Genomic DNA, 115,343 nt, shown 5'->3' with positions numbered 1-115,343 from the left:
TAGGCCGAGCCGGCCACCGAGACCTCGGCACCGCCACCGGCGATGCGGCTGGTGGCGCCTTCGAAGCCTTCGAGCTTGGCGATCATCTGTTCCACCGGGCCACCGGGGGCGGCCTGGATGATCACGAAGTTGATCAGCAAAATGCCGAACAAGGTCGGGATGATCAGCAGCAGTCGCCGAAAAATATACGCCAGCATCTGATTACTCCGTGCCCGCAGGGTCGGCTTGCAGTTTGGTTTCGACTTCTATCGCCGGTTTTGCATCGGGCTTGACCCACCAGGTATTGATGCCGATGTCGTACTTGGGTGAAACCTTCGGATGGCCGATGTGGTTCCAGTACGCCACGCGCCAGGTCTTGATGTGCCAGTTGGGGATCACGTAATAACCCCATTGCAGCACGCGGTCCAGCGCACGGGCGTGGGCCACCAGGCTTTTGCGCGAATCGGCGTTGATCAGGCCTTCGACCAATTGGTCCACCACCGGATCTTTCAAGCCCATGGAATTGCGGCTGCCGGGCTTGTCGGCGGCGGCGGACATCCAGAACTCGCGCTGTTCGTTGCCCGGCGAATTGGACTGCGGGAAGCTGCCGACAATCATGTCGAAGTCCCGGGAGCGCACGCGGTTGATGTATTGCGAGACGTCGACCCGGCGAATCACCAGGTCGATACCCAGGTCGCTGAGGTTGCGCTTGAACGGCAACAGCACCCGCTCGAATTCGGTCTGGGCCAGCAGGAACTCGATGGTCACCGGTTTGCCGTTGGCGTCGACCATTTTGTCGTCGACGATCTTCCAGCCGGCCTCTTGCAGCAGTTGATAGGCCTGGCGCTGCTGGGTGCGGATCATGCCGCTGGCGTCGGTCACCGGGTTCTGGAACGCTTCGCTGAAGACCTGGGCCGGGAGCTGGCTGCGGAACGGGTCGAGGATCGCCAGTTGATCGGCGTCCGGCAGGCCGGTGGCGGCCATTTCCGAGTTTTCGAAGTAACTGCGAGTACGGGCGTAGGCGCCGTTGAACAGTTGCTTATTGGTCCATTCGAAATCCAGCAGCAGCGTCAAGGCCTGACGCACGCGGATGTCCTGGAACGCCGCGCGTCGCAGGTTGAACACGAAACCCTGCATACCGGTCGGGTTGCCGTTGGGAATCTGTTCCTTGATCAACCGCCCCTCGGTCACTGCCGGGATGTTGTAGGCGTTGGCCCAGTTCTTCGCGGTCATTTCCAGCCAGTAATCGAACTGCCCGGCCTTGAGTGCTTCCAGGGCCACGGTGTTGTCGCGGTAATAATCAGTGGTCATCACGTCGAAGTTGTAGAACCCGCGGTTCACCGGCAGGTCCTTGCCCCAGTAATCCTTGACCCGCTCATAACGCACCGAGCGCCCGGCTTTGACTTCGCTGACCTTGTAGGGGCCGCTGCCGAGCGGCATTTCCAGGTTGCCCTTGTTGAAGTCGCGGGTGGCCCACCAGTGTTTCGGCAGCACCGGCAACTGGCCGAGGATCAGCGGCAGTTCGCGGTTGTTGCTGTGCTTGAACTTGAACAGCACCGTCAGCGGGTCTTCGGCGACCACGTCCGCGACATCGCTGTAGTAACCGCGATACATCGGTGCGCCGTCCTTGGTCAGGGTCTGGAAGCTGAACACCACGTCTTCGGCGCGCACCGGGTGGCCGTCGTGGAAGCGAGCTTCGGGGCGCAGGTAGAAACGCACCCAGCTGTTGTCCGGGGCCTTCTCGATCTTGCCGGCGATCAGGCCGTATTCGCTGAACGGTTCATCCAGGCCCTGTTTGGCCAGGGTGTCGTAGATCATGTCGATGTTGTCCGCCGCCACCCCTTTGCTGATGAACGGGTTGAGGCTGTCGAAGCCGCCGAAACCGGCCTGGCGGAAGATCCCGCCCTTGGGGGCGTCCGGGTTGACGTAATCGAAGTGCTTGAAGTCGGCCGGGTATTTCGGCGGCTCGTTGTACAAAGTCAGGGCATGTTGCGGGGCGGCGCAGGCCAGCCCGGCGAACAACAGACCGCTGGCCTGCAGGAGCAGGGCGCGTACGGGTTTCATTGATCTTTCTCCGAAGACTTCAGCCACCACGCGCTCAAGCCCAGGGTGTAGGGCGGCGTGGTGACGAAGGCCAACCGGTTGCGGTAGGCCAGGCGATGATAATTGAGGTACCAGTTGGGAATGCTGTAGTGCTGCCACAGCAGCACCCGGTCGAGGGCCTTGCCGGCGGCGACCTGTTCGTCGCGGGTCTGGGCGCCGAGCAGTTGTTCCAGCAGATGATCGACCACCGGGTTGGCGATGCCGGCGTAGTTTTTACTGCCCTTGACCCCGACCTGGCTGGAATGGAAGTACTGCCATTGCTCCAGGCCCGGACTGAGGGTCTGGTTGAGCGTCATCAGGATCATGTCGAAATCGAACTGATCCAGGCGTTGTTTGTACTGGGCGCGATCCACCGTGCGCAGCCGCGCGTCAATGCCGATGCTGGCGAGGTTCTCGACGTAGGGCTGGAGGATGCGCTCCAGGTTCGGGTTGACCAGCAGGATCTCGAACCTGAGCGGCTGGCCGGCGGCGTTCTGCACGCGCTGGCCATTGAGCTTCCAGCCAGCCTCGCCCAGCAGTCCCAGGGCCTTGCGCAGGGTTTCCCGGGGAATGCCGCGCCCTTCGGTCTGCGACAGACTGAAGGGCTCGGTGAGGAGCTTGGCGGGCAACTGATCGCGGTAGGGCTTGAGCATCAGCCATTCGTGACCGACCGGCAGCCCCGTGGCGGAGAACTCGCTGTTGGGGTAGTAACTCACGGCGCGTTTGTACGCACCGCTGAACAGCGTGCGGTTGGTCCACTCGAAATCGAACATCAGCCCCAGCGCTTCACGCACCTTGACCTCGGCGAAGGTCGGGCGTCGGGTGTTCATGAACAGGCCCTGGCTCTGGGTCGGGATCTGGTGCGGGATCTGCGCCTTGATCACATCACCACGCCGCACGGCCGGGAAGTTGTAGCCGTTGTCCCAGTTCTTGGCCTGGTGCTCGATGTAAATGTCGAACTCACCGGCCTTGAACGCTTCGAAGGCCACGTCGCTGTCGCGGTAGAACTCGACTTCCATGCGATCGAAGTTGTACTTGCCGCGATTGACCGCCAGGTCCTTGCCCCAGTAATCCTTGACCCGCTCAAACACAATCTGTCGTCCCGGTTGCACCGAGGTGATGCGATACGGCCCGCTGCCCAGCGGCGGTTCGAACGTGGTGGCCTTGAAGTCGCGACCTTTCCAGTAGTGCTGGGGCAGCACCGGCAATTCGCCGAGGCGCAGGATCAGCAACGGATTGCCGGCGCGCTTGAACACGAAACGAATGCGTTGTGGGTTGAGGATGTCGACCCGCAGCACTTCCTGGAGGTTGGTGCGGTACTGGGGATGGCCTTCCTTGAGCAGCAAGCGGTAGGAAAACGCCACGTCATAGGCGGTGATCGGTGTGCCGTCGTGGAACCGTGCTTCGGGGCGCAGGTTGAACACCACCCAGCTGCGGTCCTCGCTGTATTCCACCGATTGGGCGATCAGGCCATAGCTGGAGGTCGGCTCGTCGCCGGACGGCGCGTACTGGCCGGTGCCGACCATCAGCGGTTCGTTCAGCTCGTTGATGCCGTATTGCAGGAAATTCGGCGTGGAAACCGGGCTTGAACCCTTGAAGGTGTAGGGGTTGAGCGTATCGAAGGTGCCAAACGCCATCACCCGCAACGTACCGCCCTTGGGCGCTTGCGGGTTGACCCAGTCGAAGTGGGTAAATCTGGCCGGGTACTTGAGCGTGCCGAACTGCGCATAACCATGGCTTTCGCTGATCGTCGCGCTTGCGGGGGAGCTCAAGGCCAGGCTGATCAGGAGAAGGAGGAGGGTACGCTTCAAGTCAGGGATCCGATCCAGGCGGCTTGGGCTTTGTGGGCCGTACAGTAACAGCTTGTATCGACAGGAAAAAGACAGGGGGTTAATGCGCCGTTAATTGCTGGCACGATGGTACGCAAAGATGCATGACTTGTGGCGAGGGAGCTTGCTCGTGGCGAGGGGGCTTGCCCCCGTTCGGCTGCGAAGCAGTCGCAAACACCGCGGATGCGATTTATCTGAAAATAACCAGGTGGCCGCTTCGCGACCCAACGGGGGCAAGCCCCCTCGCCACAAGAGCAGCATTGCTGTAGCAACCACAACAGCCCTCAAACCGCAGGCAAAAAAAAGCCCCTGGATTTCAGGGGCTCTTTGCTTAGCGTGGCGAAGACACCGTCAGCATCTGACCCGGCTTCAGCGCCTGGCCAACCCGCGGGTTCCAGCGCTTGAGGTGTTGCATTTCAACGTTGAAACGTTTGGCAACCATATACAGCGAGTCGCCTTGCTTGACCTTGTACTGGGTCTGTTGCGTCTTGCCGGTGTCCTTGCCCTTCGACTTGCCGCTGGCGGCCACGACCGTGTTGATCCGGCCACCGCTGCGCTTGGTGTTGTCCTGCATGACCAGGGTCTGGCCGACCTTGAGGTCCTTGCCGGTCAGTTTGTTCCAGCGTTGCAGGTCTATCACGTCAACCTTGTTCGCCTTGGCGATGGTGCCCAGGTTATCGCCACGTTTGACGCGATAGGCACGCTTGAGTCGGGCAATTTCGTTGTCGTCGGCGCCTTCGAACACAGGCTTGAGCTGGCGTGTGCTGATCAACTCCTCGGGGCGCATGGTCGACAGGCTGGCGGTCAGCAACTGCGCCTTGGACGTCGGCACCAGCAAATGCTGAGGACCGTCGATGGTGGTGCGCTGCTTGAAGGCCGGATTGAGCTGGAACAGTTCGTCTTCGTCGATGTTGGCCACCGCGGCAACCTTGGACAGGTCCATGCGCTGGTTGATTTCGACGACCTGGAAATACGGTTCGTTGGCGATCGGGTTGAGGTTCACGCCGTAGGCTTCCGGCGCCAGCACCACTTGCGACAGGGCCAGCAACTTCGGCACGTAGGCCTGGGTTTCGGCCGGCAGCGGCAGGTTCCAGTAGTCGGTCGGCAGACCGAGCTTCTCGTTACGCTCGATGGCCCGGCTGACCGTGCCTTCACCGGCGTTATACGCCGCCAGTGCCAGCAACCAGTCACCGTTGAACATGTCGTGTAGACGTGTCAGGTAGTCCATGGCAGCGGTGGTCGAGGCAGTGATGTCGCGACGGCCATCGTAGAAACGGGTCTGGCGCAGGTTGTAGTAACGCCCGGTGGAAGGGATGAATTGCCAGAGACCCACCGCGTCGGCCCGGGAATAGGCCATCGGGTTGTAGGCGCTTTCAATCACTGGCAGCAGCGCCAGTTCCAGCGGCATGTTGCGTTCTTCGAGGCGTTCGATGATGTAGTGGATGTACAGGCTGCCGCGTTCGCCAGCGTTTTCGAGGAAGGACGGGTTGCTGGCGAACCACAGTCGTTGTTGCTCGATACGCGGGTTGACGCCCAGGCCGTCCTGCAACTGGAAGCCCTGGCGCATGCGCTCCCAGACATCCTGTGGGACTTGCGGTGTTGGTTTCTCGCTGAGCCAGATCGGTTTCTGCTTGGCTCGCGCGGCAATATTCGGAGTATGTGTGGCTTCGGTTTGCGGGACATGGCTTGAACAGCCCGCCAATGTGGCGGACACAGCCACCGCGATGGCTTGAGCCAGGCGGGTCAATGCGTCTGAATTGATGGCTTTACGAATAGATGACGACATTGGCTGGAAGTGAGTTCCGGGCAAAAATGTCGGGCGATTCTAGAAAGCGTACCCCTTGCGGTCAACCATTCAGAATTTTTGTACCAACAGGTAGCCAGCTTAGAACTTATCTTTCCAAGCCCGCAAGGCAGCAAAGACCGCACTCGGACCCCGGTTTTGGGTTCCGCTCCGTTCGTCCACTTTTTCTTTAACGGATGTTTCGTCAACCCTCAAAAACGGGTTGGTCAGCTTTTCAAGCGCCAGCGTAGAGGGCAGCGTCATGATTCCGGCTGTCCGCTGCGCGGTGACTTTTTCCAGACGCGCGGCCGTGTCCGGATTGCCCGGTTCCACCGCAATGGCGAACTTCAGATTGCTCAAGGTGTACTCGTGGGTGCAGTACACCAGCGTGTCCTCAGGCAACGAAGCCAGGCGCGACAGCGAGGTGTGCATCTGCTCCGGGGTGCCTTCGAACAAGCGGCCGCAACCGGCGGCGAACAGGGTGTCGCCGCAAAACAGCAGGCCGTGGTGATAAAAGGCGATATGGCCCAGGGTGTGACCGGGCACGGCGTACACCTCGAAGTCCCAGCCGAGCACGCTGATGCGGTCGTTGTCCTTGAGCGCGACGTCCCGTGCGGGGATGGTTTCACTGGCCGGGCCATAGACTTTCGCGTCTGTCGCATTTTTCAGCTGCTCGACGCCGCCGACGTGGTCATGATGATGGTGAGTGATCAGAATATCGCTGAGCACCCAGCCCGGATGCGCCGCCAGCCAGGCCTGGACGGGCGCGGCGTCCCCCGGGTCGACCACGGCGCAGCGCTGGGTTCGGTGATCCTGTAACAACCAGATGTAGTTGTCGGTGAAGGCGGGCAGGGCACTGATCTGTATCATCGTCGAATTCGCCAAGCGGAAAACAATGGCGCATCTTAGAACTTCCTGGCGCTTTGGAGAATGCAATGACCGATAAAGCGTTCGCTCAGGCCGATCCTGAGTGGCTGACATTGATCAGCGCCGCCCGAGAATGGTTGTCCGGCCCGATCGGGCAATTCCTGCTGGACGAAGAACGGCGCATGCTCGAAGACGAGTTGGGCCGGTTCTTCGGCGGCTACCTGGTGCACTACGGTCCATCGGCCGAAACTCCGCCGTCGGCGCCGCAAGTGCAGCGCAACGTGCGGCTCGGCGCGCCCTTGCCCGGCGTCGAGATCGTCTGCGAAGAGCAGGCCTGGCCCCTGAGCGAGCACGCTGCCGACGTGGTGGTGTTGCAGCATGGGCTGGATTTCTGCCTGTCGCCCCACGGTTTGCTGCGCGAAGCGGCGAGCAGCGTGCGGCCCGGCGGGCATCTGCTGATCATCGGCATCAACCCCTGGAGCACGTGGGGCCTGCGCCATGTGTTCGCCCACGACGCCTTGCGCAAGGCCCGCTGCATTTCGCCGTCACGGGTCGGTGACTGGCTGAATTTGCTGGGTTTCGCGCTGGAGAAACGCCGCTTCGGGTGCTATCGTCCGCCGCTTGCGTCGCCCAAATGGCAGGCCCGTCTGGCCGGTTGGGAGCGCAAGGCCGGTGACTGGCAACTGTCGGGCGGTGGCTTCTATTTATTGGTCGCGCGCAAGATCGTGGTGGGCCTGCGTCCCGTGCGTCAGGAGCGACGCGAGCCGATGGGCAAGCTGATTCCGCTGCCGATGGCCAAGGTCAATCGTCGCCATATCGAGCCGTAAACACTCTTTATTTTCCCGGCCGGGTCACCCCGGCCTCGGGCATCGTCGATCCCGGATCGGCGAGCCACCGCATTTTTCTGGATAGATTGGCATGAGCGATAGCGTAGAACTGTTCACTGATGGCGCCTGCAAAGGCAACCCCGGCCCCGGCGGCTGGGGCGCACTGCTGGTGTGCAAGGGCGTCGAGAAGGAACTGTGGGGCGGCGAAGCCAACACCACCAACAACCGCATGGAGCTGATGGGCGCGATCAAGGGCCTGGAAGAACTCAAGCGTTCCTGCGACGTGCTGCTGGTGACTGACTCCCAGTACGTGATGAAAGGCATCAATGAGTGGATGGCCAACTGGAAGAAGCGCGGCTGGAAAACCGCGGCGAAAGAACCGGTTAAAAATGCCGACCTGTGGAAGTTGCTGGACGAACAGGTCAACCGCCACACCGTGACCTGGAAATGGGTACGTGGGCACATTGGCCATCATGGCAACGAACGGGCTGACCAGTTGGCCAATCGTGGCGTCGATGAAGTGCGCGGCTACAAACAGGATTGATGGGCGGCGCGGCCCTGATCGTTCCCACGCAGAGCGTGGGAACGATCAACTTCGGGGTGGGCGAGTCGACGTGCGAGCATGTTAAGATCGCCGCTTTTGCACGATTGACCCGTTGAGAGCTGAGCACTGATGGCCACCAGATCCGTTGTACTCGATACCGAAACCACCGGCATGCCGGTGACCGACGGCCACCGGATTATCGAAATCGGTTGTGTCGAGTTGATTGGTCGGCGCCTCACCGGCCGGCATTTCCACGTTTACCTGCAACCGGACCGCGAGAGTGATGAAGGCGCCATCGGCGTCCACGGCATCACCAACGAATTCCTGGTGGGCAAGCCGCGCTTCACCGAAGTGGCCGATGAGTTTTTCGAGTTCATCAAGGGCGCGCAGCTGATCATCCATAACGCGGCGTTCGACGTTGGCTTCATCAACAACGAATTCGCGCTGATGGGCCAGCACGATCGGGCTGACATCACGCAACATTGCTCGATCCTCGACACCCTGATGATGGCCCGGGAGCGTCACCCGGGGCAGCGCAACAGCCTCGATGCCTTGTGCAAACGCTATGGCGTCGACAACTCCGGCCGTGAACTGCACGGCGCCTTGCTCGACTCCGAGATTCTCGCCGACGTTTACCTGACCATGACTGGCGGGCAGACCAGCCTGTCCCTAGCGGGTAACGCGTCTGACGGCAACGGTTCGGGTGAGGGTGCGGACAACTCGGCCACCGAGATTCGCCGCCTGCCGGCCGATCGCCAGCCGACCCGGATCATCCGCGCCAGTGAAGATGACCTGGCGCAGCACATCGCGCGCCTGGAAGCGGTGGCCAAATCCGCCGGGGCGCCGTCGTTGTGGCAGCAGTTGATGGAAGCAAAAGCCCAAGCCTGAGGCTTGCGGGGCCTTTGTGGCGAGGGAGCTTGTTCCCGCTCGGCTGCGCAGCAGTCGTCAGACCAGCGAACGCGGTGTATCTGGAAGAGATACAGGGGGCCGCTTCGCGCCCCAGCGGGAGCAAGCTCCCTCGCCACAGGTCATCATCAAGCCACAACTCATCATTTCAGACTGAGATTGCTGGCCACATGATGGTGCGCCCACTGACCCGCTTCAGGGCATCGGCACTCGCCACATCCGCCTCAACCCTCTACCCTGAGGGAATTGGCAGGCCACGGTCTGCCGCCTCAGGACACTGAGCCCCATGTATAAAGATTTGAAATTCCCGGTCCTGATCGTCCATCGCGACATCAAGGCCGACACGGTTGCCGGTGACCGCGTGCGTGGCATCGCCCGGGAGCTGGAGCAGGAAGGCTTCAGCATTCTCAGTGCGGTGGATTACTCCGAAGGGCGCTTGGTGGCCTCGACTCATCACGGCCTGTCGTGCATGTTGATCGCCGCCGAAGACGCCAACACGAACGCTCATTTGTTACACAATATGGCCGAACTGATCGGCCTGGCCCGGGTGCGCGCGCCGGACTTGCCGATTTTCGCCCTGGGCGAGCAGGTCACCCTGGAAAACGCCCCGGCCGACGCCATGGCCGAGCTCAATCAACTGCGCGGCATTCTGTACCTGTTCGAAGACACCGTGCCATTCCTCGCCCGTCAGGTGGCCCGGGCAGCGCGCAAGTATCTGGATGGGTTGTTGCCGCCATTCTTCAAGGCCCTGGTGCAGCACACCGCCGATTCCAACTATTCCTGGCACACCCCCGGTCATGGCGGTGGCGTGGCCTATCACAAGAGCCCGGTGGGGCAGGCGTTCCACCAGTTTTTCGGGGAAAACACCCTGCGTTCGGATTTATCGGTATCGGTGCCGGAACTCGGTTCGCTGCTTGATCACACCGGCCCTCTGGCCGCAGCCGAAGCCAGGGCTGCGCGCAATTTTGGCGCGGATCACACCTTTTTCGTGATCAATGGCACCTCCACGGCGAACAAGATTGTCTGGCATTCCATGGTCGCCCGGGATGACCTGGTGCTGGTGGATCGCAACTGCCACAAGTCGGTGTTGCACTCGATCATCATGACCGGCGCTATCCCGCTGTACCTGTGCCCGGAGCGCAATGAATTGGGAATCATCGGCCCCATCCCGCTCAGCGAATTCAGCCGCGAGTCGATCCAGGCCAAGATCGATGCGAGCCCGTTGACCAAGGGCCGCGCGCCGAAGGTCAAGCTGGCGGTGGTGACCAATTCGACCTACGACGGCCTCTGCTACAACGCCGAACTGATCAAGCAGCAACTGGGCAACAGCGTCGAGGTCTTGCACTTTGATGAGGCCTGGTACGCCTACGCGGCGTTTCACGAGTTCTTTGCCGGGCGTTACGGCATGGGCACGTCGCGCAGCGAAGACAGCCCGCTGGTGTTCACCACCCACTCCACGCACAAATTGCTCGCGGCGTTCAGCCAGGCGTCGATGATCCACGTACAGGACGGCGGGGCGCGGCAACTGGACCGCGACCGTTTCAACGAAGCGTTCATGATGCACATCTCCACCTCGCCGCAGTACAGCATCATCGCCTCGCTGGACGTGGCCTCGGCGATGATGGAAGGCCCGGCCGGGCGTTCGCTGTTGCAGGAGATGTTCGACGAAGCCCTGAGCTTCCGCCGGGCCCTGGCCAATCTGCGACAGCACATCGCGGCGGATGACTGGTGGTTTTCCATCTGGCAACCGCCGTCGGTGGAAGGCATTACGCAAGTCATCACTGAAGACTGGTTGCTGCAACCGGATGCCGACTGGCACGGCTTTGGTGGCGTGACCGATGACTACGTGCTGCTCGATCCGATCAAGGTCACCCTGGTGATGCCGGGCCTGACCGCTGGCGGCGCCTTGAGCGAGCGCGGGATTCCGGCCGCGGTCGTCAGCAAGTTCCTCTGGGAGCGCGGGCTGGTGGTCGAGAAGACCGGGCTGTATTCGTTCCTGGTGCTGTTCTCCATGGGCATCACCAAGGGTAAATGGAGCACGTTGCTCACCGAGTTGCTGGAGTTCAAGCGCAGTTACGACGCCAATGTCAGCCTGAACACCTGCCTGCCGTGTGTCGCCCAGGAAAATCCGGCGCGTTATCAAGGCATGGGCCTGCGCGATTTGTGTGATCAGCTGCACGCCTGCTACCGCAGCAATGCCACGGCCAAGCACCTCAAACGCATGTACACCGTACTGCCGGAAATCGCCATGAAGCCTGCCGACGCCTATGATCATCTGGTGCGCGGTGAGGTGGAGGCGGTATCGATCGATGCCCTGGAGGGGCGCATCGCCGCCGTGATGCTGGTGCCGTACCCGCCGGGGATTCCCTTGATCATGCCCGGTGAGCGCTTCACCGAGTCGACCCGATCGATCATCGACTACCTGGCATTCGCCCGTACCTTCGACAGCAGCTTCCCGGGATTTGTCGCCGATGTGCACGGATTGCAACACGAAGACGAGGGCAATGGGCGGCATTACACCGTCGATTGCATCAAGGAATGAGGACCTTCCCCAGTATGCAACCGGTCATGAATCCGAAATACCCAGGGCTGTCGGTGCGCGTTGCCGACGATGGTTTTGCGGCCTACATCTGGGGCAGCGATTTCAGTTTTGAAGTCGTCGCCTACGGTGCCGCACACATTGGCAAGCCGGTGGCGCAGTGGCCGGTGACGCCGATCACGCCGTATCGAAAGTGCTATGGCATCGATCCGGAAGAGTTCAGCAGTTTCCGCGATGCCGCCGACAGTGCGATTTTCATGGCGTACCTGGATGACGAACCGGTGGGCCATCTGGTGATCAGCACCAACTGGAACGGCTTCGCGCATATCGACGAACTGGCGGTGCATGCCCCGGCGCGACGCCATGGTGTGGCCAAGTCGTTGCTGGACGTCGCACAGTTCTGGAGTCGCAAGAAGAAACTGCCGGGCATCATGCTCGAAACCCAGAACAACAACCTCGGCGCCTGCCGGCTCTATGAGCGCTGTGGTTATGTGATTGGCGGGATCGATCATCTGCGCTATCGCGGCATCGACCCGAACACCGCCGAAGTCGCATTGTTCTGGTATCGCTTGTTCGATAATCCGCTGGAAAACCCGGTCAGCTCGCCAGCATCGCCACGGCTTGTTCCGTAATGATCGCCAGCAACGCGTCGACGGCGGGCGAGGGCTCGGCGTTCTTCAAGGTCAGGGCGTAGAGGCTGATCGGCACGGCCGGTGCCAGTGGGCAGGCGTCGAGGCCGGACGACTTGGCGCCGAGGGCGGTGAAGGGGTCGACGATGGCCAGGCCTTCACCGGCCTCGACCATGCTGCGCATCATTTGATGAGTCTGGACGCGGGTCTGGATCACCAGCGCAGGGCGCAGCGCCTGCAATTTGGTTTCCAGTGCCGGGCTCAGCGGGTCGTGACCTTCGAGGCCGACCATCGACTGGCCCGCCAGATCCTGCACCGACACATATTTCTGCTTGGGTTGCAGCCAGCCGTGGGGCGCGAGTAGCTGGAGCTTGCCCTGGGCGATCACCTGGCAATCGATGTCGGCATGGTCGGGATCATGCAGGCTCAGGCCCAGGTCGCTTTCGCGCAGCAACAGGCTGCGGACGATCTCGCGGGTGGGTTGGCTGAGGAGGGTGCACGGCGCATCGGGGAAACGTCGGCGCAGGGCCGCGATGCTGTGGGGCAATAATAGTTGGGCGAGCGGCGGGGTGCCGATGACGCGCAACGGTGGCGCGAGGTATTGCTTGAGACTGTTGGCCAGGCGCTGCACCGGTTCGAGGGCTTCATAGACGTGAGCCATCTCGACCTGCAACTCCCGCGCCTCGCGCGTGGCCTGCAAGCGGCCGCGCACGCTGGAAAACAGCATGAAGCCCAACTGACCCTCGGCGTCACGCAAAATCCCTTCGACCTCGGCCACCGGCAACTGCAGCCATTCGGCGGCGGTGCCCAGGTGACCGGTCTGCAAGAGCGCCTGGATCACTTCGATATGACGTAAACGCATGCGTGAAGTCCATGTTCAGCAGGTGAGGGAGTCAGTGGCTGAATCCTAACTCAAGTGCGTGCATATGACTTCTGCTCATAACACAGGGTTATGAAGCGACGGTGGTTTCCGGCAGGCTACCGATGTAAGTGTCCGGTTCGCGCGTCAGGGTGATATCCGACTGGATCAACTGGAACTGGTTGTCATTGAGCTTTTTCATGCGATCGCCGATGGCCAGTTTGTAGCTGGTGACAGGCTCCGAGCCTTCGACGCCGTCTGCCGACGGGGTGGATTCCTGAAACTCATGTACGGAATAAACACGGCCTTCCGCGTCTCTTGCATGGAACTGACCGACGAGTACTGCTGCCATCTGCTTAGAACCTCTGGAGATAAATCACTCAATTTGCGGCTCAATAGACCGTGGTTGGGCGAAGTAAGTTTTCCTACAAGAAAAAAATAGTCAGGGGCAGCGATTTTCGCTCGCCCGCTGATTGAATCGTCATCTATAACTACAGGCTCTTTCCATCGGACAGTCGAGAATCTTCCATGAGCAACGTCTATACGATCGCCGTTGTGGTCGGCAGCTTGAGAAAAGAGTCGATCAACCGCAAGGTCGCATTGGCCCTGGCTGATCTGGCGCCTGCCAATCTGAAATTGAACATCGTCGAAATTGGCGACTTGCCACTCTACAACGAAGACATCGATGGCGCTTCACCGCCGGCAGCCTACAGCACTTTCCGACAACAAGTGAGTTCATCCGACGCAGTGCTGTTCGTGACCCCGGAATACAACCGCTCGGTGCCAGCACCGTTGAAGAACGCAATTGACGTCGGTTCGCGTCCTTATGGCAAGAGTGCCTGGAGCGGCAAGCCGGGGGGTGTGATCAGCGTTTCACCGGGTGCGATTGGCGGTTTTGGTGCCAACCATCACCTGCGCCAGTCCATGGTGTTTCTCAATGTGCCCTGCATGCAGCAGCCGGAAGCCTATCTTGGCGGGGCCGGGACGGCGTTTGATGAGGCGGGCAAGTTGTCCGAATCAGTGAAGCCATTTTTACAAAGCTTCATCAATGCCTACGGGCAATGGGTGGAACAACACAAAAAAGTCTGACCAATGACCTGTAGGAGCGAAGCTTGCTCGCGAAAGCGGTGTGTCAGTCAACATTGATGTTGAACGTGACGACGCCTTCGCGAGCAAGCTTTGCTCCTACAGGGGTATTGATGTGTCGGGGATTTTTGTGCTCCTTCACGGAATTATCACTCCGGTCATTTACTCTGTTGCACGTCCCCCCATCCCGATTGTCTGTTCAAGGCTGCTTTCGCATGCTCATCGCTTCATTGATTTTCCTGCTGACCATTACCCTGGTGATCTGGCAACCCAAAGGCCTCGGCGTCGGCTGGAGTGCGGTGTTCGGCGCGGTGTTGGCGCTGCTTTTCGGGGTGGTGCACCTCAGTGACATCCCGCTGGTGTGGCAGATCATCTGGAACGCCACTGGCACCTTTGTCGCACTGATTATCATCAGCCTGCTGCTGGACGAAGCCGGTTTTTTTTCCTGGGCGGCGTTGCACGTGGCGCGTTGGGGCAAGGGCAGCGGGCGCAAGTTGTTTGCCTTTATGGTGCTGCTCGGCGCGCTGGTGTCGGCGTTGTTTGCCAATGACGGCGCGGCGCTGATTCTTACGCCGATTGTCATTTCGATGTTGCTGGCCCTGCGCTTTTCACCTGCCGCGACCCTGGCGTTCGTGATGGGCGCCGGGTTTATCGCCGACACCGCGAGCCTGCCGCTGGTGGTGTCGAACCTGGTGAATATCGTCTCCGCCGACTTCTTCCACATCGGCTTCAACCGCTATGCGGCGGTGATGATTCCGGTCAACTTCGTCAGCGTCGCGGCGACGTTGGGCATGTTGATGTGGTTCTTTCGCAAGGACATTCCCAAGGCCTACGACCCCGAACAGCTGGAGGACCCGACCACGGCGATTCACGACAAAGCCACGTTCTACGCCGGTTGGGCGGTGTTGGTGATTCTGCTCGTGGGTTGTTTTGCCCTGGAACCGCTGGGCATTCCAATCAGCGCGATTTCAGCGGTGTGCGCGGCCTTGCTGTTGGCCATCGCCGCCCGCGGTCACAAGATTTCCACGCGCAAGGTGATGAAAGAAGCGCCATGGCAGATCGTGATTTTCTCCCTCGGCATGTACCTGGTGGTCTACGGCCTGCGCAACGCCGGGCTTACCGATTACCTGGCCGGTTGGCTGAACGGCTTTGCCGGTTACGGCGTCTGGGGCGCGGCGATGGGCACCGGGGTGCTGACGGCGCTGTTGTCATCAATCATGAACAATTTGCCGACGGTGCTGATCGGCCTGCTCTCGATTGACGCGAGCCAGGCCACGGGCGTGGTCAAGGAAGCGATGATCTACGCCAACGTCATCGGCAGCGATCTGGGGCCGAAAATCACCCCGATCGGCAGCCTGGCGACGTTGTTGTGGCTGCATGTGCTGGAGCGCAAGAGCATCAAGATTGGCTGGGGCTATTACTTCAAGGTCGGGATTGTGCTGACGGTGCCGGTGTTGTTGGTGACGTTGGCGGCGTTGGCTTTGCGGTTGTCCCTTTAAACCGAGGTGGCCTCATCGCGGGCAAGCCTTGCTCCTACAGATTGTCCGCGCGTCCTTGTAGGAGCGAGGCTTGCCCGCGAAGAGGCCCGCCCAGGCACCACAAATCTCAACCACTGCCCGGCACATTCGGCCAAAGATCCGCCACCAGAAACAACCGCTCGGCTTCTTCCCAATCCCCGTTGGCATTCTCGGTCAACCGCACCATCAACTGCGCCGGTGCCAACGGCTCCAGCTCACTGATCCACGCATCCAGTTGTTCGGTGGTCCAGGTCTGCTCTGCCGGATAATGCGCCGGCGCCAGCCAGGCATGGCGGGGCAGGGGTTGCCAGCGCCCGAACGGCCGCTGCACGACAAAATCCGCCCAGTCCTTCTGATGCAGCCAGCTGCCGCGCAAATGCTGCGGATGCGCGCCGCTCGGCGACGCCGACTGCCCCGGCCACGGGTACAGCAGATAGCCGCCCAGCCACAAATGCGCACTGAACTGCTGGATATCCAGGGCTGCCAGCACTTCGCGACTTTCCGGTCGGGCGGAAATCGGCAATTGATGCTGGCTCAAATGCGCCAGTTTGCGGTCCAGCCGATCGTGACAACCGGGGCCCAGCCACTGGGCTGTGTCGTACCCGTCGCCGTTTTGCGGGCCGAGGTAGAGCTTGATTGCCAGTTCCAGGTGATGCACGCCGTCGCGATCGCGCAGCAGCATGTCCAGCTCTCCGAGGGTGTGACCTTCGCGGCGGATCGGCAGGTTGGCGGCAATCAGCTCGATACCCGGTGCATGCCGCACGGCGTATTGCCACAAGCGTTCGTAATACAGGCCCAGGCGCCGGGTCCGCGACTGCGCCAGCCAGTGCAGCAAGTCATAACTGTCGTGATCCAGTTGCCGCAACCAGCGTTCCAGGCCTTCCGGCGCCTGTACCCAGTCGCTCCCGGCCAGGGGATGACGCTGCGGCCACGGCGGCTCGCCGAGCATCGGCGGCGCAAGGATGACCCACGCCAGGTCGCGCACTTCCGGGTGGCGCAACTGGTGGGGTAGCTGGAGCAAATCCGGGAATAAGATCATTCTGCGAGCATAGCCTCTTACGTCATGGCTTAAAGGATTTTGTCTATCCCGCGCTTTCGCCCATAATCGTCGCTTTAGCCCGACGCAGAACCTCGCAGGAGCCCCATGGAGCAATTTCGTAATATCGGCATCATCGGTCGCCTGGGCAGTTCGCAGGTGCTGGATACCGTCCGCCGACTGAAACGGTTTCTGCTCGATCGTCACCTGCACGTGATCCTCGAAGACACCATCGCCGAAGTCCTGCCGGGGCATGGCCTGCAAACCTCGTCGCGCAAGATGCTCGGCGAAGTCTGTGACATGGTGATTGTGGTCGGCGGTGACGGCAGCCTGCTCGGCGCTGCCCGCGCGCTGGCCCGGCACAATATCCCGGTGCTCGGCATCAACCGGGGCAGCCTGGGGTTCCTGACCGATATCCGCCCCGATGAGCTGGAAGTCAAAGTCGCCGAAGTGCTCGACGGCCACTACCTGGTGGAAAACCGCTTCCTGCTGCAAGCCGAAGTCCGCCGCCACGCCGAGGCCATCGGCCAGGGCGATGCGCTGAACGACGTGGTGCTGCACCCCGGCAAATCCACACGAATGATCGAATTCGAGCTGTACATCGACGGCCAGTTCGTCTGCAGCCAGAAGGCCGACGGCCTGATCGTCGCCACGCCGACCGGTTCGACTGCGTATGCGCTCTCTGCCGGCGGCCCGATCATGCATCCCAAGCTCGACGCTATTGTGATTGTGCCGATGTACCCCCATACCTTGTCAGGCCGGCCAATTGTGGTCGATGGCAACAGTGAGCTGAAAATCGTCGTGTCCAAGGATATGCAGATCTACCCGCAAGTCTCCTGTGATGGGCAGAACCATTTCACCTGCGCGCCCGGCGACACCATCACCATCAGCAAAAAAGCCCAGAAGTTGCGGCTGATCCACCCCCTCGACCACAACTACTACGAAGTGTGCCGGACCAAGCTCGGCTGGGGCAGTCGGTTGGGTGGTGGAGGCGACTGATGCTCGATCCCGCGCGTAGCTACGACCTGATCGGTGACGTGCACGGTTGCGCTCTGACCCTTGAGCACTTGCTCGACCGGCTCGGTTACCACAAACACGCTGGCGTCTGGCGGCATCCGTCGCGAATGGCGGTGTTCGTCGGTGACATCATCGACCGCGGCCCGCGGATTCGCGAGGCGCTGCACATCGTTCACGACATGGTCGAGGCCGGCCAGGCCCTGTGCATCATGGGCAACCACGAATTCAACGCCCTCGGCTGGAGCACCCCGGCACCGCCCGGCAGCGGCAAGCAGTTCGTGCGCGAACACACGCCGCGTCACGCCCGGCTGCTGGGGGAAACCCTGACCCAGTTTGAAGATCATCCGGGCGACTGGCATGACTTCCAGCAATGGTTCTACGAGCTGCCATTGTTCGTCGATGCCGGACGTTTCCGCGTGGTGCACGCCTGCTGGGATTCGGGCCTGATCGAGCCGTTGCGTGCGCTGTTCCCCGACGGTTGCGTCGATGAACACTTTCTCCAGGCCTCGGCCGTGCCCGGCAGCTTTGCTTGCACCGTGTTCGATCGCCTGCTGCGCGGCACCGACATGCGCCTGCCCGATGGCCAGACCATGACCAGCGGCGACGGCCTGACCCGTTCGTTTTTCCGCACCAAATTCTGGGAAGACGACCCGCAAACCTACGGCGACATCGTGTTCCAGCCCGACGCTTTGCCCGAGCCAGTGGCGCGCACGCCGCTGTCGTCCACCGAGAAAAATACCTTGCTGCGCTATGGCGTCGATGAACCGTTGTTGTTTGTTGGCCACTACTGGCGCAGCGGCAAGCCGACGCCGATCCGGCCGAACCTGGCCTGCCTCGACTACAGTGCGGTGCTGTACGGCAAACTGGTGGCCTATCGCCTGGATCAGGAAACCCGTCTCGACCCGCATAAATTTGTCTGGGTCGATGTCGAACGGCCGGAGGCCTTGCAATGAGTGCGGTTGCGGTATTGCGTCTGCCGTTGGCGGTGGACTTGAGTGGTTTCGTCAAATTGCTGCAACGCATGCAGGTGCCCCATCGCGTCAGCGAAGAGGCGGGCGAGCAGGTGCTGTGGGTGCCGGCCAATATCAGCGAGGACGTGCGTTCGCTGTACGAGCGTTTTCCGGCGGGTGATCCCGACCAGCAACTGGACATCCCGGTGGCGCAGACCCCGCGCCGTCCCGGTTTCGTCGAACAATTGCGCTACAGCAAGGCCACCGCCGGCATTTTGTTGCTGTGCCTGATCGTCGGCGCGGTGACGGTGTTGGGGGAAAACCTCAACACCATGCACTGGTTCACCTTCCTCGATTTCCGCGTGATCGGCGACTACATCGAATTCACGCCCCTGGACGAAGGTCTGGCGGCGGGGCAGTGGTGGCGTCTGGTGACGCCGATGCTGATCCACTTCGGCTTCCTGCACCTGGCCATGAACGGCATGTGGTACTGGGAACTGGGGCGGCGCATCGAGGCACGCCAGGGCAGCATCAACCTGATTGGCCTGACCTTGCTGTTCAGCCTGGTGTCCAACTACGCCCAGTATTGGTTCAGCGGCGCGACCTTGTTTGGCGGCTTGTCCGGTGTGCTCTACGGCCTGCTCGGGCATTGCTGGATCTTCCAGTTGCTGTCGCCGAACCCGGCCTATCGCCTGCCACGCGGCGTATTGGTGATGATGCTGGTCTGGCTGGTGCTGTGCATGTCCGGGCTGATCTCGATGATCGGTTTCGGCGAAATTGCCAACGCGGCCCACGTCGGCGGGTTGCTCATCGGATGCTTCACCGGTTTGTTGGGTGGTTTGTACAACCGCCGTAAACTCGCCGTCTAAAACAGTTACTGAATAAAGAGCACGGAGACCCTGATGTCCTCTTTTAACGAAATGATCAAAAACATCACCCCCGACATCTACCAGAGCCTGAAGCTGGCGGTGGAAATCGGCAAATGGTCCGACGGTGGCAAACTCACCGCCGAGCAGCGCGAGCTGTCCCTGCAGGCGATGATCGCCTGGGAAATCCAGAACCTGCCCGAAGAACAGCGGACCGGCTACATGGGCCCGCAGGAGTGCAGCTCCAAGTCGATCAGCGTGCCGAATATCCTGTTCAAGTCGGATGCCATCCATTGATCGAGATTGGCCGCGGTGCAATCAGCAAAATGTCGGCGCGCCTGGACGGGCCGAACGTGCAGTACGCTTTTCGTCTGGGCGACACCGAGGTGCCGGTCAATCCCTTGATCGGCAGCACAGTGCGCCTGGAATACCTGGGGGCGATTTTCTGCTCCCATTGCGGACGCAAGACCAAAACCAGTTTCAGTCAGGGTTATTGCTACCCGTGCATGACCAAATTGGCCCAGTGCGACATCTGCATCATGAGCCCGGAGCGCTGCCACTTCGACGCCGGCACCTGCCGTGAACCGGAGTGGGGCCAGACGTTCTGCATGACCGATCACATCGTCTACCTGTCCAACTCGTCGGGGGTGAAAGTCGGGATTACCCGCGCCAACCAGATGCCGACCCGCTGGATCGACCAGGGCGCTCGTCAGGCGCTGCCGATCATGCGTGTCTCAACCCGTCAGCAGTCGGGTTTCGTCGAAGACCTGTTGCGCAGCCAAGTGGCAGACAAGACCAATTGGCGTGCTTTACTCAAGGGCGACGCGGTGTCGGTGGACCTGGCCGCGGTTCGCGATCAACTGTTCGATAGCTGCGCGGAAGGTTTGCAAGGTTTGCAGGAACGATTCGGCCTACAGGCGATCCAGACTATTGCCGATGTCGACGTCCTCGAAATCCGCTATCCGATCGAGCAATACCCGGACAAAATCGTCAGCTTCAACCTGGACAAGAACCCGATTGCCGAAGGCACGCTGCTGGGGATCAAGGGCCAATACCTGATTTTCGACACCGGCGTGATCAATATTCGTAAATACACGGCTTATCAGCTCGCCGTGCATAGTTAAGGACTCCAGCATGCGCACCGAACAACCGAAGATGATCTACCTGAAGGACTATCAGGCGCCTGAATACCTGATCGACGAGACGCACCTGACCTTCGAGTTGTTCGAGGACCACAGCCTGGTCCATGCGCAACTGGTGGTGCGCCGCAATCCCGAGCGTGGCCCGGGCCTGCCGCCGCTGGTGCTCGATGGCCAGCAACTGGAGTTGTTGTCGGTGAACCTGGCCGACATCGAACTGACCGCTGCCGACTACGTGTTGACCGAGAACCACCTGACCCTGCACCCCAAGAGCGAACGCTTCACGGTCGACACCAGCGTGCGCATCCACCCGGAAACCAACACCGCCCTGGAAGGCTTGTACAAATCCAGCGGCATGTTCTGCACCCAGTGCGAGGCCGAAGGCTTTCGCAAGATCACCTATTACCTCGACCGCCCGGACGTGATGAGCAAGTTCACCACCACCGTGGTCGCCGAGCAGCATAGCTATCCGGTGCTGCTGTCCAACGGCAACCCGGTTGCCAGCGGCCCTGGCGAAGACGGCCGGCACTGGGCGACCTGGGAAGACCCGTTCATGAAGCCGGCGTACCTGTTTGCGCTGGTGGCCGGTGACTTGTGGTGCGTCGAAGACACGTTCATCACCATGACCGAGCGCTCCGTGGCGCTGCGCATCTACGTCGAACCGGAAAACATCGACAAGTGCCAGCACGCCATGAACAGCCTGAAGAAGTCGATGCGCTGGGACGAAGAGGTCTACGGTCGCGAGTACGATCTGGACATCTTCATGATCGTGGCGGTCAACGACTTCAACATGGGCGCCATGGAGAACAAGGGCCTCAACATCTTCAACTCCAGCGCCGTGCTGGCCCGGGCCGAAACCGCCACCGACGCCGCGCACCAGCGCGTTGAAGCGATTGTCGCCCACGAATACTTCCACAACTGGTCGGGCAACCGCGTGACCTGCCGCGACTGGTTCCAGTTGTCGCTCAAGGAAGGCTTCACCGTATTCCGCGATTCCGGCTTCTCCGCCGACATGAACTCGGCCACGGTCAAGCGCATCCAGGACGTCGCCTACCTGCGCACCCACCAGTTCGCCGAAGACGCGGGCCCGATGGCTCACGCCGTGCGCCCGGACAGCTTTATCGAGATTTCCAACTTCTACACCCTGACTGTGTACGAAAAGGGCTCGGAAGTGGTCGGCATGATCCACACCTTGCTCGGCGCCAAAGGCTTCCGTAAGGGCAGCGACCTGTACTTCGACCGCCACGACGGCCAGGCCGTGACCTGTGACGACTTCATCAAGGCCATGGAAGACGCCAACGGCGTTGACCTGACCCAGTTCAAACGCTGGTACAGCCAGGCCGGCACCCCGCGCTTGGCGGTGAGCGAGTCTTACGATGCCGCGGCGAAAACCTACAGCCTGACCTTCCGCCAGAGCTGCCCGGCCACCCCGGACAAGGTTGAAAAACTGCCGTTCGTGATCCCTGTGGAACTGGGCCTGCTGGATTCCAAGGGCGCGGCAATTGCGCTGCGTTTGTCGGGCGAAGCGTCGGCGCAGGGGACTTCGCGGGTCATCTCGGTGACTGAGGCTGAGCAGACCTTCACCTTCCTCGACATCGCTGAACAACCGTTGCCTTCGCTGCTGCGTGGTTTCTCGGCACCCGTGAAATTGAGCTTCCCGTACAACCGCGATCAACTGATGTTCCTGATGCAGCACGACAGCGACGGCTTCAACCGCTGGGATGCCGGTCAGCAATTGTCGGTGCAGGTGCTGCAAGAGTTGATTGCCCAGCAGCAGAAGGGTGAAGCGCTGGTGCTGGATCAGCGTTTGATCTCGGCCCTGCGTACCGTGCTGTCCGACGAGGCGCTGGATCAGGCGATGGTCGCGGAAATGCTGTCGCTGCCGGGTGAAGCGTACCTGACTGAAATCACTGAAGTGGCTGACGTTGACGCCATTCACATCGCCCGGGAATTTGCCCGCAATCAATTGGCGCAGGGTTTGTTCGAAGCGCTGTGGCTGCGTTACCAGGCCAACCGCGACCTGTCGAAGAAAACCCCGTACGTGGCCGAGGCCGAGCACTTCGCTCGTCGCGCCTTGCAGAACATCGCGCTGTCGTACCTGATGCTCAGCGGCAAGCCGGAAGTGTTGGCGGCGACGCTGGAACAGTTCGAAACCGCCGACAACATGACCGAGCGCTTGACCGCGTTGGCGGTTTTGGTCAATTCGTCGTTCGAAGACGAGAAAGCCACGGCCCTGGCCAGTTTTGCCGAGCACTTCAAGGACAATCCGCTGGTCATGGATCAGTGGTTCAGCGTCCAGGCCGGCAGCACCTTGCCGGGCGGTCTGGCGCGGGTGAAGGCGTTGATGGAGCATCCGGCGTTCAATATGAAGAACCCGAACAAGGTGCGGGCGTTGGTCGGCGCATTTGCCGGGCAAAACCTGATCAACTTCCATGCGGCGGATGGCAGCGGGTATCGCTTCCTGGCGGATCTGGTGATCGAGTTGAACGGGTTCAACCCACAGATCGCTTCCCGGCAGTTGGCGCCTCTGACTCGGTGGCGCAAATATGACGATGCTCGTCAGGCGTTGATGAAAGGGGAACTGGAGCGGATTCGCGCTTCGGGGCAGCTGTCCAGCGATGTGTTTGAGGTGGTTAGCAAAAGCCTGGCTTGAGACTGGCGGTCCACCCGAATCCCTGTAGGTGCGAGGCTTGCCCGTGAAGGCGGCCTCATTCCCTACCGGGATTTTTTTATGGTGTACATATCCATTGCTGCGGTAACGGCCGCTTATGGTTCCGCTCTTACAGCGGGTTACTTTGAAAAGCGCAAAGTAACCAAACGCTTTCACCCCTGACGTACGGTGCCTCGCTGTGGCTCGGCACGCCCTCACTCCGGTCCTGCTCCGTGGGCCCGCCGCCATCGGCCATCCATGGCCGGGGGCGGCTACCGCGGCATCCCTGCCGCGGTGCCCGCTGCGCAGAACCTGCGTTCGGCCTTCCGACGGGGCAGATCAAGATCAAAAGCCAAAACAAGATCAAAAGCTTCGCGGGCAAGCCTCGCTCCTACAGGGATTTGTTTGTGTGATCGTTCCCATGCTCCGCGTGGGAATGCCGCCGGGGACGCTCTGCGTTCCGCTGTCGACGCATGGCTTGAGTCCTGCGCAGTGGTGACGCGGAGCGTCACGGGATGCATTCCCACGCGGAGCGTGGGAACGATCAGTAACTGGCGTACGCGCACAATCCCCGAGCCAGACCGGCCGGTAGGCCGCCTGTGATCTCTCCCACGCTCTGCGTGGGAATGCCGCCGGGGACGCTCTGCGTTCCGCTGTCGACGCGAGGCTTGAGTCCTGCGCAGTGGTGACGCGGAGCGTCACGGGATGCATTCCCACGCGGAGCGTGGGAACGATCAGTAACTGGTGTACGCGCACAATCCCCGAACCAGGCCGGCCGGTAGGCCGCCTGTGATCGTTCCCACGCTCCGCGTGGGAATGCCGCCGGGGACGCTCTGCGTCCCGCTGTCGACGCAAGACTTGGGTCCTGCGCAGTGGTGACGCGGAGCGTCACGGGATGCATTCCCACGCGGAGCGTGGGAACGATCAGTAACTGGTGTACGCGCACAATCCCCGAGCCAGGCCGGCCGGTAGGCCGCCTGTGATCGTTCCCATGCTCCGCGTGGGAATGCCGCCGGGGACGCTCTGCGTTCTGCTGTCGACACAAGGCTTGAGTCCTGCTCAGTGGTGACGCGGAGCGTCACGGGATGCATTCCCACGCGGAGCGTGGGAACGATCAGTAACTGGCGTACGCGCACAATCCCCGAGCCAGACCGGCCGGTAGGCCGCCTGTGATCGTTCCCATGCTCCGCGTGGGAATGCCGCCGGGGACGCTCTGCGTTCCGCTGTCGACGCATGGCTTGAGTCCTGCGCAGTGGTGACGCGGAGCGTCACGGGATGCATTCCCACGCGGAGCGTGGGAACGATCAGTAACTGGCGTTCGCGCACAATCCCCGAGCCAGGCCGGCCGGTAGGCCGCCTCGCCGAGCGATGCACGCCCCCTCGAGAGGCCGAGTGGAGGTTCTGCGCAGTGGGCAACCCGGCATGGATGCCGGGTTAGCCGCCCCCGGCCATGGATGGCCGATGGCGGCGGGCCCACGGAGCAGGACCGGAGCGAGGGCATGCCGAGCCTGGGCGAGGCACCGAACGAAAGGGGCAAAAGCGCTTTGGTTACTTTCGCGCTTTTCGAAAGTGACCCGCTGTAAGAGCGGAACCAAAATCCGCCGCAACCGAAGAAACGGATATGTACACCAAACCCGAAACCCGAAACCCGAAACCCGAAACCCCAAAGCAGCAAACCCAAATCACCCCACCTAATACCCAACCATTCACCGACACCCCATACCCCCTCAGGTTAACAAAACATAACGTGGCGTCGATTGTCAGACCTTTCCAAAGCCCGATAGGATAAGCCAGCTTCCGAAGGGGCTCTAGATTGCAGGTTTCAGGACTATGCTCCAACCAGCCAATCACCCAGAGCACCCTTACGGCGCCCTGAAAGGTTGAACGACCTAACAATAATAATGGGGGAAGGTCTATGAGTGAGCCTGTCATGGGTGTGGGTATCTGCCGCCCGCCGGCATTACGCAAATTCGCGTTGCTGGCTACAGCGCTCTCGCTGTTGGGCTGTGCCGCGCTATCGGCACCGGTGCTGGCCGCCGACGCGCCGGCCGCCGATACGGCGTATTCCGTTGAATCCGCCAAAGCCGCGAAAAGCCTGATGCTCGATGTGGTCCACGCCGGCAAGCGCCTGGTGGCGGTCGGGGATCGTGGGCACATTCTGTATTCCGATGACCAGGGTTCGACCTGGACCCAAGCCAAGGTGCCGACCCGGCAACTGCTCACCGCCGTATTCTTTGTCGACGACAAACACGGCTGGGCCGTCGGGCATGACGCGCAGATCCTCGCCAGCGAAGACGGCGGCGTCACCTGGACCAAACAATTCGAAGACCTCAAACGCGAATCGCCGCTGCTCGACGTCTGGTTCAAGGACGTCAACAGCGGCTTTGCCGTGGGTGCGTATGGCGCCTTGCTGGAAACCACCGACGGCGGCAAAAACTGGGAAGACGCCAGCGACCGCCTCGACAACGAAGACCAGTTCCACCTCAACGCCATCGCGGCGGTCAAGGATGCCGGGCTGTTCATCGTCGGCGAGCAGGGCAGCATGTTCCGCTCCGCCGATTGGGGCCAGACCTGGGAAAAGCTCGAAGGCCCGTATGAAGGTTCGCTGTTCGGCGTGATCGGCACCGCCCAACCCAACACGCTGCTGGCCTACGGGCTGCGCGGCAATCTCTACCGCTCCACGGATTTCGGCAGCACCTGGGAGCAGGTTGAGCTCCAAGCCGCGCGCGGCAGCCTGGAGTTCGGCCTGTCCGGCGCTACGCTGCTGGATGACGGCTCCATCGTCATTGTCGGCAACGGCGGTTCGGTGATCAGCAGCAGCGACAACGGCGAAACCTTCACCGTGTTCAACCGCCCGGACCGGATTTCCGTGTCAGCGGTGACGGCGGCAGGTAACGGCAATCTGATTCTGGCAGGACAGGGCGGCGTTCGCGCCACTTCGCCAACCGGCGCCGAGCTGGGCAAATAAGCCGGGCCACATAATAAGAAGGGCGGAGCTATGACATCCATGACAAGTCATCACCAAGACAAGGCGACGTTTCTCGAACGCCTGATTTTCAACAATCGCCCGGCAGTGATCGTCATCTGCCTGCTGGTGAGCATTTTCCTGTTCTGGCAAGCGACGCTGATCCGGCCGTCCACCAGTTTCGAAAAGATGATCCCGCTGGAACACCCCTTCATTCAAAAGATGATGGAGCACCGCAACGATCTGGCGAACCTGGGCAACACCGTGCGGATTTCGGTGGAAGCCACCGACGGCGACATCTTCTCCAAGGATTACATGGAGACCCTGCGCCAAATCAACGACGAGGTGTTTTACATCTCTGGCGTCGACCGCTCCGGTCTCAAGTCGCTGTGGAGCCCGAGCGTGCGCTGGACCGAGGTGACGGAGGAGGGCTTCGCCGGTGGTGAAGTGATCCCACAGAGCTACAACGGCTCCCAGCAAAGCCTCGACCTGCTGCGCAACAACGTGCTCAAGTCCGGCCAGGTCGGGCGCCTGGTGTCCAACGATTTCAAGTCGAGCATCGTCGACATCCCGCTGCTGGAGTCCTACCCGGACCCGCAGGACCAGGGCAAGTTGCTGGCCCTGGACTACCGCAAGTTTTCCCACGAACTTGAAGAAAAAATCCGCGACAAGTTTGAAAAACAGAACCCCAACGTGCAGATCCACATCGTCGGTTTCGCCAAGAAAGTCGGCGATCTGATCGATGGGCTGGTGATGGTGGTGATGTTCTTCGGCATCGCCTTCGTCATCACCCTGATCCTGCTGTACTGGTTCACCAACTGCATGCGCAGCACCGTGGCGGTGTTGAGCACGACGCTGGTGGCGGTGGTCTGGCAACTGGGTCTGATGCACTTCTTCGGCTTCGGGCTCGATCCGTATTCGATGCTGGTGCCGTTCCTGATCTTCGCCATCGGCATTTCCCACGGCGTGCAGAAAATCAACGGCATCGCCTTGCAGTCCAGCGAGGCGGACAACGCCCTGACCGCCGCCCGACGCACCTTCCGTCAACTGTTCCTGCCGGGGATGATCGCGATTCTCGCGGATGCGGTGGGCTTCATCACGCTGCTGATTATCGACATCGGCGTGATTCGCGAACTGGCCATCGGCGCGTCCATCGGCGTGGCGGTGATCGTGTTCACCAACCTGATCCTGCTGCCGGTGGCGATTTCCTATGTCGGCATCAGCAAGCGTGCGGTCGAGCGCAGTAAGAAAGACGCACACCGCGAACACCCGTTCTGGCGCCTGCTGTCGAACTTCGCCAGCCCGAAAGTTGCACCGATCTCCATCGCCCTGGCCCTGATCGCCTTTGGCGGCGGCCTCTGGTACAGCCAGAACCTGAAAATCGGCGACCTCGACCAGGGCGCGCCGGAATTGCGCCCGGACTCGCGCTACAACAAGGACAACAACTTCATCATCAGCAACTACTCAACCAGTTCCGACGTGTTGGTGGTGATGGTCAAGACAAAGCCCGAAGGCTGCTCGCGCTATGAAGCCATGGCGCCGATCGATGAGCTGATGTGGAAGATGCAGAACACCGAGGGCGTGCAGTCGGCGATCTCGTTGGTGACCGTGTCCAAGCAAATGATCAAGGGCATGAACGAGGGCAACCTGAAATGGGAAACCCTGTCGCGCAACCCGGACGTGCTGAACAACTCCATCGCCCGGGCTGATGGCCTGTACAACAACAGCTGTTCCCTGGCGCCGGTGCTGGTGTTCCTCAACGATCACAAGGCCGCGACCCTCGACCGTGCGGTGCATGCGGTGCAGGACTTTGCCAAGGACAACAACAAGGACGGCCTGGAATTCATCCTCGCCGCCGGTAACGCCGGGATTGAAGCGGCGACTAACGAAGTGATCAAGGAATCGGAGCTGACGATCCTGATCCTGGTGTACATCTGCGTCGCGACCATGTGCATGATCACCTTCCGTTCCTGGGCGGCGACCCTGTGCATCGTGCTGCCACTGGTGCTGACCTCGGTGCTTGGCAACGCGCTAATGGCATTCATGGGCATCGGCGTGAAAGTCGCGACCCTGCCGGTGGTGGCGCTGGGCGTGGGGATTGGCGTGGACTACGGCATCTACATCTACAGCCGACTGGAAAGCTTCCTGCGTGCCGGTTTGCCGTTGCAAGAGGCGTATTACCAGACGCTGAAGTCCACCGGTAAAGCCGTGCTGTTCACCGGTCTGTGCCTGGCCATCGGCGTGTGCACCTGGATCTTCTCGGCGATCAAGTTCCAGGCCGACATGGGCCTGATGCTGACCTTCATGCTGCTGTGGAACATGTTCGGCGCACTGTGGCTGCTGCCAGCGCTGGCGCGGTTCCTGATCAAACCGGAGAAACTGGCGGGGCAGAAGGGCAATTCGCTGTTCGCTCACTGACACTTGGCAATACCACAAAAGCCGCAACCCCAGGTTGCGGCTTTTTTATGGGTGCTTGCTCGGCACTCAGCGGGGTTCCAACGGCAGGAAATACTGCTCGGCCAACGCTTTGCTGATCGCGGCGCGGTAGATCTCGATCTGTTGTTTCGAGTCCTGCGCCTTGGCCTGGGCCGACTCGTAGGTCTCGAAGTGTTGCTCTCGGGTCTTGAGGTGCGCCGTTGTGTAGTCGGCTTTTGCATCCGCCATTTGCGCATAGTGGAAATGGGCGTACCACCAGGGCTCATTGTCAGCGTTGAGCAGCACGTAGTCCTGCATGAAGTCCCGGCGCCCGGTCTTCAATTGCACCCGACGGCCGACGGGGCTGACGGACAGTCGATTGTGTTGCAGCAGGTACTGCACGCCCTCATTGGTCGGCGCCTGTTCCAGGGTCATGCGGATGCGCAACTGGGTGGCGGTGTGTTCCAGCGCCACAGCCTTGTCCCGCAAACCGGTGATCAGGGCGTTGTCCCGTTCATTGGCCGGCGGGGGGCTGGGGTGTTGCTCCAGGTCGTCGGCGTAGCGGGTGAGCTTGCGTGCTTCACGCTGCAATTGTTCCTCGATTTCCTTGGGCGAACTGGCGCGTTGTACATAGCCCTCGATCTTCTGCACCTGCCCATCCACCTTGGCCAACGCTTTACGCGCTTCGCCCTTGAGCAATGGGTAAGGGGTTGTCGCGGCTTTGGGCGCGGGGGGCCTGGCTTCGACGATTTCCACCCAGACATCGGGTGCGTGTTCATGGAACGAGGCCAGGGGCTTGTCTTCCATCGGCCCGTTGATGTCGACGATGTCACCGCCCTGTTCGGCGATCCGTGGGCGAATGTCGCCGATAAACGTACCTTTGGAGGTCTTGATGACCTTCTTCCGGGCTCCGGTTGCGGGCGGGGACTTGGGTAGTTTCTTGCTCGTGCCAGCCTGCTTCGAGGCCCCAGGCAAAGGCGCCCAGGGTTGCACCTGTTCGCTGCGCTGAAGTTCTTGCGCCAGCCGCTGCTCGGCATCCGTCTGCAACTGATCAATGATTACCCGCAGGCGATTGAACACGGGCATTTGCAGCTCATCGGCGAAGAAAACCCCGATACTGCCCAACGCGTCCTGGGCCTTGTTGTACCGGGTGGCCAGGTTGTCCAGCATCACGAGGCGATCGTTGCTTTCGTAGACGTGGCCGGTCTGTAGCTCTGCATGGGTTCGGGACAACAGCAATAACGGATCGATGACTGATTCCAGGGTATGCAGGGCGTCTGTTCCCAGCGATTTGACGCTGAGGATCTTCAAGATCACCAATTGGTAGGACTTGAGCCGCAGGGTCGTCAGTTCGCGCTCGGGTCTGTCGCTGGTCAAGCGTTTGATGGCCCGGGGGCCCAGCAACGGGATTTCCCTGAGTTGTTGCAGGCGTGCGTCGATCTCCTCGAAACACTGGATCATGACCTCGTTGACGTCGCTGGTCTGGCGCAGGAACTCCATGTACCGATTGGTCACCGCCACATCGCCTTCGATTTGCATCGCATCAAAGAGATGCTCCATGCCACTTTGGTATTCGGCGTAACGAACCATGAGCGAGGAGCGTTCCACATCGGCGATGACGAGCCGTTTGCGAACATTATTAATGATGTTCTCCAGCAGGACAGCGAGCCGTTGGTGATCCACCGGGGTATCGGTCAATGCGCTCTTTTCCTTCATCCCGGCAATCAACGTCACGTACGTCTCGGTCTGCTTGTCCAGTTCAACCACGAAACGCTGCCGGAACAGTGCGCGATCCGGTTCGGTGCTGGAACTGGCCTTGTCTTTGAGAACCATCACGTTTTCCGCAATGTCGACGCGTTTTTGAATGCGCTCCTGCTGCTCCTGGAATTCATCATCTTGCAGGTCCAGTTCCGCGATGCGTTGTTGCCGCTCTTCCCGCATCGCGGCAATGCGCTTCTTCGGGCCGCCACCCACCAGCTTCAGGCCTTGATCCAGCGACCATTTGCCGTGTCCGTCGGTCTTGAGCTTGATGCCCGGGTGGTCGGGGTGTTCGGGATGCACGATAAACACTTCGCCGAGGCCGGGCACGATCTGCACCCGGAACAGCAGTCCGGCGAGGGTGGCGTGCCAGTGGCCGTCGATCCGGTACAGGCCCTGAAAAGGGCCGATGGCGGCCGGTTGCGGCAGTGAGGCTGGCCAGGGCACTCGCACCGCGTGCAGTTTCGCGAACAGGCGTGCCGAGGTCGAGTCGCGGGCCGTCGACAGGTTGAAATCCAGCAGGGTATGGCCACTGCCCGGTGGTTCGGCAGGCAGCCCCGGCGGGGCCTGGGTCACGGCCATGTCGGCCGGGGTGTGGAGGTGCGGCCGGGGCCTGCGCAACGGTTCGAGGCTGAGCGTCGGCGCCTTGACCTGTTGCCCGTCAATGGCGCCCGGGATCTGCGCCACATGCAGCAGGACCAGGCCCAGGTTGAGCAGCACATCGACCCAGGCCTGTTCCCGGGCTGTGACGTCCTGACTGTCCAGGGCGGGCAGGTCCTGGAGCAGGCTGTGGGTCAATTGCAGCATCCAGCCCATCAGCATGGCGGGGCCGCGCAGCAGCGGCAGCACCAGGTTGTTGAACACCAGCCAGCTGCCTTCGAGGATGATCGCCCAGCAACTTTCGAGGTTGGACACCGATTGGCGGTCCGCCAGTTCGACCAGCGTCCGGGCATTGCTGTCGAACAGCTGGGCCAGCAACTGGCCTTTTTCCAGCGCCGCGAGCCAGCCGGTCGCCGCTTCGTCGCCTGCCAGGAGCGCGGGGGCGGGCTGGCTCGGCGGGCTGTACTCGTCACCCAGATGCAGATGAACGATGTGCGGTTCGTGGAAGCCGTTGTTGGCGTAGATCGGTTGCGCGCGATCCGGCAACCAGGTGAGCACGCTGCTTTGCAACGGCCCCGGCTGGGCAATGGCGTTCAACAGGGCCTGGCGGTCGGGGTATTGCTGCAGCGCGGGTACGTACATCGGGCGGTAGAGAATGCGCGGGCCATCGGCCTGCACATCCCGGGGCTCGATGATGAACATATTGCTGGCCACATCGCAATCAGCGCCGGTTTTGCGCTGGAACGCCAGTGGGCGGATGACCATCTCCTGTTCATCGACGAAGCGTTCTGCGCGTGTCGAGTGCATCAGCGCGGCGACACAACGATAGCCTTGGCGGGTGAAGCCGTGCTCGGCCTTGATCGCCTGTTCGAGCGCGAGCAGCGGCAACTGCACGGACAATTCCAGGCCAAACAGACGCCCACGCTCCCGCGCCTGGGTGGTGTCGGCGAGCAGCTCTGTACGGATCAGTTCCGGATAGTGTTGACCGACGTTCACCCGGCTAACCAGGTCCAGCAGATAGGCGTCGGTGGTCCAGTCCTGGATCAATTGACCGGCGGTGTGGCGAAGGGTCATCCGGCCTTTGGGTTTGCTGGCCAGGTTCTTGATCGCCAGTTCGGTCAGGGTCATTTTGATCGGTTCAAGGTAGCCGCTGCCGAGGTCGCCGACGGGGACGTGGAAGGTCAGTTCCAGTTGGTCGGGGTCATAACCGGGGGCCAGTGGCTGGTCCGCGAGCATCTGCTTGCGCAGCGCCTTTTTGGCGAAGGCGTGCAGGTCGTCGATGCCATCGAGGAACGTGCGGCCAGCGGTTTGCTGCTTGATGCTCGCCAGCGCCAGCACGTGTTTGCGGTAAGCCATGCGATGGGTCGCGTCGGCGCGTTGCAGCCAGTCGGGAAGGGTGTCTTTGAGGCGCGGTAGAGTCGCCGGATTGGAAGGCTGATGGCCGATGAACAACGCCGCCACATCGGTGATTGCCTCGTAGCGTTTTTCCAGTACGTCCAGGCGCTGGCCGGCAGGCAATTTGAGCGCGGCAAGGTTGTCCAGTTGCTGGTTCAGCAGCAGGGCGGCCTGGGTGTCGAAAATATTGCCGTGCGGCTCGAAGCGTTTCCAGGTGATCGAGTCGGCCATGTAGGCCTGCTCAAACCGCGCGCCCCACGCCTGGCCAAAAGTGTCCAGTGAAGGGAAGGATTCGACGGTGCCGCTGACGCTACAGAGCAGCACCGTTTCGCCGCAGATCACCAGGATGTCCGGACTCTGCACGCTGAAGGATTGCGCGCCGATGGTCAGCGTCGTTTCCAGCACGCAGGCCTGGATAACGCCCTTTGCCCACGGTGCTTCAAGGCGCTGCTGGTGATCGGGATGGCGCCCGAGTTCACTGAGAATCTCGGCGTGCAGCGGGTGGCTGGCGGACTGACGCACGGCCGAGGTTTTCAGCACGCCGCCCAGCAAGTCCCCCAGCCACTGCCAGCGGCTGCCACCTGCGTCGGCCCCTTCATTCCAGTAGCGGGCCAGCGCTTCCTGAAACGCCACGGACACACTCCCCGGTAACCCACGGATGACGTCGGTGATGACCTGCAGGTCAGGCTCGCGTGGCGTCGTGTTGTCGAATGTCAGGGGGACGGGGGCGTTATTGGTCAGGAAGCACCGGCGCCCAAACTGTTCCCGCAGCTGCGGCGGCGTGCCGCTGGCCAGGTAGGCGAGCACCTGATCAAGCAGCAAGGTGAAGCGCCAGCCACCTTCGGGCAACGCTTGGGCTATCTGGGTGCGGTACGGATCGAAGTCCAGCGCCGGGTAGTGTTCCAGCACGTCATCCTTGAGCCGGCTGGCGGTGACCGAACGCAGGGTGGGGCGGGTGTTGAACCGGGCGTTGATGGCGTGCGCAATGACGTCGGTGTACCCGGTCGGGGATGAAGCGGTTGGCATGATGCAGTCCTTTGCACAGTGGATGCCTGGACCATAACGCCTGGGAGAGTGGGCTGTGCGGTATCCCGTTACCGCACATTTTTTGATTCGCGCGGGGTTAGTGGTTGTTGGTTGAATCGCTGCCCAGCACCACATTCAACGCACTGCGCGCATCGTCGAGCTGCACGAGGGTGGCGTGCCGCGCGCCGAGGGCATCGCGATTCTCGATGGCGGTGAGGATCGCCTTGTGCCGTGGCAGCGCCAGTTCATGCAGGTTTGGCCGCTGGTTGGAATGCTTCAACGCCTCGGCAATCGCCACCGAGAGCATGTTGCACAGGTTGGCCAGCAGGTCATTGTGGGTGGCGTCGGCGATGCGGCTGTGGAAATCCAGGTCCGGTTGCAGCAGGGCTTCCGGGGTCGGTGCGGCTTCCATGCGTTGATAGGCTTCGCCGATGGAGGCGATGTCGGCGTCGGTGGCGTACTGCGCGGCGAGGGCGGCGGCGGCCGGTTCGATAATGCTGCGCACGCTGGTCAACAAGCCGAAGAACTCATTCTGCGGGCTGCTTTGCATCAGCCAGTGCAGCACGTCCGGGTCGAGCATGTGCCATTCCTTGCGCGCCTTGACCACCGTGCCGACTCGCGGGCGGGAATACACCAGGCCCTTGGCGACCAGCACCCGGGTGGCTTCGCGCAATACCGGCCGGCTGACCGCGTACTCTTCGCACAACAGGGCTTCGGCGGGCAGTTTGTCGTCGGGCTTGAAGCGTCCGGAGACGATCTGCATGCCCAGTTCCTGGACGATGCGCGAGTGCATGCTTTTGCGGTCGGAGGGTTTGCGGTAATCCATGGGGAACGGCGCGATCCTGGGCGGGTGGGGGTGTTGCGCATGATAGCAGGCGCGCAGAGATCGTTCCCACGCTCTGCGCGGGAATGCCTCAAGGGACGCTCCGCGTTCCAATGGGACGCGGAGCATCCCGGGCTGCATTCCCACGCGGAGCGTGGGAACGATCAGGGGGTGGGGGATTAGTGGGAGTGACGCGGGACTTCGGAGCCGCGGCAACCGACGAGGAAGTCGAAGTCGCAGCCTTGGTCCGCTTGCAGCACGTGGTCGATGTACAGCTGACGATAACCGCCGACGATCAAATTCTCCGGCGGCCGCAAATCCGCCATCCGCGCCGCCAGTTCCGCATCCGGAATGTCCAGGTGCAACCGCCCGCTGGCGCAATCCAGCTCAATGAAGTCACCTTCCTGCACCACCGCCAACGGCCCGCCGGCCGCGGCTTCCGGCGCCACGTGCAACACGACGGTGCCATACGCCGTGCCGCTCATGCGTGCATCGGAAATCCGCACCATGTCGGTCACACCCTGGGCCAGCAGCTTGGCCGGCAAGCCCATGTTGCCGACTTCCGCCATGCCCGGATAACCCTTCGGTCCGCAGTTTTTCATGACCAGGATCGAGTTCGCATCCACGTCCAGTTCCGGATCGTTGATCCGCGCCTTGTACATGTCGAAGTTCTCGAACACCACGGCGCGGCCGCGATGCTGCATCAGTTCGGCGCTGGCAGCGGACGGTTTGAGCACCGCACCGAGTGGCGCGAGGTTGCCGCGCAGGACGCAGATGCCGCCGTCGGCGCGGATCGGGTTGTCGAGGGTGCGGATCACTTCGTCCTGGCCGTAGATCGGTGCGTCCTTGGTGTTCTCGCCGAGGGTCTTGCCATTGACGGTCAAGGCGTTCGGGTGCGGGATCAGGTTGGCTTCGCCCAGACGACGCAGCACGGCGGGCAACCCCCCGGCGTAGTAGAACTCTTCCATCAGGAAACGTCCGGACGGTTGCAGGTCGACGATGGTCGGCATGCCGCGCCCCATGCGGGTCCAGTCGTCGAGCTCCAGCTCAACGCCGATGCGCCCGGCGATGGCTTTCAAGTGGATCACCGCGTTGGTCGAACCACCGATGGCGGCGTTGACCCGAATCGCATTTTCAAAGGCTTCTTTCGTCAGGATTTTCGACAGCCGCAGATCTTCGCGGACCATCTCCACCGCACGCATGCCGGACATGTGCGCCAACACATAACGCCGCGCATCCACCGCCGGAATCGCCGCGTTGTGGGGCAGGGAAGTGCCCAGTGCTTCGGCCATGCAAGCCATGGTCGAGGCGGTGCCCATGGTGTTGCAGGTGCCGGCCGAGCGGGACATGCCGCCCTCGGCCGCGAGGAAATCGTCGAGGGTGATGGTGCCGGCTTTCACTTGTTCGCTGAGCTGCCAGACCACGGTGCCCGAACCAATGTCCTGGCCCTTGTGCTTGCCATTGAGCATCGGCCCGCCGGTGACAACGATGGCCGGCACGTCGCAACTGGCCGCGCCCATCAGCAGCGCCGGGGTGGTTTTGTCGCAACCGGTCAGCAGCACCACGCCATCGATCGGGTTGCCGCGAATCGCTTCTTCAACGTCCATGCTCGTCAGGTTGCGGGTGAACATGGCGGTGGGGCGCAGGTTCGATTCGCCGTTGGAGAACACCGGGAATTCCACCGGCCAGCCGCCCGCCTCGATCACTCCGCGTTTGACGTGCTCGGCAATCTGCCGGAAGTGCGCGTTGCACGGGGTCAGTTCCGACCAGGTGTTGCAGATGCCGATGATCGGCTTGCCGTGGAACTGATGGTCGGCGATGCCCTGATTCTTCATCCAGCTGCGGTACATGAAGCCGTTCTTGTCGGCGGTGCCAAACCATTGGGCGGAGCGCAGGGTGGGTTTCTTATCAGACATGATCGATTCTCTTATTGTATGACTATATTGTTCTATCTGATGAGTAACATAAGCGCAAAATCGACGCTTTGGAAGCGTTGTTGGTTAATTAGTATTACTATATAGTCGTTTTCGATGGAGGGATTGGCCCTGGCGGTTTTCCGCGAGAGGCGTCCCCCGAGGTTCTATAACAACAACAATCGGAGACCGATTCCATGAGCCAGGAACTGCGGCTTATTCGTCGCATCACGCTGAAACTGATTCCCTTCCTGATCCTGCTGTACCTGATCGCCTATGTGGATCGCTCCGCCGTCGGCTTCGCCAAGCTGCACATGGGCGCCGATATCGGCATTGGTGATGCGGCCTACGGCCTCGGCGCCGGGCTGTTCTTCATCGGCTACTTCCTGCTGGAAATCCCCAGCAACCTGATGCTCGAACGCTTCGGCGCCCGGCGCTGGTTTGCGCGGATCATGATCACCTGGGGCGCGATCACCATCGGTATGGCGTTCGTCCAGGGCCCGCACAGCTTCTATGTGATGCGCTTCCTGCTCGGTGCTGCCGAAGCCGGGTTCTTTCCGGGCGTTCTGTACTACATCACCCAATGGTTCCCGGTGCGCCATCGCGGCAAGATCCTCGGGTTGTTCATCCTGTCCCAGCCCATTGCGATGATGATCACCGGCCCGGTGTCCGGCGGTTTGCTCGGCATGGACGGCACCCTCGGCCTGCATGGCTGGCAATGGTTGTTCATCGTCATCGGCACCCCGGCGATCCTGCTGACCTGGCCGGTGCTGCGCTGGTTGCCGGACGGTCCGCAACAAGTGAAATGGATGGACCAGGCCGAGAAGGACTGGCTGACCGGCGAGCTGAAAAAAGACCTTGAGGAATATGGCCAGACCCGCCACGGCAATCCATTGCATGCGCTGAAAGACAAACGGGTCTTGCTGTTGGCGCTGTTCTATCTGCCAGTGACGTTGAGCATCTATGGCCTGGGCCTGTGGTTGCCGACGCTGATCAAACAGTTCGGCGGCACCGATCTGGTGACCGGTTTCGTGTCATCGGTGCCGTACATCTTCGGGATCATCGGTTTGCTGATCATCCCGCGCAGTTCCGACCGCTTGAATGATCGCTACGGCCACTTGGCGGTGCTCTACGTGTTGGGCGCCATCGGCCTGTTCCTCAGCGCCTGGCTGACGTTGCCGGTGGCGCAACTGGCCGCGTTGTGCCTGGTGGCATTCGCGCTGTTTTCCTGCACGGCGGTGTTCTGGACCTTGCCGGGGCGGTTCTTTGCCGGCGCCAGCGCGGCGGCGGGGATTGCCTTGATCAACTCGGTGGGCAACCTCGGCGGCTATATCGGGCCGTTCGTGATTGGTGCATTGAAGGAATACACCGGCAACCTCGCGTCGGGGCTGTACTTCCTGTCCGGGGTGATGGTGTTCGGGTTGGTGCTGACCGGTGTGGTCTATCGCTTGCTGGAGCGCAAACACGTGTTGCCCACGGATCAGTTCGCTGCCAGCGCCCGCACCTGACTGCAAACCCGTAGGAGCAAAGCTTGCTCGCGATTAGCGGCGTGTCAGCCAACAGAGAGGCTGAAGGTTCAACCGCCATCGCGAGCAAGCTTTGCGCCTACAACGATCGTTTTGTGTCACAGGAGAAAATCATGCGTTTAGTTCAGTTCGAATTGGTTAACGGCGAACGCCGCATCGGCGTGGTCGAGGACGACGTGGTCCGGGAAGTCCAGGAAGCGCGCACGGTGCGTGACCTGGCGCTGGCGGCGATCGAGGCGGGTATCGGCCTGCAACAGCAAGTCGAGGCCCTCGGCCTGGGCATCAGTCACGATTACGCGCAACTGCTGACCGACCTGCGCATCCTGCCACCCCTGGATCACCCGGATCCGGCGCACATGCTGGTCAGCGGCACCGGCCTGACCCACTTGGGCAGCGCCTCGGCCCGGGACAAAATGCACCAGCAGGTCGGCGACGAAGCGGCGATGACCGACACCATGCGCATCTTCAAGTGGGGCGTGGAGGGCGGTAAACCCGCCGTCGGTCAGGCGGGTGTGCAGCCGGAATGGTTCTACAAGGGTGACGGCAGCATCGTCGTGCGCCCGGGCAAGCCGTTCCCGCTGCCGCCGTTCGCCGAAGACGCCGGGGAAGAGCCGGAACTCAGCGGCCTCTACGTCATAGGCAATGACGGCAAGCCCTATCGCCTCGGTTATGCGGTGGGTAACGAGTTCTCCGACCACGTGATGGAGCGCAAGAATTACCTCTACCTCGCGCACTCGAAATTGCGCAGTTGCAGTTATGGCCCGGAACTTCGCGTCGGTGAGCTACCCCAACACTTGGCAGGCACCAGTCGCATCCTGCGTGACGGCGAAGTGTTATGGCAAAACGAGTTCCTCAGCGGCGAGGCCAACATGTGCCACAGCCTGGCGAACCTCGAATACCACCATTTCAAGTACAGCCAGTTCCTGCGCCCGGGGGATGTGCACATTCACTTCTTCGGCACCGCGACCCTGTCCTTCGCCGACGGCATCCGCACCCAACCGGGTGACGTGTTTGAAATCAGCCAGGCTGAATTCGGCGCGCCGTTGATCAACGGCATTGCACCGGCTGAATCGGCGTTCGAACCCGGCACTGTCGGCACCCTTTAAGGAGAATTGCATGACCCAGATTCTTGGTCACAACTACATCGGCGGCCAGCGCAGCGCGGCCGGCGCGGTCAAACTGCAGAGCGTCGACGCCAGCACTGGCGAGGCGTTGCCCCATGATTTTTATCAGGCCACTCCAGAAGAAGTCGACGCCGCCGCCCAGGCTGCTGCGTCCGCTTACCCGGCTTATCGCAGCCTGAGTGCCGAGCGCCGTGCGCAGTTTCTCGACACCATCGCTGATGAACTCGATGCCCTCGGCGATGACTTCGTCGCCGTGGTCTGCCGCGAAACCGCCTTACCGGCCGGCCGCATCCAGGGCGAGCGCGGTCGCACCAGCGGCCAGATGCGTTTGTTCGCCAAGGTCCTGCGTCGCGGCGATTTCTATGGCGCGCGCATCGATCAGGCTTTGCCTGAACGCCAACCGTTGCCACGCCCCGATTTGCGTCAATACCGCATCGGCCTCGGTCCGGTGGCGGTGTTCGGCGCGAGCAACTTTCCGCTGGCGTTCTCCACGGCGGGCGGCGATACCGCTTCGGCATTGGCCGCCGGTTGTCCGGTGGTGTTCAAGGCTCACAGCGGCCATATGGCGACCGCTGAACTGGTCGCCGACGCAATCCTGCGCGCCGCGGAAAAAACCAACATGCCCGCCGGCGTGTTCAACATGATCTACGGCGGCGGGGTCGGCGAAGCGCTGGTCAAGCACCCGGCGATTCAGGCCGTGGGCTTTACCGGTTCGCTCAAGGGCGGTCGCGCGTTGTGCGACATGGCCGCTGCACGGCCGCAGCCGATCCCGGTGTTCGCCGAGATGTCGAGCATCAACCCGGTGATCGTCTTGCCGCAGGCCCTGGCGGCTCGTGCTGAAACCGTCGCCCGTGACCTGACGGCGTCGGTGGTGCAGGGCTGTGGTCAGTTCTGTACCAATCCGGGGTTGGTGATCGGTATTCGTTCGCCGCAGTTCAGTGCTTTCGTGCAGCAGGTCGCCGCGTTGATCGCTGATCAGCCAGCGCAAACCATGCTCAATGCCGGAACGTTGGCCAGCTATGGCAAGGGCCTGCAAAAACTGCTCGCGCATCCTGGCATCGAGCATTTGGCCGGCAGCGCGCAGCAAGGCAATCAAGCCCAGCCGCAGCTGTTCAAGGCCGATGTGAGTCTGCTGATCGAGGGCGATGAAGTGTTGCAGGAGGAAGTGTTCGGCCCGACCACGGTGTTCGTCGAAGTGGCGGATCAGGCACAGCTCAGCGCGGCGTTGAGTGGCCTGCATGGGCAACTGACGGCGACGATCATTGGCGAGTCGGCGGACTTCGAACAGTTCGGCGAGCTGACGGCGTTGCTGGAGCAGAAAGTCGGGCGGATCCTGCTCAACGGTTATCCGACTGGCGTGGAAGTCTGTGATTCGATGGTTCATGGCGGCCCGTATCCGGCAACGTCCGATGCCCGCGGCACTTCGGTGGGCACCCTGGCCATCGACCGTTTCCTGCGCCCGGTGTGCTTCCAGAACTACCCCGACAGCTTGCTGCCGGAGCCCTTGAAGAACGGCAACCCGCTGCGCATTCAGCGCCTGGTGGACGGCAAGCCGTCCCGCGACGCGCTCTAACTCCCCCTGCAACCGATCGTTCCCACGCTCCGCGTGGGAATGCAGCCCGGGACGCTCCGCGTTCCCACCAGAGCCGAACGCAGAGCGTCCGATGAGGCATTCCCACGCAGAGCGTGGGAACGATCGGATACTGTGCGTGGGAACGATCACAAGGTGAGGGCGGTGTGATGAGCTATCATTGCGCCTTTCCACTTGAATGATTGATTGCCATGACTGCCGTAACCGACACCTTGCTCAACGCCCTCGAAACCAGCGACATGCTGGAAATCGATGGCTTGCACGCCTCCGATTTTTACCTCGCTGAAGAAGACGACAGTCTGAACATCGAATGCATGGACGGTCGAGCACTGAAACATTGGGAGTTCAGCAAGGCCCAAATCGAGGCAGCGACTTTCGATCCAACCCTGCAAAGCTGGCTCATCACCGGGGATTCCGGCGAGCACCGGCTGGTGTGCATGGCCGCGATTGGCGGGCATGACGACGAGGAAGAAGAGCATGAAGATGCGTAATTTCTGGCCACTGTTGATGGCCGGCAGCGTCGGCGCCATGGGCGTGCAGGCGGCCACCGTCGATGATTATCAACTGCTGGTCGGTTCCTACACGGCTGGCCAGAGCCAGGGCATTTATCGCCTGAACTTCGACAGCGCCACCGGGCAGATTGCCGCCAAGCCGTTGCAAGTGGTCAAGAGCGAAAACCCGTCCTGGCTGACGATTTCCAAGGATCAGCAGCACTTGTTCGTGGTCAACGAAAACGGTCCGGGCCAGGCTGATCCGGTCGGCAAGGTCAGCAGCTATGCGATCAACCCCAAGACCTTTGAGCTGAAGCTGATCAATCAGGTCCAGAGCCTGGGCAACGAGCCGACCCATTCGAGCCTCAGCGGCGATGCCAGCCACTTGTTCGTCAGCAATTACTCGGTCGTCGAAGACCCGGGCGGCACCCTGGCGGTGTTGCCAGTGGGCGCTGACGGCAAGCTCAAGTCAGTGGTGCAACTGAGCAGCCACCCGTCGAGCCGGGTCAATCCCGAGCGGCAGGCGTCGGCGCATGTGCATTCGACGATCTCCTCGCCGGACGGCAAGTACGTGTTCTCCAATGACCTGGGGGCGGACAAGATTTTTGTCTACCGCTTCAATCCCAAGGCCAATCCCGAACTGCCATTGACCCCCGCGACCCCGGCGTCTGTGTCGTTGCCGCCGGGCAGCGGACCGCGTCATCTGTTGTTCAGCGCCGATGGCAAACATGCCTGGCTGAGCATGGAAATGAGCGCGCAAGTCGCGGTGTTCGATTACCAGGACGGCACGCTCAAGCAAACCCAGATGGTCGATCTGGCGGCGGGGCAACCGACGTCCGACAAGGCCGGCGCGGCGCTGCACGCCTCACAGGATGGCAAGTTCCTCTACGTCAGCAACCGTGGCACGGCCAATCAGGTGCTGGTGTTCGCCATCGACCCGGCCACCGGTCAGCTCAAGGAACTGCAACGCCGTTCCGTCGAAGGCGATCACCCGCGCGAATTCAGCCTCGACCCGAGTGGCAAGTTCCTGTTGATCGCCAACCAGAAAAGCAACGAGATTGTCGTCGTCGAGCGTGACGCCAAGACCGGCCTGCTGGGCAAAACCGTGCAGAAATTGCCGATGGATGCCCCGAGCGACCTCAAGTTCCTGGTGCGTCAATAGGCCGCAGGCCCCGGTTGATGGGGCCTGCAACCTTCTATTAATGAGACTGATATCGGCTAATGCTACAAAGCATTTCAAGGCGCGGACCCTCGGAGAGTAAGTTTGCTTCACGGCCTAACCAGGCAAGCAAGCCAACTGACTTCGAGGAACACCGCCATGAACTTCAATATCTTCTCCATCATCGCCGCATCCGCTATCTCCGCCACCGTTGCCCTGCCAGCCAGTGCCAACGTTGAAATCAACAGCAAAAAATCCCACACCCAGAGCTACACCCAGAAATACCTGCAACAAAGCGCCAACTTCTACGCCGCCCTGGACCACAAAACCCAAGCCTGAAATCCGCGAAGACCGTCTCTCCCCGTAGGCGCTGCCGAAGACTGCGATCTTTTGACTTTCAAAATCAAAAGATCGCCGCCTTCGGCAGCGCCTACGCGTGTGTGTTTCTCCGGGTCATAGGTTTTATTCAGCGCTGACATAGACGGCTTTTATGATCAACCAGGCTGATGGTCACTATGGAAAACCCTGAGTGGTTGCACCGGTTTTTTTGATCGATCCTGTGGGCACTGAAACATGCCCACGGAGAACACCATGGCCAGCGCAATCCTCACTTCTGTCAAACGCGGCGCCTACCTGGCCATCGGTCTTTACGTGGCCATCGTGCTCGTGGTGAGCGTTACGGCTCAGTCGCAACATGGCCGGCAAGCACCGATCGAGGTCGCCTATCCCGGTATCCAGTTCGAACACCGCACGCAAAATGCGCTGGTTGATCATGAAGCTATCGTGGAGGCTGTCGGCGCATGAAAGGCAGCAGACTCGGGGTCATCGCCTTCCTGGCCGTCATGACCAATGGCTCTTCTTTGTTGGGGATCGGGCAGGGCTCGGCAGGGTCCGTGGCGCGGTCTATCGAATGCAACCACAGCATTGCGCACAACATTCAGACGGCCAAGGCGTTGGGCTTGTTGGTGGGGAATCCACCGTTGAAGGAACGGGCCGGATTTCTTGGGCCGTTCCAGGTGGATTGCTCGGCGTTGGGGATGTGTTCCGTTCTGACCTGAGAATGCGCCACGCTGAAGATCCAATGTGGCGAGGGGGCTTGCCCCCGTTGGGGCGCGAAGCGGCCCCTTTTTTCCTGCAGATACTCCGAATCGTCTGGTTTACGACTGCTGCGCAGCCGAACGGGGGCAAGCCCCCTCGCCACAAGGTTTAGGTGTTCTTATTTGCGCATTACCGCAGTGAACAGGTCTGACTCGAGGAAGCGCTGCAGCCAGGCCTGCAACCGAACATACGGCGTCTGCCCGAACCATTCCCGATCCACATGGGCAAACTGCCGCACGAAAGGCATCAACGCCACGTCCGCCAGGCACGGATGGTCGGCCAGCAAATACTCGTTACGCCCTAACATCTCATCGAGTTTGCCCAGGAATTTCTCGCCCTCGGCGCGGTAAACCTCCATGGGTTGCTCGGGGTAGCGCTCGGCGTACTTGTAGCGATTGAGTGAGGCCTTGAAAAACCCATCACAGCCCACGATCAGTTTTTCCATCCATAACGAACCGAATGAATCATCCTTGAGCAACCAATCCTCAGGATCATTCTGCGCCAACGCCCAGCGCATGATGTCCAGGCTTTCATCAATCACCCGACCATCCACCTCCAGCACCGGCACCGTGCCTTTGCTCGACAGCGCGAGCATTTCGGCGGGTTTGGCTTTCAGGCTGACTTCGACAATCCGCACCTCAATCCCTGAATAACGCAGAGCCATCCGTGCGCGCATGGCGTAGGGGCAGCGGCGGAAGGAATACAGCGTGGTCATTTCACCTCCAGAGTGCTCAGGCCATTGCCCTGGCGGCGGACCTGGATCTGCACCGGAATCCGTTCATGCATTTCCTGCACGTGGGAAATCACCGCGACCTTGCGCCCCTGCGCCTGCAAGCCGTCGAGGGCGTCCATGGCCAGTTGCAGGGATTCCGGGTCGAGGCTGCCGAAACCTTCGTCGATAAACAGCGATTCGATCTTCAACGTGCTCGACGCCATCGACGCCAGGCCAAGTGCCAACGCCAGCGATACCAGGAACGTCTCGCCGCCGGACAGCGAATGCACCGAACGCAGTTCGTCGCCCATCTCCGTGTCCATCACCAGCAAGCCAAGCATGCTGCCGCCGCGTTTCAGGCGATAGCGCCGCACCAGTTGGCGCAACTGCACGTTGGCGTGATGCACCAACAGGTCGAGGTTGTAGGCCTGGGCGATCTTGCGGAAGGTGTCGCCGGTGGCCGAGCCGATCAAGGCATTCAAGCGCGCCCAGCGCTGATACTCGGTGTAGGCGTCGGCGATCTGCTGGGCCAGGGCCTGATTGGCGTTCTGCCGCCGCTGATCTTCGGCCTGTTCGGCGCGCAATTCAGCGCAGCGGTGTTCGCTGGCGGCAAACAGGTTTTGCAGTTCGGTCAGCGCGCTGGCCAGTTGCTCGGCGTCGAGGTTGCCATTGTGTTGGGCTTGATGCGCGAGCAGGCGCTTGTCTCGCTCCTGCACCAACACCTTGGCTTGTTCGATGGCTTTTTCGCTGTGCTGCAATTGCTGGCGCAGTTCGCTGACCTGCTGATCATCGACGCTCAACAGCGCTTCCAGACCGCCGTCATCCAGTTCCGGATGCTGCGCGCGCCAGTCGGCAATCTTGGCGCTCAACTCGCGATCTTCGGCTTCCAACGCCTGTGAACGTTCCTGTTGCGCCTTGAGTTCAGCGGCCAGTTGCACCAGCCGCGTGCGCACGGTTTGCAGTTCCTGATTGGCGACGGCCTCGGCATGGCGCGCCTGCTCGACGGCATGGTCGAGTTGCTGCTGCCATTGCTCGGCGCTGCTGTGTTGGCCAAGCAATTGCGCGAGTTTTTGCTGACAGGCCTGTTGCTGCTCGGCCAGTACCGTGAACTGCTGTTGCGCGGCTTCCAGTTGCTGGGCGCGGGTCAGCTGGCGATCCTGTTCTTTCTCCAGCGTCTGCTGGCGTTGTTGCTGTTCACCGAGTTCATCGCGCTGCTGCTCGAGTTGCTCCAGACGCTGGGCGATCTGCCGGTCGAGCTGCAAGAAGGTCGCGGCCGGTTCGTTGCGCAAGGCTTGCAAGGTATCGGCCGGGAGCAGGCTGCTGAACGCCGTCAGCTCTTCGTCCAGACGCTGGCGATCATTGCTCAAGGCCTGTTGCTGATTGCTCAGGTGCTGGGTCGCTTGCTGGCTCGCGGTTTCGGCGCTACGCAGCTGTTGCGCCAGTTGTGCGGCGTCCTGTTGCAGGGTGAGCAGGGCGGTCTGGCGTTGTTCGTCCTGGGTGATGCTCTGGTTCAACTGGCTGTTTTGTTGGGTCAGCCAGGCGTCACGTTTGGCGGCGTCCTGATTCAGCAATGTCGCGGACAGCGGATGCGCTTCGAGGCTTGGGGTCAGGCTTTGTTGCTGAGTGGCAAGCTGTTCCTGTTGTTGCAGCAGTTCCTTTTGCTGCGCAATCAAACCACCGACTTCGGTGCGCAGGTCGGTGAGTTTTTCCTTCAGCAGATCCACGGCTTTCTGCGCGTTGGTCAGTTCGCTTTCATCATGGCGACCGAGGCTTTGCAGCAGCGCTTCGGGCTGATGATAAGGATGTTCCGGGCTGCCACACACCGGGCAGGGCTGGTCGTCCTGCAACTGCCCGCGCAGTTCCTCGACGCTTTCGCTACGGGCCAGGCGCTGGCGTTCCAGCAGCTCACGGGTAACGGTCAGGGTCCTGCTCGGCGACGGTCAGTTCAGCCTTGGTTTTTACCCCATCCTGCGTCAGGCGCTCGCGTTCCTGTTGGGCCGCGAGCTGGCGTTGCTGAAGTTCGGCGCCGCGCTTGTCCAGTTCCTGCTGACTGGCCCACAGCCGCGACAGTTCTTCGAACGCGCGCAGTTGCTTGCGATTGTCCTGCAACAGCGTGCTCAGCAACTGGATCTGCTCGGCCACCGCTTCGGGTTCGGCGCCGGCCTCTTTATAGAGCACTTCCAGGTTCTGCTTTTGCGCGGCCAGTTCTTCAGCGGCGCGGGTGGCGCTTTGTTCCAAAGCCGCCAGTTCGTCCTGGCCTTTGTTCAGGCGATTGCCGATCAACATCAGTTGTTGCAGGCGATCACGGTAGGCGTTCCAGGCATCGCTCAACGGCGCCAGATGGGTGCTTTGCTCAAGCTCTGCGGCGATGCGCTCCAAACGTGCAGCGACTTGTTTCTGCTGATCAAGCAAACCCTGGATCGTGCTTTGGCCCTGGGTGCAGGCCTGTTCCGCGTGCTGCTTGGCTTCGGCACTGAGGCCGGCATCCTTGGCCAAACGGGCGAGGGTGCTTTGCTCTTCAAATGCCTGACGCAGCAACGGCGCGCTGACGCTGTGCTGGTTTTGCGCCTCGGTTAACGCGGTGTGGGCGCTGGTCAGGCTCTGTTCCAGTTGCGTCTGGCGCTCGGTCAGTTCGAGTTGCTGCTGCGTGTGTTGTTGAATCTGCGCGGTCAGCGGCGTGAGCTGGTGGGTGAGTTCAGTCTTGCGCGCAAACTGATGCCGCTGCGGCGCCAGTTGCTCCAGGCGTGTGAGCTTCAGCCGCTCACCGGCCAGGCTTTCCCAATGTTGTTGGGCGGATTGCAATTGCTCTGTGGCGCTCTGCTGCTCGTCCTGCAATTGGCGCAGTTGTCTGAGCCAAGTGTGTTGCTCTTCAAGCTGCTTGAGTTGTGCCTGTTGAAGCTTGAGTTGCTGCTGGGCTTCGTTGAAGCGCTCATCCAGCTCGGCGCGCGCTTCGGGCGATAGCGGCGTGACGCCAGTGGCCTGGTCCTGCAGCAGTTTGTGGGCTTCGCGGGCCTCTTTGGTCTTGTCGTACGCCCGCCGTCCCAAACGCGTGTAGAGCGCGGTGTCGGTGAGTTTTTCCAGCAGTTCGCTGCGGTCGTTGTCGTCGGCCTTGAGGAATGCACTGAACTCACTCTGGGCCAGCAACACGGCGCGGGTGAACTGTTCGAAGTTCAGGCCCAGCGCGGCTTCGAGCTGCGTCTTGTACTCGCCTTTCTGACTGGCCAGCAATTGATCCTGATCGATATCGCGCAGGCTCTGGCGACTGGCTTGCAGCTTGCCACCAGCCTTTTCCCGGGCACGATTGGCTTCCCAGCGCGCGCGGTAGCGGCGGCCGTCGATGCCGACAAAATCCACTTCGGCATAGCCTTCGCCGGTGCCGCGACGCAGCAAGGTGCGCGGGTCGCCAGTGCCGATTTCGCCGTCGGCGTCCGGGACTTTGGCGTCGCGCCCGGTGTTGTTCAGGCGCGGCACGGCGCCGAACAAGGCCAGGCACAACGCATCGAGCAGGGTGCTTTTACCGGCGCCGGTCGGCCCGGTGATGGCGAACAGGCCCGCGCTGGCCAGGGGCTCGGCGGTGAAGTCGATCTCAAATGGTCCGGCCAGGGAGGCGAGGTTTTTCAGGCGGATCGCGAGGATCTTCATGGCTGTTCGCTCTCCATCTGCACATCTTGCAGCAGCTCGGCAAAGTCCTTGAGGGTTTGCTCATCGACCTCGCTGCCGTAGTTGTCCTGCCAGGCGCGGCTGAACAGTTCCTGGGGCGAGAGTTGATCCAGTTCGATCAGGGTGGCGCCGTCATCGGCCCCGTCCTTGCCGCCGCTGCCAGCGTACTCGGCGGCGATTCGCACCAGTCGCACGGCTTTGCCTTGCAGGGCGGTTTCCACTTGAAAACGCAGGTCCGGTTGCGGCTCGTCGAGGCGCACCCGCACTTCCAGCCAGGGTTGGCGCTGCAGGTCTTCGAGCAAGTCGGTATTGGGCAGATCTGCCAGCTGCAGCAGGATTTCGGCCAGCGGGGCCGGGCCGATGCGTTGCAGGTTGACGGCGCGAGGGATCAGTTTTGGTTCGACGCTGACCAGGGTTTCGCCATCGAGGGTGACGTCGAGAATCTGATGCTGATAGTTGATCTCGGAAAACGACAACGGAATCGGCGAGCCGCTGTAGCGGATGCGCTCTTCACCGTTGACCTTCTGCGGCTTGTGCAAGTGACCGAGGGCCACGTAACTGATGCTCGGCCCGAACAGACTGGCGGGCAGGGCTTCGGCGTTACCGATGATCAGGCTGCGCTCGGAGTCTTCCGACACCGAACCGCCGGCCATGTGCGCGTGGCTGATGGCGATCAGCGCCTGGCCTGGTTTGCGCTTGGCATTCGCGGCTTCGATCAGCCATTCGTGGACCTGACCGATGCCGCGCAAGTAGTTGTCGCCCAGATGTGCACCCGTGACTTCGGCAGGACGCAGGAACGGCAACGCCAGGCACCACCCGGCAATCTCGCCTTTGGCGTCGGGCAGCGGCAACAGCAGGCGTTCGGCGTCGAGTTGACCGTCATCGAGCCACAGCACCCGGCCCAACGCGTGAGTGCGCAGGCGCCGCATCAAAGGCGCGGGCAATTCGATCCGCGAGCCGGAGTCATGGTTGCCGGCGATCATCACGATGGTCAGCAACGGCTGTTGCTCGTGGGCGCTGACGATGAAATCGTAGAGGCGTTCCTGGGCTTTGACCGGCGGGTTGACCGTGTCAAAGATATCGCCGGCGATCAGCAGCACGTCGGGCTGGTCCAGCTTCAACTGGCGCAACAGCCACTCAAGAAAACAACCGTGCTCGAAATCGCGGTCCTGGCCGTGCAGGTTCTGCCCAAGGTGCCAGTCGGAGGTGTGGAACAGACGCAAGGCGTACTCCGTAGGAAATAAGGTAGTGGCCGCGTGGGAAATGATGGCGGCTAAAGGGGAGGGAGTTTACTGGTAAACCAGAGGTATGGCGCGGGAGCAAGCGCCCTCGCCACAAAAAACCTCGCTATCCGCTTAGCTTGCAGCCGGAATTCAACCGCCGCACCTCAGCGAAAATCTCGGTAATGGCTCGCCTCGGCTGTCGCTTGTGCAGCGCTCGTACTTGTTCGCTCATGCGCAGCAGCTCCGGGCTGGGCTTGGCCCATTGCTCCTTCGGCAACGGCTCTGACCATTGCTGCATCACCTCGGGCATCGCCTGCGGACCCAACCTTTGGAGGCGGCGGACTTCCCATTCGGTCAGGTAGTTGGGAATCGTCCATAGGGTCATCACGTGGTACAGGTACCAGAAAAACCCCGAGAGCCGGTTGCGTTCGCCGTCGCGAATCTCCTGATGCATGCGCGCCCGGGCGTTGAGGAAAGTGTGCAGGCCTTCGTGGGGCGGGTCGTTGGGGAGTTGCAGGTCTTCAAGGTCCTGAATGCTCTTGAGATCGTGGATTTCGTATTCCATGTAGCCGCGAATCGCTTCCCAGTGGCTGATGGCGATGGGCAAGCCGAAGCAGGGGAATTCGACGCTGGTCAGGGTTTCGCCATGCTGGAAACCAATGCCCATGCCGTATTGGCGCTGGATACCGTACTGGGTGGCGCTTTGGGACTCGATGACCCAGGCGGAGAGGGACTCCCAGGGGACGAAGACCGGTACGGTGGCGTCTTCGGGCATGAAACAGACTTCGCGGCGTTGGCGGTTGAAGCGGGTGGGAATGATTTGGAGGCGTTTTTTGTGGTTGTGGTGCCAGGTGACGAGCGCGATGACTAAGGAAGCAATACCGGTTAGTGCTGCATTTCCGTATGACACTAGAAAAACGCCCTGTATGGCGTCAGTGATGTCGTCCCAACCCATTCCGAACAGAAAAAACAGGAGGCCGCCAATTAGTGGAAACAGAAACGCAACGGAGAAGGCAACACTGAATGGGCCGCCTAATATCACCTGCCATGAAAATACCTGCGGCCATCCCAAACCGAAGTCTATGTACACCTCATTTAGCTCCCCAATGTGGGGGCCATATGGAGGTAATGGTGTCGGCAATGGCAATGGCGCCAGATAAGTGATTCTTCCACCGGGGAACGGTTCGACATCGCCTGCGTTGCGGGATTGCTCAAGGTGCGGGGGCCGCAGTAGGTTTTCAATATTGGTTGGCATGGTCTGCCAGCTCCAACAAATAGGTTTCAACCAGCAACATCGGTGGGCGCTCGGTAATGGACTGGGCAGGCAGCGCAGGGGAACCGCCCCCAAGACCTGCACGTAAACGCCGATCATGCACGTCGCTTACCACTTGGATTCAACCGCCGCACCTCAGCGAAAATCTCGGTAATGGCTCGCCTCGGCTGGCGCTTGTGCAGCGCTCGTACTTGTTCGCTCAGGCGCAGCAGCTCCGGGCTGGGCTTGGCCCATTGTTCCTTCGGCAACGGCTCTGACCATTGCTGCATCACCTCGGGCATCGCCTGCGGACCCAACCTTTGGAGGCGGCGGACTTCCCATTCGGTCAGGTAGTTGGGAATCGTCCACAGGGTCATCACGTGGTACAGGTACCAGAAAAACCCCGAGAGCCGGTTGCGGTAGCCATCGTGGATTTCCTGGTGCATACGCGCCCGGGCGTTGTGGAAGGTGTGCAGGCCTTCGTGGGGCGGGTCGTTGGGGAGTTGCAGGTCTTCAAGGTCCTGAATGGCCTTGAGGTCGTGGATTTCGTATTCCATGTACCCGCGAATCGCTTCCCAGTGGCTGATGGCGATGGGCAGGCCGAAGCAGGGGAATTCGACGCTGGTCAGGGTTTCGCCATGCTGGAAACCAATGCCCATGCCGTATTGGCGCTGTATACCGTACTGGGTGGCGCTTTGGGACTCGATGACCCAGGCGGAGAGGGACTCCCAGGGAACGAAGACCGGTTCGGTGGCGTCTTCGGGCATGAAACAGACTTCGCGGCGTTGGCGGTTGAAGCGGGTGGGGATGATTTGGAGGCGTTTTTTGTGGTTGTGGTGCCAGGTGACGAGGCCGATGAACAGCGTGAAAAAGCCTGCTTGCAAGCCTATCCCATAGGACGCATGAAAGACCCCTTCAATAGAGTCCCTAATATCTTCCCAGCTATATCCCAGTACGAGTCCTAGGAAGCCCGCAATTAACGGAAATAAAAATACAACCATAGCTGTGCCGCTGAATGGCAGCCCTAGTATTACCTGCCATGTAAATATCTGCGGCCACCCCAAACCGAAGTCCATGCACACCTCATTTAGCTCCCCAATGTGGGGGCCATATGGAGGTAATGGTGTTGGTAATGGCAATGGCGCCAGATAAGTGATTCTTCCGCCGGGGAACGATTCGACATCACCTGCGTTGCGGGATTGCTCAAGGTGCGGGGGCCGCAGTAGGTTTTCAATCTTGGTTGGCATGGTCTGCCATCTCCAGCAAATGGGTTTCAACCAGCAACATTGGTGGACGCTCGGTAACAGTTTGAGAGGGTGATACAGGGAAATGGCCTTCGCCGCGGGGGTTAAGGCGAATGACGCGATTGCGAGAAACCCATTCGCCGTTGTTGGCTAAGGTCTGTAGGCAGAGCGTCAATTCTAGTGTTTCGGAAGCTGGCGTAAATTCCGCATCAATATCCAGTGGGTATTGCAGGCACAGCACCAATCGATCGGGGCCTGTTTCTACAATACGCAGACTGTTCGCCACTTCAGTACTGATGACGTCCTTGCGTTCTCGCGGCGTACCGCGACTGTGAAGGGGGAGGGAATTACGATGGGCACCGATCCCCAGGCGACGGGCCGGTTGACCGTTCAAGGGCGGCTGAAAATCATTGAGCTTGAGGCCTGGCAGCACCAGATGAATGTCCTTGGGTTTGGCCTTTAAGAGCAGGTTCTTCAGCCACGAGTCATGCTCGTTCGGACCCAGTTGGACATAAGGCGCATGAAGTAAAAATTCTAGATAACTTTTGTATTCATGCAGCGTGTGGTCGCCGCGCGCCTCCGCATCCAGACTCCATGGTGTGGTTTTGAGCCATTTGTCGTGGGCGCTGATGTTGTAGCGGTTGAAGAGCCAGGTGCCACCCAACTCCAGTACGGTGAATAACGCCCCGGCCAGGTTGAACCGGAAGAACACGGTCGACAGACGTGTACCCGCGGCGGCCCAGGCCGCTGTTCGTGCTTCGGCGCTTCGAGCAGTCAGGACTTTAGCCGTGGCGTGGGCGGTATGGCTCAGGCCATAGGCATTAACGGTTGTCATGCCTCCAGCACCCAATGTGGCAAGCGCTGCACTGTTCTGTGCTGCGATATTTCCGCTACGTGTAGCCTGCTGCCAATTCTGGTGTTGGGTATTCAAACTGAGCAACGAAGCAATAAACCCAAAAAAGTAGGTGAAGCCACCTAAGCCAACATGCATTTTCCCCATCTGCACATGAACACTCTGCAACGCATGTCGCTGAAGACCAGCGACAAGCTCGACACTTCGTGCTTTCAGGGCCGTATCAGTGAGGCTCTGAGCCGCAGCGAATCCGGCAGCCCCTGTTGCCGCCGCCGCACTCGCAAATGGCATCCAAACTCGCCTGTTACCAGTCTGACTCTGCATCTCTCGATAAACCGAAACCAAATTCACCCCCTGCACCAAAAACACCAACAACCCCATCCCCTCGCTTCTAATCAACCCCGCATTCGGCACCGCCGCCACGCCCAACCGGATATTCCTCAACAGCCCTCGCACCTCCTGCTGCTGCGCCGGTGGAAACACCACCGTCACCCCCGCTCGAGCCGGCGTTGCACCGTAGAGCCGCGCCGACTGATCCGGCAACTCCGCAATCGGGCTCAGCGCTCCCGCCAACCGCCCCTCAAGCTGCGTCAACTGCACCCGTACGCGAGCGATTTCGCCCTGCAATTCCACCGCCCGTGGTGTTTTATGCCCCTGGCGGTTTTTGTTGTGGGTGATCTGGTTGCGTTCACGGGTCAAGGTCTTGAGGTAGTCGCGCTCCCGGATTATTTCCTTGAGGTTGGATTGCAGCGCCGCGTGTTCCGCCGGGCTGGCGACGGTGAAGGTCACGCCAGTGGTTTTCGCCGCATCGAGTAGCCGCATGTGCAGCGCTTTGGGCAGGCGCCGGAACAGTTCGTCGAGGTCGGGGATTTTTTCTGCCGTCAGGTCGAAGCCTTCCAGCGCCCGGCTCAGGCCCAGGTTCAGCGCCGGGCTGAGACTATGCTGGGCCGCGTCGGCCACGGCGCGGGTGTGCTCGGGCAAGTCGTCGAGGGCCGGCAGGTGCGGTTGTTCGATGTTCTTCAGCTCGCCGAGCCAACGTGGCAAGTTGTTGAACACGCCCATGCCGGCATTGAAGAACAGGGTGTATTGCACGGCCTGTTCCGGCTGCAGGCGCAGCGGCAAGGTGTAGAACAAGGGCCGCGTCAGTTCCGGATGTTCTTCCAGAAAACCGAGGATTTTTTCGCTGGCGTGGTCGCTGCGGCAGATGTCTTTGAGGCAGGCGTATTCGGCGCTGAACACTTGGCCCAGTTGCGCCGGTTCGTGCGCGTCGTAGTACCAGGCCGAACGGTGGTAGCGACCGGCGCACACCAGCATCGTGCGGTCGGCAGTGATGCGCTCAAGCAAGCGATTCCAGCGGCCGAGGTCGACCCGGTGCTGAAACAGTTCGTCGTCCATGGCCGGGCGGTCGATGAAGTCGTTGATCCCGCGTTTGCCGCTGAAACGGGAGCCTTCAACCACCTCCTGGATGCGTTTGTTCTGCTCCCTGCCGAGCATGACCAGTGTGTCGAGGTGGCGTTCGACGAAGTCCGCCGGGGCCACCGCAAAGTGCCGACGGGCGTAGTAACGGCGATCGGCATCATCACTGGCGCGGCTGTGCCCGGTGAAATCGGGGCTGGCGCCCTGGTACTTGGCCATTTCGAACGCTTCGGCGTGGGCCTGCTTGCGCAACTGCGCCAGTTCCGGTGTCACCGGGGCATCCGGCGGTTCGACGTTGCCGCCCTTGTTCAGGTAGTCGAGCAAGGCCTTGCGCGTCTGCTCTCGATCCGGTTCGGGTAACTGTTCCAGATCGTCCAGCAGGACCTTGACCCTGGGGTCGTTGCTGGCCTCGGCCAATGTGTCGACATCCGCCGGACTGAGCAGGCTCAAGGACTCGATGTAGCAGGCCAGCAGGTAATTGCGCTCGTTGTGGCCGGCATTGCTCCAATCATCGACCCAGCCGACCACGGTGTCTTGATAGTCAGCGAGGTCGCGCAGTACGCCGAGGTCGTCCTGCACCACGAGAAACAGCGTGTCGTCCTGATAAGCCGGGCGCACCCGCCCGAGAAACTCGCCGATGTGCGCCTCGCGAAAGCGCCGGGGTTGTTCCCACAAATAGGGTTCGCGCTCGTGGGCGGGAACGTCGCTGACCTGCACAGTAGGCAGTAGAACGGCGTCCGGTGGCGATGCTTCCCCATGCTCGGCGCGGTCTTTTTCGGCTTGCGCCTGCTGGGCCGGCACCGTCGCAATTTCTGCCAGCCACTGACGGGTTTGCTCGACCGTCAACAGGTGCTCGCCACCGGTTTCGCAATTCACCGGGCCGAGGTCGACGGCTTGCATGAAGTGGTCGCGCTCCTCGCGGCTGTCAGTCACTTGCGCGCATTTGGCAGCGGTCCACTGCACCTCGGCGAAGCACACGTGCAAAAGGCTACGCCGTGAAAACACCAGCGCTGGCCGCTCCTCAATGGCTGTGCGCTGACCGGCATTGACCTTGGCGCCCTTGTGCAGCAAGGCGCTGATCATCCCATCGAGTACGCGGTACTCGTGCAAGTGGCCGGTGATGCTGTCGATCACGTACAGCCAGCCATCGCGCAGCAGACGGATGCCCAGTGGCCGGGTTTGCAGAGCGTAGGGCCGTTTCAAGTCGGGGCCCGGATCGAGGGGTTTTTCCACCAGGCCATAACGTACAGGCAGAAGCTGCACGTGGGTTTGGCGCAACGGGCAGGCCCCAGGTGAGCCGATGGCGGTCTTGGGCGCCGCAGCCGCGGCGAGGTTGGCGGGTGAAGTCATGGGCGGCCCCGTTGGATGGCCCACTGATGGGCGAGGTCAGCGGCCAGCGCAACGCGCTCGCCAGGGGATTGCAGCGACGGCGTGTGCAGCAAGCGGTTGATGTGCGGGTGCTGATCGAGCGGTGAGCCGTCCAGCCAGGTCATGACGTTGGCGTAATAGAACAATTCGGACTGGCTGCTCAAGCCGAGGGCGTGGGCCTCTTCGAATAGCTGCTCGAGCGTTGGCCAACGCAGGGCCACGGTGTCGCCGCGATGTTGTTCGGGAAAGTACGTGAGCAGGTGTGCATCGAGTTCGAGCAGTGCGCGGCGCTGATCGGCGTGGTCCAGCGCGGTGTTCTGGTCCGGACTCAGACGATAGGGCGTCGGCAGGTCAGGGCGCTCGGCCTGCCGTGGTTGATGGCGCTGCCAATCCGCCTCGACGCTGTCGGCTGTCACCACGCACGACAGAGGCCCATACAATCGCTGATCGCCGCTGCCGAACAGTGTGCGTACCACGCCGGCATCGGCCAGACGCAGGATGACCGGCAGCCCCTCTGGCAATTCAACCGTCAGCAATTTGCGCAGGTGTTCAGCGACCTCATGCGCAGACGCCAGACTGAACAACAGCACACCCCATTCCTCGTGTGCGTGCTCCCGATAGAACTGAACAAGCGGCTCGTCGGGCTGTTGAACGGTCACTAACAGCGGTGAAATATCCCGCAGCGCGATGAAGGACGGACAGTCATACAGCGCGACGACGTTTGCGCCGGGACTCAGTTGTTTCAGACGCTGCGGCAAATCACTCAGGGTCGCGCCGTCGAGCAACACAAAAGCCTGGTGCTCATTCCAGGGCAGGTCGGCAGGTAAAGCGGTCGAGAGCTTCATGCCTGGGCTGCCTCGCAAATCAGGCAGCGAGAGCTGCGCGTGGAGACCAGGGCCTGTCGCTGCTGGGCGACGTCGAAAGTGACCTGCAGCAGCGGCAATGCGCCCGGCATCAACGGCTCTGCCGGCAAGCCAGCGGCCGGGGCGCCACCCTGCGCAATCGGTACGCTGCTGAAAATGCCGTCCGGCCCCAGCGTCAGCCATTGCCCGCCGGCCTTGAGCGTGAGGTGCAATCCACCTTCAACGACGACTTGCTGCCCGGCACTGAGGTGAATGTGCTGCGAGGCATTGAGTCGCTGACTGGTGACGCGGATGTGTTGCTCACCCAGCACCAGCAAGTGATCGTCCTGCTTGAGTTCGGTGAGGCGATTGCCGTGGGTGAGGTGGTGTTCTTCGCCGCGCAGGTCGTGGCTGGCGGTGCCGCCGACCACGACTGTGCGCTGGTGATCGACTTGAATGCGCTCGTCGTTGAGCACGAGCTGGACGAAATCGCGCTGGGCACGCAGGGCGATTTCCTCCGCGCCGGCCCGGTCCTCGATGCGCAACTCGTTGTAACCTCCACCGCCGGGGCTGCTGTGGCTGCGCAAAATGCTTTTCGTCTGCTCGGCGGGCAAGTCCAGCGGCACCGGTGTCGCCGCATTGGGCAAACAGCCGAGTACGAAGGGTTTATCGGGATCGCCGTCGCTGAAGCCCACCAGCACTTCCATGCCGACGCGCGGGATCAGCACGCTGCCATGGCGATCATTGGCCCAGCCCGTGGCGACGCGCAGCCAGCAACTTGAGTGCTCGCTGTTCTCGCCGTCGCGGTCCCAGAGCAGTCGGACTTTTACCCGGCCGTATTCATCGCAATAGATTTCTTCACCGGGCGGTCCGGTGACGACGGCGTGTTGGTTGCCGTTTATCCGGGGTTTTGGGTGTTCAAGGGGAGGGCGGAAGATCACGTCCCATGGCGTTGCGACGAACTGATTGCGGTAGCCCTGGCTGAAGCCATCCTCGGGATCAGCGTCTGTCACTGATTCTTCCAGGACCTGGGGTTGTTTCCCGGCGTGCTGGACCTCAGTCAATAACCACAAACCATTCCAGTCATCGCGTGAGTGTTCGGCCATGTCAACGAAATGTCCGCTGCGCAGGGCGTGTTGATCACTGCGCCCCCGGGCTTGCCGGTAATCGGCGCGATGGCGTTCCAGTGCGCGCCTGGCCAACTGCTTGCCCCGTTCACGCTCGGTGAATTGCCCTGGGAAGGCGTAGTCCTCCAGGTGCGGCAACAGTGGGCTCTTGCTCTCGCTTTCGAGGGGGGCGCGGGGCTTTTCGAAGTTGTAATCACGCCGACTGACGTGGGTGGTGCGGGTTTCCAGGCTGATCTGCAAGCGATCGATGACAGGGGTGTCGGCGACCATGCCGCTGCCCGGGACATAAGCGGTCGGGCCCGAGGGTTTCGGGAATACCGTCTGGTCGTCGCCAAACACCAGCACATGCCCGGTGGCGCTGTGCTGGAAATGAAAGTGCAGGCCTTCTTCCTCACACAGTCGTTGAATGAAATACAGGTCTGACTCGTTGTATTGCACACAGTAGAGTCGTGGCCGGTACGTGGCGCCGAGCTGGAAGCGCCATGTGTCAGCGTGCAGGCCATGGTCAATCAGCACGCGTTCGATGATTTTCGGCACGCTCAGGTGCTGGAAAATCCGTTGGTTGTGGCGGTGCGCGAGATAGGCGAGGCGGGGAACCAGGGTGATCTGGTAGTGGGTCAGGCGTTTGCCCGAGTCGCCTTGCGCGACTCGATAGACCTGGCCATGAAGGCCGCTATTGTCGGGGCCAAACGCCAGAAACGCCGGGCGATGCAGCAGCGACTCCAGGTCCAGCGCGGGGCGCTCGCTGATCAGGTCGAGCTTGACCTCGTAAGGCTGGTTCAGCGCTTCCCTGGCCCGGAATTCGAGCACCTGAAGGTCGTCGGAAAAACCTGCAATGTCGAGCCTGAACTCGACGTCGTTGGCCGTACTAAACATCCGCAAATCCCTGTGTCTGTTTAAGGCACGGGACTTTGCGTGAAGCTACGTGTTGGCGAAGTCAGTCGATTCGATATCTGCTGTAGGACTTGTCCGTGAATCGAAATCGGAGCGGGTAGAGTGAACTTTTCTGACAGCTATTTCGGATAAAGCGGCGGCAACCCGCTATCACCCACCGGGTCCTGAACCCGCTCCGCCAGCGGGATCGCCCGGGTCGCGCGCCACAGGTCTTCGCCTTGCCAGTGCTGGCCGGTTTCGCTGTACAGCGCGCCGTTCAAGCCGTCCAGGGCATCCGATAGCGGCACAAACCGCGCCGCCATGTCCGCCAGAGTCTCCGGTTGTTGCCGGGCCCAGGCGTCGAGGGCCTGGCGGGTGGCGTGGGGGTCGTTGGCCTGGCAGGCGCGCTTGAGCTCGTCGAGCACGGTGCGTGGGCTCGGGCCCGATTGCGCGGCCCGCAGGATCGCCGGTTGCCAGCGGGCGCGCCACCACAGGCCAAAGCCCAGCAGCGTGGTGCAGGCCAGGATCAGCGTGCTGAGTTTCCACCACCACAGCGCTTCGCTGTCGGCGGCGTAATTCACCGGGGCGGTGCCCGCCGGGGTGTCGACCATCAGGTTTGGATTGTTGCTCACTTGCAGGGGCCGGGCCGGCAGGCTGCTGTGTTCGAGGTGATCTTCGAAGGTGTTCCACCAGACCACGTCCACCGTCGGCAACTCGATGGCGCCGCTGTGGGACGGCACCAGCGCTTCGCGGTCTTCACGACTGCCGACCAGGCCACGTTCGTTGTGCTGATTGCCCAGCACCGGTTGGTCCGGGTAGCGGCGCAAGCCGTTGATGTCGGTGGCGGGCAACGGTGGCAGTTGCGAGCTGGCCAGGCCTTCGGCCTTCAAGGTCAGGCTGCGGGTCAGGGAATCGCCGACCTGGGCGTGATCCGGTTCCGGGCTCCAGCTTTCGCTCAGGCTCAGGCTGCGTGCGGGTAGCCACGGTGCATCGGCCGGGTAGGTGGCGGGTTTGGCCTTGACCGTCAGCGGAATCTCGGCGGAGCTGACGCGCATCAGCTTGCCCGGTTTCGGCCCTTGGGACGTAGCGTCCTGAGCCGGTTGCACCAGGGTGGCGCTGAACACTTGCGTCGGAATGCTCAGCACGCCGCTGTGCTGGGGAAAGATCGCGTAGCGCATTTCGATCACGCCATGGCGCAGGCCATTGATGACCTTCTCATAGGTGCGTGAATCCCCCAATTGCTCGATGCGCGCATCGGGAATCTGCAACGGGGTCAGGCTGCTGTCGTCGTACAGCGACACCGAATGGTAGATGCGCAAGGTCAGGATCGCCTGGGCCTGTACGTACACGCTGCTCTGGTCGAGGCTGGCTTCGATGAAGACCGGCGCCAGGGTGTTCTCGGTGTCCTGGGTTTCGCTCTCGACCACTTGGATAGAGATCGGCTGGCTGCGCACCTCACCGAGTTGCAGCGACGGGATTTCCACGCTGCCGTTCTGCTTGGGCAGCAGGGTGATGATCCAGCGCGTGGTGGCGCGGTTGTCGCCGTTGATCGTGGTCAACTGGTTGACCTGGCGCGTGCCGCGCACTTCGAAGGCCGGCTCCAGCGGCGTCAGGTCGGGCTTGCCGAACAGCGTCACGTCATTGGATTCCAGGGTCAGTTCGACCGTCTCGCCGGAGTTCAGGCGACTGCGATCGACACTGGCGACCAGCCCCTCAGCCTGGGCCTGAAACGTCCAGAAGAGCAGGGCGAGCAAGAAAGCGGTGAAGCGGGTCATCGAGTTTTTCCCTGATCCTGATGTTGTTGCTGTTCGTACCAGAATTTGCGCCGTAGCAGTTCGCCCGGGTCATCCGGGATCTTGCGCAGCCATTGCTCCAGCGCCTGGGCCTGTTCGCCTTCAAGGCTGTCATTGGCCGGGCGGCGCGGTGGCGTGGTGCTTTGCTCGTCCTCCAGCTCGCTGCCCGGCACCTCATTGGCCCCGGGTTGCGGCGGCGTCTTGGGCGGCTGCTCGGTGTCCGGCGTGTTGGGCTGGGCCTCGGTTTGCGGTTCGCCGCTGCTGGACGGCTGGTTGGTGCCGCCGGGCGCCGGGCTGTCGCTGGCGCTGCCAGGCTCTTCGCCTTCGGACTTGTCCGGTTCAATCGCCGGTGGTGTGGCTTTCTGTTTGATCAGGCTTTCCACCAGCGCCTTGTTGGTCAGCGCCGGACGCAAATCCGGCTGGCGTTCCAGGGCTTGTTCGTAGGCATCCAGCGCCGCTTCCAGTTCACCGCCCTTGGCCAGGGCGTTCCCCCGATTGTAGTGCGCCCGCGCATCGTTGCCTTGGGCGAAGCGCTGGGCGGCGCCGGCATAGTCGCCGGCCTCATACAGCGCCACGCCTTGCCACTGCGGGTCTGCGAAATGTTGCGCGGCTTCGGCCGGATGGTCCTGACTGAGCAAATGCAGACCCCGTTGATCGGGGCGCAGCCACAAGTCTTCAAAGTCGAAGGCGTAGCTCGGTTGCGGCAGCAGAAACAGCAGCGGCAGGCAGAACAACCAACCCCGGCGCCCGGCAAAGGAGGCGAGCAGCAGCAGGGGCAGCAACAACCAATAACCCTGATCGGCCCACGTGTCCAGGCGCAGGGTCTGGCCGTCGTTGCGCAGGTTGCGCGGGCCATCGAGCAGGCCGAGGGCGCCGAGGTCCGCATCGTCCAGCCGCGCCGCGTGGTAGCGCCCGCCCAAATCACTGGTGAAGGCTTTCAGCCCCGGGTTGTCCAGGTGCGGAACCAGAATCGCGCCCTGTTCATCCTTGAGGAAGCTGCCGTCCTCTTGCGCGACTGGCGCGCCTTCGGGCGTGCCGACGCCGAGCATCAGAAACTCCGTGGACTTGCCGTTCAGCGCCCGCTCAATACCGAAGCGTTCCTGTTCGGTCAGGGACGAACCGATCAGCAGGATCCGGCCCTGGCCGAGGGCGCCCTGATCCAGCAGGGTCAAGGCTTTGATCACCGCCAGATCGGCGCGATGACCGGCCTCGGGCATCAACGACGGCTTGAGTGCGTCCAGCAGATTGCGGCTGGTGGACAGGTCATCCGACAGCGGCACCAGCGTGTGGGCGCTGCCGGCGTAGACGACGATCGCAGTCTGCGCATCGCTGCGGCTTTGCAGCAGGTCGAACAGCTTGCGCCGGGCCTGTTCCAGGCGGGTCGGCGGGCTGTCGGTGGCGAGCATTTCCGGGGTCAATTCCAGCAGCACCACCAGCGGATCGGCGGGCTTCTGGCTGGTTTGTTCGACCCGCTGCCAACTCGGCCCGAGCAGCGCGCCAATGGTCAGCACCCAGGCCAGGCCCAGCACCACCCACGGCAACTTGCTGTCGTGACCTTTGCCACCGCTGAGCAGCGCGGCGTGGAAGGCTGGCGGCAGGATCATCTGCCAGCGCCCGGCGCGTTTCTGCCGGTGCCACAGTTGCCAGAGCAACCAGCCCAGCAACGGCAACAGCAGCAGCCACCAGGGCCGGAACCAGTAAGGCCAGAGCGCGCTCATCGACGCCTCCGCAGACGCAGGCGTTTAAGCCGTTGGCGCCAGTCCGGCAGTTGGCTTTGCAAAAACAGGTCCTTGGTCAGCAAGCGTTGCAGCGGGTTGTCCGGCCAGCGCTCGCGCATCACCAGCAACATGCTCAGCAGCAACGCCAAGGCCAAGGGCCAGTGATACAACGCCTGGGCGGGGCGGGCTTGAGTCGGTTGTTGGGTCACCGGTTCAAGTTTGTCGAGGGTGGCCTTGATCGCCTCCAACTCTTTGCCGTCCCGGGCGCGGAAGTATTGGCCGCCAGTCGCTTGAGCGATGGCTTTGAGCGCCGGTTCGTCGAGGTCCAGGCTCGGGTTGACGCCGAGAAAACCCAAGGTGCCGCTTTGCTCCGGGTCGGCGCCGATGCCGATCGGGTAGATTTTCACCCCTTCGCTGGCGGCCAGGCGCGCGGCAGTCAACGGATCGATTTCGCCGCCATTATTGGCGCCGTCAGTCACCAGAATCAGCACGCGGCTTTGCGCCGGACGCAGGCGCAAACGTTTCAGCGCCAGACCGATCGCATCGCCGATGGCGGTGTTCTTGCCGGCGATGCCGATCCGCGCTTCATCCAGCCACACGCGAACGGTGCGGCGGTCGAAGGTCAGCGGCGCTTGCAGGTAAGCCTGGCTGCCGAACAGGATCAGGCCGACCCGGTCGCCTTCGCGGCTTTCCAGGAAATCACCGAGCAAATGCTGGACCAGCGACAGGCGGCTGACGTCTTCGTCCTGCCATTGCATGTCGGGGAAGTCCATGGAGCCGGAGACGTCCACCGCCACCAGCAAATCGCGACCGCTGGCAGCAATCGGCAGCGGCTCGCCGAGCCATTGCGGGCGGGCGGCGGCGATCAGCAGCAACAGCCACAGCAGAATGAACGGTGCTTGTTGACGCCACGCCGGCAGGTTGGCCCGGGCACGGCGGCGGGTCAGGCCTTCGAGGTCGCTCAAGAAACTGACCTTGAGCGCCGGCTCGCCGCTGTCGGCCACCGGCAGCAACACGCGCATCAGCCACGGCAGCGGTAGCAAGGCGAAAATCCACGGCCAGGCGAACTCAAACATGTTTGCGAATCCAGGTGTCGACGGCTTGGGTCAGGCCGGCGATGGCCTTGTCGTCGAGTTTGCATTCGGGTTTGTAGGCGCCTTCGACCAGCACCATCCAGCGCGTCAGGCCGGCGGCCGGGCAGCGGTTGTCGAGGAACGCCAGCCATTTGCGGCCGTTGAGGGTGTGGCTCTGGCTGTAGGGGTAGTGGTTGCGGCACAGGCGTTTGAGCAAACCGTTGAGTTGCTGCAACCAGGCACCGGCCGGCGCGCCGTCGTAGGGCTTGGGCATCAGCGCCAGTTCGGCGAGGGCGGCGACCCGCACCGGGTCCAGGGGTTGTTCAGCACGGACGATAGGGCGCTTGTTTGGAATGAAACGCCGCAACTGCCACAGACCGAAACCGAGCAGCGGCAGCAATAAAAGCAAGAGCCACCAGCCTGGTGCCGGCGGCCAGAAACCAATCGGCGGCGGGGTCATCAGCGGTTGCAGTTGCTCAATACTGTTCATCGACCTTTCCCCGGTTTCTGTGGGTTCAGGTATTCGCGCAGTTGCTCGACCATCTCGCTCTGGGTGCTCAACGGCATCAACAACACCCGCAGCTTCTGCGCGAGCAATTCCCAGTGGGCGATGCGCGCTTCGGCCTGGGCGCGGTAGGTCTGGCGCAGGTCGAAATTCAGGGTGTCGAGTTCCAGTTGCGCGCCGCGTTCGGCAAAGCGCAAAAGCCCGGCGGCGGGCAGGGCGTGGTCCAGGGGGTCGGACAGCGGCAGCAGCAACAGGTCGCAATGACGCGACAACAGGCTCAGTTGTTGCTCGGAGCCTTCGGTCAGCGCACGTTCGTCGCAGATCACGATCACCAGGCTGCCGGGGCGCAGCACTTCCCGGGCACGGCGCAGGGCCAGGTTCAGGGAGTCGCGGTTCTGCTCGCTTTCGGTGTGCAGCGACTGGTTGACCCGCACCAGGCGGTTGAGCAATTGCAGCAGGCTTTGCTTGCTGCGCCGGGGTTTGATTTCGTAGTGCTCGTTATCGCCGAACACCAGCCCGCCGACCCGGTCGTTATGCCCCAGCGCCGCCCAGCCGATCAGGCTCGCGGCTTGGGCGGCGAGCACCGATTTGAACATCAGCCCCGAGCCGAAGAACAGCCGACGGCTTTGCTCGACCATGATGAAAATCGGGCGCTCGCGTTCTTCGTGGAACAGTTTGGTGTGCGGCTCTTGCGTGCGGGCGGTGACGCGCCAGTCGATGGTGCGCACGTCGTCGCCGGCCTGATAGACCCGCACCTGATCGAAGTCGACGCCCCGCCCGCGCAGCTTGGAATGGTGCAAGCCGATCAGCGGGCTGCGCTGGCTCGGCGTGGAGAACAACTGCACTTCGCGCACCCGATGGCGCATCTCGATCAGCTCGGCGAGGCTGACACGGATGCCCGGCTCGGGCGGCAGGATGGCGTTCATCGGGGTCAAGCGACGGCTACGACGTCGAGAATCCGCTGGACCACCCGGTCCTGGTCGATGCCAGCCGCCTCGGCTTCAAAGGACAGGATGATGCGGTGGCGCAACACATCGAACAGCACGGCCTGGATGTCTTCCGGGCTGACGAAGTCGCGACCGGCCAGCCACGCGTGAGCGCGGGCGCAACGGTCGAGGGCGATGGAACCGCGCGGGCTGGCGCCATAGGCGATCCACTCGGCCATCTCCGGGTCGAACTTGGCCGGGGTGCGGGTCGCCATGACCAGTTGCACCAGGTATTCCTCCACGGCATCGGCCATGTACAACCCGAGGATTTCCTTGCGCGCGGCGAAGATCGCCTGCTGGCTGACCCGGCGCTCGGGCTTGGTTTCGCCGTTGAGCGCTTCGCCACGAGCCTGTTGCAGGATGCGCCGTTCGACGGCGGCGTCCGGGAAACCGATTTTCACGTGCATCAGGAACCGGTCGAGCTGGGCTTCGGGCAGCGGATAGGTGCCTTCCTGCTCGATCGGGTTTTGCGTGGCCATCACCAGGAACAGCGGCGATAACTCGTAAGTGCTGCGCCCGACGCTGACCTGACGCTCGGCCATGGCTTCGAGCAGGGCCGATTGCACCTTGGCCGGGGCGCGGTTGATTTCGTCCGCCAGCACCAGGTTGTGGAAGATCGGGCCTTGCTGAAACACGAAACTGCCGGTTTCCGGGCGATAGATCTCGGTGCCGGTGATGTCGGCGGGCAACAGGTCGGGGGTGAACTGGATGCGATGGAACTGCGCTTCGATGCCTTCGGCGAGCTCTTTGATGGCCTTGGTCTTGGCCAGCCCCGGAGCGCCCTCGACCAGCATGTGGCCGTCGGCGAGCAAGGCGATGAGCAAGCGCTCGATGAGTTTTTCCTGGCCGAGAATCTGCGTTGAAAGAAAGGTTCGCAGCGCAAGCAGCGCTTCACGATGTTCCATCGATGACTGTTCCTGGAAAGGGTGACCGAAGACGTTCGAATAACGCCAGGGCTGGGGGCGTTACTTTAATGCATCGCGGGGGGTGGGCGACTAACGGCATTTTGCGCAAAGTACGGGAAATGGTGATCGTTCCCACGCAGAGCGTAGGAACGATCATCCGTGCTGGACCTGTAGGAGCGAGGCTTGCCCGCGAAGGGGCCGGCACAGGCGCCGAAAATCACAGCTCGCTTATATAGGTGCCCGTCCCCTTGAGAATGTTCTGCAAGGTTTCTTCCACTTCCGCCAGGTCACCGGCATCGGTGCTGTGGGTGATTTCCAGCGAATCGTCGCCATTGAGCGCATCCGCGTCCCCGGCCGCGATTTCAATCAGCAGGCGGGTAGGGCTGAGGGTGACTTTCACCCCGTCCAGGGTCGATGGCTCGTCGCCGAGGCTGATGTCCAGCGCGTCCTCGTCCGGGTAGCGGGTCATCAGGAACATGTCGCCCTGGTCGCTGTGGCAGCAGAGCATGGCCATGTTGTCTTCTTCGTCATCGCACGGGTTGACGATCAAGAGGGCGGTGGTCATTTGCATGGGGAATTCCTGGCTCGGGGGAGCATGGTGAAGACGAACAAAGCGCGATTCTGCCAGCCGCCGGGAATTTCTGCTCGTCTGAGTGTCAGAAGATGTGTCGTGAACATCCGGGGTGTTGCTGGTCATTTCGGGTACGGATATGCCGCAAAACCGGGCTTTAACCCCCCGTTTTTCCGTGCGGCTGCTAGTGTTGTTCGATGCATAAGGCGCAAGCTGCGTGCCGATGACCGAATATGTCGCAGCACCGCAAGCAGGCACGTTGTCGCACTCGTTAAGCTGCGCATCGAATGGATACCCGTAAAGGCATTGTGCAATTCATCGTACAGTCGCTTTTGCCGATACCCATTCTTGGAAGGTGAATGTGACCTGAGTGTCTCGTCCAGCTTCACCCACCTGTCACCCTGTTTCCTCTGCCCGAGAATCAGGAACAGGGTGACGGATCGCCCCGAAAGGGGTTTTGCACGCGACGCTTCCATCAATAACAAGCCCAAGCGGAGTACCACAGATGGCGTTCTTCACCGCAGCCAGCAAAGCCGACTTCCAGCACCAACTGCAAGCGGCACTGGCGCAGCACATCAGTGAACAGGCACTGCCACAAGTGGCGCTGTTTGCTGAACAATTTTTCGGCATCATTTCCCTCGACGAGCTGACCCAGCGTCGGTTGTCCGACCTCGCCGGCTGCACCCTTTCTGCATGGCGCCTGCTTGAGCGCTTTGATCACGCGCAACCACAGGTTCGCGTCTACAACCCCGATTACGAACGCCACGGCTGGCAGTCGACCCACACCGCGGTCGAAGTGCTGCACCACGACCTGCCATTCCTCGTGGACTCGGTGCGTACCGAGCTGAACCGTCGCGGCTATAGCATCCACACCTTGCAAACCACTGTGCTGAGCGTGCGTCGCGGCAGCAAGGGCGAGCTGCTGGAAATCCTGCCGAAGGGCACCCAGGGCGAAGGCATCCTGCAAGAATCGCTGATGTACCTGGAAATCGACCGTTGCGCCAACGCGGCCGAACTGAATGTCCTGAGCAAGGAACTGGAACAGGTTCTCGGCGAAGTCCGCGTTGCGGTCGCCGATTTCGAGCCGATGAAAGCCAAGGTCCAGGAAATCCTCACGGGCCTGGACAACAGCCAGTTCAAGGTTGATCCAGAAGAAAAAGCCGAAATCAAAAGCTTCCTGGAATGGCTGGTGGGCAACCACTTCACCTTCCTGGGCTACGAAGAATTCGTGGTCAGCGACCAGGCCGACGGCGGTCACATCGAGTACGACGAGCAGTCCTTCCTCGGCCTGACCAAACTGCTGCGCACCGGCCTGACCTACGAAGACCTGCGCATCGAAGATTACGCGGTGAACTACCTGCGCGAACCGACCCTGCTGTCGTTCGCCAAGGCTGCACACCCAAGCCGTGTGCACCGTCCGGCATACCCGGACTACGTGTCGATCCGTGAAATCGACGCCGACGGTAAAGTCATCAAGGAATGCCGCTTCATGGGCCTCTACACCTCCTCGGTGTATGGCGAGAGCGTGCGGGTCATCCCGTACATCCGCCGCAAGGTCGAAGAAATCGAACGCCGCTCCGGCTTCCAGGCCAAGGCTCACCTGGGCAAGGAACTGGCGCAGGTGGTCGAAGTGCTGCCCCGCGACGATCTGTTCCAGACCCCGGTGGACGAACTGTTCAGCACCGTGATGTCGATCGTGCAGATTCAGGAGCGCAACAAGATCCGCGTGTTCCTGCGCAAAGACCCGTACGGCCGCTTCTGCTACTGCCTGGCCTACGTGCCGCGTGACATCTACTCCACCGAGGTGCGCCAGAAGATCCAGCAAGTGCTGATGGATCGCCTGAAAGCCTCGGATTGCGAGTTCTGGACCTTCTTCTCCGAGTCCGTACTGGCTCGCGTACAGCTGATTCTGCGGGTTGATCCGAAGAATCGCCTGGATATCGACCCGGTCCTGCTGGAAAAAGAAGTGGTCCAGGCCTGCCGCAGCTGGCAGGACGACTACGCCAGCCTGGTCGTGGAAAACTTCGGCGAAGCCCACGGCACCAACGTGCTGGCCGACTTCCCGAAAGGCTTCCCGGCCGGTTACCGCGAGCGTTTCGCCGCGCATTCGGCCGTGGTCGACATGCAGCACCTGCTGAGCCTGACCGAGAAAAACCCGCTGGTCATGAGCTTCTATCAGCCGCTGGGCCAGGTCTCCGGTCAACGCGAGCTGCATTGCAAGCTGTACCACGCCGATACGCCGCTGGCGCTGTCCGACGTGTTGCCGATCCTGGAAAACCTCGGCCTGCGCGTGCTGGGCGAGTTCCCGTATCGCTTGCGTCACAACAGCGGCCGCGAGTTCTGGATTCACGATTTCGCCTTCACCGCCGCTGACGGCCTGGAACTCGACATCCAGCAACTCAACGACACGCTGCAGGACGCCTTCGTCCACATCGTGCGTGGCGATGCCGAGAACGATGCGTTCAACCGCCTGGTGCTGACCGCCGGCCTGCCATGGCGCGACGTGGCACTGCTGCGTGCCTACGCCCGCTACATGAAGCAGATTCGTCTGGGCTTCGACCTGGGCTACATCGCCAGCACCCTGAACAACCACACCGACATCGCTCGCGAGTTGACCCGGTTGTTCAAGACCCGTTTCTACCTGGCGCGCAAGCTGACCAGCGACGACCTGGAAGACAAGCAGCAACGTCTGGAACAGGCCATCGTCACCGCACTGGACGACGTCCAGGTGCTGAACGAAGACCGCATCCTGCGTCGCTACCTGGACCTGATCAAGGCCACGCTGCGCACCAACTTCTACCAGACCGATGCGCAGGGCCATAACAAGTCCTACTTCAGCTTCAAGTTCAACCCGCACCAGATCCCAGAGCTGCCGAAGCCAGTACCGAAGTTCGAAATCTTTGTCTACTCGCCGCGCGTCGAAGGCGTGCACCTGCGCTTCGGCAACGTCGCTCGTGGCGGTCTGCGCTGGTCCGACCGTGAAGAAGACTACCGCACCGAGGTCCTGGGCCTGGTAAAAGCCCAGCAAGTGAAGAACTCGGTCATCGTGCCGGTCGGCGCCAAGGGCGGTTTCCTGCCGCGTCGCCTGCCATTGGGCGGCGGTCGGGACGAGATCGCGGCCGAAGGCATCGCCTGCTACCGCATCTTCATCTCGGGCCTGTTGGACATCACCGACAACCTGAAAGACGGCGCGCTGGTGCCGCCGGCCAACGTGGTGCGTCATGACGACGATGACCCGTACCTGGTGGTGGCAGCGGACAAGGGCACCGCAACCTTCTCCGACATCGCCAACGGCATCGCCATCGACTACGGCTTCTGGCTGGGTGACGCGTTCGCTTCCGGTGGTTCTGCCGGTTACGACCACAAGAAAATGGGCATCACTGCCAAAGGCGCGTGGGTCGGCGTACAACGCCACTTCCGCGAGCGCGGCATCAATGTCCAGGAAGACAGCATCACGGTAGTCGGCGTCGGCGACATGGCCGGTGACGTGTTCGGTAACGGTTTGTTGATGTCCGACAAGCTGCAACTGGTCGCCGCCTTCAACCACCTGCACATCTTCATCGATCCTAATCCGCAACCGGCCAACAGCTTCGTCGAGCGTCAGCGCCTGTTCGACCTGCCGCGTTCGGCCTGGACCGATTACGACACCAGCATCATGTCCGAAGGCGGCGGGATCTTCTCCCGTAGCGCGAAAAGCATCGCGATTTCCCCGCAGATGAAAGAGCGCTTTGACATTCAGGCTGACAAGCTGACCCCAACCGAACTGCTGAATGCCTTGCTCAAGGCGCCGGTAGACCTGTTGTGGAACGGCGGTATCGGCACCTACGTCAAGGCCAGCAGCGAAAGCCACGCCGATGTCGGCGACAAGGCCAACGATGCACTGCGCGTGAACGGCAACGAACTGCGCTGCAAAGTCGTGGGCGAGGGCGGTAACCTCGGGATGACCCAGCTGGGTCGTGTCGAATTCGGCCTCAATGGCGGCGGTTCCAACACCGACTTCATCGACAACGCCGGTGGCGTGGACTGCTCCGACCACGAAGTGAACATCAAGATCCTGCTGAACGAAGTGGTTCAGGCCGGTGACATGACCGACAAGCAACGCAATCAGTTGCTGGCGAGCATGACCGACGAAGTCGGCAACCTGGTGCTGGGCAACAACTACAAGCAGACCCAGGCCCTGTCCCTGGCGGCCCGCCGTGCCTACGTGCGGATTGCCGAATACAAGCGTCTGATGAACGATCTGGAAGGCCGCGGCAAGCTGGATCGCGCCATCGAGTTCCTGCCGACGGAAGAAGCCATCAACGAGCGCGTTGCGGCAGGCCATGGCCTGACCCGTGCCGAGCTGTCGGTGCTGATTTCCTACAGCAAGATCGACCTCAAAGAAGCACTGCTCAACTCGCAAGTGCCGGACGACGATTACCTGACCCGCGACATGGAAACCGCTTTCCCGCCGAGCCTGGTGAGCAAGTTCTCCGAAGCCATGCGCCGTCACCGTCTGAAGCGCGAAATCGTCAGCACCCAGATCGCCAACGATCTGGTGAACCACATGGGCATCACCTTCGTTCAACGACTCAAAGAGTCGACCGGCATGAGCCCGGCGAACGTGGCCGGTGCCTACGTGATCGTGCGTGACATCTTCCATCTCCCGCACTGGTTCCGTCAGATTGAAGCCCTGGACTACCAGGTTTCCGCCGACGTGCAATTGGAGCTGATGGACGAGCTGATGCGTCTGGGTCGCCGCGCTACACGCTGGTTCCTGCGTGCCCGCCGCAACGAGCAGAACGCTGCCCGTGACGTTGCGCACTTCGGTCCGCACCTGAAGGAGCTGGGTCTCAAGCTCGACGAGCTGCTGAGTGGCGAAATCCACGAAAACTGGCAGACCCGTTACGAAGCGTATGTCGAAGCTGGAGTGCCGGAGTTGCTCGCGCGTATGGTGGCTGGCACTTCGCACCTGTACACCTTGCTGCCGATCATCGAAGCGGCCGACGTGACCGGCCAGAACGCAGCAGACGTCGCGAAGGCTTACTTCGCCGTCGGCAGCGCGCTGGACATCACCTGGTACCTGCAACAGATCAGCGCGCTGCCGGTTGAAAACAACTGGCAAGCCCTGGCCCGTGAAGCGTTCCGCGATGATGTGGACTGGCAGCAACGTGCGATCACCATCTCCGTCCTGCAACAGGGCGACGGCACCCAGGACGTGGAAACACGTCTGGCGCTGTGGATGGAAGAGCACGAAGGCATGATCGAACGCTGGCGCGCCATGCTGGTGGAAATCCGTGCCGCCAGCGGCACGGACTACGCCATGTACGCGGTGGCCAACCGTGAGTTGCTCGACCTGGCGTTGAGCGGTCAGGCGGTAGTGCCTGTCGTTGCTGCACTGGAGCTGGAACCGGCGGCCTGATTCAGTCAGTCGCCGAATAAAAAACCCCGTATCGAGAGATACGGGGTTTTTTTTTACGCTTCGCGGTCACTCAAGCCAGGTAGCGAAGTATGGCCGGGGTCACGTTTTCGGGTGGCGACGTCAGACCGGAAATCACGATTCGGTCTTTACGATCAATGGCGAGGGCCTGGGCTAATTGACCCTCTGCGCTAACCCATCCTTCATTCGTGCTGAACGTGAGGTCGGGTGAACCATCTGGCATGAATCGTCCGGTAGCGATGTAGGGTGTGCTGTCAGGGCCTTCAAGCGAGCCGCCGGTAGCGACGATCCGTCCTGCGTGATCAATCGTCCCCGCATGCCAGTTGAATTGTCTGTTTGCATCGGTCGGCACCAGCACTGGGTTGCCATGATTGAAAACCGGATCGACATGGCCTTTTGCATTGAGGCAGACAATCAGTCCCTTGGCTGGAGTGGCAAGCTTCTGGCCAATCCCGACCACCTTATCCTCGTCCTTCATGGCGAGGGCAACGACATTCGTTTCCAATGGCAAGTCGTCCAGCACAAAAAAACCGTCACGTCCGAAACTCTTGTCGAGTTCCCCATCGATGAAGTAGCGGGCAAACATTGCGAATATTTCGCCATCCACTTCGGCGGTTCCCCCCAATACAACGGTATTTGCGCTGGCTTGAACGATGCGCGTGGTAGTGGATGAGTACTTAGGGTGCCTTGCAGGTCGGTAGTGTCTGCCGTTGTCGAAGCTGTCGTCAGGACGACCGTTCTCCAGTAATCGAATGAGCCAGCCTTGGAAGACCAACAGCATTTTCCCGTCGGCCAGGATCACGGGGGTTTGGGATGAACCATTAGTGGCGAACGGGTCGGCCCCGGATAGGCCGGAGGAACCCTCGGCGGCGTTGGGAACCGGGATGACCGATTTTCCGTACTGACCGAATTCTGTGACGTAATGGCCTGAAGCATTGAAGAGGGCGAGGGCGGGCAGTCTTTGGGGACCGGGTGGGTCGTAAACGCCGGTCAGCAGTATTGTCCCGTTATTGAGAATCGAAACACCGGTACTTAGGGACAATCCATCTCCCTCTGCGAACACATCGTGAATCACGCCGTTATTGCCGAATTGTCTATCTACGGTGCCGTCCTCCAACAGGCGGCCCAATAGGAAACGCGGGGGGGAGGAGCTGGTGAACAGCACCCTGGAGTCGAGGTCGGTGACTAAACCCGAAATTCTCGACACTGAAGTGGAGGTGTCCGGAATGTGAATCACGACTCTCCCGGCCTCTCCGAAGGAGGGGTCAAGGCGCGCAGCCGATGTTGAATCTGTATGTGCAGTGCTCATGGGCAAACCCTCGGGTTTTTCGGAAGGTATTGGCCATTGCTCGGGTCAATACCCTGAGCTGCGATTACGCGCGAGAGGCGCGGAGCGTGTCTACTGTCAGACTTGACAGTGGACAGTCCCGGCTATTTGTGGCTGATGAACCTTGCGCTTGCCTGGAGGGTTTTGGGGTGATTGGGCGGGCCTCTTCGCGGGCAAGCCTCGCTCCTACAGGGGTTAGTGTTGTTCGCAAATAACGGGTTCAACCCAATCCTGTAGGAGCGAGGCTTGCCCGCGAAGAGGCCATTAGCTTCAATACAACTTCTGACCCGTTTGACTATCAATCATCGACACATTAGTTGTCGGCCTGGTCAATAAATTACTGAGCGACTGGTCAAACTTCTGCAACGCCCGAACTTGCACATCCTGTTGCTGGTTAATATCCGCGACAATCTCTTCACTGCGTTTAAAGTCCGCCCATACAGGGCGCAATGACTTGGCATCATGCCCTTGTGCGGTGCCAATGTAGTTGAACTTCGCATCATAAAAATCCGCACTGACTTCGGCCTTGATATCCGAACTGCGGGAGGTCATCAGTTGGCTGTGGGTATCGACAATGGCCACCACATCCGGCCGGGCGGCCTTGAGGCTTTGCATGTCCGGATAGACCGTCACCGAACCGAACTGGCGTTGTAACAACGCTTTGACCCCCTCCACGGCAAAGTCCGGGTTGGACGTGGCCACGTAGGCGTCGTGGATCGACTGCACCAGCAGGCTCTGGCCAAAACCGGTGCCGGCGTTGGCCTGGTAGTGGCGCAGATAGTCGCGGTTGGCCTGGGTACTTGGGCTGTAGAGGATGCCCAGAGACACATTGCTGCCATTGGCGATATGGGTGGCGCTGGAGCGACCGACCGGCGCGCTGAACAGCGTGTCCAGCGACGAAACCGCTTTGGGCGCGGTGGGCACCGAGCAACCGGCTAACAGTGCGGCAACAGTCAATGTACTGATAAGCACACGTTTCATGGTGTATCTCCAGTGAAACAACGGAAGTTGAGTGACCGGTAATACCGGCGATGAACTCAGACTAAACCTGTCTTCACTGAATGAAACCGTCCATGAATACACTTATTGACTGATCCATAGTTTTGTTTGCTGTAAACGGTTTGATCTAATTGCCCGGGGTAATAAAAAGGCCCGAATCAACGATTCGAGCCTGTTTATTTATGGCTGATGCAACAGCGATCAGTTTTCCAAGGGGATCAACACTTTCTCATCCGGCGACAACACCATGAACACCAGCAACTTCGCCGGCTTGGTCGCGCTGGCATTTTTCGAGATCAAATGCTCGGAACCCGCCGGCTCGTACCAGAACTGGCCCGTCTTGTAGGTGATCGCTTTCTGGCCCTTGACCTGGGAAATGACCTGGCCTTGCAGCACATAAGCCATGGCCGTGCCTTCATGTTTATGGGCGATGGACGATTGGCCGGGTTTGTAGTCGACCTCGATCATCATGGCCTTTTTGCCGGGCACGTTTTGCAGCAGTTCATCTTGCAGCACCGTGACCTTTTCCGACGGGGCGTGGGCGAAGGCCGAGGCGGAAACGGTCAGGGCCAGGGCGGCCAGTACATGCAGAGCTTTCATGGTTGATCACCTGGGGGTGGTTAGTCGTCAGGGATCACAGTAAGCCGCGGGGCGGGGTAACAAAACGGCCAATTTTCGGGAAGGTGAGGGGGCCAATCCTCCCCTGACTGATCGTTCCCATGCTCCGCGTGGGAATGCCGCATCGGGCGCTCCGCGTTCGGCTCTGGATGGGACGCGCAGCATCCCGGGATGCATTCCCACGCAGAGCGTGGGAACGATCATCATCAGGCAGAGGTGTTGTTTTTAAACAATCGGGAAGCTATTGAAATCCACGGCATTCGCCAATCGGCTATCGATCAAACCGATAAAGCCCTGCACTTCGGGGCAGTTGAAATGCGATTGCATGGCCGCTTCCGATTGCCAGCGTGCGCTGACCGTCCAGCGGTTGTCGTCCTCAGGGCAGCGGTCGACCATATAGGAATCGCAACCTGGAAGTTCGCGCAGGGTGTCGACAATCTTTTGCAGTTGCTTGCCCAGTTCTTCCGAGCGGCCCGCAGCCGCCTGCACCTGTACGGTATTGATCACTTCGTTGGACATTGCTCACACTCCTGAATCAGGCCGGACGAATCCTGCTCATTGAGGGATAACGCCCCTGCACAATAGTCCTGCACCGTGGGACCGCCAATAGCCAATCGCCGGATAAACCCACAGACCAATCCTCACGCCACCTGCTGCAAAATGTCGCGCAGACGGTCCAGCGCGGTGTCGATGTCCAGGGTTTCGATCGCACCAAAGCCCATGAGCAGCCCGGCTTGCGGTGCTCGCTGATAGAAAAAGCCCTCAATGGAATACAGACCGATTTCAACCTTTCGGGCCAATTCGATGATCAGCGCAAGGTCGATCGGCACCTTGCACAGCACCACCATGTGAAACCCGGCAACGGTCGGCACGGCCTCGAACCACGGTGAAAGATCGCCCGCCATGCGCGCCAGAATCCGCTCGCGGCGCCCGGCGTAGATGGTGTGGCAGCGCCGGATGTGCTTGAGCAGGCAACCCTCGGCGATGAACTTGGCCAGCGCCCATTGCGGCAACGTCGAGGTGTGCAGGTCGGTCAATTGCTTGGCGCGGATCACCGCTTCGAGAATCGCTGGCGGCAGGATCGTGTAGCCCAGCCGCAGCTCCGGCAGCAGGGTCTTGGAAAAGGTGCCGACGTAAGCAACGATCCCGCGCTCGTCCATGCTTTGCAGCGAATCGGTGGGCCGGCCTTCGTAGCGGAATTCACTGTCGTAATCGTCCTCGATAATGATCGCGCCCAGCGCGTAAGCCCGCTCCAGCAGAGCTTCCCGCCGTGCCTGGCTCATGGGCATGCCCAGCGGGAACTGATGGGACGGCGTGACGTAAATCAGCCGCGTGCCATCGGGAATCAGCTCGACCTGAATCCCTTCGGCGTCCACCGGCACGCCGACCACCGTGGCGCCGTGGCTGCCGAACAACAGGCGCGCCGGCGGATAACCCGGATCTTCCATCGCCACCAGGCTGCCGGCCTGGATCAGCACTCGGGCAATCAGGTCCAGGGCTTGCTGGGCGCCGTTGCACACCACCACGTCTTCGTCCTGGCAATTGACCCCGCGTGAAAAGGCGATGTGCCGGGCAATCGCATTCCGCAGCGCCGGCAGGCCTTCGGGCAGGCTGTAAAAGCCTTTGGCCCCGGCCATCTGCCGCAACGCGTGGGAGGTGCAGCGTCGCCAGTCGTCCTGGGGAAACTGGCCCTTGCTGGTGGCGCCGCCGATAAAGTCGTAACGCAACGAACCCTCCAGCGTCGGGTGACGCAGGAACACCGGCAAGTTGCGCCAGGACTCGATGACCTCGCTGCTGGCCAGTTCCGAATGGCTCTGCTTGCGCTGGATTTTTGCCGGCCGCGCGTTGACGTAAGTGCCTTTGCCGGTCACGCCGGTGAGGAAGTTTTCGTAGGTCAGTTGCGAGTAAGTGTCGGAAATGGTCTTGCGCGAAATCCCCAACTGCTCGGCCAGCAAACGGCTGGGCGGCAACTGCGTGCCGGCGGCCAGGCGCCCGGTTTCGATGGCACTGCGCAGTTGTTGATACAACTGGCCTGCCAGGTCCTTGCGGCCGTTGATGACAACGTGAAGTTCCATACCGGCGGGGCTCCTGGGGCGGTGGGGCGACTGTGGGTCGCGCCAGATTACCCTTATTGCGCCGCCGGATAGAAGTTGCGCAGGCGAAAAGCGCCGGATTGGTCTGCTGCCGGGTGGTCCATGGCTTTTTCGTTGAATTGGAGCTGTAACGCTGCTGCATCAGCGCCTAACGTGGGAGTACCCAATTTCGCGCCAAGAGGTCCCGCCATGACCCCCCGCCTGGACTACTACAGCGCGTCGCCCAAAGCGATGAAAGCGATGATTGCCATGGAGGCGCTGACCGGCAACCTGAGCATCGAAGCCGGCTTGCTGCACCTGATCAAAATCCGCGCTTCGCAACTCAACGGCTGCGCGTTCTGTACCGACATGCACTCGGTGGATGCCCGGCGTCTGGGCGAGACGGATCGACGCCTGTATTCGATCGTGGTCTGGCGCGACAGCAACTTCTTCAACCCTCGGGAACGCGCGGCGTTTGCCTGGACGGAGGCGGTGACGCTGCTTGCTGAAAGTCACGTGCCGGACGATGTCTATGCGTTGGCGCGGGAGCAGTTCAGCGAAGGCGAACTGGTGGATCTGACTCTCGCCGTGACCACCATCAATAGCTGGAATCGGCTGGCCGTAAGCTTCCGCCAAACCCCCAGCGATTGATCAAGCGAAACCTGGTCTAGGGAGCTTTTGTGGCGAGGGGGCTTGCCCCCGTTGGGTCGCGAAGCGGCCCCCTGCATTTTTCCAGTGAAACGGTGCAAGCAGGTTTTGCGACTGCTTCGCAGCCGAACGGGGCAAGCCCCCTCGCCACAAAAGCGCTATAAAGCCACTTGGCCACAGGGTGGTGTTACCTGCCAATCATCAGCGGCGAACCCGCACCAGTCGCCGCCGGCCGCTGCGGTTTCACCGACGTCCCAAACGTATTGCCCATCCGCGTACCGGTCGCCGCCGGCGTCGCCAACCCCACCTGATTCGGCGGCCGCTTGCTCACTGGGTCATTTATCGCTTCCTGATTCTTGCGCGCCGCCGCCGCGCCCTCGGGGTTGTTACCCATCTGCCGGCTCAGGCAGCCATAGTCCGGCGCCTTGTAGCCGCCGACGCTGACCTCGACACAGCCCAGCGGCTCTTCAGCCAGCGCCGCGCTCATGGCGCCCATCATCAGCATGCCCGCCGCGATCATCAATCGGTGTTTCATCACTGGCCTCCTGGCCGACCCGGCCGGGCCGCTCTGGGTTTGAGTCTAGTGCAAAGCCCTTGGCCGCTGCGTGATGGTTTTTTTGCACCGGCCGTCACACCAGAGTCATATACAGCCCTCAGGATGACGGTTTTCAGGGGTACGTCAGCCGTGCAGCGAGGCAGCGCCAGGAAGGGCGTCGGGGGTCGGAATTGAGGGCTCGGGGCCTGTTGCGCGGCGTTGTGTGCCTGTGGCTGTTGATCTGGCTGCTGCCCGCGCGGGCCGATGGCGAACAGCCTCAGGCCTGGAACACCTACGATATTTCGGCCCAGGAACTGAGTCGCGCGCTCGAAGCGTTCAGCCGCAGCAGCGGCATGGCGGTGCTGGTCGATCGCCAACTGACTCGCGGACGGCGCTCGATTGGCGTCCAGGGACGGCTGACCGCCACTCAAGCTTTGAACACCTTGCTCGTCGGCACCGGATTGATGGCGCGTTACACCCGCGCGGACGCGTTCACCTTGCAGATCGCGCAAGTGGCGCCCGTGCCGTTGCCACCCGGCGCGACGGGCACCGGGAGTCAGGTGGGCAGCAGTTACGCGCTGGCGATTCAATCGGCCATCGAACGCCGCTTGTGCGCGTCGCCCTTGACGCGACCCGGTGGTTACCGGGCGTTGCTGCAAGTGTGGATCGGCCGCGATGGCGCGGTACAACACAGTCGCCTGGTCACTTCCAGCGGCGATAGCCAGCGCGATGCGGCGCTGGTGGACAGCGTGCAACACCTCAGGATTGAACGGTCGCCGCCCAGCTCATTGCGCCAACCGGTGACCCTGCTTCTCGTACCGGACTCATCAGGAAAACGCATGGAATGCATACAGCAGGAAGGAGCCTTCGGGGCATGAAAGACAGCGGACACAGTTCGATGGTCAGGCTGTTCCTGACGTCCTACGACGATTTCAAGGTGCGCCTGCGCCGCCGTCTCGGCTCCGAGGACCTGGCCAACGACGTGCTGCACGAAACCTATCTGCGGGTCGACCGCATGGAAGCGCCGCCGAACATCGTCCAGCCCAATGCCTACCTCTATCGCATGGCCCTGAACATTGCCGCCGACCGGCGTCAGGCCGACGCGCGTTTGCTCACGGGCACTGAGGTGGAAGAACTGTTGCAGATGTCCGACGACGCCCAGGACCCGGCGCGGGTGGTGGGCGGGCAGAAAGAGATCCAGATCTTGCTCAAGGCCCTCTACGAACTGCCCGCGCGGCGTCGCCAAATCTTTATCGCCGCGCGCCTGGAAGAGGCGCCGCACCTGGAAATCTCCCAACGCTTCGGCATTTCCACGCGCATGGTCGAAAAGGAAATCAAGGCGGCCCTGGGACACTGCGCCGCCCGTTTGGAAAGAAAAGTGATTCAGCGGTTCGGTCCCGGGGCAGGAAAACCGTCTTGAAAGAAGAGAACGAACTAATCCGTGAGTATCCCCGCGCTTGAACATCTTTCGTTTCCCATCGCCCGAGCCTGCACCCGAGGATCGCTTGCACAGCGAAGCCCGGGACTGGCTGATCCTGCTGACCTCCGGCCAAGCCACCGCCGCCGACGCCCGGGCCTTGCGCCAGTGGTGTGCGCAGAGCGCCGAACATGCCCTGGCGTTTGAACGGACCAAGGCGTTGTGGCATGGCTTGAAACCGGCGGCCGAGGCCTTGCAGACGCCGCGGCATTTCGGCCGTCGGGCGTTTCTTGGCGGTGCGGTAGCGGCGTCGGCGGCGTTTTTGCTGGTGCGCTACAGCGTGCCGGGCGGCTTCTCGGGGATCGGCGCGGACTACATCACGGAAGTCGGTGAGCAACGGCGATTTGATCTGGGCGACGGCGTCAGTTTGGAGCTCAACACCCAGACCCGCGTCAGCCGCCGGACGATGGCCGACGGCGCACAAGGCATCGAGCTGTTGAGCGGCGAAGTCGAAGTGCTGGCGCGCCAGACCACACCCCTGAAAGTCCAGGCCGGAGCAGGGTGGTTGAGCGCCAGCCAGGCGCGTTTCAACCTGCGCAACACCGACCAGAGCGTGTGCGTGACCTGCCTCGACGGCGCCTTGCTGGTGGACGTGCAAGGCCAGCGCATTCACCTTGAATCCGGCCAGCAACTGACCTACAGCGCCCAACAAGTCAGCCCCCCGAAAACCGTCGACACCTCGGCAGTGATCGCCTGGCGTCAGCAAGTACTGGTGTTCAACGACGCGACGCTGAGCCAGGTGATTGACGAGATCAATCGCTATCGACCGGGGATGTTGCTGCTGCTCAACGCTGAACTGGGCAAACGCAAGGTCCAGGCGCGGTTCAGCCTGGACCAGTTGGCCGGGGTGGCGTTGTTGATTCGCGATGCCTATGGCGCGACCTGTACCGAGTTGCCGGGTGGGGTTGTCGTCCTCAGTTGAGTGTTGCGTCAGCCAACACCCATGCTGACCGTGAAACCGCCATCGCGAGCAAGCTTTGCTCCTACAGAGATCTGCGGTGAATACAGCTGTTGTGTTGTGATCGTTCCCACGCTTCGCGTGGTAATGCCTCAAGGGACGCTCCGCGTTCCAATCAGCATCAACTCCCCGGCTGAATACCCACCAACTCTGTAGGAGCAAAGCTTGCTCGCGAAAGCGTCGTGTCAGCCACCTCCAAGTTGAATGTGAAACCGTATTCGCGAGCAAGCTTTGCTCCTACAGGGATCTGCGGTGAATACAGCTGTTGTGTTGATGATCGTTCCCACGCTCCGCGTGGGAATGCCTCAAGGGACGCTCCGCGTTCCGATCAGCAGCAACTCCCCGACCGAATACCCACCACCAACTCTGTAGGAGCGAAGCTTGCTCGCGAAAGCGTCGTGTCAGCCACCCTCCAAGTTGAATGTGAAACCGTATTCGCGAGCAAGCTTTGCTCCTACAGGGATTTGCGGTGAATACAGCTGTTGTGTTGATGATCGTTCCCACGCTCCGCGTGGGAATGCCTCAAGGGACGCTCCGCGTTCCAATCAGCATCAACTCCCCCGGCCGAATACCCACCACCACCTCTGTAGGAGCAAAGCTTGCTCGCGAAAGCGTCGTGTCAGCCAACATCCATGCTGCCCGTGAAACCGCCATCGCGAGCAAGCTTTGCTCCTACAGGGACGTGCGCAGTTCAACGGCGACATGAAGCTTTCATGACAAAAGTTCGGTAGCACATCGCCAGTCCGGTCATGCCTATGTGACGCGCTTGAGGGGGCCTTCGGGCCACTTTTTTAAGCCGAGGCGGGACGCCGGGAGTGAGGCAATGGGGACTATGGAACGCTACTCGAAAGTGGGCATGCAAGAGCTCGATCAACGCTTGTCGAAGATCGTCGAAGCCGCGCGCAAGAAGCCGGTTTCGGTGTATCGCTACGGCGCGCCGTGGGTCTGGATCGTGTCGCAGGATGACTGGCAGGGCGCGCTGAAAGAGGTGTCGAGCTACATTCCGCCGGGCCATTCCCTGGTGCTGCTGCGTCCACAAATCGATGACCTGCTCGATGACCATCGCGACGTGCTGGCCGGCCTCAACGCCGAGCCCGGCATGCTCATCGCCCCGCAAACGGTCATGCACATCCTGCTGTTGCAGCTGCTGTATTCGGTGCCCAGCGAGCAGCAACTCTACGAGCAGCTCAATTACAACCTGCTGTTCCGCTGGTTCGTTGGCCTGGACCTGAATCAAAAGGTCTGGAGCTTCAACGTCCTGAGCCGCGACATCGCCACCCTGCTGAACAACCCGCGGGCGGTGCAATTGATCCAGAAAATCATTGGCGAAGTGTTCTGCGGTGCCTTGCTGCAAATGCCCGAGTTCTCCTTGAACTTCGCGCTGCTGCACACCTGGCTGGGCAAACACGCCGCGACATCGACAGCAAGCAATTGAGTGGGCTAAACGCCGGGCAAACGGCGACGGTCATTTCGAATTCAGGGGGTGGTGTGGAGCATCTTTTCAAGACGCGGCTGGCGCTGTGGGGCTGGCTGTTGGTGGCGGGCGCCCAATCGGCCATGGCCGAGGACGCCGTGCCGGCCAAATGGGTCGATGTGAACGAGTACTTCGTGCGCGGCAACACCGTGCTCGATGCCCGGGCCATTGAAGAAGCGGTGTACCCGTTTCTCGGCCCGCAGAAAGCCCTGACCGATATCGAAGGTGCCCGCGACGCGTTGCAGAAGGCTTATCAGGCGCGCGGCTATCAGTCGGTGTTCGTCGAGTTGCCGGAGCAGAAAGTCGAGGACGGCATCGTCTACCTGCAAGTCAGCGAAACCAAGGTCGGCCGCGTGCGCGTGGTCGGCGCCAAGCACTATTCGCCAGTGGATATCCGCGAAGACGTCCCGGCGCTGAAGGAAGGCGAGGTGCCGGACTTCAGCAAGGTCCAGGGCGAACTGGCGCAACTGAACAAGACCCCGGGTCGCCAGGTGATGCCGCTGGTGCGCGAAGGCCAGCGCCCGGGGACCATGGACGTGGATTTGCAGGTCGAGGACCAGAACCCGTGGCAGGCCAGCATCGGCCTGAACAACGACTACAGCGCCGACACCGAAAAACTGCGCACCGTCACCAGCCTGGGCTACAACAACCTCTGGCAACTGGGGCACAGCATTTCGCTGACCTTCTTCACCGCGCCGCAAGACACGGACAACGCCAAGGTCTGGTCCGGTTCCTACACCGCGCCGTTGAACGAGCGCTGGAGCGTGCAGTTCTCCGGTTACCAGTCCGACAGCAACGTCGCCACCATCGGCGGCAGCAACGTATTGGGCAAAGGGCATTCCTATGGCGTGTCGGCGATCTACACATTGCCGTCCAGCGGCAACTGGTCCAACTCGCTGTCCGCCGGTGTCGATTTCAAGGACTTCGACGAGCAACTGACCCTCGGCGGTGAAAGCGACAAGGTGCCGCTCAAGTACGCACCGTTCACCTTCGCCTACAACGGCTTTCGCTACACCGAGAACAGCCAGCTGGGCTTGGGCCTGAGCCTGGTGGCCGGCACTCGCAGCCTGTTTGGCTACGGCAGTTCCGACGAAGATTTCGACTACAAACGCTACCGCGCCAGCCCCAGTTTCGCCGTGCTCAAGGGCGACACGAATTTCACCTACACCTTCGCCAGCGACTGGCAGACCGCGAGCAAAGCCGCGTTCCAGTTGGCGTCCGGGCCGTTGGTGTCCAACGAGCAATTCTCCGCCGGCGGCGCGACTTCTGTGCGTGGCTATCTGGCCGCCGAGCGCACCGCTGACGACGGCGTGTTGCTCAGTCAGGAGCTGCGCACGCCGTCACTGGCCAAGTACCTGGGCTCTTACGTTCAGGAGTGGCGTTTCTACGCCTTTGCCGAAGGCGCCCAGTTATCCCTGCGTGACGAGTTGCCCGATCAGGACGCCGATTACGCCCTGGCCAGCGTCGGCCTGGGCACCCGCGCGAGCTTGAGCAAATGGCTGTCCGGCAGCCTGGATTGGGGCTATCCGCTGCTCGAAGGGCCGAACACGCAAAAACACGATTCGCGCCTGCATTTCAACCTTCAGGCCACATTCTAAAAGGAGCATTTTCATGCAGCGCTTATTCATCGCTTTCCTGATCTGCCTGGGCTTCGTGCTCCCGGCCACCGCCCAGGCCTGGTGGCAGGACGACTGGCATTACCGCAAGCAGATTGCCGTGGACACCACGCCGCAAGGCGCGGCGATCAACGAAACCCTGGGCCGCACGGCGCTGCTGGTGCGCCTGCACACCGGCAATTTCACTTTTGACGGGGTCAAGGAGGACGGCTCGGACCTGCGCTTCGTCGCCGCCGATGACAAGACCGTGCTCAACCACCAGATCGAAAGCTTCGACCCGCTGATGGGCATGGCGCTGATCTGGGTCGATGTGCCGAAAGTCGAGGGCGGGCAGCGCCAGGACATCTGGATGTACTACGGCAACCAGAAAGCCCCGGCCACCGGCAACGGCCAACTGACGTTCGACCCGAATTACACCGCGCTCTACCACTTCGACGGCGCCAACGGCTTGCCGGCCAAGGACACCACGGCCTACGGCAACACGGCGCAGAGCGCCACCGGCGCGAGCATCGACGGCGTGATCGGCCGCGCCTTGCAGTTCAGCGGCCAACCGCTGCTGCTGCCGGGCAGTCCATCGCTGCAACACAACGCCGGCAGCGCGTTCACCTTCAGTGCCTGGTTGAGACTGGATCAGGCCAATGGCGAGCAACTGGTTCTCGCCCGACGTGAAGGCGCCAACAGCCTGCTGCTGGGGTTGAACCAGGGCATGCCGTTTGTAGAAGTCGACGGTCAACGTGCGGTATCAACGCAACCGCTGAACCCCGGCCAATGGCAGCACCTGGCACTGAGCGCTGAAGGCAGCAAAATCGCGCTGTACGTCAACGGTCGCGAAACCGCGAGCCTCCCGGTGGCGATGCCGGCGTTCAACTCGGTCATGGCCATCGGCGCCGACCTGTCTGCCAGCGCCTACTTGCCGTTCGCTGGCGCGATGGATGAACTGCGCTTGTCCAAGGTCGCCCGTCCAGCCGCACTGCTGCTGGCCGACGCCAACTCTCAAGGCGCCGAATCGAAACTGGTGGCCTACGGCGTCGATGAAGAACAGTCCGGGTACGGCTTCGGCAGCCTCGGTTTCCTGCTTAACGCCGTGCCGCTGGACGCTTGGGTAATCATCGCCGTGCTGGTGCTGATGATGTTCCAGTCGTGGGTGATCATGATCCGCAAGAACCGCATGGTCAGCCGCGTCAGCGCCGCCAACGAAGGCTTTCGCGAGCAGTTCGCCAAGGTCGGCACACGCCTGGAAATGTTCGCCGACGACCAGGAACTCGCTCAGCGCTTGCAGCATTCCTCGCTGTGGCGTTTGTACCTGGTCGCCGTGAAAGAAATCCGCACCCGCCGCGAGCAGGGCGCCGATACCTCGTCGGTGTCCGCCGCAACCATCGAAGCGATCCGCTGCTCCATGGACGGCGTGCGCACCCGCGAGAACCAGGCCCTCAGCTCGAAACTCTCGACCCTGTCCAATGCGATTGCCGGCGGCCCTTACATCGGCCTGCTCGGCACCGTGCTGGGGATCATGGTGGTGTTCCTCGGCACGGCGATGGCCGGTGACGTGAATATCAACGCCATCGCCCCCGGCATGGCCGCCGCGTTGCTCGCCACGGCCATGGGCCTGTTCGTCGCGATCCCGGCGCTGTTCGGCTACAACCGCCTGATCACCCGCAACAAGGAAGTCAGCGCCGACATGCGCGTGTTCGTCGATGAGTTCATCACCCGCCTGGCGGAGATGCACGGCGAGAGCCAGTTCAGTGAAGCGGCCCATCGCCGTGGCAACCACACCAACGCGTCCGTCCCGGCCTGAGGAGCAAAAAAATGGCTTCCGTAAATGCCTCCCACGACGACGAAGACGATGCAGCGGTGGACACGATCAACATCACGCCGCTGGTGGACGTGCTGATGGTGGTGCTAGTGATGTTCATCCTCACCGCCACCGCCCAGGTCTCGGGTATCCAGATCAACCTGCCCAAGGCCAGCGCCTCGGTGTCGTTGTCCGAAGCCAAGACCAAGGCGATATCGGTCAACGATGGCGGCCAGGTGTTCCTCGATGCCTACCCGGTGACCTTGGCTGAGCTGGAAGATCGCCTGCGCATCGAGAAGGCTCAGAGCCCGGACTTCCCGGTGATCGTGCGCGGCGACGCCCAGGTGCAGTACCAGAAAGTCATCGAGGTGCTGGACCTGTTGCGGCGTCTGGAACTGTCCCAGGTCGGTCTCGTCACCGGCAAACCGAGCCAGGGCTGACCATGACCGCACAACAACCCTTCAAACCGTTGCCGGTGAAGCCGTCGCCCGTGCGTTTCGTCAAGTGGGGCGCCGGGCTGCTGCTCGGCGCCGTCGCGGCGTGGTTCCTGTGGCAGTGGGCCAACGACATGAGCGGCATCCGCCGGGAAGCGCCGAAGGTGCCGACGATCATTCCGTTGCCGCCACCGCCACCTCCGCCACCGGAAAAACCCCCAGAGCCGCAGACGCCGGTCGAAGAAAAAATGGTCGAGCCCGAACCGACACCCGAGCCCGAAGAGGTCAAGCCGGAAGAAGAGGCGCCGCCATCCCCGGCGGATGATTTGGCCAACCCGATGCAAATGGACGGCGATGCGCAGTCCGGCAACGACGGCTTCAACATCGGCGCGGGCAAGGGCGGCGGCATGGCCGGGGCCGGTGGCGGACGCGTGGGCAATGGCACCTACAGCCAGTTTCTGGCCTTCACCTTCCAGCGCTTGCTGCGGGAGAACCCGGACCTGCGAAACCTCGCGTTTTCGCTGCAGGCCGATGTGTGGCTGAGCAGCGTCGGCGAAATCACCCGGGTCGAGCTGGTCAAGTCCAGCGGCAAACCCGAGATCGACACCCAAGTACTCGCGGCCCTGCGCAACGCGCCGCACCTGAGCGAACGGCCTCCGGCCTCCATGACTTTACCTGTGCGCCTGTCCCTGCAAGGGCGGCGTCCGGGTTAACCCCCTTACTTGAAAGTTTGCCAAAAGGAGTTGTGTGCAGATGATTTCCAACGTGAATCGATTGTCCCTGGCGGTCGGCATGGTCATTGCGACCCTGGTCGGGCACGCGGCGGCAGCCCCTGCGCCCTCGGAAAACGCCACGATCAATCTGATCCGCTTGCTGGTGGAGCAGGGCATTTTGAAGCAGGACAAGGCCGACGCGCTGATCGCCCAGGCCCAGAATGAAGCGGCCCAGGCCCGGCAGGCGGCAAGTACGCCGGCGGTGGTGGCGGCCGGTCCCGTCGCGGCGCCGGGGGATGTGCGGGTGCAATACGTACCGGCCGCCGTGCGGGATCAGATCCGCGACCAGGTCAAGGCCGAGGTCATGGCCACCGCCAAGCAGGAAAACTGGGCCCAGCCCAACACCTTCCCGGACTGGGTCTCGCGCATCAGCTTCGACGGCGACATTCGCCTGCGGGACGAATCGCGTTACTACTCCGGCACCAACAGCAACGAAATCGTCGACTTCGCCAAACTCAACAACAACGGCCCGTATGACGTGAACCCCAACAGCAGCAGTAACCTGCCGCCGTTACTCAACACCCGCGAAGACCGCGAGAACCTGTTCCGCCTGCGCGCACGGCTGGGCATGAAAGCGGTGCTGGCGCCGGACTGGACCGCCGGCATCCGCATCGCCACCGGCTCGGACAACAACCCGGTGTCGACCACGCAAACCCTGGGCGGCGGCTTCGGCAAGAAAGACATCTGGCTCGATCAGGGTTACCTGACCTGGCAGGCGACGCAGGACGTGACGTTGACCGGCGGACGCATCGCCAACCCGTTTTTCTCCACCGACATGCTGTATTCCAACGACCTGAACTTCGACGGCATTGCGGCGATTTTCGACCACAAGCTCAGCCGCGACTGGGGCGTGTTCGGCACCGTCGGCGCGTTCCCGGTGGAGTACACCAACGACACCAGCAGCAGTAATGGCCTGGACAAGGAAGACAGCGACAACAAGTGGCTGTACGGCGCGCAGATCGGCGCCAAGTGGGCGATCAACAGCGACAACCGGCTCAAGGGCGCCCTGGCTTATTACCGCTTCGACGACATCGAAGGCCAACGCTCCAGCCCGTGCGAACCCTGGGCCGGTGCGCCGGGTTGCGACACCGACGGCAGCCGCTCGGCCTTCATGCAGAAGGGCAACAGCGTGTTCCTGCTGCGCGACATCACCCCGAACCCGCTCAACCCGGTCGCCACGCCACAGCCGCAATTCGTCGGCCTGGCCTCGGAATTCAACCTGCTGGACCTGAACCTGGTGTGGGACGCCGACCTGCCACAGGACTTCAAGTTGCGCAGCCAGGGCAACTACATCCACAACCTCGGCTACGACGAAGGCGAGATGCGCAAGCGTTCGGCCGGGCAGATCGTCAACAACCTCGACAGCAGCGGCAACATCGAAAGCGGCGCCGATGCGTGGCTGGTGCAATTCACCCTCGGCAACGCGTTGGAGTTGAAGAAGCAGGGCGACTGGAATTTCTTTGCCGGCTACAAATACATCGAACCGGACGCCTTGCCCGACGGCTTCAACGATTCTTCGTTTCACCTGGGTGGGACCAATGCCAAGGGCTACTTCCTCGGTGGCAACTATGGCCTGGCCAAGAACGTCTACGCCACCGGTCGCTGGTTGAGTTCCGAAGCGGTGTACGGCGCGCCGTTCGATATCGATGTCTTGCAGCTTGAAATCAACACGCGCTTCTAGGGCGCCGGGAGAGCTTCATGAAATCACTATTTGCGCTGCTGACCCTGGGGTTGCTGATCGCCCAGGGCGCGAGCGCCGAAGGCATGGAAGAGCGCTTGCGCACTCAGTTGCGCAGCACCACCCAGCAACTGCAAACCCTGCAGAGCCAACAGGCCCAGGCCAGCGCCGCGCAACTGGCGGCCCAGGGCGAGGCGAAAGCGGCCCAGGCGCAGATCAAGCAACTGACCGCCGAACTGGCCAAGGCCAAAGGTCTCGCCGAACAACTGGCCGGCCAGCAAAGCAGCCTGCAAAGCCAGGCCCAGGCGCAAGTGGCGGCCAGCAGCGAGCAGACCGGCAAGTTCAAGAAAGCGTATGAGGAGTTGCTGGTGATGGCCCGGGCTAAAGAGGCAGAACGGTCCAAGCTCCAGACGCAATTGGCTGAACGTGACACACAAGTGCAGCAATGTTCAGTCAAGAATCAGCAGATGTACGGCGTGGCCAAGGAGATGCTTGCGGCCTACGAAAAAATCGACGTCGCCGAGGTGATGAAGATTCGCCAACCGTTCGCCGGCAGCGCCCGGGTCAAGTTCGAAGAACTGGCCCAGGGCTTCGGCGACGAACTCTACAAGACGCAATACGACGCGCCCCAAGCGGCGCTCGCTCACTAAACCCAAGGATGAACCACATGACTCAATTGATCAGCCACGTCTCGCCGCAATCCCTGACTGACGTGCTGCAAGCCGCCGGTTACCGGGTCAACCAGACCGAACAGAACGGCATCGTGCAACTGCTCAGCGCCAGCCAGGGCATCGGCTACGCCGTGCGGTTCGGCAACGTGGCGCCGGAGGCGGGCAACTACGTCGATTTCACCTTCAGCTGCGCCTTGCGCGTGCAGGGTGAGTTGCCAGCCGGGTTGGCGGAATTGTGGAACGCGTCGCGCCGCTTTGCCCGGTTGTCGGTGCAGGGCGAGTTCCTGGTGATGGAAATGGACGTGGTGGTGGCCGCCGGTGTCAGCGCCGATCACCTGAAGGGCAACCTGGAATTGTGGGATCGCCTGTTGCAGGAATTTATCGTTTACCTGCGTGAATACAGCCAGAACGCTGCGCAATTGCAGGCCCAGGCTGAAACCACCGAGACCCCGGCGCAAGAGGTTCCAGCCCTGTGAAAAAACGAACGGCAGTGGTCGGCGTCGGTGCGCTGACTGTGCTGGTGGTGGCTGTTGCGTTGGGGCTGCGACCGGGGAATGACCCGGTGGCGGCTCCTCAGCCGGCACCATCGGTGAGTGGGGAGGGGGCCGCCGTGGCGCGGCTGGGCAATCAACGGGTCAGCCCCGATGAGTTGAAGGCATTGCTCGCCACCGTGGCGCCTGAGGTTCGCGAGCAACTGCGCGGTAATCGCGGGGCACTGGAAAGCTGGATTCGCTCGCGGTTGGCGGAAAAAGCGGTGCTCGAACAGGCCGACGCCCAAGGCTGGCGGCAGCGCCCGGAGGTGGAACAACAGACGCGCGCGGCCACCGAGCAGATTGTCTTTCGTGACTATTTGCAGTCGGTCAGCCAGGTGCCGGCGGATTACCCGAGTGCCGCCGAGTTGCAGCAGGCGTACGAGGCGGGCAAGTCGGAGTGGGTGATGCCGGTAATGTATCGGGTCAGCCAGATTTTCCTGGCGGTGAATGATCCGCAGAACCTTGAAAGCGTGCGCAAACAGGCGCTGGACCTGAGCAAAAAAGCCCAGGCTGCACCGGGGGAGTTTGCGGCGTTGGCGGGGCCGGGCGGCGTCAGTGATACCGGGCTGCAACCCTTGCAGCAATTGGTGCCCGAGGTGCGCGGCGCGGTGTCGCGACTCAAGGTCGGCGCCGTGTCCGACCCGGTGCAAAGTGCGGCGGGTTTCCATGTGATCAAACTCACCGAACAACAACCGGCCCGCGTTGCGACCCTGGACGAACTGCGTGAGCGTTTGACCCAGGCCCTGCGCGCCCAGCGTCAGGAACAGATCGCCAAGGCCTACCTGGAAGGCATGCTCAACACCGCGACGCTGAGCATCGACGGCGCGGTGCTGAACACAGTGCTGGAGGAGAAGCTTTAGATACGCGGTGCTGGTCAGGACGCCTTCGCGGGCAAGCCTCGCTCCTACAGGAATCGCGTATAGAAAGGGTGAACAATACCAATCCAATGTAGGAGCGAGGCTTGCCCGCGAAGAGGCCATCACATTCGGTGGAGATGTTGGCTGAACCGACGCCTTCGCGGGCAAGCCTCGCTCCTACAGGGTTCGTGAAGGGCCACAGAAAGGGTGAACACACCGATCCAATGTAGGAGCAAGGCTTGCCCGCGAAGAGGCCATCACATTCAGTAGAGATGTTGGCTGAACCGACGCTTTCGCGGGCAAGCCTCGCTCCTACAGGGATCGTGGAGGGTCACAGAAAGGGTGAACACCACCGATCCAATGTAGGAGCGAGGCTTGCCCGCGAAGAGGCCATCACATTCAGTAGAGATGCTGGCCGGACCGACGCTTTCGCGGGCAAGCCTCGCTCCTACAGGGATCGTGGAGGGACACAGAAAGGGTGAACACCACCGATCCAATGTAGGAGCAAGGCTTGCCCGCGAAGAGGCCGTCACATTCGGTGGAGATGTTGGCTGAACCGACGCTTTCGCGGGCAAGCCTCGCTCCTACAGGGATCGGGGAAGGACACAGAAAGGGTGAACACACCGATCCAATGTAGGAGCGAGGCTTGCCCGCGAAGAGGCCATCACATTCAGTAGAGATGTTGGCTGAACCGACGCCTTCGCGGGCAAGCCTCGCTCCTACAGTGGAAACGCAATCACACAAAGATCGACAGGGAGTCATCGATGTCATTCACAGAAACCGCAGCACGCCAGGGCGCTAACGATTACCGCGCGCCGACGCATCAAACTGAATCCTGGCTGGCACTGGCCGCCGGGATCGAGGATGAGGTGGCGCAATACTTCATGGTCAGTGCCCGGTGCGGCTGTTTCATGCAGGCGGCGCGCAGCCTCAATGTGCGGGCGACCCTGCTGCGCAAGCAACTGGCGCAACTGGAGGAGCGCTTGCAGCGGTCACTGTTCAGCTTCCAGGGCAGTGCCCTGACCCTCAGCCGCGAAGGCCAGCAGTTGCACGCGCAATTGGCCGCGCTGGCGCACGAACGCAAGTTACCAGTGGTGGAACAGCGCTCCATCCGCCTCGCCGTAGCCGAGTCGCTGCTGCATGACATCCTCGGCCGCGACCTGGTGTCGCTGCTGCGTCGCAACGCCAGCATCCGCCTGGAAATCATCTCCCTGGACAGCGAACTCGCCCTGCAAACCATCAGCGCCGATGTGGTGCTGTGGCTGGCCGCCGGGGTGTCGCCGGAACCGGGGCCGACGTTCGTGACCCATGAGCCGCAGCACCTCGCCCAACTGACCTACCTGCCGCACATCGCCAAGCGTTATTCCCGGGTCACGGCCCGGCCGGCCAGCGTCGATGACCTGGCGGATTTCATGTTGGTGCAACGTCAGCACGATCTGCAGATCGACAGTTTCCGGCCCTGGAACGAGTTGGTGGAACAACGCCTGGCCGGGGTGGTGAAGTTGCAATCCTACGAGCTGATGCTGGACATGATCCGCTGCAGCGCCTGCATCGGCCTGCTGCCCGGTTACATGAGCCGCTACGATCGCAGCCTCGTCGCGTTGCCGGGGTTGTTCAGCGAGCCGATGCAACATCAGGTGTGGCTGGCGGTGAATGCCGAGTCCGCGCACGTGACCGAAGTGCAGATGCTGGCGCAACTGATCCGCAACACCTTCGCCGAGCGGCGGGAGTGGTTTGAGACGTAAATCCATCCTGTCGCGCATCGACCCGTAGGAGCAAGGCTTGCCCGCGATGGCGTCCGTGAGATCGCTATCGCGGGCAAGCCTTGCTCCTACAGGGGGCATGTCAATCCAGCGGCCCCATCACCTGCCGATATTTCTCCACCCCTTGCGGTGTCTTGCGGGTCAGGCTGATCTCCAGGCCCATGGGGTTTTCCTTGCGATTGCCGCTCAACTTGCGCCAGCCCTTGTCCGCCTCCCAGACGCGCAACGTGGCGTCGCTGACGTCATTCAGCACCGCCACCCCATCCGTCGGTGCAGGCAACGGGTATTGGCTGCGCGCCGGGGCAATCGCCCGGTACAGCACGTCGCCCTTGAGCCACCAGCGCACCCGTTGCACCTCACCGTTGCCATCGGCTGACGCGCGAATCACATCCAGGCGAAAGCCTTTGCCTTCAGAGCTGCGCACGGTCAGCACGGGCGGGGCGTTGACCGGTTCATCTTCGTTGCCCGGCCGCACCGGTTCCGCCAGCTCGATGCCGGCGCGCAATGCAACGTCCCGCTCCATCTGGTTCAGCGCCCGCAGCAGCACCTGCGTCTGCTCGGTGCTGGCCTGCAAGTGCGCATCGGCGCGGGTCACGCTGTCGAGCCCGCGCCAGGCAATCAGGCTGACCACCGCCATCAGCATGATCGCGACCATCACTTCGATCAGGGTAAAACCTTGTTGGGCTTTCATTGCACGCTCACCTGGCCGGCGGCGCTGCGTTGCACGGCGATGCTGTTGAGGCCATCAGACAAGGTCAGTTGCAACGGCGGGTTGATCCACTCCGCGTTCAGCACGATCTTTTGCCGCACCTGCATTCCTGGTGTCTCCCAAGGCCGGGGCTTTAGCTGCGGATCATTGCTGAAGTGATCAACCCCCTGGCCGCTGTCATTGCGCCGACTGAAGCGAAAACCCTTGGCATCCGCGCGCCAGGTAATCGGCCGCCCATCGGCCCGGGCTTCGGCCTGGGCCACTTGCAGCAACTGCGCCACGCGCGCGGCATCCTTGCGCAACAGGTGCAGCGGGTCGGGCTTGATGCTCAGACTGATCGCCGCGCTGGCGATGCCGATGATCACCAGCACCACCATCAACTCGATCAGGGTAAAGCCGTGTTGTTTGAAGCCTTTCATCCGCTGCGCGCTCCTTTGCGTCGATTTTCATCGTGCACGGTGAAGATGATGAGTGTGTGAAATAAAAACGTGAACATTGCGCTGTAGGCTCGGGGCAGGGACTAAAAGGAGATTCAGCCCATGTCATTCACCGAACGGTTCAGCGCGCCGCAACTGGTTCAATCGATCGCCTTGCTCGCTGCGTTGGCTGGCGTCGTCACCTGGTCATCGTTGCTGCTGACCTCCGCCGAGTCGCGGACCCCGGACATTGCCCCGCAACAGCTCGCGGCCCGCAGCGACAACCCGGCGTTGCAGTGGTTTTCCAACCAGCCGGCAGCGGTCGAAATCAAGGTCAGCGGCGTGATGGCCGGCCGTCGCGGGGCGGTGGCGATTCTGAGCCTCAATGGCGGGGCCCCGCGCAGTTTTCTGGTCGGGGAAAGCCTCAGTCATGGGGTCAAAGTCGTCGCCATCGAAGGGGATGCGGTGGTGATCGAGCGGGGCGCAGAGAAAAGCCGCATAGAACTCAGCAAATTGCCCGATTCGCCGTTTTTGCCGGATTTGCTGAAGCGATAGATCATTTCCCCCCTGGCCGGCTCAACAAGGTATCGAGCCGCGCCAACGGCGGCGCTTCGCGGCTGCGATCGAACACCTGCAACCCGACCTGCAACAACCGCCCATTCTGCGCACTGCCGATAACCTGTTCGCAGCGCAGCAACAATCGCCCTTGATCACACTCAACCGCCCGCATTCCCGAAGGCAAGCGCCCCTCAAGGCGTAGCTCGGCGAGGCGACTCTGCGCCGCCAGCAAGGCAATCGAGCGGTCGCGCAGCAGGCCGTTGCTCTGGGTCATCAGCCCGGCCACGCGCACGGCGGCAGACATCGCCACGGCAATGATCGCCAGGGCCACCAGCACTTCGATCAGGGTAAAACCGGCTTGTCGGGGAGGGCGGCGCATCGGGCACTCGGGCAGATGGGAGAGCGTCGAGGCTAAGCCCCCGGGCTTGACCGCTTGACGACCAAAGCTCCCGAGGATTTTCAACGTCACTGACATATCTTCTTGCAACACTGCGCGTCGAATCGAATCAAGCCAGGGAATGACGAGATGGATATCGCGCACTGCAAAGCCTCCAGAACCAGCCGCCGTCGACATCATGGGCAGGGCGGTTTCACCTTGATCGAGATCATGGTCGTGGTGGTCATCCTCGGGATTCTCGCCGCCATGGTGGTGCCCAAGGTTCTGGACCGTCCGGATCAGGCTCGGGCCACCGCCGCCAAACAGGACATTGGCGGCTTGATGCAGGCGCTCAAGCTGTATCGCCTCGATCACGGCACTTACCCGAACATGACCCAGGGCCTGAAGGTGCTGGTGGAGCGCCCGGCGGACGCGAAAAACAGCAATTGGCGCTCGTACCTGGAACGCCTGCCGAATGACCCGTGGGGCCGGCCTTACAACTACTTGAATCCGGGCGCCAACGGTGAAGTCGACATCTTTTCCCTCGGCGCCGACGGCCAGCCTGATGGCGACGGCGTGAATGCCGATATCGGCTCCTGGCAGCTGTAAGGCCGGCATGAAAGCCTATTCGCTGACAGCAGCGAAGCAGCGCGGCATGGCGATCATCAGCGCCTTGCTGATCGCGGCGGTGGTGGCGGTGATCGCCGGGGGCATGCTGACGCGCCAGACCGTGTTCACCCGCAGCCTGGAAGCCGAACAGGCGCGGGTCCAGGGCGCCTGGGTGCTCGATGGCGGGATCGAAATCAGCCGCCAGTTGCTGCGGGATGCGCGCCAGCGTGATCCGCTGACCCGACGGGATCAGCCTTGGGCCCAACCCATCGTCACGAAGATTGCGACCCGCACCTTCGACGGCCACCTGGAAGACGAGCAGGGCAAGTTCAACCTGCGCAACCTGATCGCCAACGAACGGATCGATGACGAGCAACTGCGCAACTTCCAGCGTTTGTGCGAACTGATCGGGGTCAACTCGACCTTGAGCCAGCGCATCAGCCAACGGGTCATCGCGGCGTATCCGCGACTACTCAATCCCGGATTGGCCGACAAAGCCCCGGCCAGCAGCGGCCTCAACAGCGGTCGCGCCACCTCACCGAATGCCGTGCGCAAACCCGAAGCGGCCAAGCGCCCGATGTTGCGCAGCGTCGAGGATTTGCGCGGTGTCGAGGGCGTTACCGAGACGCTGCTGGCCAAGATCAGCCCCTTTATCACCATTCTGCCGGCCAATACCTGGCTCAACGGCAACACCGCCAGCGCCCAGGTGTTGGCGGCGTATGTGCCGGGGCTGTCGATCGAACGGGCCCAGGCCCTGGTCGCCGAGCGCGATGGCGGGCAGTGGTTTATCAATCGCGGGGACTTCGTCAATCGCCTGCGCATGCCTGAACTGGAGTTGACGACGATCAAGGTCGGCATCACCAGCGACTGGTTCCGGCTGCGTGGCCAGGCACGCAACGACCGTCAGCGGGTCAGCCTCGACGCGTTGTTGCGCCGAACCGAAGACCGTTTGCCCCAGGTGATCTGGTCGCGGGTGGGCGTATGAGCCAGTTGCGCGTTGCCTTGCCGCCCTTGGCGCAATTGACCCTCGACAGCGTCGTGACCTTCACCCGGATGGATCGCCAGGGTCAGGTCACGGCCGAGGGGCAGAGCACGTTGCTGCAACTGGGCGGCAACGGTAAAACCCCGGCCATCGCGTTTTTCCTGCATCCCCGGGACAGCCTGCTGGCGAGTATCGAGCTGCCGCTGCTGCCTCCGGCGAAAACCGCGGCGGCGGTGCAGTGCGCGGCGCAGTCGCTGATCCTTGGTGCCTGCGAGCAGATGCACATCGCCCACAGCCCGCGTGATGCCCAGGGCCGGGTGCATATCGCCTGGTTGTCGCGGCAATGGTTGAGCGAATTCGGCCAGTTGCTGCGCCTGGCGCGCTTGACCCTGCGCGGGGTGTACCCGGCCGCCTATGGGTTGCCGGTCAACAGCGCGGGGCTCTACGAGGAGCATTTGCTGGTGCGCCATAGCCTGGAGCATGCCGTGGTGCATCCGCATTTCGACGACGCCCTGAGCGATCTGTTGCTGGAAGCCGGCAGCGGTTTGCAGTGGCTTGGGGGCGCAGCACCGGAAGGAATGGCCAACCGTTTGCCCGAGACGCAACGCTGGACCGGCCCGTTGCCCGGTTGGGGCCTGCACGGCGGTGTGCAGCAACGCAGCACCAGTCAAGCGGGTTGGGGCAGGGCGGCGGCGTTTTGCGCGGTGGCGCTGGCGGTCTGGGTTCTGGGTCTGAACCTGTACGCCGCCCGTGAAGCGGCGCAGGGGCAACAGCTGAAGGCGCAGATGACGCAGCGGGTGAAACAGGCGTTTCCCGAGTTGCCGGTGATTCTCAACCCGCTGCAACAGGCTCGCCAGCAACTGACCGCGCGCCAGGCCAATGCGGCGACCGACGCCACCCAGCGTTTCGCCAGCCTGGTCCTGCAAGCGGGCAGCGGCATGCCGTTCATGGCCGGCAGCGTGCAAAGCCTGGTGTTCGAAAACGGTGAGCTGCAACTGACGCTGCTGGAGGATGCGCGGCGCAACACGTCCGACAAGACCTGGCAAACCGCACTGACCCAGGCTGGCATTGCGGTCCACGCGACTGATCAGGGTTGGACGTTGAGTCCGGCCATCGAATCAACCGCCAGTGAAGATGACACCCGCACTGGAGCCGACGATGAATAAGCAATCGCTGAGGCTGTTCCGTGCTCGATCACAGGTGTTTTGGCAAGCCCTGGCCCTGCGGGAAAAACGCATGGTCGCGGGCACGGCGCTGGTACTCGGCGGCCTGTTGACCTGGCTGCTGCTGATCCAGCCGCCGCTGAAAAAAATCGAGGCCTGGCAGGTCGAGACCCCCAAGCTGCGCTCGCAGAACGAAGCGCTGGAGCAGTTGCTGCGCGAAGTCGCCACGGCGCCGGCCGGGCAGAGCCTGGAACAGTCTCTGCACCAGGCGCTCGATGCCGGGGGCCTGGCCGGGCGCTACCAGTTGCAGGCACTGGACGCGGGCTGGCAGTTGACGTTCGAAGACGCCCCGGCCGATGCGGTGATCGGTTGGCTGGTGGGCAACCCGAGGCAGTTTTCTCTTGAAGTGGTCGAGGCTCGTTTGCAGCGTGGAGGCGAGGCCACGACCGATGACACGGCAGGCACTCTGTCGGGAACCGTTCGCATGGATCAGGCGCTGGGCGCTAAGGAAGCTTCATGAAGTGGTCAGGTTCCAACTATGTACGCAAGTCGGCCCGCAGCGCTGCGCCGTTTCTGTTGCTGGCGTTGGGAGCGTGCAGCAATACCGGACCGAATCCGCCGCCCTTGCTGGTGGACAGTGAGCTCGGCCGACCCCTGGCCAACACCCAGCGCAGCGGTGATGCACTGGTGGATCGGCAACGGGCCCAGACGCAGATCGAACAGCAACCGCGCCCACAGCACAAAATCTCCAATCCTGGCCGCAGCGGCGCGGCCAGTCGCGGGAGTACGCTGCCGGGCAATCCGCTGGGGGATCAGCCGGTCACCTTGAACTTCGTCGAGGCCGACATTCAAGCCGTGGTGCGGGCATTGTCCCGTTCCACCGGGCAGCAGTTTCTGGTCGACCCTCGGGTCAAGGGCAACCTGACCCTCGTGTCCGAAGGCCAGGTCCCGGCCCGTCAGGCCTATGACATGCTGCTGGCGGCCTTGCGCATGCAGGGCTTCAGCGTGGTCGATGTCGGCGGCGTCGCCCAGGTGGTGCCGGAGGCCGATGCCAAATTACTCGGCGGGCCGATCTACAGAGCCGACAAACCGGCCGGCAACGGCATGCTCACCCGCACCTTTCGCCTGCAATATGAAAACGCGGTGAACCTGATCCCGGTGCTGCGCCCGATCGTCTCGCCGAACAACCCGATCAACGCCTACCCCGGCAACAACACCATCGTGATCACCGACTACGCCGAGAACCTGACGCGGGTGGCGCAGATCATCGAAGGCATCGACACCCCGAGCGCCATCGACACCGATGTGGTGCAGATCCAGAACGGCATCGCGGTGGACATCGCCGGCATGGTCTCGGAACTGTTGGAGCAACCGGGCAACGACCCGACCCAGAAGATCTCGGTGATCGGCGACCCGCGCTCCAACGCGATCATCATTCGCGCCGGCAGCCCGGAGCGCACGGAGCTGGCGCGCAACCTGATCTACAAACTCGACAACGCCCAAAGCAACCCGAGCAACCTGCACGTGGTGTACCTGCGCAATGCCCAGGCGGCGAAACTGGCCCAGGCCCTGCGCGGTTTGCTCACCGGGGAAAGCGACAGCGGCGGCAGCGACTCCGCGCGTTCGGTGCTCAGTGCCATGGGCGGCGACAATGCCAGTGGTGGGCAGAACGGCCAGAGCCAGGGCAACACCAGCCAGACCTCGACCTCCGGCACCAGCACCAGCGGGGGCAACGGTTACGCCCAGGGCGCCAGCAGTTCGGGCACTCAAAGCGGTGCTCAGCAGGCCGACCAGAGCGTCGCTTTCAGCGCTGGCGGCGTGACCATCCAGGCGGACGCGACCACCAACACCTTGCTGATTTCCGCGCCGGACCCGCTGTACCGCAACCTGCGGGAAGTCATCGACATGCTCGACCAGCGTCGCGCCCAAGTGGTGATCGAAAGCCTGATCGTCGAAGTCGGCGAAGACGATGCCAATGAATTTGGCGTGCAGTGGCAGACCGGCAACCTGGCCGGCAACGGGGTGATTGGCGGGGCGAACCTGGGGGGCAGCGGCTTCAAGGCCGGCGGCAAGACCAGCGTCGACGTGTTGCCCGCGGGCTTGAGCGTCGGCTTCCTCAATGGCACCGTCGACATCCCCGGCATCGGCAAGGTCATGGACTTGAAAGTGCTGGCCCATGCGCTCAAGAGCAAGGGCGGCACCAATGTGCTGTCGACGCCGAACCTGCTGACCCTGGACAACGAAGCGGCGAGCATTTTCGTCGGGCAGACCATTCCGTTTGTCAGCGGCAGTTACGTGACCGGTGGTGGCGGCACCAGCAACAACCCATTCCAGACCGTGACCCGGGAAGAGGTCGGCTTGAAGCTCAACGTGCGCCCGCAAATTTCCGAGGGCGGCACGGTCAAGCTCGATATCTATCAGGAAGTCAGCAGCATCGACGAGCGCGCCTCCAACAGCGTGACCGCCGCGGGCATCGTCACTAACAAACGGGCGATCGACACCAGCATCCTGCTCGATGACGGGCAGATCATGGTCCTCGGCGGCTTGCTGCAAGACGGTTACAGCCAGAGCAATGACGCGGTGCCGTGGCTATCGAGCATCCCGGGGCTGGGCGCGCTGTTTCGCAACGAACGCCGGGCGACCACCAAGACCAACCTGATGGTGTTCCTGCGCCCGTACATCATTCGCGACAGTGGCGCCGGGCGCGCCATCACCCTCAACCGCTACGACTTCATGCGCCGCGCCCAGGGCGGGCTGCAACCGGAACGCAGCTGGGCGATGCCGGACATGCAAGCGCCGCAATTACCAGCGGCGGCCCAAGGCGTGCCGGCGGTGAGTACACAACCAAGGGCGACGATTCGGGCGGTGCCGACTGGCGCAGGGACAGTGCAATGATCCCCGTGGTGAAGGGACTTTATGTGGCGAGGGGGCTTGCCCCCGTTCGGCTTCGCAGCAGCCGCAATACCCATGCCTGCGGTGTATCAGGAGAAATGGGGGGGCGGGATTTGGGGCCGCTTCGCAGCCCAACGGGGGCAAGCCCCCTCGCCACAAGGATAGAGGGGCATTCACCATGAGTGCCTTGCCCTACGCCTGGGCCAAGGCCCAACGCATCCTGCTGCGCAATGCCGACGACGGCGCGGTGTTGACGGTGTGCCCTTCGACGCCAGGCTGGTCGATCAGCGAAGTGCATCGGCAGTTCGGCCCGGCGCGGTTGGAGCGGGTGCGCGATGAAGAGCTCGACGGCTTGCTCGCCAGTGCCTACGCCGACACCGGCAGCGCGGCGGCGGTGGTCGGGGCGGCGGAGAATGAGGTCGATCTGGATCGGCTGATGCAGGACATCCCGGAAATTACCGACCTGCTGGACACCCAGGACGGCGCGCCGGTGATCCGCATGATCAACGCCTTGCTCACCCAGGCGGCGCGGGACGAGGCCAGCGACATTCACATCGAACCCTACGAAAGCCATTCGGTGGTGCGCTACCGGGTCGACGGCACCCTGCGCGACGTGGTGTCGCCGCGCAAGGCGTTGCACGGGGCGCTGGTGTCGCGGATCAAGATCATGGCGCAACTCGACATCGCCGAAAAACGCCTGCCCCAGGACGGCCGTATCGCCTTGCGCGTGGCCGGGCGGCCGATTGATATTCGCGTGTCCACGGTGCCCACCGGTCACGGCGAGCGCGTGGTCATGCGCCTGCTCGACAAACAGGCCGGGCGCCTGCAACTGGAAACCCTCGGCATGGACCCGAAGGTACTGGCCAAACTCGACACCTTGATCCGCCAGCCCCACGGCATCGTGCTGGTGACCGGGCCCACGGGCAGCGGCAAAACCACCAGCCTCTATGCGGCGCTGGCACGGCTGGACGCCAGCACCAGCAACATCCTCACTGTCGAAGACCCGGTGGAATACGACTTGCCGGGCATCAGCCAGATCCAGGTCAACGCCAAGATCGACATGACCTTTGCCCTGGCCTTGCGCGCCATCCTGCGCCAGGACCCGGACATCATCATGATCGGTGAAATCCGCGACCTCGAAACCGCGCAAATCGCGGTGCAGGCCTCGCTCACCGGGCACCTGGTGCTGGCGACGCTGCACACCAACGATGCAGTGTCGGCGGTCAACCGTTTGATCGACATGGGCGTCGAGCCGTTTCTGCTGGCGTCGTCGATGCTTGGGGTGTTGGCGCAACGTTTGGTCCGACGCCTGTGCAATCACTGCAAACAGGAAGACCCGGCCACCCCGGGCACCTGGCGACCGGTCGGTTGCGCAGCCTGCAACCACACCGGCTACAGCGGCCGTACCGGCATTCATGAGTTGTTCTGCATCGACGACGACATCCGCACGCTGATCCACCAGGGCGCGGGCGAACAGGCGCTGCGGGCGGCGGCCCGTGAGGCGGGCATGTTCAGCATGCGCGAGGACGGCGAACGCTGGGTGAGCAGCGGCGCCACCGCGCCGGAAGAAATCCTTCGTGTTACACGGGACGCCTGATGAATCGCTACCGTTTTGAAGCCGCCGACGCCACGGGCAAGATCGAGGTCGGGCACCTGGAAGCCGACAGCCAGAGCGCGGCGTTCGGTGTGTTGCGCAGTCGCGGCCTGACCGCGTTGCTGGTGCAAATCGAAAACAACACGCCGGCCGGGTCGGGCGGTGGAATGTTCAGCGCCAAGCTCTCGGACAACGACCTGGCCTGGGCCACCCGGCAACTGGCAAGCCTGCTCGGCGCCAGCCTGCCGCTGGAGGCGGCGTTGAGCGCCACGGTGGAGCAAGCGGAAAAAACACACATCGCCCAGACCCTGAGCGCGGTGCGTGCCGATGTGCGCAGCGGCATGCGCCTGGCCGAGGCGTTGGCCGCGCGGCCCCGGGACTTTCCGGAAATCTACCGCGCATTGATTGCGGCGGGGGAAGAGTCCGGCGACCTGGCCCAGGTCATGGAACGGTTGGCCGACTACATCGAAGAACGCAACAACCTGCGGGGCAAGATCCTCACCGCATTCATCTATCCCGGGGTGGTCGGGCTGGTGTCGATCGCCATCGTGATCTTTCTCCTCAGCTACGTGGTGCCGCAGGTGGTCAGCGCGTTTTCCCAGGCCCGTCAGGACCTGCCGGGGCTGACCCTGGCGATGCTCAATGCCAGTGACTTTATTCGGGGTTGGGGCTGGTTGTGTTTCAGCGTCATGGCCGGCAGCTTCTGGGGCTGGCGCTTGTATTTGCGCAACCCGCAGGCGCGATTGAACTGGCACAGCCGCATCCTGCGCTTGCCATTGTTCGGGCGTTTTGTGTTGGGGTTGAACACCGCGCGGTTCGCCTCGACCCTGGCGATTCTCGGCGGTGCCGGGGTGCCATTGTTGCGGGCGCTGGAAGCGGCGCGCCAGACCCTGTCCAACGACCGCCTGAGCCTGAGTGTCAACGATGCCACGGCCAAGGTTCGCGAAGGGGTCAACCTGGCGGCGGCGTTGCGCGTCGAGAAAGTCTTCCCGCCGGTGCTGATCCACCTGATCGCCAGCGGCGAGAAAACCGGCTCGCTGCCACCGATGCTCGAACGCGCCGCGCAAACCCTGTCCCGGGACATCGAGCGCCGGGCCATGGGCATGACCGCGTTGCTCGAACCCTTGATGATCGTGGTCATGGGCGCGGTGGTGCTGGTGATTGTGATGGCGGTGTTGTTGCCGATCATCGAGATCAACCAACTGGTGCAGTAACGCGCTCGATGAGCACGGCTGTACAAGACAACCCGCGCTTCACTCCCTAGATTCACCCTTTGCCTGCCTGCTTTGAAATAGGCCTGTTGCGCACGGCGCAATGCTGTGTTGCGCCGCGGCCCGATTTCGCCATGGGCGAGCGTTGCGTAACGTGCTCGCCAGGCCGTATCGCACAAGCACACGACGCAAGGGGAAGACGATGGAGCGCAAGACGCTTTATGGCGCAGGACTGTTGGTGGTGGTCGCCGGGCTGGTGTTTTGTGGCGTGATGATGTGGCGGCCCGCCATTGCCCCGCTGACGCAACCCGCCGTCAGCGACAAGCTCAGTGCCAGCCGAGGCGCTCGGGTGGTGGAGCAGGGCGATTGTGCCGTCTGCCACACGCGCCCCGGCGGCGCGTACATGGCTGGCGGGTTGCCGCTGGTAACGCCGTTCGGCACGTTGTACACCACCAACATCACCCCGGATCGTGACACCGGCATTGGCCTGTGGTCCGAATCCGCTTTCACCCGGGCGATGCGCAAAGGCATTGCCCGGGATGGGCATTTTCTCTACCCGGCATTCCCCTACGTGCATTACCGTAAGATGACCGATCAAGACATCGCCGATGCCTATGCCTTTCTCATGAGCGTCGATCCGGTGCACGCGGTGGCGCCGGACAATCACATGATGTTCCCGATGAATTTCCGGCCCTTGGTGTCGTTCTGGAATCTGCTGTTCCTGCACGGCGACCCGCCCCGGGATGATCCGGCGCAATCACCTGCATGGAACCGTGGACGTTACCTGGTGGACGGCGCCGGGCATTGCTCCTCCTGCCATTCGCCGCTCAATTTGATAGGTGGCGAGAAGGGCAGCGAGCTGCTCAACGGCGGCCTCGTCGATGGCTGGCATGCACCGCCCCTCAATGGCATGGCGACGGCCGCGAACCCCTGGAACCAGACACAACTGGTCGCCTACCTGCGTGGCGAGGTCGCCAGCGAACATGGTGGTGCGGCGGGGCCGATGCTGCCGGTGAGTTTGAGCCTGGCGCAAGTCCCGGTCGACGACGTCAAGGCCATCGCCGATTACCTGTTGAGTGTGCAACGCACTGCCGAGGCGCCGCAGCCGTGCCAAACCCTGAAGCCAGAAGCGCCACAGGCCAGTGCAGGCGCCGCAATCTTTGCCGGCGCCTGTGCCAGTTGCCACGGTGCCGGCGCACCGATGCGCGCGGTCGATAGCCGGCCCGGCCTGGCGATGACCTCGGCGTTGCAGGCGGACGATCCGCGCAACCTGATCAAGACCGTGCTCGAAGGCATTCCCTTGTCCACGGGCACCACCAGCCATTACATGCCCGCATTCGCCGACAGCCTGGACGATGCTCATCTGGTGGCCCTCGCGCAGTACTTGCGCGGGCAAAGCTGTGCGAACCGGCCTTGGGCCGATCTGGGCAAAACCGTCACCACCATTCGCAGCGAAGGCCAACCGAAATGATTACCCTGAACGTCAACGGTGCCGATCATCATCTGGACATCGACCCGGACATGCCGCTGCTCTACGCGCTGCGCAATCATCTGCAACTCAATGGCGCCAAATATGGCTGCGGCCTCGGGCAGTGCGGCGCCTGCACGGTGATGCTCGGTGACAAACCGGTGTTCTCGTGTCTGGTGCCAGCGATTGTCGCGACGGGGAAACCGGTGCGCACGGTCGAAAGCCTGGGCAGTGCCGATGAACCCGGCCCGCTGCAAAAAGCCTTTATCGATCAGCAAGCGGCACAGTGCGGTTACTGCATCGCCGGGATGATCATGCGCGCCCAGGCTTTGCTGGAAGTAAACCCCACACCGGACGAGCAGCAGATTCGCGAGCACATGGCGCCCAACCTGTGCCGTTGCGGCACCCATGTGCGGATTCTCGCGGCGATCAAAGCCGTCGTCGCCAGTGAGGTGAAACCATGAAAAACCCGGCGGATGCTTTTGATCCGAGTCGCCGTTCCTTCCTCATCAACGGGGCGCTGGTGGTGGGTTTCGCCCTGGTGCCGGGGGCTCGCCACGCCTTTGCCGACACCGAGGTCGATACCCTGGGCACCACCGTGCTGGCGCCGGATCTGCCGGGCAGCCTCAGGACCAATCCGTATCTGGATGCCTGGATTCGTATCGATGCCCAGGACGGCATCACGGTCTACACCGGCAAGGTCGAACTGGGTACCGGGGTCAAGACCGCGCTGTTGCAGATTGCGGCCGAACGGCTGGAGGTTGTGCCGGCGTCGATTCGCTTTCTCACCGCGGACACGGCGCTGACGCCGAACGAAGGGTATACGGCGGGCAGCCACTCGATCTTCGACAGTGGCACGGCGCTGTTCAACGCGGCGGCTCAAGTGCGTCAATTGCTGCTGGAGTCGGCGGCGCGACAGTGGCAGCAGGAGGTGAGCACACTGCGCACCCGCGATGCCGTGATCCACGGTGCTGGCGGGCAGTCGATGAGCTATGTGCAGGCCGTTGCGGGCGTGCAATTACACCGTTACGCGGTGGCCAGTTCGCCGCTCAAGGCTGCGGATCAGTTCACCCAGATCGGCCATTCGCTGCCGCGTCTCGATATTCCGGGCAAGGTCAGCGGCGGTGCCAGTTACGTGCAGGACATGCGCCTGCCCGGCATGTTGCACGCACGGGTGATTCGCCCGCCGCGTCGGGGCAGCCAGTTACTGGACATCGATCAGGGCGCCATCGAGCAGATGCCGGGAGTGGTGAAACTGCTGCGCAATGGCAGCTACCTCGCAGTGGTCGCCCAGGATGAATGGCAGGCGATCAAGGCCATGCGTTCCGGCTACGCCAGTGCACGCTGGACCGAGGGCAATCCGCTGCCGGACTCGCAACACATCCACGAGTTGCTGACCCAGTTGCCGTCACGGCGTTATCCGGTGAGCAACAAAGGCGCGGTCACTCAGGCGTCCGGGCCGGTGTACAAGGCGCGGGTGACCAAGCAATACCTGATGCACGGCTCTATTGGTCCGTCCTGTGCGGTGGCGCTGTTCGAGGCCGGCGGGTTGACGGTCTGGACTCACACTCAGGGCGTTTACCCGTTGCGCGCCGGTATTGCGCAACTGCTGGGCCTGGCCCCGGAAAAGGTTCGCTGCATCCATGTCGAGGGCGCCGGTTGCTACGGGCATAACGGCGCCGACGATGCCGCTGCCGACGCCGCGTTGATCGCCATGGCCGTGCCGGGTAAACCGGTGCGGGTGCAATGGATGCGCGAGCAGGAAAACCTCTGGGAACCCTACAGCTCGGCGATGCTGACCGAACTTGAAGCCGGGCTGGACGCCAGCGGCAAGTTGCAGAACTGGAGCTACGAACTCTGGACCACGCCCCACAATGAACGCATCGTCAACGCCGGGCGACTACTGCCGGCGTGGCTGTTGGCCAAACCCTTTGCCCCGGCACCCTCGGTGCCCATCGCCCAACCGGAAGGCGATGGCGATCGCAACGCAGTACCGCTCTACGACATCCCCAACAGCCAGATCAACATGAACTTCCTGCTGCAGATGCCCTTCAGAACATCGGCCATGCGCTCCCTGGGCGCGCACATCAATGTGTTTGCCATCGAAGCGGCGATGGATGAACTGGCGGCGCGATCGGGGCAGGATCCGCTGCAATTTCGCTTGCAGCATTTGACCGATCCCCGGGCCCAGGCTGTGATCAAGCGAGTGGCACAGGCATTCGCCTGGCCCCACAAGGCACCCGGGCCGGGGAGTGGCATCGGCTTCGCCTTCGCCCGCTACAAGAACATCATGGGTTACTGCGCCATTGCCGTGCAGTTGCACGTGCAGCGCCAGACCGGTGAAGTGGTGATCGACCGGGTGGTGACGGCGGTGGATGTGGGACAAATCGTCAGCCCGGATGGCCTGCGCAATCAGGTCGAAGGCGGGATCATCCAGTCGGCCAGTTGGACCCTGTATGAGCAGGTGGAATACGATCCGCAAGGTGTGCGCAGCTACGACTGGAGCGGTTACCCGATCATCCGTTTCCCGGCGCTGCCGCGTCAGGTCGATGTGCATTTGCTCGATCAGCCGGGTGAGGCCTTTCTCGGGGCGGCGGAAATTGTGCAAGGACCGATGGCGGCGGCGCTCGGCAACGCCATGGCCGACGCCACGGGCCAGCGTTTGCTGCACTTGCCTTTGGCCCGCAAGGGTTGGCACGAAGTACTGCGCGCATAACCCCCCTGCAAGAGGGTTGCGGTGAACCCATTAAGGAATGTCATGGACAAGCTGCTCGCAATGAAGATGTTCGTCCAGGCCGTAGACGCCAGGGGCTTCTCGTCCGCCGCCCGACAACTGGGCCTGGCGACGTCGTCCGTGACGCGGATGGTGGATGGGCTGGAGGCAGAATTGGGCACGGTGTTGCTTAACCGCTCCACCCGCCAAGTGACCTTGACCGACGCGGGCAGCGCTTACTATCGCAACGCGCGGGATATCTTGAACGCCGTGGCCGATGCTGACGCGGCGATCTCGGACCGGGGTGAGGAGCCCGCCGGACAATTGCGCATCTCGGTGCCGGTGGCTTTCGGCCGATGCCTGATCGCGCCGCACATCGCCACGCTGCTGGAGCGCTACCCGAAACTGGTGCTGGAGATGATCCTGTCGGATGAAATCGTCGACCTGCTGGGGGAGCGCATCGACCTGTCGATCCGCCTGGGCTCGGCAGCACCGATGGACGCGTTGATCAGCCGTCCCGTGGGGGCCTTTCGGCGTCGGGTGGTGGCCAGTGTCGGTTACCTTGATGCCGCCGGTTTTCCCGACCAGCCCATGGACCTCTTGCGCCATAAATGCCTGTGCTTCAGTTATGGCCTGCAACCACAGTACTGGACCTTTTTGGAGGCGGGGCAGGAGGTTCGCGTCCCGGTGGAAGGCCCGTTCAAGAGCAACAATGCCGAGGTCTTGCGCGAAGTGGTGCTGGGTGGCGGCGGGGTGGCGCTGTTGCCGGACTGGCTGGTTGACGAGGACATTCGTTGCGGGCGTCTGACGTCCCTGTTCGATGAGTTCGTGGTCAATCCCAATAGCGCCAGTTCGGCCATTTGCGCGCTGTACCTGCCCAATCACCGGGGCTCGAAACGGATCAACGCGTTTATTGATTTCCTCATCGAGTTGCTGCGGCGCGAGGGTGAATGACCCTGCGTTGCGTTTTGCGCAACGGGACATTGCGCGGGCGGTGGATTCTCTGAAAAGCCCAGGGTGACTACCTTGGGCGCCACAGACCTTCCACCCTTGAGACCGCCATGAACCCCAAGACCTCCCAGCGTGCCCACTTGTTTAGCCCACTCAAACTCGGCCAACTGAGCCTCGACCACCGCGTCGCCATGGCGCCCCTGACCCGTTCCCGGGCCGGCCAGCCCGGCAATGTACCGACGCCGATGAACGTCGAGTATTACCGTCAACGGGCCAGCGCCGCGTTGATCATCAGCGAGGCGACGCAAATTTCCCAGCAGGGCCAGGGCTATGCCTGGACGCCGGGTATCCACACCGACGCGCAGATCCGTGGCTGGAAAGCGGTCAGCGATGCGGTCCACGGCGAAGGCGGGCGCATGTTCCTGCAGCTGTGGCATGTGGGGCGAGTGTCGCACCCGGTGTTTCAGCCTGACGGTGGCCTGCCTGTGGCGCCGACCGCGCAACCGGTCCCCGGCAAGACCTTCATCCTCAATGAGCGGGGCGAAGGGGTCTGGGGCGATGTGCCGGTGCCGCAGGAGCTGGATGTTGCGGGTATCGAAGCGATCATCGCCGATTACCGCCAGGCTGCGCGCAATGCCTTGCTGGCGGGCATGGACGGCGTGGAAATCCATGCGGGCAATGGCTACCTGCTCGATCAGTTCATCAACAGCGCCAGCAACCAGCGCAGTGACAGCTATGGCGGCAGTATCGAAAACCGCGCGCGGCTGTTGCTTGAAGTCGTGGCGGCGGTGATCGAGGAAGTCGGGGCCGACCGCGTGGCGGTGCGCCTCACGCCGATGGGCCGCTTCATGGGCATGGGCGACGACACCCCGGAGCAGACCTTTGGCTACATCGTGTCCCGGCTCAATGAGTGGAACCTGGCGTACCTGCACCTGGTAGAACCGATGATGGTTGGTACCGTGCTGGATGAAGACACTGACCCACGCTGGGACGCGATCATCAAGCAACTGCGCCGGACGTTCAGCGGCGTGCTGATGCTGGCGGGCGGTTACAACGGCGACACCGCCGAGCAGGCCATCGCCGAGGGTCGCGCCGACCTGATTGCGTTCGGTCGCCCGTTCATTGCCAACCCGGATCTGCCGGCGCGCCTGCGGGACCGCACCGAGCTCAACCCGGCGGACGGTGCGAGCTTCTTTGGCGGTGATGCCAAGGGCTACATCGACTATCCCGCATTGGCGTAACCCGCGGGCAAAAATTGTTTCCACACTTTTATCAGCACCCGAGCGCTGGCTGAGCCATCCTCGGGTTCGCTGTTCTGTCATACGAAACCGTCCATCAACGACTGACCGTGGGCTCCAGCCGAGCTGACAGAACCCGGTCGAAAACCATCGCTGAAACGCCCGCCATACCCTGCGCAAACACCCGAGAAATTCTGCAAAAAACCCACGCCCGGCACCCGAGGTTTTTTCCTCTATCTGTCACTGGAAGCTGCGAACTTCTAACCCATGGCCTCACCCCGGACGACCTTCAGAGCAAGGCGAAGATTTGAGCGCCATGGCGTTATTAACGAGCACATCACACCCACGTATGAACACGACGAAAGGAGCTTCTTCATGTTTAAGCGCACTATGATCGCAGCCTCGTTGGCTGTTGCCGCACTGGCTTCCGCCCAATCCATGGCCGCTGTTGTCGGTGGCGGTGCAACCCTGCCGGAAAACCTCTACAACGGCACCTCGACCCTGCCACGCCTGCTGCCGACTGACTTCAGCTACACCGGTGTCGGCAGCGGCGCCGGCAAGACCGCTTTCCTGACCAACGCCCCGGCTTCGATCAACCAGCCTGCCGGCACCCCGGTGGATTTCGCCGGTAGCGACTCGGTGCTCAGCGCCACTGAACTGACCAACTACAACAACGCCAATGGCGCCGCGTTCGGCAAGCTGATCCAGGTGCCATCCGTGGGCACTTCGGTGACCATTCCATACAAACGTACCGGCGTGACGTCCCTGCAATTGACCGGCGCTCAGTTGTGCAACGTGTTCTCCGGCACCACCACGACCTGGGGCCAGTTGCTGGGCACGGCTGACACCACCGTGATCAAGGTGATCTACCGTTCCGGTTCCAGCGGTACCACTGAACTGTTGTCGCGCTTCCTCAACGATTCGTGCCCACTCAAGTTCGGCGTCAGCGGCACGTTCACTACCGCCAACATCGGTGCCGAGCCTGCCAACTGGCAAGCCGTGGCCACCAGTGCTGACGTCGTAGCCGCTGTAAACGCCAACGATGGCGCAATCGGTTATGTCAGCCCTGACTATGTCAACGCCAACAGCGCTGCCGTGGTCGCTCGCGTCAGCAAGCTGCCACTGGCTGCCGGCGTTGCCGCACCACTGCCGAACGCAACCAACACCCGCACCGCTTTGGGCACGGCACTCGCGCCGTCCACCAAGGCCGATCGCGCCAACCCGTTGAAGTGGGTACCTACTTTCGGTAGCGCTGCCACTGATACCGCTGTTCCAACCACGGGCTACCCAATCGTGGGCTACACCAACTTGCTCGTTGGCCAGTGCTACGCCACTGCCGCCGATGCCACCGCCGTGCGCAATTTCCTCAATGACCTGTACACCGGCACCAAGGCCTCTGTGATTGCCCAGCACTCCTTCGTCAGCCTGCCAACCGCGTTCGCTGCCGAAGTCAAGAAAACCTTCCTGGACGACACCTACGCCGAAGGCCTGAACATCGCCAACGTCAGCGTCTGCAACGGTGTTGGTCGTCCATAACCCAAGCGCCTGAAGTGACGTCGCCAAGGATCGGCGATGGCAATAACAATCGGCAGCGGCCTGTACGGCGCTGCCGATTTTTGCGTGGTGTGGCCCTGCCTTATCCCACCTATGTGAACTTTGCATGACAAGCGTTCGGTCCTGAGCCGCGCCAACTGCCTTATCCCATATCAGCAACGCCCGCCGTTGCAGCAGCCTGTTTCGAGAATTGCAAAAGGAAGAGTAGTGATGCCTCGCGGTAAAACCACGCCTGATCTGAATGTCCCTGTGCGCTCGATGGAGCACCCGCTGTTGCGCTTGAAACCCTTGGCCCAGGCCATTGCGTTGCTGATGATCGCCGGCAGTGCCGACGCGGCCACGGCGTTCAGTTCCAGTTGGTTCGCCGCCAAGGGCGCTGCCCAGGCCAGTGGTGCTGCACGGCCCGGTGGCCTGGTGCCCGGCGGGCCGCCACCGCTGGCGCAACAGCAACGGGTCAATCAGCAGCTGAAGCGCTCGATCGATAACTTGAACAACACCGTGGCCGCGATTGCCGCGCAACAAGCGGCACAGGCAGCCGGGCGTCAATTTGCCCTGGGTCAGCCGCAGAGTGTGCCCAACGGTCTGGGCGAGGGTGGCCTGAAGGTCGACGAGAATCCGCTGACCCGTGGCTGGACCAACGCCACCGGGCCGCGACAGACTCAGGCCGACGGCAAGACCACCGTGCGCATCGAGCAGACCGCCGACAAGGCGATCCTCAACTGGGAAACCTTCAACGTCGGGCGCGATACCACGGTCGAGTTCGGCCAGCAGGCGAACTGGGCGGTGCTCAATCGGGTCAACGACCCGAACGCCCGCGCCAGTGTGATAGCCGGTCAGATCAATGCACCGGGCACGGTGATGCTGGTCAACCGCAACGGCATCGTGTTCAGCGGCAGCAGCCAGGTCAACGTGCGCAATCTGGTGGCCGCCGCCGCGACCATCAGCGATGACCAGTTCAGCAAAAATGGCCTGTACGTGGACACCAACGGCACCCAGCCAACCTTTCGCGATGCGTTCGGCAAGGTCGAGGTGCAGCGCGGCGCCGTGCTGCAAACCCTGCCGGCCGGTTCGTCGACGGATTCCGGTGGTTACGCCTTGTTGCTCGGCAGCGACGTGCACAACGATGGCTCCCTCGTTACCGCAAAAGGCCAGACGACCCTGGCGGCGGGCGACAGTTTTTACATTCGCCGTGGCACGGGCACCGCAGGCAACCAGCAATCAACCACGCGCGGTAATGAAGTGGCCACCAGCCTCAAGACCGGTAGCCTGGCCGGTACGGTGATCAACAGCGGGATCATCCAGGCGGCGACCGGTGACATCACCCTCACCGGGCATCAGATCCGGCAAAACGGCGTGCTGCTGGCCAGCACCTCGGCGGACACTCGCGGCACTGTTCATTTGCTCAATGCTGCCAGCGACATCACCGGCAGCGTGACCCTGGGTCAGGGCAGTGTCAGCACCATTTTGCTGGAGCAAGGTTCCTCGGCGCTGGACAGCCAGCGTCAAGCGGCGCTCGACAACCTCAACGGTCTACTGCCGAACAACGCCACCGGGCGTTTCGACAACCTGAGCAAAATTGCCGACCGCACCGACCAGTCGCGTGTAGAGATCGTCAGCGGTGGCACCGTGGACTTCCAGGGCGGTTCGATGGTGCTGGCCAACGGCGGTCAGGTCGCGGTCAGCGCCGGTCAGCGCAGCCTGGTCCGCGATGGCGCGATCATCGATGTGTCCGGTGGTATCGGCGTCAAAGTGGCGATGGAATCCAACAGCATCAAGGTCAACATTCAGGGCAACGAACAGCGCGATGCGTCAGGCAATCGCGAGGGTGGGGCGCTCAATAGCACCGATGTCTGGGTCGACGTGCGCGACCTGGTGCATGTGGCGGCCGGGGTCAATGGCTACGCCAACGACCGCTGGTACACCGCCGGCGGTTTGCTGGAAGTCGGCGGCTACCTCGGCACTCGGGGTCACGACATCGGTGAGTGGATGGCCCAGGGCGGGACCCTGGCGTTTACCGGCAACGACCTGGTGACGCAAAAAGGCTCGCTGATTAACGTGTCGGGCGGCACCTTCGATGTGCAGAGCGGTTACATCAAGCAGAGCTGGCTACGCGGTGCCGACGGGCGTTTGCATGAGGTGTCCAAGGCTCCCGGAGATCTGCTCTACACCGGCGTCTACAAAGGGTTTGAGGACCATAGCGAACGCTGGGGCCAGACCGATTATTACTACAATCCGCTGATTGCTCCGCGCCAGCGTTACGAAAGCGGCTACACCGTGGGCCGCGATGCCGGGCAACTGATCGTCGCGACGAAAAACGCCGTGCTCGACGGGGAACTGCTGGGCAAGACCTTTCAGGGCGACCACCAGTCCCAGGCGCCGGTGGCCGGGCTCGACGGTTATCAGCAATCCCAGAACAGTACCGCCCGTGGCGCACAATTGGTCATCGGCAGCTATGTGCCGCGTTACCTGAAAACCGCCGGCACCCTGAACTATCAATTGGGCGCGGTGCTGGACAAGGTCACCCTCGGCGACGAACAAGGCCCGGACAGTCAGGCCATCGGCCTCAACGATGGGGTAGCCGAGGGCCGTAAAGGCAGCCTGTCGCTGAACAGCAACGTGCTCAATGACTTCGAACTGGGCGCGATAAAAGTCGCCGCCAAGGACCGGATTGTGGTCGACGGCGCCGTGCAAGTGACCCCCGGTGGCGACATTACCCTGTACGGCCCGCGCATTGACGTCAATGCCGACCTGACCGCGCACAGTGGCAGCATTCGCGTAGGTAACGTGCTGACGCAACTGAGCGACAGTGTGATCCAGGACACCTTGCTCGCTGCACCCGCCGGCGGCCGTGCGTCCGTGGTGGTGGCCAAGGGCGTCACGCTGGATGCCAGCGGCGTGTGGCGTAATCAATCTCAGAGCGCTGTGGAAAGCGAAGGGGTGGCCTGGCGCTCGGGCGGTCTGGTGTCATTGCGCAGCAGTGATGACTTGACCCTGGAGCAGGGCAGTCGGATTGATGTGTCGTCGGGCGCGACCTTGCTCAGCAACAACACATTGCTCGGTGGTCGCGGCGGCGACATTACCCTGGCGGCGAATGCGACCGCCGCGAGCGCGCTGGACAACGCCGACGCCATTGGGCAATTGCGGCTCGGCGCGGAACTGGCGGGCTATGGCGTCGACGGTGCCGGCCTTCTGGACATCCTGACCAGCAAGGTGCAAATCGGCCACCCGGCCGGTTCGGTGGAGGATGGCACCCTGGTGCTGGCGGCGGATTTCTTCAACAAGGGTTTCGCCCAGTACAAGGTGACCGGCAGCCAGGGCATGACGGTGCTGGCGGGTGCCGAGGTCGATGTGAGTCGCCCGGTGTATCACCTGCGCCCGGATGCGCAAGGCACCGGCGGTTCGTCGGTGGCGCAGTTTCTGCAAGTCTGGACGCCGGCGTTGTATCAGGAAGATCCGGTCAAGGGCGTGTTGACTCAACGCGGTGGTGCAGGCTTGAGTTTGAACGCCGGTACGCTGCTGTCGCCCCTGGCAGACCGGCCCAACGTCGGTCTGATGGTGGAAGAGGGCGCGGTACTGAGCGTCGATCCGGGCCAGGCGATCAACCTCGCCAGTATCGGCCAGTTGACTGTCAACGGTCAGCTCAAGGCTTGGGGCGGCTCGGTAAGCCTGAGCCAGATTAACCCGGTCATCATTGATGCGGGTCTGGACGAGGCGGCGCACCAGCGTTCGATCCGCGTGGGCAGCAGCGGCCTGATCGACGTGTCGGCGCGGGCAGTCACGGCGACCGATTCCCAGGGCCGACGTTACGGCCGCGTGGGGGCGGGCGGCAGCATTGTCATCGGCAGTGAAATCAACGCCGACGGGGGCACCGCCAAGGCGCCGGATTTGTTCGTGGTGCTGGAACAGGGCTCACGATTGTTGGCCAACGGTGCGCAGGCGCAACTGGATATTCGAGGCCAGGGACCACAGTCAATCGCCGGTGCCGGGGGCAAGATCGCCTTGAGCTCCAACAACGGCCTGATCATCGACGGCCAACTCAACGCGGCGGCGGGTGGTGCCGGCGTGGCGGGCGGCAGTCTGTCGGTGGCGCTGGAAACCGGGTTGTACCTCAATAAAACGATCGACAACGGCGTACGCGCTCCACGGGAACTGATCCTGTCCCAAGGGCCTGGTGCTGCCGCCGATCCATCGGCGCCGTTACCCTATGGGCAGGGGCGTCTGGACGTGCAGCGCGTTGTCGATGGCGGTTTCGACAACCTGTCGCTGTTGAGTAACGGCATCCTTTCGTTTGACGGCGATGTGAACCTCAACCTCAAACAAAGCTTGAGTCTGTATGCCGGCTCGTTGGCGCTGGCAGAAAACGCCGCCAGCAACAGTCGCGTGTCGTTGGACGCGCCGTACTTGCGCCTGGCGGGGGCAGCGGCCATCGGTACGGACGTCGCCACTCGGCCGACCGTGAAAGATGGATTGTCTACCCGCGAGAGTCAGGCGCAGTTGCTGTTAAGTGCTGACCTGCTGGATGTGCGCGATGAGGTGACGTTCGGCGCCCATGGTGAGCTGAAGCAAAACTCCGGGCCAAGTGTCCTGGTGGATCGTCGCGGCTTCGCGCAAACCACCTTGCGCAGCGCCGGGGACTTGCGCTTCCTCGGTGCCTCGGCACTCAACGCCGGGGGGGTGACCGTGCTGCAAAGCAACGCCGACCTCAACTTGCTGGCCGCGCAGCTTTACCCGGTCACTGGTGCCAGGGCAAAAGCCCAGACCACCAACCGGTCGACCCTGACCATCGGCCGGACCACCGACACGGCACCCGCCGTGCCGTATTCGGCATTTGGCCAGTTAAGTTTCGACGGCGGCGATATTCAACAAGGCGGGGTGGTCAGGGCGCCGTTCGGCCTGTTGACCCTGGGGGCCGAGACCAACGTACTGCAATCCTTGTCGTTCCTGCCCGGCAGCCTCACTTCAGTCAGCGGCAATGGCTTGTTGATGCCGTATGGCGGCACGATCGACGGCCTGACCTACCAATACAACGGCAAAACCGTCGAGTTGACCGGGGTGGGTGGCAGCGCTGGGAACAGCATATTGACCATGGGCATTTCAGTGAAAAGCCCACAGGTCGATGTGCAGGAGGGGGCGGTGCTGGATCTGTCCGGTGGCGGTGAATTGACCGGCGCCGGGTTCATTTCCGGCCGGGGCGGTTCCACGGATGCCCGTTACAACCCGTTGGTGCAAAACGGCGCTGATGGCCGCTTTACGTTGCCGGGGCTGTCGAGCAACCCGGTGTACGCCATCGTGCCGGGTAATGCGTCGGTCTATGCGCCGCTGGCGGGTGAGCGCGGGGTGCGCGACCCGGTCATCGGCCAGCGCATCACCCTCGATGCCGGGGTGCCGGGGTTGCCGGCCGGTACCTACACCTTGATGCCAGCCAGTTATGCGCTGTTACCCGGCGCGTTCCGTGTCGAACTCAATGGTCTGGCCAGCGCCGGTACCTTGAGCAAGAGCCTGGCCATGCGCAACGGTTCATGGGCCACCTCGGGCCGCTTGTCGATCGCCAATACCGGGATTGCCGATCCATTATCCGGCCAGGTGATTGTCACCTCGGGCGATGTGCTGCGTCGTTACTCGCAGTACAACGAAACGGGCTACGCCGCGTTTGCCAAGGCCGATGCCGCGCTCAAGGGGGTGCCACGGCCAACGATCGAGGCTGACGGCAAGACCTTGTTGCTCAGCTATGACGCCGCCAACGCTGGCCCTGCGCAGACCTTGAGTTTCAAGGGGCGCGCCGACTTTACGCCGGGCAAGGATGGGTTGGGAGGTAGCGTCGCAATCATCAGCGGTGGCAGCGGTTCGCTTGAAGTGTTGGCTGCGGGGCAAGCGGCAACGCAGGACTTCACCGGGGTTTCGATCTACGACAGTGAATTGAATGCGCTCAAGGCGCCGCGACTGGCCGTCGGTGCGGTGCCGGGTGTGAGATACGGCCAGGGTGGCAATCTGGTGACGTTCGATGCCAAGTTGCAGAATGTTTACCTGCGACAAGGGGCGACTTTAAAAGCAGGGGAAGTGTTCCTGGTGGCGAACGCTAAAACCGGTGACGGTATTGTCATCGAGCAGGGCGCGGGCATTAACACCTTGGGGCAGGGCAAGGCTGCGTACGATTC

General features: G+C 62.1%; 87 protein-coding genes and 1 pseudogene (2 of these 88 cut by a window edge). 53 read left to right on the top strand and 35 right to left on the bottom strand.

The genetic code is table 11. The features are described 5' to 3' along the window. The 5 genes from ACZ89E_RS08785 to gloB form a co-directional block, all read right to left on the bottom strand. Window positions 1-197 carry the 5' end (the start) of a microcin C ABC transporter permease YejB gene (locus ACZ89E_RS08785; RefSeq protein ID WP_149658298.1) on the bottom strand. Its footprint begins 877 nt before the window's first position, so the window shows 197 of its 1,074 coding nt (coding positions 1-197); the start codon lies at window positions 195-197; its stop codon lies beyond the left edge, outside the window. A gap of 4 nt (window positions 198-201) precedes the next feature. Further along, complete coding sequence (locus ACZ89E_RS08780) at window positions 202-2,043, bottom strand: extracellular solute-binding protein (protein WP_476255392.1); 1,842 nt, start codon at window positions 2,041-2,043, stop codon at window positions 202-204. Next, window positions 2,040-3,872 (bottom strand): extracellular solute-binding protein, encoded by a 1,833-nt coding sequence (locus ACZ89E_RS08775; protein WP_149658296.1) that lies wholly within the window; start codon window positions 3,870-3,872, stop codon window positions 2,040-2,042. Before ACZ89E_RS08775 ends, ACZ89E_RS08780 begins: the two co-directional genes overlap by 4 nt. Window positions 3,873-4,221: 349 nt before the next feature. Further along, window positions 4,222-5,676: a transglycosylase SLT domain-containing protein gene (locus ACZ89E_RS08770; RefSeq protein WP_476255391.1), complete on the bottom strand. Its 1,455-nt coding sequence runs from the start codon at window positions 5,674-5,676 to the stop codon at window positions 4,222-4,224. Window positions 5,677-5,775: 99 nt separating this feature from the next. Then, window positions 5,776-6,543 (bottom strand): hydroxyacylglutathione hydrolase, encoded by a 768-nt coding sequence (gloB, locus tag ACZ89E_RS08765; protein ID WP_476257033.1) that lies wholly within the window; start codon window positions 6,541-6,543, stop codon window positions 5,776-5,778. 65 nt (window positions 6,544-6,608) lie between these two features. On the opposite strand from gloB, the gene ACZ89E_RS08760 reads away from it, so the two are divergent. The 5 genes from ACZ89E_RS08760 (at window position 6,609) to ACZ89E_RS08740 (ending at window position 11,988) form a co-directional block, all read left to right on the top strand. Further along, window positions 6,609-7,367: a methyltransferase domain-containing protein gene (locus tag ACZ89E_RS08760; protein WP_149658294.1), complete on the top strand. Its 759-nt coding sequence runs from the start codon at window positions 6,609-6,611 to the stop codon at window positions 7,365-7,367. Window positions 7,368-7,458: 91 nt separating this feature from the next. Continuing rightward, a complete protein-coding gene (gene rnhA / locus ACZ89E_RS08755; RefSeq protein ID WP_054047533.1) occupies window positions 7,459-7,911 on the top strand; it encodes a ribonuclease HI in 453 nt (150 codons plus the stop codon). A gap of 129 nt (window positions 7,912-8,040) precedes the next feature. Continuing rightward, window positions 8,041-8,799 (top strand): DNA polymerase III subunit epsilon, encoded by a 759-nt coding sequence (gene dnaQ / locus ACZ89E_RS08750; RefSeq protein WP_149658293.1) that lies wholly within the window; start codon window positions 8,041-8,043, stop codon window positions 8,797-8,799. A gap of 304 nt (window positions 8,800-9,103) precedes the next feature. Continuing rightward, a complete protein-coding gene (locus tag ACZ89E_RS08745; protein WP_149658291.1) occupies window positions 9,104-11,359 on the top strand; it encodes an Orn/Lys/Arg family decarboxylase in 2,256 nt (751 codons plus the stop codon). Between the two features lie 14 nt (window positions 11,360-11,373). Continuing rightward, entirely contained in the window at window positions 11,374-11,988 is a 615-nt protein-coding gene (locus tag ACZ89E_RS08740; protein WP_149658290.1) for a GNAT family N-acetyltransferase, read from the top strand. On the opposite strand, the gene ACZ89E_RS08735 is transcribed toward ACZ89E_RS08740, so the two are convergent. Further along, entirely contained in the window at window positions 11,954-12,847 is an 894-nt protein-coding gene (locus tag ACZ89E_RS08735) for a LysR substrate-binding domain-containing protein (protein ID WP_476255390.1), read from the bottom strand. The genes ACZ89E_RS08740 and ACZ89E_RS08735 overlap by 35 nt on opposite strands. Before the next feature lie 88 nt (window positions 12,848-12,935). Next, entirely contained in the window at window positions 12,936-13,196 is a 261-nt protein-coding gene (locus ACZ89E_RS08730; protein ID WP_149658288.1) for a hypothetical protein, read from the bottom strand. 176 nt (window positions 13,197-13,372) lie between these two features. On the opposite strand from ACZ89E_RS08730, the gene ACZ89E_RS08725 reads away from it, so the two are divergent. Beyond that, complete coding sequence (locus tag ACZ89E_RS08725) at window positions 13,373-13,933, top strand: NADPH-dependent FMN reductase (RefSeq protein WP_149658287.1); 561 nt, start codon at window positions 13,373-13,375, stop codon at window positions 13,931-13,933. A 212-nt stretch (window positions 13,934-14,145) separates the two neighbouring features. After that, window positions 14,146-15,429 (top strand): arsenic transporter, encoded by a 1,284-nt coding sequence (locus ACZ89E_RS08720; protein ID WP_476255389.1) that lies wholly within the window; start codon window positions 14,146-14,148, stop codon window positions 15,427-15,429. A gap of 106 nt (window positions 15,430-15,535) precedes the next feature. Here ACZ89E_RS08720 and ACZ89E_RS08715 read toward each other — a convergent pair whose 3' ends face one another. After that, window positions 15,536-16,486, bottom strand: coding sequence for a DUF1853 family protein (locus ACZ89E_RS08715; RefSeq protein ID WP_476255388.1), 951 nt, complete (start codon window positions 16,484-16,486; stop codon window positions 15,536-15,538). Window positions 16,487-16,591: 105 nt separating this feature from the next. On the opposite strand from ACZ89E_RS08715, the gene ACZ89E_RS08710 reads away from it, so the two are divergent. The 8 genes from ACZ89E_RS08710 to ACZ89E_RS08675 all read left to right on the top strand — a co-directional run bounded on the left by ACZ89E_RS08710 (window position 16,592) and on the right by ACZ89E_RS08675 (window position 28,488). Next, entirely contained in the window at window positions 16,592-17,482 is an 891-nt protein-coding gene (locus ACZ89E_RS08710) for an NAD(+) kinase (RefSeq protein ID WP_010459816.1), read from the top strand. Continuing rightward, a complete protein-coding gene (locus ACZ89E_RS08705) occupies window positions 17,479-18,453 on the top strand; it encodes a metallophosphoesterase (protein WP_476257032.1) in 975 nt (324 codons plus the stop codon). Before ACZ89E_RS08710 ends, ACZ89E_RS08705 begins: the two co-directional genes overlap by 4 nt. Then, window positions 18,450-19,319 (top strand): rhomboid family intramembrane serine protease, encoded by an 870-nt coding sequence (locus ACZ89E_RS08700; RefSeq protein ID WP_476255387.1) that lies wholly within the window; start codon window positions 18,450-18,452, stop codon window positions 19,317-19,319. The genes ACZ89E_RS08705 and ACZ89E_RS08700 overlap by 4 nt, the downstream gene beginning before the upstream one ends. Window positions 19,320-19,352: 33 nt before the next feature. After that, window positions 19,353-19,613, top strand: a complete 261-nt coding sequence (locus ACZ89E_RS08695; protein ID WP_054047564.1) for a YeaC family protein — start codon at window positions 19,353-19,355, stop codon at window positions 19,611-19,613. After that, complete coding sequence (locus tag ACZ89E_RS08690) at window positions 19,610-20,440, top strand: DUF2797 domain-containing protein (RefSeq protein WP_149658282.1); 831 nt, start codon at window positions 19,610-19,612, stop codon at window positions 20,438-20,440. The genes ACZ89E_RS08695 and ACZ89E_RS08690 overlap by 4 nt, the downstream gene beginning before the upstream one ends. Window positions 20,441-20,450: 10 nt before the next feature. After that, complete coding sequence (pepN, locus tag ACZ89E_RS08685) at window positions 20,451-23,108, top strand: aminopeptidase N (protein WP_476255386.1); 2,658 nt, start codon at window positions 20,451-20,453, stop codon at window positions 23,106-23,108. A 1,912-nt stretch (window positions 23,109-25,020) separates the two neighbouring features. Then, window positions 25,021-26,073, top strand: a complete 1,053-nt coding sequence (locus ACZ89E_RS08680; protein WP_149658279.1) for a WD40/YVTN/BNR-like repeat-containing protein — start codon at window positions 25,021-25,023, stop codon at window positions 26,071-26,073. A gap of 39 nt (window positions 26,074-26,112) precedes the next feature. Continuing rightward, on the top strand, window positions 26,113-28,488 hold the full coding sequence (locus tag ACZ89E_RS08675; protein ID WP_476255385.1) for an efflux RND transporter permease subunit: 2,376 nt from the start codon (window positions 26,113-26,115) through the stop codon (window positions 28,486-28,488). A gap of 66 nt (window positions 28,489-28,554) precedes the next feature. Here ACZ89E_RS08675 and ACZ89E_RS08670 read toward each other — a convergent pair whose 3' ends face one another. From ACZ89E_RS08670 to ACZ89E_RS08660, 3 genes are all read right to left on the bottom strand, one after another. Further along, complete coding sequence (locus ACZ89E_RS08670) at window positions 28,555-33,264, bottom strand: dermonecrotic toxin domain-containing protein (RefSeq protein WP_476255384.1); 4,710 nt, start codon at window positions 33,262-33,264, stop codon at window positions 28,555-28,557. Between the two features lie 97 nt (window positions 33,265-33,361). Beyond that, window positions 33,362-34,090, bottom strand: a complete 729-nt coding sequence (locus ACZ89E_RS08665) for a FadR/GntR family transcriptional regulator (RefSeq protein ID WP_149658276.1) — start codon at window positions 34,088-34,090, stop codon at window positions 33,362-33,364. Window positions 34,091-34,266: 176 nt separating this feature from the next. Continuing rightward, complete coding sequence (locus tag ACZ89E_RS08660; protein WP_463260463.1) at window positions 34,267-36,003, bottom strand: IlvD/Edd family dehydratase; 1,737 nt, start codon at window positions 36,001-36,003, stop codon at window positions 34,267-34,269. 194 nt (window positions 36,004-36,197) lie between these two features. Here ACZ89E_RS08660 and ACZ89E_RS08655 point away from each other — a divergent pair, with 194 nt between their 5' ends. The 8 genes from ACZ89E_RS08655 (at window position 36,198) to ACZ89E_RS08620 (ending at window position 42,949) form a co-directional block, all read left to right on the top strand. Next, window positions 36,198-37,508 (top strand): MFS transporter, encoded by a 1,311-nt coding sequence (locus ACZ89E_RS08655; protein ID WP_149658274.1) that lies wholly within the window; start codon window positions 36,198-36,200, stop codon window positions 37,506-37,508. Between the two features lie 131 nt (window positions 37,509-37,639). Next, on the top strand, window positions 37,640-38,632 hold the full coding sequence (gene araD1 / locus ACZ89E_RS08650) for an AraD1 family protein (RefSeq protein ID WP_476255383.1): 993 nt from the start codon (window positions 37,640-37,642) through the stop codon (window positions 38,630-38,632). Window positions 38,633-38,642: 10 nt separating this feature from the next. Continuing rightward, window positions 38,643-40,223 (top strand): aldehyde dehydrogenase (NADP(+)), encoded by a 1,581-nt coding sequence (locus tag ACZ89E_RS08645; protein WP_476255382.1) that lies wholly within the window; start codon window positions 38,643-38,645, stop codon window positions 40,221-40,223. 209 nt (window positions 40,224-40,432) lie between these two features. Then, the gene (locus tag ACZ89E_RS08640) at window positions 40,433-40,732 is read left to right on the top strand and encodes a DUF5629 family protein (RefSeq protein ID WP_463260466.1); all 300 of its coding nucleotides are present in this window, start codon (window positions 40,433-40,435) and stop codon (window positions 40,730-40,732) included. Continuing rightward, window positions 40,719-41,894, top strand: coding sequence for a lactonase family protein (locus tag ACZ89E_RS08635; RefSeq protein ID WP_476255381.1), 1,176 nt, complete (start codon window positions 40,719-40,721; stop codon window positions 41,892-41,894). The genes ACZ89E_RS08640 and ACZ89E_RS08635 overlap by 14 nt, the downstream gene beginning before the upstream one ends. Before the next feature lie 156 nt (window positions 41,895-42,050). Beyond that, the gene (locus ACZ89E_RS08630) at window positions 42,051-42,230 is read left to right on the top strand and encodes a hypothetical protein (protein ID WP_054047590.1); all 180 of its coding nucleotides are present in this window, start codon (window positions 42,051-42,053) and stop codon (window positions 42,228-42,230) included. Between the two features lie 252 nt (window positions 42,231-42,482). Next, window positions 42,483-42,695, top strand: coding sequence for a hypothetical protein (locus ACZ89E_RS08625; protein WP_476255380.1), 213 nt, complete (start codon window positions 42,483-42,485; stop codon window positions 42,693-42,695). Beyond that, window positions 42,692-42,949, top strand: a complete 258-nt coding sequence (locus ACZ89E_RS08620; RefSeq protein WP_463260469.1) for a hypothetical protein — start codon at window positions 42,692-42,694, stop codon at window positions 42,947-42,949. The genes ACZ89E_RS08625 and ACZ89E_RS08620 overlap by 4 nt, the downstream gene beginning before the upstream one ends. 158 nt (window positions 42,950-43,107) lie before the next feature. Here ACZ89E_RS08620 and ACZ89E_RS08615 read toward each other — a convergent pair whose 3' ends face one another. The 15 genes and pseudogenes from ACZ89E_RS08615 to ACZ89E_RS08545 all read right to left on the bottom strand — a co-directional run bounded on the left by ACZ89E_RS08615 (window position 43,108) and on the right by ACZ89E_RS08545 (window position 65,110). Next, window positions 43,108-43,704 carry a glutathione S-transferase gene (locus tag ACZ89E_RS08615; RefSeq protein ID WP_476255379.1) on the bottom strand — a complete coding sequence of 199 codons (597 nt, stop codon included), beginning with the start codon at window positions 43,702-43,704 and terminating at the stop codon, window positions 43,108-43,110. After that, window positions 43,701-47,343, bottom strand: a pseudogene (locus tag ACZ89E_RS08610) (AAA family ATPase). The gene ACZ89E_RS08615 and the pseudogene ACZ89E_RS08610 overlap by 4 nt, the downstream one beginning before the upstream one ends. Beyond that, window positions 47,340-48,584 carry an exonuclease SbcCD subunit D C-terminal domain-containing protein gene (locus ACZ89E_RS08605; protein WP_463260472.1) on the bottom strand — a complete coding sequence of 415 codons (1,245 nt, stop codon included), beginning with the start codon at window positions 48,582-48,584 and terminating at the stop codon, window positions 47,340-47,342. The pseudogene ACZ89E_RS08610 and the gene ACZ89E_RS08605 overlap by 4 nt, the downstream one beginning before the upstream one ends. Window positions 48,585-48,708: 124 nt before the next feature. Beyond that, window positions 48,709-49,839, bottom strand: coding sequence for a hypothetical protein (locus tag ACZ89E_RS08600; RefSeq protein ID WP_476255378.1), 1,131 nt, complete (start codon window positions 49,837-49,839; stop codon window positions 48,709-48,711). A 113-nt stretch (window positions 49,840-49,952) separates the two neighbouring features. Beyond that, the gene (locus tag ACZ89E_RS08595; RefSeq protein ID WP_476255377.1) at window positions 49,953-50,720 is read right to left on the bottom strand and encodes a hypothetical protein; all 768 of its coding nucleotides are present in this window, start codon (window positions 50,718-50,720) and stop codon (window positions 49,953-49,955) included. Between the two features lie 346 nt (window positions 50,721-51,066). Beyond that, window positions 51,067-54,699, bottom strand: a complete 3,633-nt coding sequence (locus ACZ89E_RS08590; RefSeq protein WP_476255376.1) for a toxin VasX — start codon at window positions 54,697-54,699, stop codon at window positions 51,067-51,069. Continuing rightward, window positions 54,696-55,562 (bottom strand): DUF4123 domain-containing protein, encoded by an 867-nt coding sequence (locus ACZ89E_RS08585; RefSeq protein ID WP_476255375.1) that lies wholly within the window; start codon window positions 55,560-55,562, stop codon window positions 54,696-54,698. Before ACZ89E_RS08585 ends, ACZ89E_RS08590 begins: the two co-directional genes overlap by 4 nt. Further along, window positions 55,559-57,562 carry a type VI secretion system Vgr family protein gene (locus ACZ89E_RS08580; protein WP_476255374.1) on the bottom strand — a complete coding sequence of 668 codons (2,004 nt, stop codon included), beginning with the start codon at window positions 57,560-57,562 and terminating at the stop codon, window positions 55,559-55,561. Before ACZ89E_RS08580 ends, ACZ89E_RS08585 begins: the two co-directional genes overlap by 4 nt. A gap of 137 nt (window positions 57,563-57,699) precedes the next feature. Continuing rightward, window positions 57,700-59,334, bottom strand: coding sequence for a BatD family protein (locus ACZ89E_RS08575; RefSeq protein WP_476255373.1), 1,635 nt, complete (start codon window positions 59,332-59,334; stop codon window positions 57,700-57,702). Beyond that, window positions 59,331-61,070 (bottom strand): vWA domain-containing protein, encoded by a 1,740-nt coding sequence (locus ACZ89E_RS08570; RefSeq protein WP_476255372.1) that lies wholly within the window; start codon window positions 61,068-61,070, stop codon window positions 59,331-59,333. Before ACZ89E_RS08570 ends, ACZ89E_RS08575 begins: the two co-directional genes overlap by 4 nt. After that, window positions 61,067-62,146, bottom strand: coding sequence for a vWA domain-containing protein (locus tag ACZ89E_RS08565; RefSeq protein ID WP_149658258.1), 1,080 nt, complete (start codon window positions 62,144-62,146; stop codon window positions 61,067-61,069). Before ACZ89E_RS08565 ends, ACZ89E_RS08570 begins: the two co-directional genes overlap by 4 nt. Further along, window positions 62,139-62,633, bottom strand: coding sequence for a DUF4381 domain-containing protein (locus tag ACZ89E_RS08560; protein ID WP_149658257.1), 495 nt, complete (start codon window positions 62,631-62,633; stop codon window positions 62,139-62,141). The genes ACZ89E_RS08565 and ACZ89E_RS08560 overlap by 8 nt, the downstream gene beginning before the upstream one ends. After that, window positions 62,630-63,574 (bottom strand): DUF58 domain-containing protein, encoded by a 945-nt coding sequence (locus ACZ89E_RS08555; protein WP_149658256.1) that lies wholly within the window; start codon window positions 63,572-63,574, stop codon window positions 62,630-62,632. Before ACZ89E_RS08555 ends, ACZ89E_RS08560 begins: the two co-directional genes overlap by 4 nt. A gap of 5 nt (window positions 63,575-63,579) precedes the next feature. Beyond that, entirely contained in the window at window positions 63,580-64,539 is a 960-nt protein-coding gene (locus ACZ89E_RS08550; RefSeq protein WP_003218556.1) for an AAA family ATPase, read from the bottom strand. Window positions 64,540-64,756: 217 nt separating this feature from the next. Then, a complete protein-coding gene (locus tag ACZ89E_RS08545; protein ID WP_463260480.1) occupies window positions 64,757-65,110 on the bottom strand; it encodes a hypothetical protein in 354 nt (117 codons plus the stop codon). 505 nt (window positions 65,111-65,615) lie between these two features. Between ACZ89E_RS08545 and ACZ89E_RS08540 the strand changes: the two genes are divergently transcribed. Beyond that, window positions 65,616-70,511 (top strand): NAD-glutamate dehydrogenase, encoded by a 4,896-nt coding sequence (locus tag ACZ89E_RS08540; RefSeq protein ID WP_476255371.1) that lies wholly within the window; start codon window positions 65,616-65,618, stop codon window positions 70,509-70,511. A 70-nt stretch (window positions 70,512-70,581) separates the two neighbouring features. Here ACZ89E_RS08540 and ACZ89E_RS08535 read toward each other — a convergent pair whose 3' ends face one another. The 5 genes from ACZ89E_RS08535 to pdxR all read right to left on the bottom strand — a co-directional run bounded on the left by ACZ89E_RS08535 (window position 70,582) and on the right by pdxR (window position 75,548). Next, window positions 70,582-71,838: a hypothetical protein gene (locus ACZ89E_RS08535; protein ID WP_476255370.1), complete on the bottom strand. Its 1,257-nt coding sequence runs from the start codon at window positions 71,836-71,838 to the stop codon at window positions 70,582-70,584. Window positions 71,839-72,126: 288 nt separating this feature from the next. Then, window positions 72,127-72,837 (bottom strand): ATPase, encoded by a 711-nt coding sequence (locus tag ACZ89E_RS08530; RefSeq protein WP_476255369.1) that lies wholly within the window; start codon window positions 72,835-72,837, stop codon window positions 72,127-72,129. A gap of 219 nt (window positions 72,838-73,056) precedes the next feature. Continuing rightward, on the bottom strand, window positions 73,057-73,455 hold the full coding sequence (locus ACZ89E_RS08525) for a cupin domain-containing protein (protein WP_476255368.1): 399 nt from the start codon (window positions 73,453-73,455) through the stop codon (window positions 73,057-73,059). A gap of 243 nt (window positions 73,456-73,698) precedes the next feature. Then, the gene (locus ACZ89E_RS08520; protein ID WP_149658250.1) at window positions 73,699-73,992 is read right to left on the bottom strand and encodes an antibiotic biosynthesis monooxygenase family protein; all 294 of its coding nucleotides are present in this window, start codon (window positions 73,990-73,992) and stop codon (window positions 73,699-73,701) included. Between the two features lie 122 nt (window positions 73,993-74,114). Further along, entirely contained in the window at window positions 74,115-75,548 is a 1,434-nt protein-coding gene (pdxR, locus tag ACZ89E_RS08515) for a MocR-like pyridoxine biosynthesis transcription factor PdxR (protein WP_149658249.1), read from the bottom strand. A gap of 207 nt (window positions 75,549-75,755) precedes the next feature. Between pdxR and ACZ89E_RS08510 the strand changes: the two genes are divergently transcribed. Beyond that, on the top strand, window positions 75,756-76,196 hold the full coding sequence (locus ACZ89E_RS08510) for a carboxymuconolactone decarboxylase family protein (protein ID WP_476255367.1): 441 nt from the start codon (window positions 75,756-75,758) through the stop codon (window positions 76,194-76,196). Window positions 76,197-76,380: 184 nt separating this feature from the next. Here ACZ89E_RS08510 and ACZ89E_RS08505 read toward each other — a convergent pair whose 3' ends face one another. Continuing rightward, a complete protein-coding gene (locus ACZ89E_RS08505; RefSeq protein ID WP_476255366.1) occupies window positions 76,381-76,728 on the bottom strand; it encodes a hypothetical protein in 348 nt (115 codons plus the stop codon). Between the two features lie 191 nt (window positions 76,729-76,919). On the opposite strand from ACZ89E_RS08505, the gene ACZ89E_RS08500 reads away from it, so the two are divergent. The 13 genes from ACZ89E_RS08500 to ACZ89E_RS08440 all read left to right on the top strand — a co-directional run bounded on the left by ACZ89E_RS08500 (window position 76,920) and on the right by ACZ89E_RS08440 (window position 90,736). Beyond that, window positions 76,920-77,606 (top strand): secretin and TonB N-terminal domain-containing protein, encoded by a 687-nt coding sequence (locus ACZ89E_RS08500; RefSeq protein WP_476255365.1) that lies wholly within the window; start codon window positions 76,920-76,922, stop codon window positions 77,604-77,606. Then, window positions 77,603-78,148: an RNA polymerase sigma factor gene (locus ACZ89E_RS08495; RefSeq protein ID WP_476255364.1), complete on the top strand. Its 546-nt coding sequence runs from the start codon at window positions 77,603-77,605 to the stop codon at window positions 78,146-78,148. The genes ACZ89E_RS08500 and ACZ89E_RS08495 overlap by 4 nt, the downstream gene beginning before the upstream one ends. Window positions 78,149-78,185: 37 nt before the next feature. Beyond that, complete coding sequence (locus ACZ89E_RS08490; protein ID WP_476255363.1) at window positions 78,186-79,127, top strand: FecR family protein; 942 nt, start codon at window positions 78,186-78,188, stop codon at window positions 79,125-79,127. Between the two features lie 859 nt (window positions 79,128-79,986). Then, window positions 79,987-80,598 carry a transposase gene (locus ACZ89E_RS08485; protein ID WP_149658244.1) on the top strand — a complete coding sequence of 204 codons (612 nt, stop codon included), beginning with the start codon at window positions 79,987-79,989 and terminating at the stop codon, window positions 80,596-80,598. A 53-nt stretch (window positions 80,599-80,651) separates the two neighbouring features. Continuing rightward, complete coding sequence (locus ACZ89E_RS08480; protein ID WP_476255362.1) at window positions 80,652-82,235, top strand: ShlB/FhaC/HecB family hemolysin secretion/activation protein; 1,584 nt, start codon at window positions 80,652-80,654, stop codon at window positions 82,233-82,235. A gap of 13 nt (window positions 82,236-82,248) precedes the next feature. After that, entirely contained in the window at window positions 82,249-84,048 is a 1,800-nt protein-coding gene (locus tag ACZ89E_RS08475) for a DUF2341 domain-containing protein (protein ID WP_476255361.1), read from the top strand. A gap of 11 nt (window positions 84,049-84,059) precedes the next feature. Next, entirely contained in the window at window positions 84,060-84,485 is a 426-nt protein-coding gene (locus ACZ89E_RS08470; protein WP_149658241.1) for an ExbD/TolR family protein, read from the top strand. Window positions 84,486-84,487: 2 nt separating this feature from the next. Beyond that, window positions 84,488-85,192, top strand: a complete 705-nt coding sequence (locus ACZ89E_RS08465) for an energy transducer TonB family protein (RefSeq protein WP_476255360.1) — start codon at window positions 84,488-84,490, stop codon at window positions 85,190-85,192. 40 nt (window positions 85,193-85,232) lie between these two features. Beyond that, entirely contained in the window at window positions 85,233-86,933 is a 1,701-nt protein-coding gene (locus ACZ89E_RS08460) for a putative porin (protein WP_476255359.1), read from the top strand. A gap of 17 nt (window positions 86,934-86,950) precedes the next feature. Next, the gene (locus tag ACZ89E_RS08455; RefSeq protein ID WP_149658238.1) at window positions 86,951-87,580 is read left to right on the top strand and encodes a DNA repair protein; all 630 of its coding nucleotides are present in this window, start codon (window positions 86,951-86,953) and stop codon (window positions 87,578-87,580) included. A gap of 17 nt (window positions 87,581-87,597) precedes the next feature. Further along, complete coding sequence (locus ACZ89E_RS08450) at window positions 87,598-88,077, top strand: YbjN domain-containing protein (RefSeq protein ID WP_149658237.1); 480 nt, start codon at window positions 87,598-87,600, stop codon at window positions 88,075-88,077. Next, a complete protein-coding gene (locus ACZ89E_RS08445; RefSeq protein ID WP_463260491.1) occupies window positions 88,074-88,994 on the top strand; it encodes a peptidylprolyl isomerase in 921 nt (306 codons plus the stop codon). Before ACZ89E_RS08450 ends, ACZ89E_RS08445 begins: the two co-directional genes overlap by 4 nt. A 761-nt stretch (window positions 88,995-89,755) precedes the next feature. After that, entirely contained in the window at window positions 89,756-90,736 is a 981-nt protein-coding gene (locus ACZ89E_RS08440) for a LysR family transcriptional regulator (protein ID WP_149658235.1), read from the top strand. A 100-nt stretch (window positions 90,737-90,836) separates the two neighbouring features. On the opposite strand, the gene ACZ89E_RS08435 is transcribed toward ACZ89E_RS08440, so the two are convergent. Further along, a complete protein-coding gene (locus ACZ89E_RS08435; protein WP_476255358.1) occupies window positions 90,837-91,445 on the bottom strand; it encodes a prepilin-type N-terminal cleavage/methylation domain-containing protein in 609 nt (202 codons plus the stop codon). Next, window positions 91,442-91,882 (bottom strand): type II secretion system minor pseudopilin GspH, encoded by a 441-nt coding sequence (gene gspH / locus ACZ89E_RS08430; protein ID WP_476255357.1) that lies wholly within the window; start codon window positions 91,880-91,882, stop codon window positions 91,442-91,444. Before gspH ends, ACZ89E_RS08435 begins: the two co-directional genes overlap by 4 nt. 120 nt (window positions 91,883-92,002) lie before the next feature. Here gspH and ACZ89E_RS08425 point away from each other — a divergent pair, with 120 nt between their 5' ends. Continuing rightward, window positions 92,003-92,434 carry a type II secretion system protein N gene (locus ACZ89E_RS08425; protein ID WP_476255356.1) on the top strand — a complete coding sequence of 144 codons (432 nt, stop codon included), beginning with the start codon at window positions 92,003-92,005 and terminating at the stop codon, window positions 92,432-92,434. Window position 92,435: 1 nt separating this feature from the next. Here ACZ89E_RS08425 and gspI read toward each other — a convergent pair whose 3' ends face one another. After that, window positions 92,436-92,816: a type II secretion system minor pseudopilin GspI gene (gene gspI / locus ACZ89E_RS08420; protein ID WP_149658231.1), complete on the bottom strand. Its 381-nt coding sequence runs from the start codon at window positions 92,814-92,816 to the stop codon at window positions 92,436-92,438. Between the two features lie 147 nt (window positions 92,817-92,963). Here gspI and gspG point away from each other — a divergent pair, with 147 nt between their 5' ends. The 14 genes from gspG to ACZ89E_RS08350 all read left to right on the top strand — a co-directional run. After that, the gene (gene gspG / locus ACZ89E_RS08415) at window positions 92,964-93,422 is read left to right on the top strand and encodes a type II secretion system major pseudopilin GspG (RefSeq protein ID WP_149658230.1); all 459 of its coding nucleotides are present in this window, start codon (window positions 92,964-92,966) and stop codon (window positions 93,420-93,422) included. 7 nt (window positions 93,423-93,429) lie between these two features. Then, complete coding sequence (gene gspK / locus ACZ89E_RS08410) at window positions 93,430-94,407, top strand: type II secretion system minor pseudopilin GspK (RefSeq protein ID WP_476255355.1); 978 nt, start codon at window positions 93,430-93,432, stop codon at window positions 94,405-94,407. Next, window positions 94,404-95,570: a type II secretion system protein GspL gene (gene gspL, locus ACZ89E_RS08405; protein WP_476255354.1), complete on the top strand. Its 1,167-nt coding sequence runs from the start codon at window positions 94,404-94,406 to the stop codon at window positions 95,568-95,570. Before gspK ends, gspL begins: the two co-directional genes overlap by 4 nt. Continuing rightward, window positions 95,563-96,087, top strand: a complete 525-nt coding sequence (gene gspM / locus ACZ89E_RS08400) for a type II secretion system protein GspM (RefSeq protein ID WP_476255353.1) — start codon at window positions 95,563-95,565, stop codon at window positions 96,085-96,087. Before gspL ends, gspM begins: the two co-directional genes overlap by 8 nt. Beyond that, entirely contained in the window at window positions 96,084-98,462 is a 2,379-nt protein-coding gene (gspD, locus tag ACZ89E_RS08395; RefSeq protein ID WP_476255352.1) for a type II secretion system secretin GspD, read from the top strand. Before gspM ends, gspD begins: the two co-directional genes overlap by 4 nt. A 175-nt stretch (window positions 98,463-98,637) precedes the next feature. Then, the gene (gene gspE / locus ACZ89E_RS08390; RefSeq protein ID WP_476255351.1) at window positions 98,638-100,056 is read left to right on the top strand and encodes a type II secretion system ATPase GspE; all 1,419 of its coding nucleotides are present in this window, start codon (window positions 98,638-98,640) and stop codon (window positions 100,054-100,056) included. After that, window positions 100,056-101,267 (top strand): type II secretion system inner membrane protein GspF, encoded by a 1,212-nt coding sequence (gspF, locus tag ACZ89E_RS08385; protein WP_476255350.1) that lies wholly within the window; start codon window positions 100,056-100,058, stop codon window positions 101,265-101,267. Before gspE ends, gspF begins: the two co-directional genes overlap by 1 nt. Before the next feature lie 199 nt (window positions 101,268-101,466). Then, on the top strand, window positions 101,467-102,735 hold the full coding sequence (locus tag ACZ89E_RS08380) for a cytochrome c (protein ID WP_476255349.1): 1,269 nt from the start codon (window positions 101,467-101,469) through the stop codon (window positions 102,733-102,735). Next, on the top strand, window positions 102,732-103,196 hold the full coding sequence (locus ACZ89E_RS08375) for a (2Fe-2S)-binding protein (protein WP_149658222.1): 465 nt from the start codon (window positions 102,732-102,734) through the stop codon (window positions 103,194-103,196). The genes ACZ89E_RS08380 and ACZ89E_RS08375 overlap by 4 nt, the downstream gene beginning before the upstream one ends. Beyond that, window positions 103,193-105,448, top strand: a complete 2,256-nt coding sequence (locus ACZ89E_RS08370; RefSeq protein ID WP_476255348.1) for a xanthine dehydrogenase family protein molybdopterin-binding subunit — start codon at window positions 103,193-103,195, stop codon at window positions 105,446-105,448. The genes ACZ89E_RS08375 and ACZ89E_RS08370 overlap by 4 nt, the downstream gene beginning before the upstream one ends. Before the next feature lie 42 nt (window positions 105,449-105,490). After that, window positions 105,491-106,399 carry a LysR family transcriptional regulator gene (locus ACZ89E_RS08365; protein WP_149658220.1) on the top strand — a complete coding sequence of 303 codons (909 nt, stop codon included), beginning with the start codon at window positions 105,491-105,493 and terminating at the stop codon, window positions 106,397-106,399. A 107-nt stretch (window positions 106,400-106,506) separates the two neighbouring features. Continuing rightward, window positions 106,507-107,637: an alkene reductase gene (locus ACZ89E_RS08360; RefSeq protein WP_476255347.1), complete on the top strand. Its 1,131-nt coding sequence runs from the start codon at window positions 106,507-106,509 to the stop codon at window positions 107,635-107,637. Between the two features lie 372 nt (window positions 107,638-108,009). Beyond that, window positions 108,010-109,170, top strand: a complete 1,161-nt coding sequence (locus tag ACZ89E_RS08355) for a substrate-binding domain-containing protein (RefSeq protein ID WP_476255346.1) — start codon at window positions 108,010-108,012, stop codon at window positions 109,168-109,170. A gap of 228 nt (window positions 109,171-109,398) precedes the next feature. Next, window positions 109,399-115,343: the start of a filamentous haemagglutinin family protein gene (locus tag ACZ89E_RS08350; protein WP_476255345.1), read on the top strand. 6,520 nt of this gene lie beyond the right edge of the window; the window shows 5,945 of its 12,465 coding nt (coding positions 1-5,945); the start codon lies at window positions 109,399-109,401; the stop codon falls past the right edge of the window.

It is taken from the genome of Pseudomonas sp. TE3899 (assembly GCF_056279105.1).
The sequence above is the reverse complement of the archived record's forward strand: the minus strand, read 5'-3'. Positions and strand labels throughout refer to the sequence as shown.

What these genes read in the sequence shown, in the direction of transcription:
- ACZ89E_RS08780 (WP_476255392.1), bottom strand. Translation starts at nt 2,043, where the DNA reads ATGAAACCCGTACGCGCCCTGCTCCTGCAGGCCAGCGGTCTGTTGTTC.
- ACZ89E_RS08770 (WP_476255391.1), bottom strand. Translation starts at nt 5,676, where the DNA reads ATGTCGTCATCTATTCGTAAAGCCATCAATTCAGACGCATTGACCCGC.
- gloB (WP_476257033.1), bottom strand. Translation starts at nt 6,543, where the DNA reads ATGATACAGATCAGTGCCCTGCCCGCCTTCACCGACAACTACATCTGG.
- ACZ89E_RS08760 (WP_149658294.1), top strand. Translation starts at nt 6,609, where the DNA reads ATGACCGATAAAGCGTTCGCTCAGGCCGATCCTGAGTGGCTGACATTG.
- rnhA (WP_054047533.1), top strand. Translation starts at nt 7,459, where the DNA reads ATGAGCGATAGCGTAGAACTGTTCACTGATGGCGCCTGCAAAGGCAAC.
- dnaQ (WP_149658293.1), top strand. Translation starts at nt 8,041, where the DNA reads ATGGCCACCAGATCCGTTGTACTCGATACCGAAACCACCGGCATGCCG.
- ACZ89E_RS08745 (WP_149658291.1), top strand. Translation starts at nt 9,104, where the DNA reads ATGTATAAAGATTTGAAATTCCCGGTCCTGATCGTCCATCGCGACATC.
- ACZ89E_RS08740 (WP_149658290.1), top strand. Translation starts at nt 11,374, where the DNA reads ATGCAACCGGTCATGAATCCGAAATACCCAGGGCTGTCGGTGCGCGTT.
- ACZ89E_RS08735 (WP_476255390.1), bottom strand. Translation starts at nt 12,847, where the DNA reads ATGCGTTTACGTCATATCGAAGTGATCCAGGCGCTCTTGCAGACCGGT.
- ACZ89E_RS08730 (WP_149658288.1), bottom strand. Translation starts at nt 13,196, where the DNA reads ATGGCAGCAGTACTCGTCGGTCAGTTCCATGCAAGAGACGCGGAAGGC.
- ACZ89E_RS08725 (WP_149658287.1), top strand. Translation starts at nt 13,373, where the DNA reads ATGAGCAACGTCTATACGATCGCCGTTGTGGTCGGCAGCTTGAGAAAA.
- ACZ89E_RS08720 (WP_476255389.1), top strand. Translation starts at nt 14,146, where the DNA reads ATGCTCATCGCTTCATTGATTTTCCTGCTGACCATTACCCTGGTGATC.
- ACZ89E_RS08715 (WP_476255388.1), bottom strand. Translation starts at nt 16,486, where the DNA reads ATGATCTTATTCCCGGATTTGCTCCAGCTACCCCACCAGTTGCGCCAC.
- ACZ89E_RS08710 (WP_010459816.1), top strand. Translation starts at nt 16,592, where the DNA reads ATGGAGCAATTTCGTAATATCGGCATCATCGGTCGCCTGGGCAGTTCG.
- ACZ89E_RS08700 (WP_476255387.1), top strand. Translation starts at nt 18,450, where the DNA reads ATGAGTGCGGTTGCGGTATTGCGTCTGCCGTTGGCGGTGGACTTGAGT.
- ACZ89E_RS08695 (WP_054047564.1), top strand. Translation starts at nt 19,353, where the DNA reads ATGTCCTCTTTTAACGAAATGATCAAAAACATCACCCCCGACATCTAC.
- pepN (WP_476255386.1), top strand. Translation starts at nt 20,451, where the DNA reads ATGCGCACCGAACAACCGAAGATGATCTACCTGAAGGACTATCAGGCG.
- ACZ89E_RS08680 (WP_149658279.1), top strand. Translation starts at nt 25,021, where the DNA reads ATGAGTGAGCCTGTCATGGGTGTGGGTATCTGCCGCCCGCCGGCATTA.
- ACZ89E_RS08675 (WP_476255385.1), top strand. Translation starts at nt 26,113, where the DNA reads ATGACAAGTCATCACCAAGACAAGGCGACGTTTCTCGAACGCCTGATT.
- ACZ89E_RS08670 (WP_476255384.1), bottom strand. Translation starts at nt 33,264, where the DNA reads ATGCCAACCGCTTCATCCCCGACCGGGTACACCGACGTCATTGCGCAC.
- ACZ89E_RS08665 (WP_149658276.1), bottom strand. Translation starts at nt 34,090, where the DNA reads ATGGATTACCGCAAACCCTCCGACCGCAAAAGCATGCACTCGCGCATC.
- ACZ89E_RS08660 (WP_463260463.1), bottom strand. Translation starts at nt 36,003, where the DNA reads ATGTCTGATAAGAAACCCACCCTGCGCTCCGCCCAATGGTTTGGCACC.
- ACZ89E_RS08655 (WP_149658274.1), top strand. Translation starts at nt 36,198, where the DNA reads ATGAGCCAGGAACTGCGGCTTATTCGTCGCATCACGCTGAAACTGATT.
- araD1 (WP_476255383.1), top strand. Translation starts at nt 37,640, where the DNA reads ATGCGTTTAGTTCAGTTCGAATTGGTTAACGGCGAACGCCGCATCGGC.
- ACZ89E_RS08645 (WP_476255382.1), top strand. Translation starts at nt 38,643, where the DNA reads ATGACCCAGATTCTTGGTCACAACTACATCGGCGGCCAGCGCAGCGCG.
- ACZ89E_RS08640 (WP_463260466.1), top strand. Translation starts at nt 40,433, where the DNA reads ATGACTGCCGTAACCGACACCTTGCTCAACGCCCTCGAAACCAGCGAC.
- ACZ89E_RS08635 (WP_476255381.1), top strand. Translation starts at nt 40,719, where the DNA reads ATGAAGATGCGTAATTTCTGGCCACTGTTGATGGCCGGCAGCGTCGGC.
- ACZ89E_RS08630 (WP_054047590.1), top strand. Translation starts at nt 42,051, where the DNA reads ATGAACTTCAATATCTTCTCCATCATCGCCGCATCCGCTATCTCCGCC.
- ACZ89E_RS08625 (WP_476255380.1), top strand. Translation starts at nt 42,483, where the DNA reads ATGGCCAGCGCAATCCTCACTTCTGTCAAACGCGGCGCCTACCTGGCC.
- ACZ89E_RS08620 (WP_463260469.1), top strand. Translation starts at nt 42,692, where the DNA reads ATGAAAGGCAGCAGACTCGGGGTCATCGCCTTCCTGGCCGTCATGACC.
- ACZ89E_RS08615 (WP_476255379.1), bottom strand. Translation starts at nt 43,704, where the DNA reads ATGACCACGCTGTATTCCTTCCGCCGCTGCCCCTACGCCATGCGCGCA.
- ACZ89E_RS08600 (WP_476255378.1), bottom strand. Translation starts at nt 49,839, where the DNA reads ATGCCAACCAATATTGAAAACCTACTGCGGCCCCCGCACCTTGAGCAA.
- ACZ89E_RS08590 (WP_476255376.1), bottom strand. Translation starts at nt 54,699, where the DNA reads ATGACTTCACCCGCCAACCTCGCCGCGGCTGCGGCGCCCAAGACCGCC.
- ACZ89E_RS08585 (WP_476255375.1), bottom strand. Translation starts at nt 55,562, where the DNA reads ATGAAGCTCTCGACCGCTTTACCTGCCGACCTGCCCTGGAATGAGCAC.
- ACZ89E_RS08580 (WP_476255374.1), bottom strand. Translation starts at nt 57,562, where the DNA reads ATGTTTAGTACGGCCAACGACGTCGAGTTCAGGCTCGACATTGCAGGT.
- ACZ89E_RS08575 (WP_476255373.1), bottom strand. Translation starts at nt 59,334, where the DNA reads ATGACCCGCTTCACCGCTTTCTTGCTCGCCCTGCTCTTCTGGACGTTT.
- ACZ89E_RS08570 (WP_476255372.1), bottom strand. Translation starts at nt 61,070, where the DNA reads ATGAGCGCGCTCTGGCCTTACTGGTTCCGGCCCTGGTGGCTGCTGCTG.
- ACZ89E_RS08565 (WP_149658258.1), bottom strand. Translation starts at nt 62,146, where the DNA reads ATGTTTGAGTTCGCCTGGCCGTGGATTTTCGCCTTGCTACCGCTGCCG.
- ACZ89E_RS08560 (WP_149658257.1), bottom strand. Translation starts at nt 62,633, where the DNA reads ATGAACAGTATTGAGCAACTGCAACCGCTGATGACCCCGCCGCCGATT.
- ACZ89E_RS08555 (WP_149658256.1), bottom strand. Translation starts at nt 63,574, where the DNA reads ATGAACGCCATCCTGCCGCCCGAGCCGGGCATCCGTGTCAGCCTCGCC.
- ACZ89E_RS08550 (WP_003218556.1), bottom strand. Translation starts at nt 64,539, where the DNA reads ATGGAACATCGTGAAGCGCTGCTTGCGCTGCGAACCTTTCTTTCAACG.
- ACZ89E_RS08545 (WP_463260480.1), bottom strand. Translation starts at nt 65,110, where the DNA reads ATGCAAATGACCACCGCCCTCTTGATCGTCAACCCGTGCGATGACGAA.
- ACZ89E_RS08540 (WP_476255371.1), top strand. Translation starts at nt 65,616, where the DNA reads ATGGCGTTCTTCACCGCAGCCAGCAAAGCCGACTTCCAGCACCAACTG.
- ACZ89E_RS08535 (WP_476255370.1), bottom strand. Translation starts at nt 71,838, where the DNA reads ATGAGCACTGCACATACAGATTCAACATCGGCTGCGCGCCTTGACCCC.
- ACZ89E_RS08530 (WP_476255369.1), bottom strand. Translation starts at nt 72,837, where the DNA reads ATGAAACGTGTGCTTATCAGTACATTGACTGTTGCCGCACTGTTAGCC.
- ACZ89E_RS08525 (WP_476255368.1), bottom strand. Translation starts at nt 73,455, where the DNA reads ATGAAAGCTCTGCATGTACTGGCCGCCCTGGCCCTGACCGTTTCCGCC.
- ACZ89E_RS08520 (WP_149658250.1), bottom strand. Translation starts at nt 73,992, where the DNA reads ATGTCCAACGAAGTGATCAATACCGTACAGGTGCAGGCGGCTGCGGGC.
- pdxR (WP_149658249.1), bottom strand. Translation starts at nt 75,548, where the DNA reads ATGGAACTTCACGTTGTCATCAACGGCCGCAAGGACCTGGCAGGCCAG.
- ACZ89E_RS08510 (WP_476255367.1), top strand. Translation starts at nt 75,756, where the DNA reads ATGACCCCCCGCCTGGACTACTACAGCGCGTCGCCCAAAGCGATGAAA.
- ACZ89E_RS08505 (WP_476255366.1), bottom strand. Translation starts at nt 76,728, where the DNA reads ATGAAACACCGATTGATGATCGCGGCGGGCATGCTGATGATGGGCGCC.
- ACZ89E_RS08495 (WP_476255364.1), top strand. Translation starts at nt 77,603, where the DNA reads ATGAAAGACAGCGGACACAGTTCGATGGTCAGGCTGTTCCTGACGTCC.
- ACZ89E_RS08485 (WP_149658244.1), top strand. Translation starts at nt 79,987, where the DNA reads ATGGGGACTATGGAACGCTACTCGAAAGTGGGCATGCAAGAGCTCGAT.
- ACZ89E_RS08475 (WP_476255361.1), top strand. Translation starts at nt 82,249, where the DNA reads ATGCAGCGCTTATTCATCGCTTTCCTGATCTGCCTGGGCTTCGTGCTC.
- ACZ89E_RS08470 (WP_149658241.1), top strand. Translation starts at nt 84,060, where the DNA reads ATGGCTTCCGTAAATGCCTCCCACGACGACGAAGACGATGCAGCGGTG.
- ACZ89E_RS08465 (WP_476255360.1), top strand. Translation starts at nt 84,488, where the DNA reads ATGACCGCACAACAACCCTTCAAACCGTTGCCGGTGAAGCCGTCGCCC.
- ACZ89E_RS08460 (WP_476255359.1), top strand. Translation starts at nt 85,233, where the DNA reads ATGATTTCCAACGTGAATCGATTGTCCCTGGCGGTCGGCATGGTCATT.
- ACZ89E_RS08455 (WP_149658238.1), top strand. Translation starts at nt 86,951, where the DNA reads ATGAAATCACTATTTGCGCTGCTGACCCTGGGGTTGCTGATCGCCCAG.
- ACZ89E_RS08450 (WP_149658237.1), top strand. Translation starts at nt 87,598, where the DNA reads ATGACTCAATTGATCAGCCACGTCTCGCCGCAATCCCTGACTGACGTG.
- ACZ89E_RS08440 (WP_149658235.1), top strand. Translation starts at nt 89,756, where the DNA reads ATGTCATTCACAGAAACCGCAGCACGCCAGGGCGCTAACGATTACCGC.
- ACZ89E_RS08435 (WP_476255358.1), bottom strand. Translation starts at nt 91,445, where the DNA reads ATGAAAGCCCAACAAGGTTTTACCCTGATCGAAGTGATGGTCGCGATC.
- gspH (WP_476255357.1), bottom strand. Translation starts at nt 91,882, where the DNA reads ATGAAAGGCTTCAAACAACACGGCTTTACCCTGATCGAGTTGATGGTG.
- ACZ89E_RS08425 (WP_476255356.1), top strand. Translation starts at nt 92,003, where the DNA reads ATGTCATTCACCGAACGGTTCAGCGCGCCGCAACTGGTTCAATCGATC.
- gspI (WP_149658231.1), bottom strand. Translation starts at nt 92,816, where the DNA reads ATGCGCCGCCCTCCCCGACAAGCCGGTTTTACCCTGATCGAAGTGCTG.
- gspG (WP_149658230.1), top strand. Translation starts at nt 92,964, where the DNA reads ATGGATATCGCGCACTGCAAAGCCTCCAGAACCAGCCGCCGTCGACAT.
- gspK (WP_476255355.1), top strand. Translation starts at nt 93,430, where the DNA reads ATGAAAGCCTATTCGCTGACAGCAGCGAAGCAGCGCGGCATGGCGATC.
- gspL (WP_476255354.1), top strand. Translation starts at nt 94,404, where the DNA reads ATGAGCCAGTTGCGCGTTGCCTTGCCGCCCTTGGCGCAATTGACCCTC.
- gspM (WP_476255353.1), top strand. Translation starts at nt 95,563, where the DNA reads ATGAATAAGCAATCGCTGAGGCTGTTCCGTGCTCGATCACAGGTGTTT.
- gspD (WP_476255352.1), top strand. Translation starts at nt 96,084, where the DNA reads ATGAAGTGGTCAGGTTCCAACTATGTACGCAAGTCGGCCCGCAGCGCT.
- gspE (WP_476255351.1), top strand. Translation starts at nt 98,638, where the DNA reads ATGAGTGCCTTGCCCTACGCCTGGGCCAAGGCCCAACGCATCCTGCTG.
- gspF (WP_476255350.1), top strand. Translation starts at nt 100,056, where the DNA reads ATGAATCGCTACCGTTTTGAAGCCGCCGACGCCACGGGCAAGATCGAG.
- ACZ89E_RS08380 (WP_476255349.1), top strand. Translation starts at nt 101,467, where the DNA reads ATGGAGCGCAAGACGCTTTATGGCGCAGGACTGTTGGTGGTGGTCGCC.
- ACZ89E_RS08375 (WP_149658222.1), top strand. Translation starts at nt 102,732, where the DNA reads ATGATTACCCTGAACGTCAACGGTGCCGATCATCATCTGGACATCGAC.
- ACZ89E_RS08370 (WP_476255348.1), top strand. Translation starts at nt 103,193, where the DNA reads ATGAAAAACCCGGCGGATGCTTTTGATCCGAGTCGCCGTTCCTTCCTC.
- ACZ89E_RS08365 (WP_149658220.1), top strand. Translation starts at nt 105,491, where the DNA reads ATGGACAAGCTGCTCGCAATGAAGATGTTCGTCCAGGCCGTAGACGCC.
- ACZ89E_RS08360 (WP_476255347.1), top strand. Translation starts at nt 106,507, where the DNA reads ATGAACCCCAAGACCTCCCAGCGTGCCCACTTGTTTAGCCCACTCAAA.
- ACZ89E_RS08355 (WP_476255346.1), top strand. Translation starts at nt 108,010, where the DNA reads ATGTTTAAGCGCACTATGATCGCAGCCTCGTTGGCTGTTGCCGCACTG.